100 protein-coding genes, 5 tRNA genes, 2 rRNA genes and 1 riboswitch (2 of these 108 cut by a window edge) are annotated in these 112949 nt (G+C 67.6%); of the genes, 71 read left to right on the forward strand and 36 right to left on the reverse strand.

Annotated elements, in window-relative coordinates:
* From ACWPKK_RS01345 to ACWPKK_RS01355, 3 genes are all read left to right on the forward strand, one after another.
* Positions 1 to 1865: ribosomal RNA gene (locus ACWPKK_RS01345) — 23S ribosomal RNA — on the forward strand (it extends 881 nt beyond the left edge of the window).
* A 141-nt stretch (positions 1866 to 2006) separates the two neighbouring features.
* Positions 2007 to 2122 (forward strand): 5S ribosomal RNA (gene rrf, locus ACWPKK_RS01350).
* 79 nt (positions 2123 to 2201) lie between these two features.
* Positions 2202 to 2278 (forward strand) — tRNA-Met (locus tag ACWPKK_RS01355).
* A gap of 189 nt (positions 2279 to 2467) precedes the next feature.
* Here ACWPKK_RS01355 and ACWPKK_RS01360 read toward each other — a convergent pair.
* Together ACWPKK_RS01360 and ACWPKK_RS01365 are read right to left on the reverse strand one after the other, a co-directional pair.
* Positions 2468 to 2821 (reverse strand): cyclophilin-like fold protein, encoded by a 354-nt coding sequence (locus ACWPKK_RS01360; RefSeq protein ID WP_452000566.1) that lies wholly within the window; start codon positions 2819 to 2821, stop codon positions 2468 to 2470.
* Between the two features lie 95 nt (positions 2822 to 2916).
* Positions 2917 to 4005 carry an alpha/beta hydrolase gene (locus ACWPKK_RS01365; RefSeq protein ID WP_452000568.1) on the reverse strand — a complete coding sequence of 363 codons (1089 nt, stop codon included), beginning with the start codon at positions 4003 to 4005 and terminating at the stop codon, positions 2917 to 2919.
* A 435-nt stretch (positions 4006 to 4440) separates the two neighbouring features.
* Here ACWPKK_RS01365 and ACWPKK_RS01370 point away from each other — a divergent pair, with 435 nt between their 5' ends.
* The 3 genes from ACWPKK_RS01370 to ACWPKK_RS01380 all read left to right on the forward strand — a co-directional run bounded on the left by ACWPKK_RS01370 (position 4441) and on the right by ACWPKK_RS01380 (position 7551).
* Positions 4441 to 5568 (forward strand): MFS transporter, encoded by a 1128-nt coding sequence (locus ACWPKK_RS01370; protein WP_452004685.1) that lies wholly within the window; start codon positions 4441 to 4443, stop codon positions 5566 to 5568.
* Between the two features lie 43 nt (positions 5569 to 5611).
* Entirely contained in the window at positions 5612 to 6661 is a 1050-nt protein-coding gene (locus ACWPKK_RS01375) for an NAD(P)-dependent alcohol dehydrogenase (protein WP_452000570.1), read from the forward strand.
* 92 nt (positions 6662 to 6753) lie between these two features.
* Positions 6754 to 7551 carry a carboxymuconolactone decarboxylase family protein gene (locus ACWPKK_RS01380; RefSeq protein WP_452000572.1) on the forward strand — a complete coding sequence of 266 codons (798 nt, stop codon included), beginning with the start codon at positions 6754 to 6756 and terminating at the stop codon, positions 7549 to 7551.
* A gap of 28 nt (positions 7552 to 7579) precedes the next feature.
* Here the strand turns inward: ACWPKK_RS01380 and ACWPKK_RS01385 are convergent, their stop codons facing one another.
* Positions 7580 to 8476: a LysR family transcriptional regulator gene (locus ACWPKK_RS01385; RefSeq protein ID WP_452000574.1), complete on the reverse strand. Its 897-nt coding sequence runs from the start codon at positions 8474 to 8476 to the stop codon at positions 7580 to 7582.
* Positions 8477 to 8677: 201 nt separating this feature from the next.
* Between ACWPKK_RS01385 and ACWPKK_RS01390 the strand changes: the two genes are divergently transcribed.
* From ACWPKK_RS01390 to ACWPKK_RS01400, 3 genes are all read left to right on the forward strand, one after another.
* Positions 8678 to 9073 carry a (R)-mandelonitrile lyase gene (locus ACWPKK_RS01390; RefSeq protein WP_452000576.1) on the forward strand — a complete coding sequence of 132 codons (396 nt, stop codon included), beginning with the start codon at positions 8678 to 8680 and terminating at the stop codon, positions 9071 to 9073.
* A 63-nt stretch (positions 9074 to 9136) separates the two neighbouring features.
* The gene (locus ACWPKK_RS01395; protein ID WP_452000578.1) at positions 9137 to 9601 is read left to right on the forward strand and encodes a (R)-mandelonitrile lyase; all 465 of its coding nucleotides are present in this window, start codon (positions 9137 to 9139) and stop codon (positions 9599 to 9601) included.
* A gap of 191 nt (positions 9602 to 9792) precedes the next feature.
* On the forward strand, positions 9793 to 10743 hold the full coding sequence (locus tag ACWPKK_RS01400; RefSeq protein ID WP_452000580.1) for an MBL fold metallo-hydrolase: 951 nt from the start codon (positions 9793 to 9795) through the stop codon (positions 10741 to 10743).
* 14 nt (positions 10744 to 10757) lie between these two features.
* On the opposite strand, the gene tyrS is transcribed toward ACWPKK_RS01400, so the two are convergent.
* The 5 genes from tyrS to ACWPKK_RS01425 form a co-directional block, all read right to left on the reverse strand.
* Positions 10758 to 12014, reverse strand: coding sequence for a tyrosine--tRNA ligase (gene tyrS, locus ACWPKK_RS01405; RefSeq protein ID WP_452000582.1), 1257 nt, complete (start codon positions 12012 to 12014; stop codon positions 10758 to 10760).
* Positions 12015 to 12249: 235 nt separating this feature from the next.
* Positions 12250 to 12909: a YcbK family protein gene (locus ACWPKK_RS01410; protein WP_452000584.1), complete on the reverse strand. Its 660-nt coding sequence runs from the start codon at positions 12907 to 12909 to the stop codon at positions 12250 to 12252.
* A gap of 115 nt (positions 12910 to 13024) precedes the next feature.
* Positions 13025 to 13912 carry a RadC family protein gene (gene radC, locus ACWPKK_RS01415; RefSeq protein ID WP_452000586.1) on the reverse strand — a complete coding sequence of 296 codons (888 nt, stop codon included), beginning with the start codon at positions 13910 to 13912 and terminating at the stop codon, positions 13025 to 13027.
* 109 nt (positions 13913 to 14021) lie between these two features.
* The gene (locus tag ACWPKK_RS01420) at positions 14022 to 14975 is read right to left on the reverse strand and encodes a hydroxyacid dehydrogenase (protein ID WP_324867051.1); all 954 of its coding nucleotides are present in this window, start codon (positions 14973 to 14975) and stop codon (positions 14022 to 14024) included.
* Between the two features lie 27 nt (positions 14976 to 15002).
* Positions 15003 to 15671, reverse strand: a complete 669-nt coding sequence (locus ACWPKK_RS01425) for a 4-carboxy-4-hydroxy-2-oxoadipate aldolase/oxaloacetate decarboxylase (protein WP_452000587.1) — start codon at positions 15669 to 15671, stop codon at positions 15003 to 15005.
* Between the two features lie 295 nt (positions 15672 to 15966).
* On the opposite strand from ACWPKK_RS01425, the gene ACWPKK_RS01430 reads away from it, so the two are divergent.
* Entirely contained in the window at positions 15967 to 17055 is a 1089-nt protein-coding gene (locus tag ACWPKK_RS01430; RefSeq protein ID WP_452000589.1) for a tripartite tricarboxylate transporter substrate binding protein, read from the forward strand.
* Between the two features lie 149 nt (positions 17056 to 17204).
* Here ACWPKK_RS01430 and ACWPKK_RS01435 read toward each other — a convergent pair whose 3' ends face one another.
* Positions 17205 to 18173, reverse strand: coding sequence for a tripartite tricarboxylate transporter substrate binding protein (locus ACWPKK_RS01435; protein WP_324867058.1), 969 nt, complete (start codon positions 18171 to 18173; stop codon positions 17205 to 17207).
* 664 nt (positions 18174 to 18837) lie between these two features.
* Here ACWPKK_RS01435 and ykgO point away from each other — a divergent pair.
* From ykgO to ACWPKK_RS01475, 8 genes are all read left to right on the forward strand, one after another.
* Positions 18838 to 18963, forward strand: a complete 126-nt coding sequence (gene ykgO / locus ACWPKK_RS01440) for a type B 50S ribosomal protein L36 (protein WP_012973122.1) — start codon at positions 18838 to 18840, stop codon at positions 18961 to 18963.
* Positions 18964 to 19171: 208 nt separating this feature from the next.
* Positions 19172 to 20659: an FAD-linked oxidase C-terminal domain-containing protein gene (locus ACWPKK_RS01445; protein ID WP_452000591.1), complete on the forward strand. Its 1488-nt coding sequence runs from the start codon at positions 19172 to 19174 to the stop codon at positions 20657 to 20659.
* Positions 20660 to 20675: 16 nt separating this feature from the next.
* Positions 20676 to 21971, forward strand: a complete 1296-nt coding sequence (locus ACWPKK_RS01450) for an FAD-binding protein (protein WP_452000593.1) — start codon at positions 20676 to 20678, stop codon at positions 21969 to 21971.
* A 17-nt stretch (positions 21972 to 21988) separates the two neighbouring features.
* Positions 21989 to 23314, forward strand: a complete 1326-nt coding sequence (glcF, locus tag ACWPKK_RS01455; RefSeq protein WP_452000595.1) for a glycolate oxidase subunit GlcF — start codon at positions 21989 to 21991, stop codon at positions 23312 to 23314.
* 198 nt (positions 23315 to 23512) lie between these two features.
* The gene (gene pcsA / locus ACWPKK_RS01460; RefSeq protein WP_324867076.1) at positions 23513 to 24220 is read left to right on the forward strand and encodes a phosphatidylcholine synthase; all 708 of its coding nucleotides are present in this window, start codon (positions 23513 to 23515) and stop codon (positions 24218 to 24220) included.
* A gap of 97 nt (positions 24221 to 24317) precedes the next feature.
* Positions 24318 to 25058, forward strand: a complete 741-nt coding sequence (locus ACWPKK_RS01465; protein WP_452000596.1) for a DUF72 domain-containing protein — start codon at positions 24318 to 24320, stop codon at positions 25056 to 25058.
* 116 nt (positions 25059 to 25174) lie between these two features.
* The gene (locus tag ACWPKK_RS01470) at positions 25175 to 27997 is read left to right on the forward strand and encodes a DUF2339 domain-containing protein (RefSeq protein WP_452000597.1); all 2823 of its coding nucleotides are present in this window, start codon (positions 25175 to 25177) and stop codon (positions 27995 to 27997) included.
* Positions 27998 to 28080: 83 nt separating this feature from the next.
* Positions 28081 to 29397 (forward strand): hydroxyacid-oxoacid transhydrogenase, encoded by a 1317-nt coding sequence (locus ACWPKK_RS01475; protein WP_452000598.1) that lies wholly within the window; start codon positions 28081 to 28083, stop codon positions 29395 to 29397.
* An 804-nt stretch (positions 29398 to 30201) separates the two neighbouring features.
* On the opposite strand, the gene ACWPKK_RS01480 is transcribed toward ACWPKK_RS01475, so the two are convergent.
* Entirely contained in the window at positions 30202 to 31998 is a 1797-nt protein-coding gene (locus ACWPKK_RS01480; protein WP_452000600.1) for an acyl-CoA dehydrogenase, read from the reverse strand.
* Positions 31999 to 32217: 219 nt separating this feature from the next.
* On the opposite strand from ACWPKK_RS01480, the gene ACWPKK_RS01485 reads away from it, so the two are divergent.
* Positions 32218 to 33264, forward strand: coding sequence for a hypothetical protein (locus ACWPKK_RS01485; protein ID WP_452000602.1), 1047 nt, complete (start codon positions 32218 to 32220; stop codon positions 33262 to 33264).
* Between the two features lie 114 nt (positions 33265 to 33378).
* Complete coding sequence (gene cobT / locus ACWPKK_RS01490; protein ID WP_452000604.1) at positions 33379 to 34404, forward strand: nicotinate-nucleotide--dimethylbenzimidazole phosphoribosyltransferase; 1026 nt, start codon at positions 33379 to 33381, stop codon at positions 34402 to 34404.
* 139 nt (positions 34405 to 34543) lie between these two features.
* Here the strand turns inward: cobT and ACWPKK_RS01495 are convergent, their stop codons facing one another.
* From ACWPKK_RS01495 to ACWPKK_RS01520, 6 genes are all read right to left on the reverse strand, one after another.
* Entirely contained in the window at positions 34544 to 35116 is a 573-nt protein-coding gene (locus ACWPKK_RS01495) for a hypothetical protein (protein ID WP_324867090.1), read from the reverse strand.
* 19 nt (positions 35117 to 35135) lie between these two features.
* Entirely contained in the window at positions 35136 to 36284 is a 1149-nt protein-coding gene (gene dapE, locus ACWPKK_RS01500) for a succinyl-diaminopimelate desuccinylase (RefSeq protein ID WP_452000606.1), read from the reverse strand.
* A gap of 25 nt (positions 36285 to 36309) precedes the next feature.
* Positions 36310 to 36636, reverse strand: coding sequence for a type II toxin-antitoxin system HicB family antitoxin (locus tag ACWPKK_RS01505; protein ID WP_244560729.1), 327 nt, complete (start codon positions 36634 to 36636; stop codon positions 36310 to 36312).
* Positions 36633 to 36887: a type II toxin-antitoxin system HicA family toxin gene (locus ACWPKK_RS01510; RefSeq protein WP_452000609.1), complete on the reverse strand. Its 255-nt coding sequence runs from the start codon at positions 36885 to 36887 to the stop codon at positions 36633 to 36635. Before ACWPKK_RS01510 ends, ACWPKK_RS01505 begins: the two co-directional genes overlap by 4 nt.
* Before the next feature lie 83 nt (positions 36888 to 36970).
* The gene (gene dapD / locus ACWPKK_RS01515) at positions 36971 to 37813 is read right to left on the reverse strand and encodes a 2,3,4,5-tetrahydropyridine-2,6-dicarboxylate N-succinyltransferase (protein WP_324867094.1); all 843 of its coding nucleotides are present in this window, start codon (positions 37811 to 37813) and stop codon (positions 36971 to 36973) included.
* A 109-nt stretch (positions 37814 to 37922) separates the two neighbouring features.
* The gene (locus ACWPKK_RS01520) at positions 37923 to 38642 is read right to left on the reverse strand and encodes a pyrimidine 5'-nucleotidase (RefSeq protein ID WP_452000611.1); all 720 of its coding nucleotides are present in this window, start codon (positions 38640 to 38642) and stop codon (positions 37923 to 37925) included.
* Between the two features lie 220 nt (positions 38643 to 38862).
* Between ACWPKK_RS01520 and ACWPKK_RS01525 the strand changes: the two genes are divergently transcribed.
* The 4 genes from ACWPKK_RS01525 to ACWPKK_RS01540 all read left to right on the forward strand — a co-directional run bounded on the left by ACWPKK_RS01525 (position 38863) and on the right by ACWPKK_RS01540 (position 43365).
* A complete protein-coding gene (locus ACWPKK_RS01525) occupies positions 38863 to 40596 on the forward strand; it encodes a sensor domain-containing diguanylate cyclase (RefSeq protein ID WP_452000613.1) in 1734 nt (577 codons plus the stop codon).
* Complete coding sequence (locus tag ACWPKK_RS01530) at positions 40593 to 41924, forward strand: DUF2336 domain-containing protein (protein ID WP_452000615.1); 1332 nt, start codon at positions 40593 to 40595, stop codon at positions 41922 to 41924. The genes ACWPKK_RS01525 and ACWPKK_RS01530 overlap by 4 nt, the downstream gene beginning before the upstream one ends.
* 30 nt (positions 41925 to 41954) lie before the next feature.
* Positions 41955 to 42587, forward strand: a complete 633-nt coding sequence (locus tag ACWPKK_RS01535; RefSeq protein ID WP_452000617.1) for a hypothetical protein — start codon at positions 41955 to 41957, stop codon at positions 42585 to 42587.
* Between the two features lie 106 nt (positions 42588 to 42693).
* The gene (locus tag ACWPKK_RS01540; protein ID WP_452000619.1) at positions 42694 to 43365 is read left to right on the forward strand and encodes a hypothetical protein; all 672 of its coding nucleotides are present in this window, start codon (positions 42694 to 42696) and stop codon (positions 43363 to 43365) included.
* A 7-nt stretch (positions 43366 to 43372) separates the two neighbouring features.
* Here the strand turns inward: ACWPKK_RS01540 and ACWPKK_RS01545 are convergent, their stop codons facing one another.
* The gene (locus ACWPKK_RS01545) at positions 43373 to 44725 is read right to left on the reverse strand and encodes a pentapeptide repeat-containing protein (RefSeq protein ID WP_324867105.1); all 1353 of its coding nucleotides are present in this window, start codon (positions 44723 to 44725) and stop codon (positions 43373 to 43375) included.
* 333 nt (positions 44726 to 45058) lie between these two features.
* On the opposite strand from ACWPKK_RS01545, the gene ffh reads away from it, so the two are divergent.
* The 17 genes from ffh (at position 45059) to thiC (ending at position 58665) form a co-directional block, all read left to right on the forward strand.
* The gene (gene ffh / locus ACWPKK_RS01550; RefSeq protein ID WP_452004689.1) at positions 45059 to 46444 is read left to right on the forward strand and encodes a signal recognition particle protein; all 1386 of its coding nucleotides are present in this window, start codon (positions 45059 to 45061) and stop codon (positions 46442 to 46444) included.
* A gap of 61 nt (positions 46445 to 46505) precedes the next feature.
* Positions 46506 to 46862: a 30S ribosomal protein S16 gene (gene rpsP, locus ACWPKK_RS01555; RefSeq protein ID WP_149197599.1), complete on the forward strand. Its 357-nt coding sequence runs from the start codon at positions 46506 to 46508 to the stop codon at positions 46860 to 46862.
* Positions 46863 to 46929: 67 nt separating this feature from the next.
* Positions 46930 to 47511 carry a ribosome maturation factor RimM gene (gene rimM, locus ACWPKK_RS01560; RefSeq protein ID WP_324867109.1) on the forward strand — a complete coding sequence of 194 codons (582 nt, stop codon included), beginning with the start codon at positions 46930 to 46932 and terminating at the stop codon, positions 47509 to 47511.
* 59 nt (positions 47512 to 47570) lie between these two features.
* Positions 47571 to 48317, forward strand: coding sequence for a tRNA (guanosine(37)-N1)-methyltransferase TrmD (trmD, locus tag ACWPKK_RS01565; protein ID WP_452004691.1), 747 nt, complete (start codon positions 47571 to 47573; stop codon positions 48315 to 48317).
* A 41-nt stretch (positions 48318 to 48358) separates the two neighbouring features.
* Positions 48359 to 48754 carry a 50S ribosomal protein L19 gene (rplS, locus tag ACWPKK_RS01570; protein ID WP_109150133.1) on the forward strand — a complete coding sequence of 132 codons (396 nt, stop codon included), beginning with the start codon at positions 48359 to 48361 and terminating at the stop codon, positions 48752 to 48754.
* Between the two features lie 101 nt (positions 48755 to 48855).
* Positions 48856 to 48990, forward strand: a complete 135-nt coding sequence (gene rpmH / locus ACWPKK_RS01575) for a 50S ribosomal protein L34 (protein ID WP_098740538.1) — start codon at positions 48856 to 48858, stop codon at positions 48988 to 48990.
* 8 nt (positions 48991 to 48998) lie between these two features.
* Complete coding sequence (rnpA, locus tag ACWPKK_RS01580) at positions 48999 to 49385, forward strand: ribonuclease P protein component (protein ID WP_324867117.1); 387 nt, start codon at positions 48999 to 49001, stop codon at positions 49383 to 49385.
* Positions 49386 to 49400: 15 nt separating this feature from the next.
* Positions 49401 to 49727: a membrane protein insertion efficiency factor YidD gene (yidD, locus tag ACWPKK_RS01585; protein ID WP_324867119.1), complete on the forward strand. Its 327-nt coding sequence runs from the start codon at positions 49401 to 49403 to the stop codon at positions 49725 to 49727.
* A 54-nt stretch (positions 49728 to 49781) separates the two neighbouring features.
* The gene (yidC, locus tag ACWPKK_RS01590; RefSeq protein ID WP_452000622.1) at positions 49782 to 51509 is read left to right on the forward strand and encodes a membrane protein insertase YidC; all 1728 of its coding nucleotides are present in this window, start codon (positions 49782 to 49784) and stop codon (positions 51507 to 51509) included.
* A gap of 78 nt (positions 51510 to 51587) precedes the next feature.
* The gene (locus ACWPKK_RS01595; RefSeq protein ID WP_452000624.1) at positions 51588 to 51875 is read left to right on the forward strand and encodes a type II toxin-antitoxin system RelE family toxin; all 288 of its coding nucleotides are present in this window, start codon (positions 51588 to 51590) and stop codon (positions 51873 to 51875) included.
* Positions 51872 to 52249, forward strand: a complete 378-nt coding sequence (locus tag ACWPKK_RS01600) for a helix-turn-helix domain-containing protein (protein ID WP_452000626.1) — start codon at positions 51872 to 51874, stop codon at positions 52247 to 52249. The genes ACWPKK_RS01595 and ACWPKK_RS01600 overlap by 4 nt, the downstream gene beginning before the upstream one ends.
* Entirely contained in the window at positions 52246 to 52929 is a 684-nt protein-coding gene (gene yihA / locus ACWPKK_RS01605) for a ribosome biogenesis GTP-binding protein YihA/YsxC (protein WP_452000628.1), read from the forward strand. Before ACWPKK_RS01600 ends, yihA begins: the two co-directional genes overlap by 4 nt.
* A 12-nt stretch (positions 52930 to 52941) precedes the next feature.
* Positions 52942 to 54252 (forward strand): cation:proton antiporter domain-containing protein, encoded by a 1311-nt coding sequence (locus tag ACWPKK_RS01610; RefSeq protein WP_452000630.1) that lies wholly within the window; start codon positions 52942 to 52944, stop codon positions 54250 to 54252.
* An 82-nt stretch (positions 54253 to 54334) separates the two neighbouring features.
* Positions 54335 to 55234 carry an acetylglutamate kinase gene (gene argB / locus ACWPKK_RS01615; protein WP_194914345.1) on the forward strand — a complete coding sequence of 300 codons (900 nt, stop codon included), beginning with the start codon at positions 54335 to 54337 and terminating at the stop codon, positions 55232 to 55234.
* A 19-nt stretch (positions 55235 to 55253) separates the two neighbouring features.
* Positions 55254 to 55553, forward strand: a complete 300-nt coding sequence (locus ACWPKK_RS01620) for a hypothetical protein (protein ID WP_324867134.1) — start codon at positions 55254 to 55256, stop codon at positions 55551 to 55553.
* Positions 55554 to 55593: 40 nt separating this feature from the next.
* Entirely contained in the window at positions 55594 to 56577 is a 984-nt protein-coding gene (locus ACWPKK_RS01625; RefSeq protein WP_452000633.1) for a magnesium transporter CorA family protein, read from the forward strand.
* Positions 56578 to 56656: 79 nt separating this feature from the next.
* A riboswitch (TPP riboswitch) is annotated at positions 56657 to 56790 on the forward strand.
* 150 nt (positions 56791 to 56940) lie between these two features.
* Positions 56941 to 58665, forward strand: a complete 1725-nt coding sequence (gene thiC, locus ACWPKK_RS01630; protein ID WP_452000635.1) for a phosphomethylpyrimidine synthase ThiC — start codon at positions 56941 to 56943, stop codon at positions 58663 to 58665.
* 134 nt (positions 58666 to 58799) lie between these two features.
* Here thiC and greB read toward each other — a convergent pair whose 3' ends face one another.
* Both greB and ACWPKK_RS01640 read right to left on the reverse strand, forming a co-directional pair.
* Positions 58800 to 59351, reverse strand: a complete 552-nt coding sequence (gene greB, locus ACWPKK_RS01635) for a transcription elongation factor GreB (RefSeq protein WP_452000637.1) — start codon at positions 59349 to 59351, stop codon at positions 58800 to 58802.
* A 100-nt stretch (positions 59352 to 59451) separates the two neighbouring features.
* Positions 59452 to 62529: an Rne/Rng family ribonuclease gene (locus ACWPKK_RS01640; protein ID WP_452000639.1), complete on the reverse strand. Its 3078-nt coding sequence runs from the start codon at positions 62527 to 62529 to the stop codon at positions 59452 to 59454.
* Between the two features lie 685 nt (positions 62530 to 63214).
* Here ACWPKK_RS01640 and ACWPKK_RS01645 point away from each other — a divergent pair.
* Positions 63215 to 64753: an N-acetylmuramoyl-L-alanine amidase gene (locus ACWPKK_RS01645; protein ID WP_452000641.1), complete on the forward strand. Its 1539-nt coding sequence runs from the start codon at positions 63215 to 63217 to the stop codon at positions 64751 to 64753.
* Between the two features lie 225 nt (positions 64754 to 64978).
* Positions 64979 to 67516, forward strand: coding sequence for a penicillin-binding protein 1A (locus tag ACWPKK_RS01650; protein ID WP_452000643.1), 2538 nt, complete (start codon positions 64979 to 64981; stop codon positions 67514 to 67516).
* Between the two features lie 40 nt (positions 67517 to 67556).
* Here ACWPKK_RS01650 and ACWPKK_RS01655 read toward each other — a convergent pair whose 3' ends face one another.
* Entirely contained in the window at positions 67557 to 68672 is a 1116-nt protein-coding gene (locus tag ACWPKK_RS01655; protein ID WP_452000644.1) for a hypothetical protein, read from the reverse strand.
* 21 nt (positions 68673 to 68693) lie between these two features.
* Positions 68694 to 70130 carry an MBOAT family O-acyltransferase gene (locus ACWPKK_RS01660; RefSeq protein ID WP_452000646.1) on the reverse strand — a complete coding sequence of 479 codons (1437 nt, stop codon included), beginning with the start codon at positions 70128 to 70130 and terminating at the stop codon, positions 68694 to 68696.
* 347 nt (positions 70131 to 70477) lie between these two features.
* Here ACWPKK_RS01660 and prfB point away from each other — a divergent pair.
* A protein-coding gene (gene prfB / locus ACWPKK_RS01665) for a peptide chain release factor 2 (protein WP_324867151.1) occupies positions 70478 to 71609 on the forward strand; the annotation gives its coding sequence in 2 pieces (ribosomal slippage) (positions 70478 to 70546 and positions 70548 to 71609; 1131 coding nt in all).
* A gap of 142 nt (positions 71610 to 71751) precedes the next feature.
* The gene (locus ACWPKK_RS01670) at positions 71752 to 72078 is read left to right on the forward strand and encodes a peptidoglycan-binding domain-containing protein (protein ID WP_149225536.1); all 327 of its coding nucleotides are present in this window, start codon (positions 71752 to 71754) and stop codon (positions 72076 to 72078) included.
* Between the two features lie 2 nt (positions 72079 to 72080).
* On the opposite strand, the gene ACWPKK_RS01675 is transcribed toward ACWPKK_RS01670, so the two are convergent.
* Both ACWPKK_RS01675 and otsB read right to left on the reverse strand, forming a co-directional pair.
* The gene (locus ACWPKK_RS01675; protein ID WP_452000648.1) at positions 72081 to 72317 is read right to left on the reverse strand and encodes a hypothetical protein; all 237 of its coding nucleotides are present in this window, start codon (positions 72315 to 72317) and stop codon (positions 72081 to 72083) included.
* Between the two features lie 211 nt (positions 72318 to 72528).
* On the reverse strand, positions 72529 to 73317 hold the full coding sequence (gene otsB / locus ACWPKK_RS01680; RefSeq protein WP_452000650.1) for a trehalose-phosphatase: 789 nt from the start codon (positions 73315 to 73317) through the stop codon (positions 72529 to 72531).
* A 533-nt stretch (positions 73318 to 73850) separates the two neighbouring features.
* Between otsB and ACWPKK_RS01685 the strand changes: the two genes are divergently transcribed.
* Entirely contained in the window at positions 73851 to 74129 is a 279-nt protein-coding gene (locus ACWPKK_RS01685) for a hypothetical protein (RefSeq protein ID WP_452000652.1), read from the forward strand.
* 152 nt (positions 74130 to 74281) lie between these two features.
* Here the strand turns inward: ACWPKK_RS01685 and ACWPKK_RS01690 are convergent, their stop codons facing one another.
* Together ACWPKK_RS01690 and ACWPKK_RS01695 are read right to left on the reverse strand one after the other, a co-directional pair.
* Positions 74282 to 74506 (reverse strand): hypothetical protein, encoded by a 225-nt coding sequence (locus tag ACWPKK_RS01690; RefSeq protein WP_310114922.1) that lies wholly within the window; start codon positions 74504 to 74506, stop codon positions 74282 to 74284.
* Between the two features lie 206 nt (positions 74507 to 74712).
* Positions 74713 to 75615: an ROK family protein gene (locus ACWPKK_RS01695; protein ID WP_452000654.1), complete on the reverse strand. Its 903-nt coding sequence runs from the start codon at positions 75613 to 75615 to the stop codon at positions 74713 to 74715.
* A 218-nt stretch (positions 75616 to 75833) separates the two neighbouring features.
* Here ACWPKK_RS01695 and ACWPKK_RS01700 point away from each other — a divergent pair, with 218 nt between their 5' ends.
* A complete protein-coding gene (locus ACWPKK_RS01700) occupies positions 75834 to 78308 on the forward strand; it encodes an ankyrin repeat domain-containing protein (RefSeq protein ID WP_452000656.1) in 2475 nt (824 codons plus the stop codon).
* A 23-nt stretch (positions 78309 to 78331) separates the two neighbouring features.
* On the opposite strand, the gene ACWPKK_RS01705 is transcribed toward ACWPKK_RS01700, so the two are convergent.
* Complete coding sequence (locus tag ACWPKK_RS01705) at positions 78332 to 80029, reverse strand: caspase family protein (RefSeq protein WP_452004694.1); 1698 nt, start codon at positions 80027 to 80029, stop codon at positions 78332 to 78334.
* A 305-nt stretch (positions 80030 to 80334) separates the two neighbouring features.
* On the opposite strand from ACWPKK_RS01705, the gene ACWPKK_RS01710 reads away from it, so the two are divergent.
* On the forward strand, positions 80335 to 80598 hold the full coding sequence (locus tag ACWPKK_RS01710; protein ID WP_324867165.1) for a DUF3126 family protein: 264 nt from the start codon (positions 80335 to 80337) through the stop codon (positions 80596 to 80598).
* Between the two features lie 34 nt (positions 80599 to 80632).
* On the opposite strand, the gene ACWPKK_RS01715 is transcribed toward ACWPKK_RS01710, so the two are convergent.
* A complete protein-coding gene (locus ACWPKK_RS01715; RefSeq protein ID WP_324867167.1) occupies positions 80633 to 81262 on the reverse strand; it encodes a hypothetical protein in 630 nt (209 codons plus the stop codon).
* A 588-nt stretch (positions 81263 to 81850) separates the two neighbouring features.
* On the opposite strand from ACWPKK_RS01715, the gene ACWPKK_RS01720 reads away from it, so the two are divergent.
* The 7 genes from ACWPKK_RS01720 (at position 81851) to ACWPKK_RS01750 (ending at position 87993) form a co-directional block, all read left to right on the forward strand.
* The gene (locus ACWPKK_RS01720; protein ID WP_452000658.1) at positions 81851 to 82702 is read left to right on the forward strand and encodes an ABC transporter ATP-binding protein; all 852 of its coding nucleotides are present in this window, start codon (positions 81851 to 81853) and stop codon (positions 82700 to 82702) included.
* Positions 82695 to 83573, forward strand: a complete 879-nt coding sequence (locus ACWPKK_RS01725) for an ABC transporter permease (RefSeq protein ID WP_452000660.1) — start codon at positions 82695 to 82697, stop codon at positions 83571 to 83573. The genes ACWPKK_RS01720 and ACWPKK_RS01725 overlap by 8 nt, the downstream gene beginning before the upstream one ends.
* The gene (locus ACWPKK_RS01730) at positions 83570 to 84730 is read left to right on the forward strand and encodes an ABC transporter permease (RefSeq protein ID WP_452000662.1); all 1161 of its coding nucleotides are present in this window, start codon (positions 83570 to 83572) and stop codon (positions 84728 to 84730) included. Before ACWPKK_RS01725 ends, ACWPKK_RS01730 begins: the two co-directional genes overlap by 4 nt.
* A gap of 73 nt (positions 84731 to 84803) precedes the next feature.
* A complete protein-coding gene (locus tag ACWPKK_RS01735; RefSeq protein ID WP_452000663.1) occupies positions 84804 to 85136 on the forward strand; it encodes a hypothetical protein in 333 nt (110 codons plus the stop codon).
* Between the two features lie 176 nt (positions 85137 to 85312).
* Positions 85313 to 86086, forward strand: a complete 774-nt coding sequence (locus ACWPKK_RS01740) for an ABC transporter ATP-binding protein (RefSeq protein ID WP_310114915.1) — start codon at positions 85313 to 85315, stop codon at positions 86084 to 86086.
* Positions 86079 to 86906 carry an ABC transporter permease gene (locus tag ACWPKK_RS01745; RefSeq protein ID WP_452000665.1) on the forward strand — a complete coding sequence of 276 codons (828 nt, stop codon included), beginning with the start codon at positions 86079 to 86081 and terminating at the stop codon, positions 86904 to 86906. Before ACWPKK_RS01740 ends, ACWPKK_RS01745 begins: the two co-directional genes overlap by 8 nt.
* A 49-nt stretch (positions 86907 to 86955) precedes the next feature.
* A complete protein-coding gene (locus ACWPKK_RS01750) occupies positions 86956 to 87993 on the forward strand; it encodes an ABC transporter substrate-binding protein (protein ID WP_452000667.1) in 1038 nt (345 codons plus the stop codon).
* A 29-nt stretch (positions 87994 to 88022) separates the two neighbouring features.
* Here ACWPKK_RS01750 and ACWPKK_RS01755 read toward each other — a convergent pair whose 3' ends face one another.
* The 6 genes from ACWPKK_RS01755 to ACWPKK_RS01780 all read right to left on the reverse strand — a co-directional run bounded on the left by ACWPKK_RS01755 (position 88023) and on the right by ACWPKK_RS01780 (position 93944).
* The gene (locus ACWPKK_RS01755; protein WP_452000669.1) at positions 88023 to 88736 is read right to left on the reverse strand and encodes an ABC transporter ATP-binding protein; all 714 of its coding nucleotides are present in this window, start codon (positions 88734 to 88736) and stop codon (positions 88023 to 88025) included.
* Positions 88733 to 89476: an ABC transporter ATP-binding protein gene (locus tag ACWPKK_RS01760; RefSeq protein WP_452000671.1), complete on the reverse strand. Its 744-nt coding sequence runs from the start codon at positions 89474 to 89476 to the stop codon at positions 88733 to 88735. The genes ACWPKK_RS01755 and ACWPKK_RS01760 overlap by 4 nt, the downstream gene beginning before the upstream one ends.
* Positions 89473 to 91320: an ABC transporter permease gene (locus ACWPKK_RS01765; protein ID WP_452000672.1), complete on the reverse strand. Its 1848-nt coding sequence runs from the start codon at positions 91318 to 91320 to the stop codon at positions 89473 to 89475. The genes ACWPKK_RS01760 and ACWPKK_RS01765 overlap by 4 nt, the downstream gene beginning before the upstream one ends.
* A 166-nt stretch (positions 91321 to 91486) precedes the next feature.
* A complete protein-coding gene (locus ACWPKK_RS01770; protein WP_452000674.1) occupies positions 91487 to 92785 on the reverse strand; it encodes an ABC transporter substrate-binding protein in 1299 nt (432 codons plus the stop codon).
* A 159-nt stretch (positions 92786 to 92944) separates the two neighbouring features.
* Positions 92945 to 93385 (reverse strand): MarR family winged helix-turn-helix transcriptional regulator, encoded by a 441-nt coding sequence (locus tag ACWPKK_RS01775; protein WP_324870208.1) that lies wholly within the window; start codon positions 93383 to 93385, stop codon positions 92945 to 92947.
* A gap of 385 nt (positions 93386 to 93770) precedes the next feature.
* On the reverse strand, positions 93771 to 93944 hold the full coding sequence (locus ACWPKK_RS01780; protein WP_452000677.1) for a hypothetical protein: 174 nt from the start codon (positions 93942 to 93944) through the stop codon (positions 93771 to 93773).
* A 388-nt stretch (positions 93945 to 94332) separates the two neighbouring features.
* On the opposite strand from ACWPKK_RS01780, the gene ACWPKK_RS01785 reads away from it, so the two are divergent.
* Together ACWPKK_RS01785 and ACWPKK_RS01790 are read left to right on the forward strand one after the other, a co-directional pair.
* Positions 94333 to 95601 carry an outer membrane beta-barrel protein gene (locus ACWPKK_RS01785; protein ID WP_452000679.1) on the forward strand — a complete coding sequence of 423 codons (1269 nt, stop codon included), beginning with the start codon at positions 94333 to 94335 and terminating at the stop codon, positions 95599 to 95601.
* A 334-nt stretch (positions 95602 to 95935) separates the two neighbouring features.
* Positions 95936 to 96517: a polysaccharide biosynthesis/export family protein gene (locus ACWPKK_RS01790; protein ID WP_324870205.1), complete on the forward strand. Its 582-nt coding sequence runs from the start codon at positions 95936 to 95938 to the stop codon at positions 96515 to 96517.
* A gap of 121 nt (positions 96518 to 96638) precedes the next feature.
* On the opposite strand, the gene ACWPKK_RS01795 is transcribed toward ACWPKK_RS01790, so the two are convergent.
* From ACWPKK_RS01795 to rlmB, 3 genes are all read right to left on the reverse strand, one after another.
* A complete protein-coding gene (locus tag ACWPKK_RS01795) occupies positions 96639 to 96902 on the reverse strand; it encodes a hypothetical protein (protein WP_014246867.1) in 264 nt (87 codons plus the stop codon).
* 240 nt (positions 96903 to 97142) lie between these two features.
* Positions 97143 to 97218, reverse strand: a tRNA-Thr gene (locus tag ACWPKK_RS01800).
* An 83-nt stretch (positions 97219 to 97301) separates the two neighbouring features.
* Positions 97302 to 98201, reverse strand: coding sequence for a 23S rRNA (guanosine(2251)-2'-O)-methyltransferase RlmB (gene rlmB, locus ACWPKK_RS01805; RefSeq protein WP_452000681.1), 900 nt, complete (start codon positions 98199 to 98201; stop codon positions 97302 to 97304).
* Between the two features lie 141 nt (positions 98202 to 98342).
* Between rlmB and ACWPKK_RS01810 the strand changes: the two genes are divergently transcribed.
* From ACWPKK_RS01810 to rpsG, 14 genes are all read left to right on the forward strand, one after another.
* Positions 98343 to 98428, forward strand: a tRNA-Tyr gene (locus ACWPKK_RS01810).
* Between the two features lie 64 nt (positions 98429 to 98492).
* Positions 98493 to 98566 (forward strand) — tRNA-Gly (locus ACWPKK_RS01815).
* 80 nt (positions 98567 to 98646) lie between these two features.
* Complete coding sequence (gene tuf / locus ACWPKK_RS01820) at positions 98647 to 99837, forward strand: elongation factor Tu (protein WP_014246875.1); 1191 nt, start codon at positions 98647 to 98649, stop codon at positions 99835 to 99837.
* A 192-nt stretch (positions 99838 to 100029) separates the two neighbouring features.
* Positions 100030 to 100105: transfer RNA gene (locus ACWPKK_RS01825), tRNA-Trp, on the forward strand.
* Between the two features lie 87 nt (positions 100106 to 100192).
* Complete coding sequence (secE, locus tag ACWPKK_RS01830; RefSeq protein WP_014246876.1) at positions 100193 to 100390, forward strand: preprotein translocase subunit SecE; 198 nt, start codon at positions 100193 to 100195, stop codon at positions 100388 to 100390.
* Between the two features lie 3 nt (positions 100391 to 100393).
* Positions 100394 to 100924, forward strand: a complete 531-nt coding sequence (gene nusG, locus ACWPKK_RS01835) for a transcription termination/antitermination protein NusG (RefSeq protein ID WP_014246877.1) — start codon at positions 100394 to 100396, stop codon at positions 100922 to 100924.
* A gap of 160 nt (positions 100925 to 101084) precedes the next feature.
* Positions 101085 to 101519 (forward strand): 50S ribosomal protein L11, encoded by a 435-nt coding sequence (gene rplK, locus ACWPKK_RS01840; RefSeq protein ID WP_014246878.1) that lies wholly within the window; start codon positions 101085 to 101087, stop codon positions 101517 to 101519.
* A gap of 4 nt (positions 101520 to 101523) precedes the next feature.
* Entirely contained in the window at positions 101524 to 102228 is a 705-nt protein-coding gene (gene rplA / locus ACWPKK_RS01845) for a 50S ribosomal protein L1 (protein WP_452000685.1), read from the forward strand.
* Positions 102229 to 102537: 309 nt separating this feature from the next.
* On the forward strand, positions 102538 to 103062 hold the full coding sequence (gene rplJ, locus ACWPKK_RS01850; RefSeq protein WP_098740499.1) for a 50S ribosomal protein L10: 525 nt from the start codon (positions 102538 to 102540) through the stop codon (positions 103060 to 103062).
* 58 nt (positions 103063 to 103120) lie between these two features.
* The gene (gene rplL, locus ACWPKK_RS01855; protein ID WP_014246882.1) at positions 103121 to 103498 is read left to right on the forward strand and encodes a 50S ribosomal protein L7/L12; all 378 of its coding nucleotides are present in this window, start codon (positions 103121 to 103123) and stop codon (positions 103496 to 103498) included.
* Positions 103499 to 103746: 248 nt separating this feature from the next.
* Positions 103747 to 107940, forward strand: a complete 4194-nt coding sequence (rpoB, locus tag ACWPKK_RS01860) for a DNA-directed RNA polymerase subunit beta (RefSeq protein WP_324869606.1) — start codon at positions 103747 to 103749, stop codon at positions 107938 to 107940.
* Between the two features lie 102 nt (positions 107941 to 108042).
* Positions 108043 to 112215 carry a DNA-directed RNA polymerase subunit beta' gene (rpoC, locus tag ACWPKK_RS01865; protein ID WP_324869607.1) on the forward strand — a complete coding sequence of 1391 codons (4173 nt, stop codon included), beginning with the start codon at positions 108043 to 108045 and terminating at the stop codon, positions 112213 to 112215.
* A gap of 323 nt (positions 112216 to 112538) precedes the next feature.
* Complete coding sequence (gene rpsL / locus ACWPKK_RS01870; RefSeq protein WP_012973201.1) at positions 112539 to 112910, forward strand: 30S ribosomal protein S12; 372 nt, start codon at positions 112539 to 112541, stop codon at positions 112908 to 112910.
* A gap of 12 nt (positions 112911 to 112922) precedes the next feature.
* Positions 112923 to 112949: the beginning of a 30S ribosomal protein S7 gene (gene rpsG / locus ACWPKK_RS01875; protein ID WP_012973202.1), read on the forward strand. Its footprint extends 444 nt past the window's final position; the window shows 27 of its 471 coding nt (coding positions 1-27); the start codon lies at positions 112923 to 112925; the stop codon falls past the right edge of the window.

Raw genomic sequence — 112949 nt, forward strand, 5'->3', positions numbered from 1 at the left:
CAAACCTAACCAAACTCCGAATACCGCAGAGTGCAGTCCGGCAGACAGACGGTGGGTGCTAAGGTCCATCGTCGAGAGGGAAACAGCCCAGACCGCCAGCTAAGGTCCCCAAATCACGGCTAAGTGGGAAAGGATGTGGGAAGGCCATGACAACCAGGAGGTTGGCTTAGAAGCAGCCATCCTTTAAAGAAAGCGTAATAGCTCACTGGTCTAGTTAAGCCGGCCTGCGCCGAAAATGTATCGGGGCTCAAGCCGTGTACCGAAGCTGCGGATGTGATCTTTGATCACGTGGTAGCGGAGCGTTCCGTAAGCCTGCGAAGGGTGTCCGTGAGGCCGCCTGGAGGTATCGGAAGTGAGAATGCTGACATGAGTAGCGACAAACAGTGTGAGAAACACTGTCGCCGAAAGTCCAAGGGTTCCTGCGCAAGGTTAATCCACGCAGGGTGAGCCGGCCCCTAAGGCGAGGCCGAAAGGCGTAGTCGATGGGAACCACGTTAATAATCGTGGGCCTGGCGGAGGTGACGGATGGGAAAGCGTGTATGTCCTTATCGGATTGGACATGCTGTGGACCCGTTCCAGGAAATAGCCCCGCCGTATAGACCGTACCCCAAACCGACACAGGTGGACTGGTAGAGTATACCCAGGCGCTTGAGAGAATGGTGTTGAAGGAACTCGGCAAATTGCCCTCGTAACTTCGGAAGAAGAGGGCCCCGTTGTGGCGCAAGCCATGGCGGGGGGCACAGACCAGGGGGTAGCGACTGTTTACTAAAAACACAGGGCTCTGCGAAGCCACACAAGGCGACGTATAGGGTCTGACGCCTGCCCGGTGCCGGAAGGTTAAGAGGAGAGGTGCAAGCCTTGAATTGAAGCCCCGGTAAACGGCGGCCGTAACTATAACGGTCCTAAGGTAGCGAAATTCCTTGTCGGGTAAGTTCCGACCTGCACGAATGGCGTAACGACTTCCCCGCTGTCTCCAACACCAACTCAGCGAAATTGAACTCTCCGTGAAGATGCGGAGTTCCCGCGGTCAGACGGAAAGACCCCGTGCACCTTTACTACAGCTTTGCAGTGGTGCTAGGGACTTCATGTGTAGGATAGGTGGGAGGCTTGGAAGCCTGGGCGCCAGCCCGGGTGGAGCCAACCTTGAAATACCACCCTTGAAGTCTCTGGCATCTAACCGTGGCCCGTGATCCGGGTCCGGGACCCTGCATGGCGGGTAGTTTGACTGGGGCGGTCGCCTCCCAAAGTGTAACGGAGGCGCGCGATGGTGGGCTCAGAGCGGTCGGAAATCGCTCGTCGAGTGCAATGGCATAAGCCCGCCTGACTGCAAGACTGACAAGTCGAGCAGAGACGAAAGTCGGCCATAGTGATCCGGTGGCTCCACGTGGACGGGCCATCGCTCAACGGATAAAAGGTACGCCGGGGATAACAGGCTGATGACTCCCAAGAGTCCATATCGACGGAGTCGTTTGGCACCTCGATGTCGGCTCATCACATCCTGGGGCTGGAGCAGGTCCCAAGGGTTCGGCTGTTCGCCGATTAAAGTGGTACGTGAGCTGGGTTTAGAACGTCGTGAGACAGTTCGGTCCCTATCTGCCGTGGGTGTCGGAGTTTTGCGAGGATCTGTCCCTAGTACGAGAGGACCGGGATGGACATACCTCTGGTGCACCGGTTGTCACGCCAGTGGCATGGCCGGGTAGCTAAGTATGGACGGGATAACCGCTGAAAGCATCTAAGCGGGAAACCCACCTCTAAACCAGAGCTCCCTTGAGAGCCGTGACAGACCATCACGTCGATAGGAGGCATGTGGACGGACAGCAATGTCTGAAGCTAAGCCTTACTAATCGCTCGATCGGCTTGATCTCGACACCACAAACCGCGCCATGCGCAGCAGCAAGCCTGCTTGTTGGGCCCTGCTTGACGCAACACCGCCAGTTCGATACATCCTCCCTCACTTGCACTGAACAGCGATACGCTTCGGAAGCGTCGGTCTTGAGCCTTGGTGACCTGGTGGTCATGGCGAGGTGTCAAACACCCGATCCCATCCCGAACTCGGCCGTGAAAAGCCTCCGCGCCAATGGTACTGCGTCTTAAGACGTGGGAGAGTAGGTCGCCGCCAGGTCACTCAGGCTCAAGAGACGTCAAACCAAAGCAAACACGCTGGCATCGTCACGAAATCCATCACCCCATACCGAGACATCCGCGGGGTGGAGCAGCCCGGTAGCTCGTCAGGCTCATAACCTGAAGGCCGCAGGTTCAAATCCTGCCCCCGCAACCAAATCAAGAAAAGCCGCTGAAGCGCATCGCGCTTCAGCGGCTTTTCGTTGTTGGGCGCATCCACCGGATCCGGATGGGACCCGACGGGGGACGTGCAGGTCGAAAACGCGGCGGGGTCAGTCGCGATGACGCAGCGCTTCGACCACGGCCACGAAGGCCGGTGAAGATCGGCCGGCATTTGCGCCGTTGCTTACCGTGCGTGCTGGACCTGGACCGAAATCGGGCCGGGGCGGTCGAAGATCGACACATCGCCGGTCACCGTGCCGAGAATGACGATCCCCGGTTGAGGCACGCGACCGCTTCGATAATAGACCACGAAATGATCCGGCCCCCACAGGCCGAGCGTCCCGCTTGAAAAGTCGCGTTGCCGCGCGGCCTCCGGCAGAGCTGCCGGCAGGTTGCCGGTCTTTTCCTGACGCAGGTGGTCATGCATCTCGATTGTGATCGGCAACATCTGCGCCAGGGAACGGGCGGCGGCGTTGTCGACCAGTTCGGCCGTGACATTTCCCCATTCGGAGGAAATCAGGATGCGGTCTTGCGCCATGGCATTCCCTGTCCATAGAAGTGCGACACCGGCGGCAATCGAAGATAAGCGTCGCATGACGTTCTCCTTGAGCTTTGCGTCCTGCGTCACCTCGCCTACGCGGTGAGGTGCTGGTTGAAGAAGCGGGCCAGCTTGTCGAACGGGATCAGGTCCACGCGGTCGTAGAGATCGACATGGCCGGCTCCCGGCACCCAGACAAGCTCCTTCGGCTCCGCGGCGCGCCGATATGCGTCTTCGCTGAACTCCTTGGAGTGAGCCTGGTCGCCCGCGATGAACAGCATCGGACGGGGAGAGATCGTCTCGATGCCGTTGAACGGGTAGAAGTTCATGAACTTGACGTTGCTGGACAGCGTTGGATGCGTGGTGAGGAGAGGCGATCCGCCCTTGGGCGTGTATTCGCCCCGCGGCGTGCGATAGAAATCGTAGAATTCGCGCTGAATGGGATGAGTGTCCGCCGTCAGCTGATGCACCGTCCCGCTGGTGTATTTGGTCTCTCCGCCGGTGAACTCCACATAGCGCTGCTCGGCCGCCTCCGCAATGATCCGCTTGCGCTGCTCGACCGTCTGGGAATGCTGGAGCGCATCGCGGTTGGCGGCGCCCATGTCATACATGCTGACCGTGGCGATGGCCCTCAGGCGCGGGTCGATCTTGGCCGCGCTGATGACGAAGCTCCCGCTGCCGCAGACCCCGATCGCGCCGATCCGTGTCCTGTCGACGAACGCCCTGGTGCCCAGGAAATCGACCGCGGCGCTGAATGCCTCGGCATAGATATCCGGCGAAACCAGATTGCGAGGCTGGCCGTCGCTCTCGCCCCAGAACGGCAAATCGATGGACATGGTCACGAATCCTTGCTCCGCCATCTTCGTGGCGTACAGGTTCGCGCTCTGCTCCTTCACCGCGCCCATCGGGTGGCCGACGATGATCGCCGGGGTCTTCGCCGTGCGGTCGAGGGTTTTGGGGGTGAAGAGATTCCCGGCGACGGTCATCTGGTATTGGTTCTTGAAGGTGACCTTCTGGAGGCTCACCCTGTCGCTGGTGTAGAAGTTGGCCGCGCCTTTGGACATGTCCTGGGCCATCGCAGCCGGCAGGTCGAGGACCGACATCATGCCGAGCGCGGCAGCACCGGCACCGGTCATCTTCAGGAGCGTGCGCCGGTCGACATCGATGTCGGCGTGCGCGTCCACGGCGCGTTGATCCCCATTTTGCCTGTTCATTGCTGTGGCTCCTCTCACGCCTGGGCTTTCCCACGGGCTTGGTTTCTTCACGGCAAGACTCTAGGCGGTATGGGGCGCGTGCATTAGACGGCGCGTTTTGCTTGCCGTTATGAATTCCGCTCATCAATTCCGGGCATGCAGGGCCGGGGGCATCGGGCCGATTGATGAGTGCAACTCATAACCGCATGCGGTCATCAGCCGCTAATGGCTGACGAGCCCCTCGACTATCTATGCCCCACCGGATGGACCCAACCCTGATGGGCGAGGCCAGCCCCTGGCAGGCGAGGTCCGCCGCTCCGTTGGCGCCCATCCTCCACACGCTCAGGCAATCGCATGCAGGTTCAAGTCACTTCCCAAAGCGGCGCAACCGCGGACCGGCCGGCGGCGTGGGGCGCCGTCTTCGCGATGTCGCTCTGCGTCTTCGTGCTGATCGCGTCCGAATTCATGCCGGTCAGTCTGCTGACGCCGATCGCCACGGACCTGATCCTGACCGAAGGCCAAGCCGGACAGGCCATCTCGGTGTCCGGCATCTTCGCCGTGTTGACCAGTCTGTTCATTGCCTCGGCGACCGGGCGGCTCGACCGCAAGGCGGTGCTGTCGTCCTTGACCGGATTGATGGTGCTGTCGGGGGCCGTCGTCGCCTTCGCACCGGATTATACGACGCTGATGATCGGCCGGGCGCTGCTTGGCGTGGCGATCGGCGGCTTCTGGTCGATGTCCACGGCAACCGTGATGCGGCTGGTGCCGGAGTCCTCGGTGCCGCGGGCTCTTGCCATCCTCAACGGCGGCAACGCGCTCGCGGCCACCATCGCGGCTCCGCTGGGAAGTTTCCTGGGTGCTTTCGTCGGATGGCGCGGCGCATTCTTCTGCGTGGTGCCGCTCGCGGCTATCGCCCTGGCCTGGCAGTTGATGAGCCTGCCGGCGATGCCCGGCGAACGCCGCTCCGGCACCGGGAATGTGTTCCGGCTCCTCGGCCGGCCGAAGGTGGCCTTCGGCATGGCGGCGATCCTGTTCCTGTTCATGGGGCAGTTCGCGCTGTTCACCTATCTGCGGCCGTTCCTGGAAACGGTGACGGGCGTCGATGTCTCCATGCTGTCGCTCATCCTGCTGGTGGTCGGCGTGACCGGTCTCCTCGGCACGATGCTGATCGGACCGGTGCTGATCCGCAGCCTGTACGGCGTCCTCATCGTGATCCCGCTGCTGATGGCCGGCATCGCCGTGGCGCTGATCGCCTTTGGCGGCTGGGTCGCGGGGACAGTGCTGCTGCTGGGCGCGTGGGGACTGATCGGCACGCCGGCGCCGGTCGGCTGGGGGACATGGCTGTCGCGGACCCTGCCGGCGGATGCAGAGGCCGGCGGCGGTCTGATGGTCGCGACCATTCAGTTCGCGATCACGCTGGGCGCGACCATCGGGGGGACGCTGTTCGACCTGAGCGGTTATCAGGCCGCGTTCGGCGTCAGCACCGTCTGTCTCGTGATGGCCGCCCTTCTGGCATTCGGGGCGTCGCGCGCGGCCCGGCTTCAGCCGGCGTGACGGGAACACCTCACACATGACATGTGACTCAAGGAGCACTTCGATGGCCGTCAAAGCCTATGGCACCTATGCCGCCGACAAGCCCCTCGAACCGCTGGAGATCACGCGCCGGGTTCCCGGTCCGCATGATGTTCAGATCGAGATCGCCTTTTGCGGCATCTGCCATTCGGACCTGCATCAGGCGCGCGCGGAATGGGCCGGCACGCAGTGGCCGTGCGTTCCCGGACACGAGATCGTGGGACGCGTGTCGGCGGTCGGCGCACATGTGTCGGGCTTCAGAGCGGGCGATCTCGTCGGCATCGGCTGCATCGTCAACAGTTGCAGGCACTGCCCGGACTGCGAGGACGGGCTGGAGAACTATTGCGACGCCATGGTCGGCACCTACAATTCCCCGACGCCGGATGCGCCCGGCCATACGCTTGGCGGCTATTCGCAGCGCATCGTGGTGCACGAGCGTTATGTGCTGCGGATCAGGCACCCGGAGAGCCAACTCGCCGCGGTTGCGCCGCTGCTGTGCGCGGGCATCACCACCTACTCGCCGCTGAAACACTGGAAGGCCGGTCCGGGGAAGAAGGTGGGCGTGGTAGGCATCGGCGGTCTCGGCCATATGGGCATCAAGCTCGCCCATGCGATGGGCGCGCATGTGGTGGCGTTCACCACCTCGGAATCCAAGCGCGAGGCGGCGCTGGAGCTCGGCGCGAACGAGGTCGTGGTCTCCCGCAATCCCGACGAGATGGCCGCCCATGCCAAGAGCTTCGACTTTATCCTGAACACCGTCGCGGCCCCGCATGACCTCGATGCGTTCCTCGTGCTGTTGAAGCGTGACGGGACGATGGCGCTGGTGGGGGCGCCGGCCACGCCGCACCCTTCGCCCAACGTGTTCAACCTGATCATGAAGCGCCGCGCGCTTGCCGGTTCGATGATCGGCGGTATCGCCGAGACGCAGGAGATGCTCGATTTCTGCGCGGAGCACGGCATTGTCGCCGACATCGAGATGATCCGCGCCGACACGATCAACGAAGCCTATGAGCGGATGCTCAAGGGCGACGTGAAGTACCGGTTCGTGATCGACAACGCCTCCCTGGCCAGCTGATCGCAACGGTCGGGACGAGGGAAAGGGCCGGTCCGTCATGCCGGCCCATCTTGCCGATCCAGGTCTCAGGATTTCGCCGAATGGAGATACCGATGAAACGTCTTGCCGCGACGGTCGCATCCCTCGCTCTGCTCGCCTCCTCGGCAGCCCATGCCCAGCAGGGCGCGGCCGCGTCGGACTCCGGAACCCGCAAGGTCACCCTGACGTCCGAGGATCTTCGGGCGGTCTCGCCGGCGCTGGAGAAGTACGCGCAAGCCGCCGTCGACGGCGATCTGTGGAAACGCCCTGGCCTGTCGCCGCGCGACCGCAGCATCGTCACCGTGGCGGCCCTCATTGCCCGCAACCAGCAGATCGAGATGCCGCGCCACGTCAATCTGGCGCTCGACCACGGCGTCAAGCCGGGCGAACTGTCCGAGATCATCACCCATCTCGCCTTCTACTCCGGATGGGCGAATGCCATGGCGGCGGTGGCGGTCACGAAGGATGTCTTCGCCCAGCGGCGTATCGCGGCCGACCAGCTTCCCCCGGCTTCGCCCGAACCGCTTCCCCTCGACGAAGCCGCCGAGGCACGGCGCGCGGCGGGCGTGGCGCAGAATTTCGGCGCGGTGGCCCCGGGGGTCGTGCAATACACGACGGAGGTGCTGTTCCGCGACCTCTGGCTGCGCCCGGATTTGGCGCCGCGGGACCGCAGCCTGGTCACCGTCAGCGCCCTGATTGCCTCGGGGCAGGTCGCGCAGATCCCCTACCATCTCAACCGGGCGATGGACAACGGCCTGACGCGTGAGCAGGCCTCGGAAGCGCTCACCCATCTTGCCTTCCATGCCGGCTGGCCCAATGCCTTCTCGGCGCTGCCCGTCTTCAAGGAGGTTTTCGAAAAGCGCCCCGGTTGACGGCATCCCCGGGCCGCCCGTCCGCTCCTCATGTGCCCCGGTAGCGCAGCGCGTCGACGAGCAGGGCGAAGGCCGGCGAGGACTGCCGGCGGCTCGGGTAGTAGAGGTGGTATCCGGACCAGAGGGGGCACCAATCCTCCAGCACGCGCTGGAGGCGTCCTTCCTCGAGATGCGGCCTCGCCAGATCCTCAGGCACGTGGGCGAGCCCGAAGCCGGCCACCGCCGCATTGAGGATGTGGAAGATGCTGTTGAAGACGAGTTGGCCGTCCACCCGCACCCGCAGTTCGTGGCCGTCCTTCTCGAATTCCCACGCATAGATCCCCCCGTGCGTGGGAAGCCGCAACGTGACGCAGGTGTGGCCGATCAGGTCTTGCGGCGTCCCCGGCACCGGGTGCCCGGCGAAATAGGAGGGCGCTCCAACCACCGCGAAGCGGATGTCGGGCCCGATCCGCGCCGAGATCATGTCCTTGGCCACCTGTTCGCCGAGGCGCACGCCGGCGTCATACCGCTCGGCAACGATATCGGACAGGCCGTAGTCGTTGATGAGTTCGACCTTGATGTCCGGGTACGCGCGCAGGAAAGGCTGCAGCTTCGGCCAGAGGAGGCCGTCGATCGCGTAATCGGTGGCGGTGATCCGGATGGAACCGGCCGGCGTGTCCCGGAATTCGCTCAGGGCGTCGAGTTCGGCCTCGATCTCGTCGAACCGGGGGCCGATGGTCAGCAACAGGCGCTCGCCGGCGTCCGTCGGGGAGACGCTGCGGGTGGTGCGGGTCAGCAGCCGAATGCCGAGCCGCTCCTCGAGTTGGCGAACGGTGTGGCTGAGTGCCGACTGCGAGACGCCGAGCTTGGCGGCGGCCCTGGTGAAGCTCTGCTCCCGCGCGACGGCCAGGAAGGCGATGAGATCGTTGACGTTTTCGCGCGGCATCGATGAAGCCCTTCCACGGGATCGGGCGAGTTCCGGCACTGTACCGGAAACCCGGTCGTCACGTTATCGCCTTCCCGCACATCATTCATGAGCGGTATCGATAGACCCATGCGCGATCCAGCGGCTAATCGCCGGCGCCTGCACCGACTAGAGTCTCGTTGACAGCAGCCCGGCAGGTGCCGCGACCGGAGGATCGAAACCATGCACATCACGCGCGTTGGCTCGCAGCCGTCCACCAAGGGGCCGGAAGAGTGGTTCACCGGCACGGTCCGCATCGACCCGCTCTTCCAGGCGAACGCCCCTGCACGCGCAATGGCCGCCAGCGTCACGTTCGAGCCCGGCGCCCGAACGGCCTGGCATACCCATCCTCTGGGGCAAACCCTGATCGTCACGGCCGGCGTCGGCCGGGTGCAGCGGGAGGGAGGCCCGGTCGAGGAGATCCGTCCGGGCGACGTGATCTGGTTCCCTCCCGGCGAGAAGCACTGGCACGGCGCGTCGCCCACCACCTCCATGACGCACATCGCCATCCAGGAGCAGCTCGACGGCAAGGCCGTCGACTGGATGGAGAAGGTCACCGACGACCAGTACGGCGGCTAGCCGCGTCCGCAGCCGGCCACCGAAGACCCGCTTCGGAACCACGCAAACCCAGGAAGGATGACCATGAAGCGGCTCGTCGCCGTCACCCTCGCGCTTGCTCTCGCCGGTGCGGCACAGGCCTCCGCCGAGAGCATGGTGATCTCGCCGAACGGCTCGCGACCCTCGGCCAAGGGGCCGGATCAGTATTTCACCGGGTCCGTCGTCGTGGATCCCCTGTATCCGGCCAACGACCAGACATCGTCGTCGGGTGGCCTCGTCACCTTCGAACCGGGAGCACGCTCCGCCTGGCACACCCATCCGGCCGGCCAGATCCTCATCGTCACCACCGGGATCGGCTGGGTGCAGGAGGAAGGCGGTGCGAAGCGGGAGATCGGGCCGGGCGATGTCATCTGGACCCCGCCGGGGGTGAAGCACTGGCACGGGGCCACCGCCGGCAACGGCATGGGCCACATCGCCGTCACCAATATGGCCGGCGGCAAGAATGTCGAGTGGATGGAGAAGGTCACCGACGACCAGTACCTCAGATAGGTGAAGCGGATCGGCATGGGGCCGCCGAGCCGGTTGCATGCCACCGCGACCGAATCGGCGAAGGCCCCTCCCGTCCGAGGGATGCAAACGCGTTGCATGGTTTCAAGTGAAACGATATGGTTGGGCCAACCGATCAATGGCGGCCATATCGGACGATGCTTCGATGGGGGCCGCGCCTGGGGAGAAACGGGATGTCCAAGAACTTCGCCTCGCATGCCGACCTGGAGGAAAAGGCGGTCAGCTTCGACCGGCTGTCCGACAACGCCTATGCCTATACGGCGGAGGGCGATCCCAACACCGGCATCGTCATCGGCGACGATGCGGTGATGGTGATCGACACCCAGGCGACGCCGGTGATGGCGCAGGACGTCATCCGCCGAATCCGCGAGGTCACCGACAAGCCGATCCGCCATGTCGTGCTGTCGCATTACCATGCGGTGCGCGTGCTGGGCGCGTCCGGCTATGCGCCGGAGCAGATCGTCGCCAGCGAGGACACCCGCGACCTGATCGTCGAGCGTGGCGAAGCCGACATGGCGAGCGAGATCGGACGCTTCCCCCGTCTGTTCCGCGCCGTCGAATCGGTCCCCGGCCTCACTTGGCCGACCATCACCTTCCGCGGCAAGATGACGATGTGGCTGGGCTCGCTGGAGGTGCAGTTGCTGCAACTCGGCCGTGGCCACAGCAAGGGCGACACGGTGGTGTGGCTGCCGCAGCAGAAGATCCTGTTCTCCGGCGACCTCGTCGAATACGGCGCGACTCCCTACTGCGGAGACGCCTACTTCACGAATTGGCCGGCGACGCTCGACGCCATCGCCGCGCTGAAGCCGGAGAAGCTGGTGCCCGGCCGCGGCGCCGCCCTGACCACGCCGGAACAGGTGGAGGAGGGGCTGCGCGGCACCCGCGCCTTCACCAGCGAGTTGTTCGAGCTGGTGAAGCAGGGGGTCGCCGCCGGCAAGGACCTGCGGACGATCTACAAGGACACCTACGCCGCGCTGAAGCCGAAGTTCGGCCATTGGGTGATCTTCGACCACTGCATGCCCTTCAACGTCACCCGCGCCTATGACGAGGCGACGCAGTATCCCGACCCCCGCATCTGGACCGCCGAGCGCGACCTGGAGATGTGGCGCCAGCTGGAGGGTTGACGCCACCGGCCCTGTCAGGGGGTCAGGAGCACGCGGACATGGCGCTTGCGGCCCGCCGACAAAACCCCGGTGGCCGTGAGCGCCGCCGTCTCGTCGGTCACCGGTTCGCCGTCCAGCCGGGCGCCGCCCTCGCGGATCAGGCGACGCGCCGCGCCTTTCGAGGCGCACAGGCCGGCTGCAACCAGCGCGTCGACCAGCGGCACGCCGTCGGCCCCCTCACGCTGCAGGGTGATCTCCGGCAGGCCGTCGCCGCCCGGCGCGAAGGGGGAGCCGGCCGCCGCAGCCGCCTTGTCGGCCTCCGCCGCCCCATGGCACAGGCGGGTGGCCTCGGTCGCCAGGACGATCTTCGCCTCGTTGATCTCGGCCCCCTGCAGCCGCTCCAGCCGGGCGATCTCGTCCAGCGGCAGTTCGGTGAACAGGCGCAGGAAGCGGCCGACGTCGGCATCCTCGGTGTTGCGCCAGAACTGCCAGAAATCGAAGGGGCTGCGCGCATCGGCGTTCAGCCACACCGCGCCGCCGGCGGTCTTGCCCATCTTGGTGCCCGACGCGGTGGTCAGCAGCGGCGTGGTCAGGCCGAACAGCTCGCGCCGCTCCACCCGGCGGGCCAGCTCGATGCCGTTGACGATGTTGCCCCATTGGTCGGACCCGCCCATCTGCAGCAGGCAGCCGTGGCGCCGCGACAGCTCCAGGAAATCATAGGCCTGGAGGATCATGTAGTTGAACTCCAGGAAGGTCAGCGGCTGCTCGCGCTCCATCCGCTGGCGCACCGACTCGAAGCTCAGCATGCGGTTGATGGTGAAATGACGGCCCACGTCGCGCAGGAAGGGCACGTAGTCCAGCCCGTCCAGCCAATCGGCATTGTCCACCATCACCGCGTCGGTCGGCCCATCCCCGAAGCTCATGTACTGGCCGAAGACGCGGCGCAGTCCGGCGGCATTGGCGGCGATCTGCGCATCGTCCAGCATCGGCCGCGTTGTGTCGCGGAAGCTGGGGTCGCCGATCTTGGTGGTGCCGCCGCCGATCAGCACGATGGGGCGGTTGCCGGTGCGCTGAAGCCAGCGCAAGGCCATGATCGACAGCAGATGCCCGACATGCAGGCTGGCCGCGGTGGCGTCGAAGCCGACATAGGCGGTCAGCGCGCCGCCCGGCGCCGCGCCGGCAAGGCCCGACAGGTCGTCGGCCGGGTCGCTGCACTGATGGAGGAAGCCGCGCTCGCGCAGGATGCGGAGAAAATCGGCGGCACTGGATTTGGAAGACATGGGAAAAGACATGGGACAGGTCTCTTGCGGATGGACCGTTGCCGTCCGGAGACTGTCTCTATCGGGGAGAGGACCATGGCCGCCGGACTTGCGACGGCATGGTTTCGGGTATGACCGATCGACGCCGCGCTATGTGAGCGGCGGATAATACATAGGAGCGGTGAGGGCGATGCGGTCGGTCATGAAGCCTTCCCTACACCGGTATGCCGGGAAGATCCACCCCCGACAGGTCAATGCTGCCAACCGCTCAGCGCCTGCCGAGCAGCTGGCGGCGGGCGAGCGCGCGGTGAAGCTGCATGCGCTGGGACACGGTGCGGGGGCGGGCGCCGCGGACGCCGGGGGCGAACAGCCCGTCCAGGTTCTGCCCGAACATCTCCCAACTGCGCAGCGGCCCGGTGTCGATGTGCAGGAAATGCGAGCGCGGATACCAGCCGACTCCGCCGCGCTTGAGGTCCAGCGCGCTGCGATGCGCATCGGGCAGGCGCGAGGGGAGGGTGATGTCCAGCGCGCGGCCCAGCAGATGCTGGCTGTGCTCCGCCACGCCCAGGCTGCGCGCGGCCAGCATCGCGTTGGTTTCCGGCGTGCGGAAGGCCGACAGGATGGTTGCCTTGGTCTGCCCGACCGCCTCCATGATGTCCGCGAGGAAATCGAGCGTGCCGACGTCGATCGGCCCCTCCTTGTTGGCGCGATGGTCGCGCAGCAGCTTGGAGAGGTCGGCCATCGCGTCGGGCAGCGGACCGGAGGCGTCGCGGTAGGGCCCCTCGAACGTCTCGCCGGTGTGCTGGTTCCTGAGGCTGAGGCGGCGGGGTGCCGCGGGCGCGGCCAGGGCGCGGTCCGACATCAGGACAAGCGCTCCGCAGCCGATCAGCAGGCTGCGGCGCTTCAAGGAGAGGGGCGAGGAGGACATGAAGGGGGCGGGTCTTTCAGCAGGGCACCGTCACGTCAACAAAATGGAGAGCGATTCGCAATTGCAAAGTGGCGGAGCATGGCCCGGCTGCATGGAAAGCAGGGGGTACCGCCGCTCACAGCAGGCGCTGGGCCTTGAAGCTGGTGTGGCGCCCGCCCTTGCCGATCACCAGATGGTCGTGGACGATCAGGCCGACGGCGTTGGCGGCGCGCACGATCTCCTTGGTCATCTCGATGTCGGCCCGGCTGGGGGTGGGATCGCCGGAGGGGTGGTTGTGGACCAGGATCACCGCACTGGCCGACAGCTCCAGCGCCCGCTTCACCACCTCGCGCGGGTAGACGGGGGTGTGGTCGACGGTGCCGCGCTGCTGCACCTCGTCGGCGATCAGCGTGTTCTTGCGGTCGAGGAACAGCAGGCGGAATTGTTCCGTCGGCTCATGCGCCATGGCGGCGGAGCAATAGTCGATCAGCGCCTGCCAGGAGGCCAGCACCGGCCGGTCGATCACCCGCTGCTGCAGGGCGCGCAGGGCGGCTGCCCCGACGATGCGGACGGCGGCGACGGCGTTGTCGGTGCCGAGCGACACGCCTTCGGCCTTCAGCCCGCGCAGCCGTTCGGGCGGCGCGTTGACCACGCCCCACAGGTCGCCGAAGGTCCGGATCAGCATTTTGGCGAGCGGCTTCACGTCGCGCCGCGGGCTGACGGCGAACAGCACCATCTCCAGCAGCTCGTAATCCTCCAGCGCGTCGGGTCCGCGATCGAGGAAGCGGCGGCGCAGGCGGTTGCGGTGGTCCAGATAATGGGGATCGCCGTCGGCCGGCTCATCGGCCTGCCCATCGTCCAGAACCGGCAACGAAGCGCTAGCCGCGAGCGTGGCATCGGCGCTTGAGGCCAGAATTTCCGGAAACGGCAGGAGACCGGCGGTCAGGCCGGCATCGTCCATTTCCGCTCCGCCCCCCGCGCCTTCGGCTTTCCTGCCGCGTCCAGTCGTTTTGCGTCCTGCCATCGATCAGCGCCATCCCTATGTATGGCACCGACTATAGCGTCTGAATGCGCGAGCGCACAGGGGGTGTGCTCGCGCTTCAGGAGGTCGGAGTCCGGTCCGGCGACGGTTCTCAGACGATCGCGGTGTCCGGGATGGTGCCGGTCAGCACGGCGCGGACATTGTCGGCGATCATGTGGCCGGTGCGGACGCGCGCCTCGTCGGTGGTGGCGCCGATGTGCGGGGTCAGGATCAGGTTCGGCACGCCCTGGAACGGGTTGTCGGCCGGCAGCGGTTCCGTCGCGAAGACGTCCAGCAGGGCGCCGCCGAGATGGCCGCTGGTCAGCGCCGCGGCCAGCGCCGCCTCGTCGACGATGCCGCCGCGGGCGACGTTGACCAGGATGGTGCCGGGCTTCAGCCGGGCGATCACCTCGGCGTTGACCAGATTGTGGGTCTCCGGGGTGTAGGGCAGGTGGAGCGACAGCGCGTCGGCGGTGTCCCAGATGCGGTCGAACGATACCTTCTCCACGCCCATGCGGGCCCAGACCGGATCGTCGGCGGGCACATGCGGGTCGGCGGCGATCACCGTCATGTCCAGCCCCTGGGCGCGGCGGGCGACATGGCGGCCGATGCGGCCGAAGCCGACGATGCCCAGGGTCTTGCCCGACACCTCGCGCCCGATCAGCCGGCCGCGCGGCCATTTGCCGGCGACCACGTCGGGCGTGGCGAAATAAGTTGTGCCGCGCACCAGCATCATCAGGCCGGCGATGGCCAGCTCCGCCACCGACACCTCGTTGGCGCCGGTGGCGGGCAGGACGGCGATGCCGCGCTCCCGGCAGGCCGGCACGTCGATGTTGTCCAGCCCGACGCCCAGCCGGCCGACCGCCTTCAGGTTGGGGAAGGCGTCGAAGAAGGCGCCGCGGATCTCCGTCTCGTTGCGGATGCAGATGGCGCGGGCGGTGCTGCCCATCGCATACAGCTCGTCCAGGCGCTTGTAGAGCGTCTCGTCGTAATGGACGTCGAAGTCGCGGCGCAGGTCATCGACGGCGCTCGGCTGCATGAATTCGGAAATGATGATGTCGGGCATGGCGGAAGGCTCGATCAAGAGGGAGGGTCAGAGCGTGATGCCGGCGGCGTCGAGATAGGGCTTCAGGTTCAGCAGCTCGATGGTCGTCTCGCCGGCTTCCAGCTTGTGGCGGTAGGCCTCTTCCGCGGCCTCGCGGGCGGCGGCCTTTTCCAGCGTGTCGGCGGCCAGCGCCTGGGGCACCACCACCACGCCGTCGTCGTCGGCGACCACGATGTCGCCGGCCGACACCATCACGCCGCCGCAGACGATCGTCGTGTTGATGTCGCCCTTGGCGTCGGTCTTGTTGGTGCCCTTCATGTTGGTGCCGCGGCAGAAGACCGGGAAGCCCATGTCGCGGATGGCGACAGCGTCGCGCACGCAGCCGTCGATGACCAGCCCGCCCAGGCCGCGGGCGATGGCCGACGCGGTCAGCACGTCGCCCCAGGGGCCGGCGTCGGTCATGCCCTTGAAGTCGACGACCAGGATGTCCCCCGGCTTCGCCAGCGCCACCGCGATGTGGATCATCAGGTTGTCGGTCGGCCCGCAGGACACGGTCAGCGCCGGTCCGCACAGCCGCATGCCGGGGAACAGCGGCTTGATCGGGTGGCCCATGGCGCCCTTCTTGCCCATCGCCTCGTGCAGGGTGGCGGGGGACTGGGCGCGCAGCGCCTCCACCGTCGCGGCGGCGGGGCGGACGAAATCCTTGTGAACGGTCATGCCGGGAGCAGCCTTTCGAAAATAAGCGCCGTGCGGCCGGTTTCGCACCGGATAATCCGTATGGCGGGTGAAGCGTGATAGATGAACAAGTATTAGAATATTTACAGGTAGCTGAAAATATCGAAACGGTGGTTGATTGACGAAAAATCGCCTTTACAATGGGGCCGCCGCAAGAAGGCGCCGGATCGGCGTCTCTCGATCGATAAAAAGCAATTGAAAGATGCCGCATCCGCCTGTGCAGCGGTTCTGGGATGGTCCCGGCTGTTCAGCGGATGCGAACCGAAGGAGGCGATGTATGGATACGAACGCGCGTCCCGCCGTGCGGGGTGGATCGACAGGAACGGCCGCCGATCCGGTCGGAACCGGACGGTTCGGTGCCCTTTCGCGCGGCCTGCGGCGACGTGCCGCCCGGCTGGCCGGTGCTGCCGGGATCGCCGCCTCCGCGCTGGCTGCGGCCTTCGGGCTGGCAGGGGCGGGCACGGCCTGGGCGGCCTATCCGGAGAAGCCGATCACCCTGATCGTCGGCTATGCGGCCGGTGGCGGATCCGACTTCATCGTCCGCTCGCTCGCCCCCTTCATAGAGAAGGAACTGGGCGGCAGCACCCGCGTCATCGTGATGAACCGTCCCGGTGCCGGCGGCGAGATCGGCTTCGCCGCCATCGCCGACGCCGCCCCCGACGGCTACACCATCGGGCTGATCAACTCGCCCAACGTCGTGACGATCCCGATCGAACGCCAGGCCCGCTTTTCGCTGGACCGGCTCGACCCGCTCTACAATCTGGTCGACGATCCCGGCTCCTTCGTCGTCCACAAGGACAGCCCCTACCAGACGCTGGCCGATGTCGCCGCCTTCGCCAAGGCCAACCCCAACAGCGTGACGGTCGGCACCACCGGCATCGGCTCCGACGACCATCTGGCCATGCTGATGTTCCAGCGACTGACCCAGACCCGGCTGACCCATGTGCCCTTCCCGGGCAGTGCCGACGCCCACCGTGCGCTTCTGGGCCGGCACATCCAGGTGACCTCGATGAACATCGGCGAATCGGCGCGGGCGCGCGAAGGCGATCCCATCCGCATCCTGGGCGTGATGACCGAGGAGAGGTCGGCCCAGGCCACGGACGTGCCGTCCTTCAAGGACCAAGGGTTCGACGTGAAGATGGCGTCGCTGCGCGGTCTGGCCGCGCCGGTCGGGCTGCCGGCGGACATCCGTGCAAAGCTGGTGGATGCCATCGGCAAGGCCGTCCTGCATCCGGAATTCCAGGAGATCGCCCGCAAGGCCTATCAGCCGCTGCGCCTGCTGCCCCCCGACCAGTATGCGGCGGAGCTGAAGACCCAGGAGGCGACCTTCCGTGCCATGTGGAAGGAAACCCCCTGGCTGAAGTAAGGAACTGAGATTTCCTTGAACGAGTCTCGGCCGTCATTCCCGCGAAGGCGGGCTTGCCGGCCGAGAAACGCAAGCTTTGACGCTGGAATGAAAAAGGGCGCCGGCGATTGGCCGGCGCCCTTTCTTTTCGCGTCAACCTTGCGCAGGTCTTACTTCAGCCAGGGGTTCGTGGCCCACAGCTCGCGCAGTTCCTTGGTCGAGTCGGCCAGTTCGGCGGCATACTTCTCCGGCGGCAGCAGGCGGACCGGCTGGTACAGTTCCTTCGCCTTGGCCTGGAAGCCCGGATCGTTGGCGGCCTTGTCCAGCGCGTCGACCAGCTTGGTGCGGACATCCGGCGGCAGACCCTTCGGAGACGCGATGCCGCGCAGCGAGGACATCAGCGCGGCGAAGCCCTGGTCCTTGAAGGTGGCGATGTCGGGAGCCTGCTCCACCTTCTTCTCGGCCATCACGCCCAGGACGGCGATCGGGTCCTTCTGCTTGTACTGCATCGCCTCGCCGATGTTCACGGCGCTCAGCATGATCTTCTTGTTGGCCAGCGCCGCTTCGTTGGCGGCGGAGCCCTGGAAGGGCACATGGGTGAAGGTCACGCCGGCTTGGCGCTGGAACACCAGCATGGCCAGATGGTCGTCGGAACCGATGCCGGTGGTGCCGACGGTAACGCCGTTCGGGTTGGCCTTGGCGAAGGTCACCACGTCGGCCAGCGTCTTGAACTGCCCTTCGTTGTGGACGGCGAAGGAGCTGGGATCGTCGACCAGATTGTAGAGCGGGTCGAGCCGGTCCAGCGAGTAGCGGGCCTGGCGTTCGATCGGGATGGCGTTGACATTGGGCGAGTTGATGGCGCCGATGGTGTAGCCGTCGGGGGCGGCGTCGGCGATGGCGGCGAAGCCGATCTCGCCGCCGGCACCGGGCTTGTTCACCACCTCGACCCGGGCGCCGTCGCCCAGCTGCTTCTCAAGGAAGGGCGCCAGGGCGCGAATCAGCAGATCGGTGCCGCCGCCGGCGCCGAAGGCCACGATCATCGTGATCGGCTTCTCCGGATAGGCCGCCTTGGCGTTCGTGGCCGACATGAACATCGCACCGGCCGCAGCCGCCAGAGTCAGAGACTTCCAGAACTTCATGATCCCCCCTTTGATGATGCGCTGCACAGGGTGGGCCGGAGTCGGCAAGCCCTGCGCGGAACGGGGCGGAGTCCGGTCCGTTCCGGCACGAATCGGCACCATCCCGGCGGGATCGGCTGTAATCGTGCGCGGCGGCGGTCCAGATGCCGCTGAATATCTGAGGATGTTCCTACATCAGCAAGAACAGGCCTTCAACTCCGCAGCATACGATTTCGCGTCGTCGCGTCAATACACCGCAGAATATTGCGAAGGATTGGTGAATGTGATGCGGGGTGGCAAATAAATACTGTGTATTGGTTCGGGAGTGGGGTGGCTTTTGTTCGGGTTGGCTTGCGCAGGGCAAGTCGAGAATCATATGCTGACAGTCGTCTTACGCTCGCCGCCCATCAGCGCCGTCTAACGCGAAGTTGTATATCTTCCGCGCCATTTACCGGATGGACCGCGCGGTTTCTCTTTATTGGAGAACACAACTTAGTATCGTGTCTCTATGATATGTACCGCGTTTTCCGCCTCCCGCGCCTGTCGTTCCGTCCATGTGGATGCGGCGCGAAAGACGGGCGGCGGCGGCCGGTGTTTCGGGCCATTCCCGGGCGTTGACAGTTGGTGGGCACCGCACTATGGTGCGCGCCTTCAATCGAGCCGCCGAGCGTTCAGGAACAGCATCATGAAAATCGTCAACTCCCTGAAGTCGATGAAGACGCGCCATAAGGCCTGCCGCGTGATCCGCCGCAAGGGCCGCGTCTACGTCATCAACAAGCAGAACCCCCGTTTCAAGGCCCGCCAGGGCTGATCGATCCGCAAGGATCGATCGACTGCGAGGCCGGGCATCGCGCCCAGCCTCTCCGTCTTCGGGTGTTTACGCAAGAGCCGCGCCTTCGGGTGCGGCTCTTGCGTTTTGAGGTCCCGGCTTCCGATTGCCGCATCGTCTTGTATTAGGATCCCGGCGGATGGTACGTGTGGCGGACGAGTTCGCCGCAACGGGAAAAGGACCGCCCGCCATGAAGATGCCGGTGCCGGACAGCGGGGTGATCGCCCGCCGCCGGGAGATCGTGGAGGCGCTGCGCGCCATCGTTCCCGGCGAAGGCGTGATCGTCGACGAAAACGAACTGCGCGCCTATGAATGCGACGGGCTGACCGCCTACCGCCAGCTGCCGATGGTCGCCGTCCTGCCCAGCACGGTGGAACAGGTGTCGCAGGTCCTGAAGGCCTGCAAGGCGATGGGGGTGAAGGTGGTGCCGCGCGGCGCCGGCACCTCGCTGTCCGGCGGCGCCCTGCCGCTGGCCGACGGCGTGCTGCTGGGCATGGGCAAGTTCAAGCGCATCCTCGACATCGACTATGCCAACCGCTGCGTCACCGTGCAGCCGGGGGTGACCAACCTCGGCATCTCCAACGCGGTGGCGCATGAGGGCTTCTATTACGCCCCCGATCCGTCCAGCCAGATCGCCTGCACCATCGGCGGCAACATCGCCGAGAATTCCGGCGGCGTGCACTGCCTGAAATACGGGCTGACCACCAACAATGTGCTGGGGCTGGAGATGGTGCTGATCGACGGCACCATCATCCGGCTGGGCGGCAAGCATCTGGACGCCGGCGGCTACGACCTGATGGGGATCATTACCGGGTCGGAAGGGCTGCTGGGCGTGGTGACCGAGGTCACCGTGCGCATCCTGAAGAAGCCGGCGACCGCCCGCGCGGTGCTGCTCGGTTTTCCCAGCAGCGAGCAGGGCGGCGACTGCGTGGCGGCGATCATCGCCGCCGGCATCATCCCCGGCGGCATGGAGATGATGGACCGCCCCGCCATCCACGCGGCGGAGGCCTTCGTCCATGCCGGCTATCCGCTGGACGTCGAGGCGCTGCTGATCGTCGAACTGGACGGCCCGGCGGCGGAGGTCGACCACCTGATCGACCGGGTCGAGGCGATCGCCCGCGACAAGGGCGCCTGCTATGCCCGCGTGTCGACCAGCGAGGAGGAGCGGCTGGCCTTCTGGGCCGGGCGCAAGGCCGCTTTCCCGGCGGTGGGGCGGATCAGTCCCGATTACTACTGCATGGACGGCACCATCCCGCGCAAGGCGCTGCCGCTGGTGCTGCAGCGGATGCAGGAGATGTCGGACCGCTGCGGCCTGCGCGTCGCCAACGTCTTCCATGCCGGCGACGGCAACCTGCACCCGCTGATCCTCTACGATGCCAACAAGCCGGGCGAGTTGGAGGCGGCGGAGGAGTTCGGCAACGACATCCTGCGCCTGTGCGTCGAGGTCGGCGGCGTGCTGACCGGCGAGCATGGGGTGGGCGTGGAGAAGCGCGACCTGATGACCGACCAGTTCGACGAGGCCGATCTCCAGCAGCAGCAGCGGCTGAAATGCGCCTTCGATCCCGATGGGCTGCTGAATCCCGGCAAGGTCTTTCCCACGCTGCACCGCTGTGCCGAGCTTGGCCGGCTGCATGTCCACCAAGGGGAACTGCGCTTCCCCGACATCCCGCGCTTCTGAAGGGCCGCCGCTCGCCATGACCATCACCACATTGAAGCCGGAGACCGCCGCGCAGGTGACCGACGCGGTGCGCTGGGCGCTGTCGGCCGGCGAACCGCTGGAGATCCTGGGCAGCGGCAGCCGCCGCGGGCTGGGCCGCCCGGTGCAGGCCGGCCACGCGCTCGACCTGTCGGGCCTGTCGGGCGTCATCGCCTACGAGCCGGAGGAGCTGGTGCTGACCGCGCTGGCCGGCACGCCGATGGACACGATCCGCAGCATGCTGGCCGAGCGCGGGCAGCATCTGGCCTTCGAGCCTCCCGAAGGCGGGACACTCGGCGGCTTGGTCGCCAGCGGGTTGGCCGGGCCGCGGCGCATCTCCGCCGGTTCCGCCCGCGACCACACGCTGGGAATCGCCGGGGTCAGCGGTCGGGCGGAGGCCTACAAGGGCGGCGGCAAGGTGGTGAAGAACGTCACGGGCTATGATGTGCCCAAACTGATGGCAGGCTCCTTCGGCACGCTGACCGCGCTGACCGAGGTCACGGTGAAGGTGCTGCCGGCGCCGGAGGATACCGCGACGCTGCTGCTGTTCGGGCTGGACGACGCGGCTGCGGTGGCGATGCTCGACCGGGCGTTGCGCAGTCCCTACGAGGTGTCGGGCGCCGCCCATCTGCCGGCGGCGACCGCGGCGCGGTCGGGGGTGGCCGACGTGGCGGGAGCGGGCGGTGCGGTGACACTGGTGCGTCTGGAGGGCTTCGGCCCCTCGGTCGCCGCGCGCGTGACCATGCTGCGCGAGGAACTGCGGGCCGACGCGGTGCTGGGCCGCGACCTGTCGCTGGCGCTCTGGCGCGAGGTGCGGGATGGGGGATGGTTGAGTGCGGCTACGGACCCCCACCCTAACCCTCCCCCGCTGGGCGGGGGAGGGGACTACCGCCACCCTTCCGCATCAGCACCTGCCTCCCTCCCCCGCCCAGCGGGGGAGGGTCGGGGTGGGGGCGCGGGTGGCGACACTCACCTCTGGAAACTCTCCGTCCCCCCCTCCGCCGGCCCCACCGCCGTCGAGACCATCAGCCGCAAGCTCGACGTCGAGGTCGTCTACGACTGGGGCGGCGGGCTGGTCTGGCTGGCGGCGCCGCCCGACTCGGGCGCAACCATCCGCGCGGCTCTCGCCGCCGGTGGCCACGCGACGCTGCTGCGGGCGCCGGAGGCGGTGCGCGCGGCGACGGACGTGTTCCAGCCCTTGCCCGAGCCGCTGATGGCGCTCAGCCGCCGGGTCAAGGAAAGCTTCGACCCCAAGGGCATCCTCAACCCCGGCCGCATGTATGCGGGGCTGTAACGGGAAGGCCGATCTCGATGCAAACGAACTTCTCGCTGGCCCAGCTGGCCGATGCCGCGATCCGCGACTCGGAACAGATCCTGCGCAAATGCGTGCATTGCGGCTTCTGCACCGCGACCTGTCCGACCTACACCATCCTGGGTGACGAGCTGGACAGCCCGCGCGGCCGCATCTACCAGATCAAGGACATGCTGGAGAAGGGCGGTCCGCCGCCCGACACCACGGTCAAGCACATCGACCGCTGCCTGTCCTGCCTGTCCTGCATGACGACCTGCCCGTCGGGCGTCCATTACATGCATCTGGTCGATCACGCCCGTGCCCATATCGAGGCGACGCACACCCGTCCACCGGCCGACCGGGCGATGCGCGACCTGATCGCGCGGGTTCTGCCCAACCCGCGGCTGTTCCGGCTGGCCCTGCTGGGAGCGTCTGTGGGGCGGCCCTTCCGCGCCATGCTGCCCAAGCGGCTGTCGGCCATGCTGGCGCTGACCCCGTCCAGCGTCCCGGCGCCGAGCTACAGCGACCGGCCCGGCGTGCATCCGGCCGAGGGGCCGCGGAAGAAGCGCGTGGCCCTGCTGATCGGCTGCGCCCAGCAGGTGCTGGCCCCGCAGATCAACGAGGCGACCATCCGCCTGCTGACCCGCCATGGAGTCGAGGTCGTGGTGTCCAAGGGCGCAGATTGCTGCGGCGCCCTGACGCACCACATGGGCAAGGAGGACCTCGCCCACGCCGCCGCGAAGAAGACCATCGACGCCTGGACCGGGGAGATCGAGGGCGAGGGGCTGGACGCCATCGTCATCAACGCGTCGGGCTGCGGCACCAGCGTGAAGGATTACGGCCACATGTTCCGCGAGGACTCCGCCTATGCCGTCAAGGCGGCGCGGGTGGCGGATCTCGCCAAGGACGTGACCGAGCTGATGGACGAGATCGGGCTAGCCCGACCGGTGGTGGAGACGGGGCAGGCGGTCGCCTACCACTCCGCCTGCTCCATGCAGCACGGCCAGCGCATCAAGGAGCCGCCGCGCGCCCTGCTGCGCGCCGCCGGATTCCTGGTGAAGGAGATCCCCGACGCCCATCTCTGCTGCGGATCGGCCGGCACCTACAACATGCTGCAGCCGGAACTGGCGGGGGAACTGCGCGACCGCAAGGTCGCGGCCATCGAAAGCACGGCTCCCCAGGCGGTGGCGGCCGGCAACCTCGGCTGCATCACCCAGATCGCGTCGGGCACCGGCCTGCCGGTGGTCCACACGGTGGAACTGCTGGACTGGGCGACCGGCGGCCCGATGCCGGAGGCGCTGGCCGGCAAGGCGGCTTTCCGGCAGGGCGGCGCGCGGGCGGCATAAGCGGCGGGGCAGGGACGGCGGCGCGTGCCGGCATGGGCGGAGCCGGGGGTTTCTTACCCCCACAATTCTGTGTTTATCTGCGTTCATCTGTGTCAGAAGATCCGCCCGCTTCACCGCCTTCCGTCCCAGCCCCATTCCGTTCAGGTCATCGCCTTGTCCTTGCCACCGTCCTCCTCGCCACCCACGGAAAACATCGGCATGAGCGCCGGCTATGGAATCACCCATCGCCTGTCGGCCTGGGGCGTTCACATCTTCACGGCCAGCGGCGCCGTGCTGGGGCTGCTCGGCCTGCTGGCGGCGGCGGCGGGCGATGCGAAGCTGTGCCTGATGTGGCTGGGCATCGCGCTGGTCGTCGACGGCGTGGACGGCACGCTGGCCCGCCGCGTCTCGGTCAAGCAGGTGCTGCCGGGCATCGACGGGTCGGCGCTGGACCTCGTCATCGACTACCTGACCTATGTCGTGGTGCCGGCGGTGTTCATGCACCGCTTCGGCCTGCTGCCGGAGGGGCTGGTCAGCATTGCTCTCGCCGCCTGGATCCTGCTGACGGCGCTCTATTGCTTCGCCAATGTCGGGATGAAGAGCGGCGACAATTATTTCGTTGGCTTCCCGGCGATCTGGAACGTCGTCGCCCTCTACCTCTGGCTGCTCGACCTCAATCCCTGGTTCAATGCGGCGGTGGTGGTGGCGCTGGGGCTGCTGACCTTCACCACGGTCAAGTTCCTCCACCCCTTCCGGGTCAAGGCGCTGATGCCGCTGAACATCGCGGTGACCACGGTGTGGCTGCTCTGCTGCATCGCGCTGGTGGTGCTGGAGCCGGCGCGTCCGGGCTGGCTGTTCGGCCTGTGGCTGGCGACATCGATCTATTACGCCGCCGTCTGCGCCTGGCGGAGCCTGCGCGGCCCCTGATCCCCGGAATTCCACGGTTGGGGAACAGCTCTGCGTGACGGGCGTTGCCTGGACGGCAAGTCCAACGGCAACCCGGCGCAGCAGAGAGGATCCCGCCTTGGCCACGGCTCATCCGATCCGGATCGGCACCGCCGGCTGGAGCATTCCCAAGCTGTCCGCCCCGGCATTCCCAGCCGACGGCACGCATCTGGAGCGCACCGCCCGCGTCATGGCGATGACCGAGGTGAACAGCAGCTTCTACCGTCCGCACAAGCCGGAAACCTGGGCGCGCTGGGCCGCCTCCACCCCATTCGGTTTCCGGTTCGCGGTGAAGCTGCCCAAGGCGATCAGCCACGAGGCCCGGCTGGTGGGCGCCGACGCCGCGCTGGAGCGCTTCCTGGCGGAGGCCGGGATGCTGGGCGACCGCTTCGGCCCGCTGCTGGTCCAGCTGCCGCCCAGCCTGCGCTTCGACCGTGCGGTCGCGGAGGATTTCTTTGCGCTGCTGCGTGCCCGCTTCGACGGCGACGTGGTGTGCGAGCCGCGCCATGCCTCCTGGTTCACCGATGAAGCTCAGTCCCTGCTGATCGCCCACCGCGTCGCCCGCGTCGCCGCCGATCCCGCCCCGGTTCCGGGGGCCGGAGAGCCGGGCGGCTGGGACGGGGTGCGCTATTGGCGGCTGCACGGGTCGCCGGTCATCTATCGCTCCGCCTACGGGCCGGAGGTGCTGGACGCGCTGGCCGAGCGGCTCCGGCAAGAGGCGGCGCTGCGGCCGGTCTGGTGCGTCTTCGACAACACCGCCGATTTCCATGCCGTGGACGACGCCTTGGCGACGATGGAGCGGCTGCGGGTCCGGTCATAGGCGCAATTCTCTATCGGACGACCCCCCAGCACGACCGAGACAGTGCATTGTTGCAAGGCTATCCTGCCGCGAAATGTCCCCGATAGGAGGGGCAACGGCGTGCAGGTGGTGTGGTTATGGAGTTCGTCGTCCTACTGCTGATCTTCGGCTTCCTCACCCACCGGCTGGACCGGCGGCTGAAGGCGCAGGAGGCGGAAATCGCCACGTTGCGCGGCCGGTTGGACAAGGCATTGGCAGGCGCCGCCCCTCTGCAGGCATCCCCCTCCGCCGAGGCGGAGGCCGCGGCGATGGAGGAACCACCGCCGGAGCAGCTTCCCGAACCGGTCCTTGCCGCCGAAGCGGCTCCCGTGCCCGAAGAGGCCGTGCAGCCTGCGGCGCCGGAACCCGCCGCAACATCCGCCGCACCGGCGCGGGCGGGCTGGCGCGAGCTGGAGGAATCGCTGGCCTCGCGTTGGCTGATCTGGCTCGGCGGCGGCACCATGGCGCTGGCGGCGGCCTTCTTCATCAAGCTTTCGGTGGAGCATGGCTGGCTCGGGCCCGGCGTGCGGGTGGCGCTGGGGCTGCTCGCCGGTTTCGGGCTGATGGTGGGCGGCGAATGGCTGCGCCGCCGGCCGGCCCAGCGCGCCGTCGCGGCGCTCCGGCCCGATTACGTGCCGCCGGCCCTGACCGCCGCCGGCCTGTTCACCGCCTTCGCCAGCGTCTATGGCGGCTTCGCCCTGTTCGACCTGTTCGCCCCGCTGGTCGCCTTCGCGCTGCTGGCGGCGCTGTCGATCGTCGGCATCGGGCTGTCGCTGCTGCAAGGGCCGTTCATCGCCGCATTGGGGCTGCTGGCCGGCTATGTCACGCCGCTTCTGATACCGTCCGACAACCCGGACGCCTGGGGCCTGTTCGCCTATCTGCTGGCGTTGAACGGGGCCGGCATGGCGGTGGTGCTGTATCGCCGCTGGCGCTGGCTCGGCTGGGGGGCGCTGGCCGGTGCGGCGCTCTGGCCGCTGGTGTGGATGATCGACCCGTGGCGCAGCGGCGACGCGCTGCCGACCGGCCTCTATCTGCTGCTGACCTCCGCCTTGTTCCTGGTTCCGGCCGTGCTGGGCGTGGTTGCGGGTACCGCGGAGGACCGGCTGGCGGAGCCGGCGCCCGCCACAGGCTGGCGCAGGGCGCTGCCCGACTGGATCCGGCGCAAGCAGCGCCATCCCGCCGACCGGCTGGCGATGATGGCGATGCGGGTGTTCGGCCTGCTGGTCGCCGCCGTCACCTGGAGCGACGGGCATGACGCGGTGTCGCTGACCGTGCTGACCCTGTTCGCGCTTCTCGCCATGGCCGCCGGCCGGCGGACCGAGCGGATCGCCGGCGTCGCCTGGATCGCGGCGCTGACCGTGCTGCTGTCGCTGGCGCCCTGGAGCCTGCCCTATGTCCCGTCCAGCCCACCGCCGCTGACTGCGGAGGGACAGCCGCTGATCGTCGCCGATCCGGCCGGCTACCCGGCTGAGGTGGCGCGCTTCCTGTGGGTGGCGGGCGGCTTCGCGGCGCTGTTCGGCATCGGCGGTTTCGCCGCCCTGTGGGGCGCGCGGCGGGCGGCGCTGTGGGCATCCCTGTCGGCCCTGGTGCCGCTCGCCCTGCTGACGCTGGCCTACGCCCAGGTGACGCCGTCGGAGACCGCCATCGGCTGGCCGGCCGCGGCGCTGGTGCTGGCCGCCCTGCTGGTCGCCGGCACCACGCCGCTGGCCCGCCATCGCCACCGGCCGGGCGCCGCGCTGGGCCTTGCCGCCTTCGCCGCCGGGGCGAGCGGCGCCATCGCGCTCGGCGCCACCATGACCCTGCAGGAGGCGTGGCTGACCGTGGCGCTGGCGATGCAGGTGCCGGTGCTGGCATGGCTGGAGCGGCGGATGACCCTGCGCGAGCTGCGCGGGGTCGCCCTGCTGGTGGCGGTCGCCGTTCTGGTCCGGCTGGCGATCAACCCCTATGTGCTGGATTACGAAGGCTATGCCTGGATCGCCTACGGCTATGGCCTGCCGGCGCTGGGCTTCCTGGTGGCGGCGCGCCTGATGCGGACGGCGCCGGATGGCCAGGGAAACATTGGAAGCGGTGACGATCTGGTGGTGATGGTGCTGGAGGCCGGCGCCCTGATCTTCACCACCCTGATGCTGTCGCTTGGCATCCATCGCTGGATGGCCGGCAGCCTGGAGGCGGAGCCGTCCGGCCTGACGGAGGTGGCGCTGCACACCCTGTCCTGGCTGGGGCTTGCCCTGCTGCTGGCCGCCGACCGGCGGTGGAGCGCGCGGCCGGTGGCGGTGTGGGGCCGGCGCCTGCTGGTCCTGCTGGCCGCCGCGACCGCCTTCTTCCTGCATCTGCTGGCGCTGAACCCGCTGTGGAACTTCGAATGGGTCGGCAACTGGCCGGTGGTCAACCGGCTGCTGCTGGCCTATGGCGCGCCGGCCGTCCTGCTTCTGCTCTATCTGTGGTACGACCCGCCGCCGTCGCGCAGCCTGCGGAGCGCCGCACCGGTCCTGCCGATGCTGCTGATCGCCACCAACCTCGCGCTGGAGATCCGCCGCGCCTTTCAGGGGCCGGTGCTGAACGGCTACGAGATGTCGGACGCCGAGTGGTACAGCTATTCGGTTGGCTTCCTGCTGTTCGCGGTGGCGATGCTGGTGGCGGGGATCCGCTTCGGCTGGGGCTGGATGCGCCATGCCGGTCTGGTGCTGGTGCTGGCGGTGGTCGCCAAGGTGTTCCTCAGCGACATGTCGGACCTGGAGGGGATGTACCGCGTCGCCTCCTTCCTCGGCCTCGGCATCTCGCTGGTCGGCATCGGCTGGCTCTACCAGCGGCTTCTGCGCCCGCCCGCCGCCGGCACGCCGCCCGAGCCGAAGCCGGAGCCGCCGCATTCTCCCGCGGATGATCTTCCCGCGGACAATCTGTTGGACCAACGGACTCATTGACAGACCGCGCGGGGAACGCTCCCATACGGTGAAGGATGGGCCGGGACGAAACCCGGCCCCCGCCACCGGAGGAGCAGCGCCAGATGGACCGCGACACGCACGGCAACGCCTATCCCATCCTTCCCGACGGCGAGGAGGGTTTCACCGTCGAGGCGGCGCGGATGAAGTTCGGCCCCGGCATGATGGCCGAGTTGGGCGGCGATGCGGTCTCGCTTGGCATGACGCGGGTGGCGCTGTTCACCGACCCGCGCGTTGCGGCGACGGCACCCTTCGCCATGGCGCTCGACTCGCTGAAACGGGCGGGCATGGACCCGGTGGTCTATGACCGCTGCCGGGTGGAGCCGACCAGCGCGTCCTTCCTCGACGCCGCCGATTTCGCGCGGGACGGCGGATTCGACGGCTATGTCTCCATCGGCGGCGGCTCGGTGATCGACACCGCCAAGGCGGCGAATCTCTACGCGACGTATCCGGCCGACTTCCTCGCCTACGTCAACAAGCCGCTGGGGGAGGGCATCCCGGTCCCCAGCCCGGTCAAGCCGCACATCGCCTGCCCGACCACCTGCGGCACCGGCAGCGAGACCACCGGCGTCGCCATCTTCGACCATGTGGAAAAGCAGGTGAAGACCGGCATCTCCTCGCGCTTCCTGCGGCCGAGCCTTGCCGTCGTCGATCCGCGCACCATCGACAGCCTGCCGCCCGGCGCAATCGCCGCCACCGGTTTCGACGTGCTGACCCACGCCATCGAGAGCCACACCGCGCGTCCCTTCCGCTCCCGCCCGCGCCCTGAGTCGCCGACGGCCCGCCCGCCCTACCAGGGCGCCAATCCCTGGTCGGACATCGGCAGCCTGCAGGCAATCCGGCTTGGCGGACAATGGCTGGAACGGGCGGTCAACGACCCCGACTGTGCGGAAGCGCGCGACGCGCTGATGTTCGCGGCGACGCTGGCCGGTCTGGCCTTCGGCAATGCCGGCGTCCACATCCCGCACGCCATGTCCTATTCGGTGGCCGGGATGAACCACAGCTTCACCGCCACCGGCTACGAGACGGTGGACCCGATGGTGCCGCACGGCATCTCGGTGGTGCTGAACGCCCCCGCCGCCTTCCGCTTCACCGGCCCTGCCGCCCCCGAAGCCCATCTCCGCGCCGCCGAGGCGCTTGGGGCGGACACCCGTGGCGCCTCCCCGGAGGATGGCGGCGAGCTGCTGGCGACCCGGCTGATTTCGATGATGCGGGCGACCGGCCTGCCGAACGGCCTGTCGGCATTGGGCTACGGCGAGGCCGACATTCCGGGTCTGGTCAAGGGAGCCGCCGCCCAGCAACGCCTGCTGACCATCGCCCCGCGCCCGGTGTCGGAGGATGACCTGCGCGGGCTGTACGCAGATGCGATGCGTTACTGGTGAGGGGATGGATAAAGGCCTCTCCCGCCCCGGGAGAGGGAGGGGACCCGCCGCGAAGCGATGGGGAGGGGTGTATCAATACGATTTTGGTACGAGAAGAATGAGTCCAGCTATTATTGCACCTATTCCAGCATAGAAAGCCAAGCTCGCGAATTGGTTTGTCGAGTGCATACCTATAAACCAAAGTTGAGCGCAGTCTCCTGTGCCAGCTTTTAACAAGCAGGTTAGCCCAATATCTTTTGTATTGCGACCAATGAAGCCTCCAAGCTCGTTTATCCACCACAAGTATGTGGCATAAGACACAGTGGCGCCCCCAATCATTAATACAATAGGCATCTGTGCATCCTTAAATATGGACTATAACCAGAAGTTGATATTTCATCGTTTTATGTTGATCAAGGATGCGCTGATGGTCAAGCTTAGGAAGCTGGGTAGAATCAAATCATTTAAGGGCGCTAAAGAAGCTGGCGTCAAAAGGTGCCTATTGGATCACCCGTCACCCTTCCCACCGCTTCGTGGCGGGTCCCTTCCCTCTCCCGGAGCGGGAGAGGACATCAGGTGTTTTTCCCGCTGACCATTGCCCCGGACATCTGCTCGTTATAGGAATAACAGCCTATAACCGAGCGGAGTCCCCATGCCCCCGTCAACCGGCTTCCCACCCTGTCCACCGCTCCCCTCCGCCGCAGCACGAGCGGCGTGGAACAGTTGAACATCCCCCGGAAAACCGTTTCACGGTGTTTCAAACGTTCCATCCACCCTCACACCCGGCCCCCCTCCCCACAGGAAAGAGGGGCGCAGGCGCAACCGTCAGAACTGTTCCTCGCTCAGCGCCATCACCGTGTTGCGGGCGCTGGCGATGGTCGGCAGCAGGGCGGGGGCGGTCGCCAGAACTTGCTCGGCGTAGAAGCGCGCGACGATCAGCTTGGTTTCCAGGAAGGACGCGTTGGCGCCGGGCTGGCGCATTCCCTCCATCGCCTTCATCGCCGAGCGGGCGAGCATCCAGCCGCCGGAAACCGTGCCCCACAGCTTCAGATACGCCACCGCACCGGCCGCGGCCCCTTGCAGGTCGCCTTCCGCCTGGGTCGCGACCATCCAGTCGATGGCCTTGTCCAGCGCGTCCAGCCCGGCCGACAGTTCGGTGCGGATCACCGCCAGATCGTCGCCGGGGGCGGAGCCCAACTCCTCCACCGTCGCCCGCATGTCGGCGACGAAGGCTCTCGCCGCCGCGCCCTTGTCGCGGCCGGTCTTGCGGAAGGTCAGGTCGTTGCCGTGGATGCCGTTGGTGCCCTCGTAGATCGGGGTGATGCGGGCGTCGCGGTAATGCTGGGCCGCACCCGTCTCCTCGATGAAGCCCATGCCGCCATGGATCTGCACGCCGGTGGACGCCACCTCGCAGCCGATGTCGGTCGACCACGCCTTGACGATCGGCGTCAGCACGTCAACCCGCGCGGTAGCGGCAGCGCGCACCGCCGGATCCTCGTGGTGGCGGGAGATGTCCAACTGCGTGCCGGCATAGAGCGCCAGCGCCCGCGCGGCCTCGGTCTTGGCGCGCATGTCCAGCAGCATGCGGCGCACGTCCGGATGCTTGATGATGGCGACGCCGGAGCCCTTGGGATCGGCCAGATCCTTGCTCTGCACGCGGCTCCGGGCGTAGTCGCGGGCCTGCTGGTAGGCGCGCTCGGCGATCGCCACGCCCTGGATGCCGACACCGAGCCGGGCGTTGTTCATCATCGTGAACATGTATTCGATGCCGCGGTTCTCCTCGCCGACGAGGTAGCCGATGGCCCCGCCGTCGTCGCCATAAGCCATGACAGCGGTCGGGCTGGCCATGATGCCCAGCTTGTGCTCCAGGCTGGCGCAGCGCAGGTCGTTGCGCTGGCCGGGCGTGCCGTCCGGGTTGGGCAGGAACTTCGGCACGATGAACAGGCTGATGCCCTTGATGCCGGCCGGGGCATCGGGCAGGCGGGCCAGCACCAGATGGACGATGTTCTCCGTCAGGTCATGCTCGCCATAGGTGATGAAGATCTTCTGGCCGGTGATGCGATAGCTGCCGTCGTCCGCCCGCACCGCCCTGGTCCGCACCGCGGCAAGGTCGCTGCCCGCCTGCGGTTCGGTCAGGTTCATCGTCCCGGTCCATTCGCCGGAGATCATCCGCGACAGGTAGACCGCCTTCTGCTCGTCGCTCGCATGCTCGGTCAGCAGGTCCACCGCGCCCTGGGTCAGCAGCGGGCACAGGCCGAAGGAGAGGTTGGCGGCCTGCCACATCTCGTTCACCGCGAAGGCGACGGTCCAGGGCAGGCCCTGACCGCCATACTCCGGCTCGAAGGGCAGGCTGTTCCAGCCGGCCTCGGTGAACTGGCCGTAGGCCTCCTTCCAGCCAGTGGCGGTGCGGACGACGCCGTTCTCCAGCTTCGCGCCTTCCTTGTCGCCCACCCGGTTCAGCGGGGCGAGCACGCCGGAGGCGAATTTGCCGGCCTCCTCCAGGATGGCGTCGACCAGATCGGGGGCGGCGCTGTCGCAATGGGGCAGGGCGGCGATGGCGTCGAGGCCCACCACCTCGTTCAGGACGAAGCGCAGATCGTCGACCGGAGCGGTGTAGGTCATGGCGGGGCAATTCTCCCAGGGCGGATTTATAGGGGGCGGATTGTTTTGTTTACCTATACGTTAACATACAGCATCGAATGGCACTTGGCGAGAGGGCGGGATGCCGCGTCGATGAAGGCTAGGCCGGCCACGGGGCGGCATCAAGTCCCCACCCGGCTGGCACGGTGTCTGCATAGGAGTGTCCGCCTCCCACCGAGGCCTTCACACGGGGATCGACCCATGACCTACGCTTCCGCACTCGGCAATCCCAGCGACACCGCCGCCCAGCAGGCCCGCGCATCCCGCGGCCCGGCAAATGTGGAGGCCGCCGTTCGCAATGCCAGCGCCAGGACGGGGGTCGATTTTTCCTACCTCATGGAAAAAGCTGCCGTGGAGAGCGGGTACCGCACGGACATTAAGTCCTCCTCCTCCTCGGCGACGGGGCTCTACCAGTTCATCGACAGCACTTGGCTGCAGACGATGAAGGAGCATGGCGCCGACCATGGATATGGCAAATACGCCAATGCCATTCAGACCCGCGGCGACGGCCGTCCCTATGTCGCCGATCCGGAGATGAAGAAGGAGATCCTGGAGCTGCGCAAGGATCCGACCGCCTCGGCCCTGATGGCGGCGGAATACACCCGCGGCAACAAGGAGTATCTGGAGGAGACGGTGGACGGCAAGATCGGCTCGACCGAGCTGTACATGGCGCATTTCCTGGGGGCCGGCGGCGCGTCGAAGTTCCTGAACGCGATGCAGGAGAATCCCGGCCGCACCGCCCGCGACGTCTTCCCCGACGCGGCGGCGGCCAACAAGAACGTCTTCTACGACAAAGCCACCGGCAAGGCGAAGTCGCTGAAGGAAATCTACGACCGCTTCGCCGCCAAATTCTCGGAGAACCCGCTGTCCAACTTCGCCCCGGCCCAGGTCGTCAACGACACCGTGCGCAAGCAGGACATGCCGGACGGCTTCACCACCCAGGTGCCGATGGCCCCCGCCAAGTCGTTGAACGGCACGCCGCTGTCGATCTATCAGGTGCTGGCGCTGAACGCGCTGGAGACGCCGGACGAGGTCGACAGCATCAGCGGCCGCCCGGCCCGCCTGCGTGACAAGGAGAACCGCCGCATGCGCGAGGAGCCGGTGCGGACCGACCAGACCGCGGACAACGGCGTCGCCATGGGCTTCGGGCTGGGGCTGGGACGGATCGTCGGGTCCGAATCGTCGACGCCCGTGGCCTCCGCAACCGCGGGCGCCGCCGGCAAGGATGCCGTGACCAAGGCTGCTTGAGCGGGGCCGCAGCAAGCGGAGCGGGGCAAAATGCCCTACGCTGGCGCTTTGACTTGAGGGACGGATGGGTGCAAGGTCGCGCCGTTTTTTGGCGCTCACCCCTCAGGACCGATCATGAGCAACCAGCAGCCCGCCGTCACCTTCGAGGAAATCCGCGCGCTCGTGCGCAACCTGCCCGGCCCCGACCTGGAGGCCGGCACCGCGGCCCTCCAGCGCGAACGGCAGCTGACCAAGCCGGCGGGCTCGCTCGGCCGGCTGGAGGAGATCGCGCAGTGGATGGCGACCTGGCAGGGCCAGCACCCGGCCGAGGTTCGCCGACCGCGCGTCGCCGTCTTCGCCGGCAACCATGGCGTGGCCGCCCGCGGCGTCTCGGCCTTCCCGGCCGAGGTGACGGTGCAGATGGTCGCCAACTTCCAGAATGGCGGCGCCGCGGTCAACCAACTCTGCGAGGTGGCCGACGCCGACCTCCGCGTCTACGAACTGGACCTTGAGAACCCGACTGCCGACTTCACCCAGGGCCCGGCCATGGGTGAGGAGGAATGCTGCCGCACCATGGCCTACGGCATGATGGCGGTGGAGATGGGCGTCCAGCTGCTGGCGCTGGGCGAGATGGGCATCGCCAACTCGACCTCGGCGGCGGCGATGTGCCTCGCCATGTTCGGCGGCGAGGCGGCCGACTGGACCGGCCGTGGCACCGGCATCGACGACGCCGGCCTTGCCCGCAAGATCGCCGCGGTGGAGGCCGGCGTCGCCGCCAACCCGCAGGCCAAGGACGACCCGTTCGAGGCGCTGCGCTGCCTGGGCGGCTACGAGTTCGCCGCCATCGCCGGCGCCATCCTGGCCGCCCGCGTCGCCCGCGTGCCGGTGCTGCTCGACGGCTTCGCCTGCACCGCCGCCGCCGCCGTGCTCTACAAGGCCGACCGCCGCGCGCTCGACCACTGCATGGTTTCCCACCGCTCGGTCGAGCCGGGCCACACCCGTCTGATGCAGGCCATCGGCAAGGAGGCGCTGCTCGATCTCGGCATGCGCCTGGGCGAGGGCTCCGGTGCGGCGCTGGCGATCAACATCGTGAGGTCCGCCGTCGCCTGCCACGCCGGCATGGCGACCTTCGCCGACGCGGGCGTCAGCACGCAGGGGTGATGGGGGGAGTTAGACCCCCACCTAACCTCCCCCGCTGGGCGGGGGAGGGACTGCCGCTGCTTTTCCGATCAAGCACTTGTCCCCTCCCCCGCCCAGCGGGGGAGGGTTAGGGTGGGGGCAAAACCGATGCCGAACTCCCTCACAGCATCCCGTCCGCCAGATCGCTGATCGCCGCCGACAGGAACAAATCCAGCATCACCAGTGCCGCCGCGGCCAGCCCGGACAGTGACAGGGCAGTGCGCAGCACGAACCACTGGTAGGTCAGCATCGCCATCATCACGCCGAAGACCAGCGCTTCGGACATGCCGGACGGCAGCAGGCCGCTGGCCGACAGGACGATGGCCGGCAGGTAGATCGCCATCTGAACCACGGCCGACCAGTTGTAGGCTGTCAACGCGCCGGGATAGAGCTGCTCCTTGCCCATCAGCGCCGAAATGCGGAACAGGGCGAGCGGGAAGGCGGTCCAGCTGACGACATAGGCGATGCCCTCCACCGTCACCAGTTGCAGCACCGGCGTGCCGTCAATCTGATCCCACAGCCGGATCGCCAGCAGCAGCGCATAGGCGGGCAGCACCACCAGCGCCGCATAGAAGGAGTTCAGCGCCCCCTCGGGCGTGCGGTCGAAGAACTCCATCCCCGTCCGGTCGAAGCGGGCCAGCCGCCAGGCGCCGGTCAGCGCGGACAGGATGGCGGGGGTGGTCAGCGGCATCATGATGTCCCGGTTGGAAGACTCACCCGGCAAGGCGCGTGAACACGCCCTTCAGGATGGCCTCGTAGATGTCCGTCAGCCGGCGGAGATCCTCCACCGGACAATATTCGTCGACCTTGTGCATGGTCTGGCCGACCAGCCCGAACTCCACCACCGGGCAGACATTCTTGATGAAGCGCGCGTCCGACGTGCCGCCGGTGGTCGAGTATTCCGGACGGCGTCCGGTCACGCTCTCCACCGCCTCGGCCACCAGTTCGGTCAGCGGACCGGGCGGGGTGACGAAGCTGTCGCCGGAGCAGTAGAGCTCCAGCTCATAGGCACCGCCGATGGCATCGAAGGTGCGGCGCAGCCACGCCTCGATCCCGGCCGGGGTATGGGCATCGTTGAAGCGGATGTTGAAGGTCGCCTTGCCCTGGGCCGGGATGACGTTGGTCGCCGCGTTGTCGACGTCGATGGTGGTCAGCGCCAGGGTGGAGGGCTGGAAATGCGCCGTCCCCTCGTCCATCGGGTGTTCGGTGATGGCGGCCAGCATGCGGACCAGCCGCGGCAGCGGATTGTCGGCCAGATGCGGGTAGGCGACGTGCCCCTGCGCGCCGAACACGGTCAGGAAGCCGGTCAGGCTGCCGCGCCGGCCGATCTTGATCATGTCGCCCAGCGCCTTGGGGTTGGTCGGCTCCCCCACCACGCAGGCGTTGATGCGCTCGCCGCGCTCGGCCATCCAGTCCAGAACCTTACGGGTGCCGTTGATCGCCACCCCTTCCTCGTCGCCGGTGATCAGCAGGCTGATGGAGCCGGCGGGCGGGCCGTCATGCAGCCGGCGGGACACGGCGGCGACGAAGGCAGCGATGGCGCCCTTCATGTCGACCGCACCACGGCCGAACAGGCGTCCGCCCATCACCTCGCCGGCGAAGGGATCGACCGTCCAGCCCTTGTCCCCCGGCGGGACCACGTCGGTATGGCCGGCGAAGCAGAAATTGGGGCCTTCGGTGCCGAGCCGGGCATAGAGATTCTCCACCGGCTCCGTCCCCTCCTGCTGGAAGCGCAGGCGGTGGCAGGTGAAGCCCATCGGCGCCAGCGCCGCCTCCAGAACGCCCAGCGCGCCGTCGTCGCGCGGCGTGACGCTGGGGCAGCGGATCAGATCCTGGGCGAGGGCGACGGGGTCGATGGTCATGGGGTGTCCGGTTGGTCTTCGTCGGTCAGGGGGCCGCGTCGATCTGGCGGGCGACCCATTGGCTCAGGCTGATGCCTTCGGCGGCGGCGCGCAAGGCGGCCTTCCGGTGCAATTCCGGCGTGGCGCGCACCAGCATCTTGCCGCTGAAGGGCTTGTCCGGCGTGCGGCCCTTTTCGGCGCAGATCGCCAGATATTCGTCGATGCTGCCGCGGAAGCTGTCCCAAAGGTCCTGCGCGCTGCCGCCTTCGAAATGGATGACGTCGGACAGGCCGGCAACCGTGCCGGAGAAGGTCCCATCCTCCGGGTCGAAGTCGATGGGACCGGACACATAGCCCTTGTATTCCATCGTCATGGCGTGATCCCCGCGTTGACCAGCAGCTTTCGCATCGCGTCCACCGCTCCCTTCTTCGCCTCCGGCCGGGGATGGGGACGGTGGAAGACCGCGCCGCGGTCGCGGACCTCGATCCAGACCCGGCTGCCGGCGCGCTCCTCGACGACGCCATCCAATGCGATCACCAGCGCTTCGATGTCCGCCCAGCGGATCGAAGCGGATGTCGGTCGCGCGAAAATGGCGGCCAGCGTCGCGCGATGGGCGTTGTTCATGCGGCGATGGTAAGGCGGGAGGGAGCAAAATGGCAAGGGCGATAGCGGCTTGCGCTATCGCCCCTTCGTCTTCTGCCGCCCGATCAATCCCGCAGCAGGTCGTTGATGGCCGTCTTCGACCGGGTCTTCTCGTCGACGCGCTTGATGATGACGCAGCAGTACAGGCTCGGGCCGGGCGTACCGTCCGGCAGCGGCTTGCCGGGCAGCGAGCCGGGGACGACTACCGAATAGGCCGGGACGCGGCCCATGAAGACCTCGCCGGTGTGCCGGTCGATGATCTTGGTCGAGGCGCCGATGTAGCAGCCCATGGAGATGACCGCGCCTTCCTCGACGATCACGCCCTCGACGATCTCCGAACGCGCACCGATGAAGCAGTTGTCCTCGATGATGACCGGGTCGGCCTGCAGCGGCTCCAGCACGCCGCCGATGCCGACGCCGCCCGACAGGTGGACGTTCTTGCCGATCTGGGCGCAGGAGCCGACGGTGACCCAGGTGTCGACCATGGTGCCGCTGTCGACATAGGCGCCGACATTGACGAAGCTGGGCATCAGGATGACGCCGGGGGCGACATAGGACGACTTGCGGGCGATGGCGCCGGGCAGGGCGCGGAAGCCGGCGTTCTGGAACTGGCCTTCGCTCCAGTTCTCGAACTTCGGCGGCACCTTGTCGTACCAGGAAGAACCGCCGGGGCCGCCGGGGATCATCTCGTTGGCGTTCAGGCGGAAGGACAGCAGCACCGCCTTCTTCAGCCACTGGTTGACCTTCCAGCCGTCAGCGGTCTTCTCCGCGACGCGCAGGTCGCCGGCATCCAGCGCGTCCAGCGCCGCGTTCACGGCGTCGCGGACGGAACCGGTGGTGGCGGTGGTGAGATCGGCCCGGTTTTCCCAGGCGGCGTCGATGGTGGCCTGCAGGCTGGCGTGGCTCATGGCGCGGTCGTTCTGCTGTCGATTGTCCAAGGGACGGCACCATGGAGCCGCATCGCGCCCGCTGTCAACCATACCCGCGGCCGACAATAGCCTGTTTGCGACAGAGCCCTTAGGGGCCCGCCACCGCGGCCAGCCAAGACGGCAGGTCGTCCACGGTGTGGTCGATGTGGACCCCGGCGCCGACTCCGGCCTTCTCGTACTCCTGCTCGCCGCGGACCCAGACCGTGGTCATGCCCAGCGCATGGGCGGGGGCGAGGTTGCGGGCGATGTCCTCCACCATGCAGGCGTCGGCGGGGTTGACGCCGTGGCGCTCCACCAGTGTGGCATAGGGGCGGGGGTCGGGCTTCGGCACATAGCCGGCCGCGGTGATGTCGAACACCGCCTCGAACCTGTCGATGATGCCGAGCCGGCCGGCGACGTTCTCCGCATGGCGGACCGAGCCGTTGGTGTAGATGATCTTGCGGCCGGGAAGGCGGTCGAGCGCGTCCGCGAGCTGGGCGGAGGGCTGGACACCGGTGACGTCGATGTCGTGGACATAATCCATGTAGGCCACCGGATCGACGTCATGCTCGCTCATCAGGCCGCGCAACGTGGTGCCGTAGTCGCGGAAGAACTGCTTCTGCCGCACCCTGGCCTCGTCCATGCCGATGTTGAAATGCGTGGCGATGAACTCGTTGATGCGGAGGTCGACCTGGGCGAACAGGTTGCAGGACGCCGGGTAGAGCGTGTTGTCGAGATCGAAGATCCACACCGCGCGGTCCCGCAACGCGGAGGGGAGCTTGGTGATGGGGGCGGGCGCCGGTGCGGCGGGAGAGGTCGGGGCGGTCATTCCCGAAGAATGGGGCCGACGCCGGCCGGCCGCAAGCCGCTTCACAAGGTCGCAGCCGCCACCTGTCCTATTTGCGGGCCAAGGCAATGCGGAGTCCTCCGCCTCGTTGGTTGATTGAAGATTAACCCCTAAAGGGGTAGCATGAACCGGACTCTGCAACGGTTTGCAGCCTAAGGTTTTTCGCCCCGCCCGCTTCGTGGATTGCCCATCTGGGATCGCCGTGGACCTCCTCCTGACCACCGGTACCTCCGCCGCCCCTTCCGCCGCCACCGGCGGCCAGACCGGCCCCGTGACGCTGGTCGCGCTGTATCCCGGCCCGGCCCTGCGGCTCGATTCTGCCCTGGCCGTCGCCGAAGCCAATGCGGAGGCGGAGGACATGATGGACAGCGATCCGCGCTGGCTGCCCGATCTCCGCGGCTGGCTCTCGGCGTCCAGCGTGGCGCCGGGCCTGCGGTCGGTGCCGGTGGAGTCGCTGCGCGGGATCATGATCGTCGAATGGGCCGGCGTGCCGCTGCCGGACGGCGGCTTCCTCCTGCTGGGACGCGACGACACGCTGGAACGGCAGCTTCGCCACACGCTGACCGAGTCGCGCCGCCGCTACAAGGATCTGGTGGAGGTCTCCTCCGACTTCGCATGGGAGACGGGACCCGACGGCACCTTCGTCTTCGTCAGCCACAAGGGCGCCCTGGGATATCCGGCTGACGCGCTGATCGGCCGCGATCCGCGCAGCCTCGCGCTGGAGGAGACGGAAGACCTGCCGATGCCCTTCGACTGCCGCCGCCCGGTCGACCAGACCGAGCTTTGGCTGAAGGGCGCCGACGGCACGCCGGCCTGCATCGTCGCCTCCGCCCTGCCGCTGTTCGGGCCGCAGGGCGACTGGATCGGCGCCCGCGGCGTCTGCCGCGACGTGACGGAACAGGTGCTGCGCTCCAACGAGTTGGCGCGCATCCGGAACCGCGAAAGGCTGCTGGGCCACATCGTCCACACCCTGCGCGACCGTCTGGACGCCGCGGAGGCGCTGGCCGTGGCCGCGACCGAGACGGCGCGGGCGCTCAGCGCCGACGGCTGCCGGATCTACCGGGCGGAAGAGGGGAGCGGGGAGGGCGGCCGCGTCGCCCTGTCGCTGGTGGCGGAATTCGGGGCCGAACTGCCGGAGGTCGGCACTGCATTGCTCGACCGCATCGCCAACGGCAAGGGGTTGGTGGCCGACCGGCTGGGCGACATCCAGCTGATCGGCGAGCGGACGGAATACCGGCAGGCGGTGAACGGCGCGCTGCTGGTCTGGCGCGCCGGCGATTCCGAACCGTGGGACGACGACGACCGGCAGCTGATGTCCGGCGTGGCCGACCATATCGGCATCGCGCATGCCCATCTCGCCTATCAGGAGCGGCTGCGGCGCCTGTCGGAGCGCGACGGGCTGACCGGCCTGTTCAACCGCCGCACCTTCTTCGAACGGCTGGAGGAGTCGATCTCGCGGCCGGACAGCGGCCCGTCGGCCCTGCTCTATGTCGACCTCGACAACTTCAAGGCGGTCAACGATCTTCACGGCCACCAGCAGGGCGACACGGTGCTGAAGGCCATCGGCACGCTGCTGACCACCGGGGTGCGTCCGGGCGACCTGCCGGGCCGGCTGGGCGGCGACGAGTTCGTCCTGTGGCTGGGCCGCACCGACGAGGCGAAGGCCCGCATCGTCGCCGAACGGCTGCTTAAGGGCATGCGCGAGCTTGCCCACCTGTCGGCCAGCCATGAGAAGCCGCTGGGCCTGTCGATCGGCATCGCCGTCCACGCCCCCGGCCGCGGCGAGACGGTGCGGGAGTTGACCGACCGTGCCGACGCCGCCATGTACGACGCCAAGAAGAGCGGCAAGGGCCATTACGCCCTGGCCCCGGCCTATCAGGCGTCCGCTTCCGTAGAGTCATCTTCCGACGTTTCCGCCGCGGAGCCCGCATCGTGACCCCGCCTGCCACCCAGCGACCCGAAACGCTCGATCCCGCCGATTACGAATCCGCAAAGCGGATGGTGCAGAGCGAGGATCCGGCGGTCCGCCGGAAGGTCGCCGAGCATCCCAAGACCCGCCCGGAGCTGTTGTATTTCCTTGCCGCCGACGCCGCGGCGGAGGTGCGCCGGGCCATCGCGACCAATGCCGGGACCCCGCGTCAGGCCGATTTGCTGCTGGCCAAGGACCGCGAGGTCATGGTGCGTCAGGCGGTGGCGCGGAAGATCGCCCGCCTGTTGCCCGAACTGTCGGCCGATCAGGCGATCCAGATCGAGCGGCTGACCGTGGAATGCCTGGAGACACTGGCCCGCGATCAGGCGACGGAGGTGCGCGGCATCCTGGCCGAAGCGCTGAAGGATCTGCCCAACGCCCCGCACGGCGTGATCAACCGGCTGGCCCGCGACGTGGAGCTGTCGGTCTGCGGCCCGGTCCTGCAGCATTCGCCGATCCTCACCGAAGAGGATCTGACCGACATCATCATGAAGGGGCCGGTGCGGGGCGCGATGACCGCCATCGCCAGCCGGCAGAACGTGACGGCGTCGGTCGCCGACGCCATCGCGCGGTCGGACGACGAGGCGGCGGTGACGGCGCTGCTCGGCAACCCGTCGGCCCAGATCCGCGAGGAGACGCTCGACCGCATCCTCGATCAGGCGCCGCAGCACGAGCCCTGGCATTCGCCGCTGGTCCGCCGTCCGCGCCTTCCGGCGCGCGCGGTGGCGCGTCTGGCCAGCTTCGTCGCCGACAATCTGCTGAAGGTTCTCCAGGACCGCGACGACCTCGACCCTGCCGCGGCGCGCGGTCTGGTGGAGGCGGTGCGCCAGCGGGTGGGGCAGGCGGCTGGCGCCGGGCCCGGCCTGCCGCTCGGCCCGGTCGATTTCGGCGAGGAGGCGGTCGGCGGTGCTGCCGCCGCGGGGCCGGAAAAGCCGGTGGAACGCCCCAGCGACAAGGCGGCACGCCTGAACAAGGAAGGCAAGCTGACCGAGAAGCTGATCGAAGGATCGATGGTGGAGGGCGACCGCGGCTTCGTCATGGCGGCGCTGGCGGAGCTGTCGCAGATCGAGTTGGCGGTGGTTGACCGCATCGTCGCCACCCATGCGCCGCGCGCCGTCACCGCCCTGGTGTGGCGTGCCGGCCTCACCATGCGTTTCGCCCGGCAGGTCCAGTTGCGGCTCGCCCAAATTCCGCCGAAAACGGCGCTTAATGCTCGCGACGGCACGCACTATCCGATGACCGATGAAGAGATGCGCTGGCAGCTCGAATTCTTCGGCGTCGAGGCGAAGGCGTGACGTTCCGTTCCCTTTCCGGTTCTTCCTGGCATGCGTGTCGCTTTCCTCGCCTTTTTCGTCATCCTGATTGCCGCCGCCACCAGCTTCGCCGCCCCGCCGCGCGAAACGCCGGAGGAGCGGGCAGTCGCCGCCACCTTTGATGCCGCCCGAACGGCGCTGACCGAACAGCGGGGATCGGCGGTGATTCCGCTGCTCACCCGCAATTCGGTCAAGACGCTGGAGTCGGTGCGCGACGCCGCCCGCCAGCCCGGCGAGGCGCCGCTGCAGCGGCTGGAGCCGGCGGAGCGTTTTGCCGCCATGGGGCTGCGCCGCTATCTCGGCCCGTCGGAACTGCGCCGCATGTCGGTCGGCGACATCGCCAACCATGCGCTGAAGGCCGGTTGGCTCGGACCCAACGTCATCTCCCGCAGTTCGCTGGGGCCGGTGCGGGTGAAGGGCGACCGCGCCTCGGGCTTGCTGATGGTCGACAACCGGCCGGCGCTGGTCCCCGCCGACTTCGTACGTGAAGGCGGGGCGTGGCGCATCGACCTCGCCAGCGTCTTTACCTTCGGCAGCCAGATGCTGAAGGGCTTCGCCGCCATGTCCGGCAAGGACGAGACCGCCTACATCGACGATCTGCTGAACAGGCTGCCGGCCAAGCCCGGGGCCACGACGCTCCGCTGAGGCGGAAAAGGAACTACCCCGTCCCGCCGCGTCCATCCGCGCGATTGCGGGATTCCCAGTCGTTGCGTAGACTCGCGCCCGCTTCCACCATGTGTTGGCGCTGACGATGACCGCACCGGCGATGACCGCCCCGGAAGACTCCAGTCCTTCAGCCGCCTCCGGGCGCACCGTGCCCTGCGGCGCCCGTTTCTATGCCGCCGTGCTGGAACTGGCGGCCATGCGCGGCGTCGGGGTGCCAGCCCTTGCCTCCGCCGCCCTGCTGCTGGCTCCGGAGGGCGGCGTCGATCCCGGCCCGCACGATGCCGGCGGGCAGGCGGTGCTGGAGGTGGGGAGCGCCATCCCGTGCGATGCCGCGTCCGACGCCGCGATCCGCAAGGCGCTGGCTGCGGCGCTGGCGCTGGCCGATCCCGGCGCCCGCATCCTTCCGGGCGAGGATGTCCGCCGGCTGGAAGCTGCGGTCGAGACGCTGGGATATCGCAACAAGACGCTCGCCCATGCGCTGCAGCGCCTGTCCTTCCAGCCGCTGGACGGCCGCATCACCGAGGTGCGCGACGCGGCCCAACTGTTCGGCTTCGTCAATGAATGGTGTTTCGACGAGGATCAGGTGCGGCGGCGTTTCCGCGAACTGGCGCCGGTCTACCACCCGGATACCGGGATCGTCGCCTGCCGCGAGCGGATGGGCCAGTTGATCGACGCCCGCAACCTGCTGGTCCACCATGTCCGCAGCGTCTACGGTTCCGGCGACTGGATGGCGAAGCGCGGCGGGCCTTCGGCGTGACCTGACCTCAGCCCGCCAGCCCGATCGCCTCCTCGACGATTGCCTGGTCCAGCGTGGCGCCGTCCAAGACCGCGCCGGTCAGATCGGCGCCGGTCAGGTCGGCTTCGCTCAGATCGGCCCCGGTCAGGTCGGCACCCGCCAGATTGGCCCCGGCCAGGTTGGCCTTGCGCAGGTCGGCGTTGCAGAGCAGCGCCATGCCCAGCCGGGCGCGCTGCAGGTTGGCGCGCCAGATGTGGCCGCTCATGGTCTGGATATGGACGGGGCCGAGCTGGACGCCGGTCAGGTTGGCGCCGGTCAGGGTGGCCCGCTCGAAATTCACGCCGCGCAGATCGGCGTTCGACAGGTCGGCCTTGCGCATGTCGGCCAGCGACAGATCGGCTATCGCCATCGCCGCACCGGTCAGCGTGGCGCCGCGCAGCGCGATGCATTGCAGGATGGCCGCGGACAGGTTGATGCCGTCCAGCTTCCGCCCCGACAGGTCGAGCGCCGACAGGTCGGCGCGCTTGCCGGCCTTGCCGCCGCTGTCGATCCAGGACAGATGCTCCACCAGTATGTCGCGCAGGTCGTCGTCCGGATTTTCCAGCGTCTTCGCCAGAACCGCCGCCTGGATGTTGGGGGAGCGCAGCTGGGCCGCGTCCAGGATGGCACCGATCAGGGTGGCGCCGCTGAAATTGGTGCGATTGATGGCGCAGCCCGTCATCACCGCTCCCGACAGCCGGGCACCCGACAGGTTCGCCTCCGTCAGGTCGGCGTCGGTCAGGTCGCAACCGGTCAGGTTGGAGCCGGTCAGGTTGGCGCGCATGAACTTCGTGCCGCGCAGGATGGCGTCGGTCAGGTCGGTCTGCATGACGAAGGCGTTGGCGATCTTCGCCCGCGAGAGGTCGGCGCCGCGGATGGTCGCCGCCGTCAGCTCCGACGTCAGGACGCTGTCCTCATACTGGTGGGAGAACATCTCGCCGCTGGAATCGTAGTGCAGCAGGGTACCGTCCCGCAGGTCGACCTCGACCAATGTGGCTTCGCTCAGAACCGCGCCGCGCAGGCAGGCGCCGCGCAGGTCGGCCCGGCGCAGGTCGGCCTTCTCCAGGTTGGCCAGCCGCAGGTCGGCGGCATAGAGGTTGGCGTTGGCAAGGTTGGCGCCGGTCAGCCGCGCGCTGAACAGCTTGGCGCCCGACAGGTCGGCGTCCGACAGGTCGATGCCCGAAAGGTCGAGATGCGACAGGTCGCGCATCTTCAGATTGGCGCGCACGCCGCCCGGCTGGCTCTTGCGGAAAGCCTGGTGCCGCAACAGGATCGCGTTGAGCTGGCTCTGGGTCAGCTTGGTTCGCGGGCCGTTGGAACCAAAGCCCTGGGCGGACGACATCGCCGGAATACCTTCTCTATTTGGTTGCTCATAATCCGAAAGAGTCGCCAAAAATTCGTTAAGGTGCGAAGATTTGTGACAAGTGTCGGACGGATAACCACCCGGCGGCAAGGGCGACCTTCGGCCGAAGGCACAGAGGTCCTTCTGGTGGTTGACTCTCCAACCCGGCTTCTCTATGGTCCGCCGACCTGTCTTCCGCCAAGTCGATAGACCGGGTACCCCGGCCCAATGCCGGGTATCTCCGCCAGTCCGCGAATTTCGCGCACTGGCGCTTTCGTGCTTGTGCGGCTGGCGGCTCTGACGCTGGACCCGGAACTGGGGAACGAGTATCGCATGTTCGAAGGCCTGACCGGACGCCTGGGCGACATCTTCGACAAGCTGCGCCGCCGTGGCGCGCTGACCGAGGAGGACGTCTCCGCAGCACTGCGCGAAGTTCGCGTGGCGTTGCTGGAGGCTGACGTCGCGCTGCCCGTCGTCAAGCAGTTCGTCACCCAGGTGAAGGAACGCGCCGTCGGGCAGGAGGTGCTGAAGTCGGTCACCCCCGGCCAGCAGGTCATCAAGATCGTCCACGACAATCTCGTGGAGATGCTGGGTGAAGGTGCCGACATCAACCTGAACGCCGCCGCCCCGGTGCCGATCCTGATGGTCGGCCTGCAGGGTTCGGGCAAGACAACCAGCACCGCCAAGATCGCGCTCCGCCTGAAGACGAAGGAGCGCAAGAAGGTCCTGATGGCCTCGCTGGACGTCCGCCGTCCGGCCGCCCAGGAGCAGTTGAAGGTTCTCGGCGAGCAGACCGGCGTCGCCACGCTGCCGATCGTTCCGGGCCAGGACCCGGTCGCCATCGCCAAGCGCGCCATCGAGACCGGCCGTCTCGAAGGCTACGACGTCGTCATGCTCGACACCGCCGGCCGCCTCGCCATCGACGAGGAGCTGATGGCGGAGGTCGCGGCCGTCCGCGACGCGACCAAGCCGGCGGAAACGCTGCTGGTCGCCGACGCGATGACCGGCCAGGACGCCGTCACCGTCGCCACCAATTTCAACGACAAGGTCGGAATCACCGGCATCGTGCTGACCCGCATCGACGGCGACGCGCGCGGCGGTGCGGCCCTGTCGATGCGCCAGATCACCGGCAAGCCGATCAAGCTGCTGGGCGTCGGCGAAAAGATCGACGCGCTGGAGCCCTTCCACCCCGACCGCATCGCCGGCCGAATCCTCGGCATGGGCGACGTGGTGTCGCTGGTGGAGAAGGCCGTCGAGACCATCGACAAGGACGAGGCCGAAAAGCTCGCCCGCAAGATGGAGAAGGGCCAGGGCTTCGACCTCGACGACATGGCGATGCAGCTGAAGCAGCTCCGCAAGATGGGCGGCATGTCCGGCCTGATGGGGATGCTGCCGGGCATCGGCAAGATCAAGGACCAGCTGAAGGACGCCAACGTCGACGACGGGATGATCAAGCGCCAGGAGGCGATCATCTCCTCGATGACCAAGGCGGAACGCAAGAACCCCGACATCATCAAGGCTTCGCGTCGCAAGCGCATCGCCGCCGGTTCCGGCACCTCGGTGCAGGAGGTCAACAAGCTGCTGAAGCAGTTCGAGACCATGCGCGGAATGATGAAGCAGGTGCAGAAGCTTGGGAAGAAGGGGATGCTGCGCGGCGGCCTGGGCAATTTGCTGCCGAAGGGACTCGGCGGCTTTGGCGGGAAGGGGCCTTTCGGCTGACCTGACCGCCTTTCGAAATCACCTGATACCTGTTTGACTTGAGAAGAGAAAGTTTCGACCAATGGCTCTGAAGATTCGTCTGGCTCGCGGTGGTGCGAAGAAGCGTCCGTTCTACTCGATCGTCATCGCGGACGCCCGCAGCCCGCGTGACGGCCGCTTCATCGAGAAGATCGGCACCTACAACCCGATGCTGCCGCGCGAGCACGAGCAGCGCATCATCCTGAACGCCGAGCGCGCCAAGCATTGGCTGTCGGTCGGCGCCCAGCCGACGGACCGCGTCGTTCTGTTCCTGGCCAATGCCGGCCTGGTCGAGAAGCCCGCCGTCCGCGAGACCCCGAAGAAGTCGGCTCCGAAGGCCAAGGCGCAGGAGCGTCTGAAGGCCGAGGCCGCCGCCGCCGCGGCTGCCGCCGAGGGCTGACAAGGGTGAGGGTGGGCCTGATGGCCCGCAGGGTTGAGGTCGTGACGACGTGCCGGGTGCTCCTACGATGACCGCCAAGATCTGTGTCGGCCAGTTCGCGGGATCGCACGGCGTGCGGGGGCTGGTGAAGCTGCGCAGCTTCACCGCCGAACCCGCCGACATCATGGCCTATGGCCCGCTGTCGGACGAAGCCGGCGCCCGCCGCTTCACGGTGACGCTCCAAGGCATGGTCAAGGACAACTTCCTGGCCAAGGTCGACGGGGTGACGAGCCGGGAACAGGCGCAGGCGCTGGCCGGTGTGCGGCTCTACGTGGACCGCGGCGCCCTGCCGTCGACGGAGGACGAGGACGAGTTCTACCACGCCGACCTGATCGGCCTGCGTGCGGAACTCGCGGACGGGAGCCTCTACGGCACGGTGAAGGCGATCTACGACTTCGGCGCGGGCGACGTGCTCGAAGTCCGGACCGCCGGCGGGCCGCTGGAGATGCTTCCCTTCTCCAAGGCCTGCGTGCCGGTGGTGGATGTCCGGGGCGGCCGCATCGTCGTCGATCTTCCGGCCGTGATCGAAGCCCGCGAGGGTTCCGATGACGAGGCGGAGGAGGACGAGGGGGAAGAAGGCGGAGACCAGCGCGGGGAGGAGGGGCCGTGAATCACGGCGCCGACGGTCCGCGGGTCTGGACGGCCAAGGTTCTGACGCTGTTCCCGGAAATGTTTCCGGGGCCGCTCGGCCACTCACTGGCCGGCAAGGCGTTGGAAAATGGAGTCTGGGCGCTGGAATCGGTGGACATTCGCTCGTTCGCGCGCGATAAACACCGCTCCGTCGACGACACCCCCTTCGGCGGAGGGGCCGGCATGGTCATGCGGCCCGACGTGCTGGACGCGGCTTTGACCGCGACGGCGGGACCTGTGGGGGCACCGGGACGCGGCCGGGCGATCTATCTGTCGCCTCGCGGACGGGTGCTGAACCAGGAACTGGTCAAGGAGTTGGCCGCCACCACGGTGGTGACGCTGCTCTGCGGCCGGTACGAAGGGGTGGACCAGCGGGTCCTCGATGCGCACGGCCTCGAAGAGGTCAGCCTCGGGGATTTCGTGCTGTCCGGCGGGGAACTCGCCGCTCTGAGCCTGATGGATGCCGTGGTGCGCTTGCTCCCCGGCGTCATGGGCAACGTGGAGACGGCGGGGGAAGAGAGTTTCGAACGGGGGTTGCTCGAATACCCCCACTACACCCGGCCGGCGGTCTGGACCGACGGGCAGGGTGTGGAGCGCGCGGTGCCGGAGGTTCTGCTCTCTGGTCACCACGGAAAGGTCAAGGCCTGGCGGCTGGCCGAGGCGGAGAAGATCACGGAGGCCCGACGGCCGGACCTGTGGTCGCTCTACCAGGCGAGCCGCCCGGCAGTAACTGTTACGAACAAGGGTCGACGGCAGGCTCGCCGGCGCGACCCGAAACCGGAGTGACGGTCCGCCGCGAGGCGCGCCGATAGAAAAGGGGTAGTGCTATGAACCTGTTGCAGCAGCTCGAGCAGGAGCAGATCGAGAAGGCCCTCGGCGGCAAGACGATCCCGGAGTTCTCCTCGGGCGATACCGTCCGCGTGAACGTGAAGGTCGTCGAAGGCACGCGCGAGCGCGTCCAGGCCTATGAAGGCGTCGTCATCGCCCGCAAGAATGCCGGCGTGAACAGCTCCTTCACCGTTCGCAAGATCAGCTATGGCGAGGGCGTGGAGCGCGTGTTCCCGCTGTACTCCCCGCGCATCGACTCGATCGAGCTGGTCCGCAAGGGCGCCGTCCGTCGCGCCAAGCTGTACTATCTGCGCGATCTGCGCGGCAAGGCCGCCCGCATCGCCGAGCGCACCACCGGCCGCGGCATGGTCAACGGCCGCCGGGCTGCCGAGTAAGGCGCCAACCGGTTCGTTCCAGGTTCATAGGTTCGGCGCCCGGCCCTGCGGCTGGGCGCCTTCGTCCCGTCACCATCAGCAAAGCTTAAGGAGTAGGCGCCATGAAGCGCACGTTCCAGCCCTCCAAAATCGTGCGTAAGCGTCGCCACGGCTTCCGCCACCGTATGTCGACCGTCGGCGGCCGCAAGGTCATCGCCCGTCGCCGCGCCCGCGGCCGCAAGGTTCTGAGCGCCTGATCCCCGCGATGGCGGCGCCGGACCTCAAGGTCGGGCGCCTGATGCGGCGGCCGGAATTTCTGGCCGTGGCCGGGACGCGGCGCAAGCACGTGGCTCCCGGCCTGATCCTCCAGGTGCGCCGGCACGACGACAAGCAGCGGCCCGCCGATGGCGGTCCGCCGATCCGTCTCGGACTGACGGCGAGCCGCAAGGTCGGCAACGCGGTGGTGCGCAATCGCGCCCGCCGCCGTTTGCGTGAGGCCGCGCGGCAGATACTGCCCATCCATGCCGCACCGGGCCATGACTTCGTCCTGGTCGCGCGCGGCGACACGGCCGAGCGGCCGTGGACCGATCTGCTCGGCGACCTGACGGCCGGGCTGAAACGCCTTGGCCTGTGGCGCGAGGCGGAAGGGTAGGGGGCCCGCGACGTCATGTTTCGCATCGCCGGCCTCAGCCCACTCGCGCATCTTCTCCGCGCGCTCGTCTATCTCTATCGCTGGACCTTGTCGCCCTTCGTGGGCTGGCATTGCCGTTTCCAGCCGACCTGCTCCTGCTACGCCATCGAATCGCTGGAAAAGCACGGCGCCATCCGGGGGGGATGGCTGACGGTGCGCCGGCTTGGGCGTTGCCATCCCTGGGGCGGGTCCGGCTGGGATCCCGTGCCCGATCCCCTGCCGCCGGGGGCGTCGCCGCCCCATCGCTGCGGCTTGCCGGAAAAAGGGCATGCGGCGGTTGCCCAGCCCGGCGAAAACCCGTAACAAGGCCGCGCACACGCCGACCTTCTTCAAAGGCCCCACGGCAACCGGGACGCCATGACCGACCAACGCAACCTCATCATCGCGATTGCCCTGTCGATCGCCATCCTTCTGGGCTTCCAGTATTTCTACGAAAAGCCGCGGGTGGAGCAGCAGAAGCAACTCGCCGCCCAGCAGGCCGCCCAGACGGAGCAGTCAGTGCCGGTGCCGGCCCCCGGCGTGCCCGCCCAGCAGCCCCCCGCAACGGCTGAGGTCGCGAAGGAGCGCCCCGTCCTGCTCGCCGAGCAGCTGGCGGCCGGCACCCGCGTGAAGATCGACACGCCGGCCCTGCACGGCTCCGTCAACCTCGTCGGCGGCCGCATCGACGACCTGACGCTGGCCCAGTACCACGAGACCCCGGACCCCAAGAGCCCGGAGATCGTGCTGCTGGCCCCGGCCGGCACGCCCGCCGCTTATTACGCCGAGTTCGGCTGGGTCCCGCAGGGCGCCGGCATCGCCGCCCCGACCGCGACGACCCGCTGGACCGCCGACGGCACCGCGCTGACCCCCGAAAAGCCGCTGACCCTGACCTGGGACAACGGCCAGGGCCTGGTGTTCGAGCGCAAGATCGCCGTCGATCCGGACTTCATGTTCACGGTGACGCAGACGGTCCGCAACACCGGCGCAAACCCGGTCACCCTGCTGCCCTATAGCCTGGTGTCGCGCACCGGCACGCCGCAGACCTCGGGCTACTACATCCTGCATGAAGGCCCGCTGGGCGTCTTCAACGGCACGCTGACCGAGCGGTCCTACGACGACCTGCGCAAGAAGGGCACCGAGCCGATCGAGACCACCGGCGGCTGGCTCGGCATCACCGACAAGTATTGGCTGGTGTCGGTGATCCCGGACCCGGCGCAGAAGGTCACCGCGCGTTTCGTCCACAGCACCGTCGCCAATGCCGACCGCTATCAGGCCGACTTCATGGGCGATGCGGTCACCGTGGCGCCCGGCGCCTCGGCCGAGACCACCGGCCGACTGTTCGCCGGCGCCAAGCAGGTGAAGCTGCTGGACGCCTATTCCGAAAAGCTGAACATCAAGAACTTCGATCTGGCGATCGACTTCGGTTGGTTCTACTTCCTGACCAAGCCCTTCTTCTACGCGCTCGACTTCTTCGGGCAGGTGCTGGGCAACTTCGGCCTCGCCATCCTGCTGCTGACCGTCTGCGTCAAGGCCGTCTTCTTCCCGCTCGCCAACAAGTCCTATCAGGCGATGAGCAAGATGAAGGCCCTGCAGCCGAAGATGCAGGAGCTCCGCGAGAAGTTCAGCGACGATCAGGCGCGCATGAACCAGGAATTGATGGCCATGTACAAGCGCGAGAAGGTCTCGCCTGTGTCGGGCTGTCTGCCGATTCTGATCCAGATCCCGGTGTTCTTCGCGCTCTACAAGGTCCTGTTCGTGACCATCGAGATGCGGCACGCGCCCTTCTTCGGCTGGATCCACGACCTGTCCTCGCCCGATCCGACCACCATCTTCAACCTGTTCGGCGTGATCCCCTGGGATCCCCCCGCCATGCTGCATCTCGGTGCCTGGCCGCTGATCATGGGCGTCACTATGTGGCTGCAGCAGAAGATGAACCCGGCCCCGCCGGACCCGATCCAGCAGAAGGTGTTCCAGTTCCTGCCCATCGTCTTCACCTTCATGCTCGCCGGCTTCCCGGCCGGTCTGGTGATCTACTGGGCCTGGAACAACCTGCTGTCGGTCGCCCAGCAGTGGACCATCATGCGCCGCATGGGCGTGAAGGTCTGATCCTCGGGTCTGCCGCCTGATATGACCGCCGGTAAACCTTCCTCTTGACGGAAGTTTGCCGGCGGTTATTTTTTTTTGATGTACGACCTCACCATCAAGAAGCAGGCGGCCAAGGCCATCGCTCGGCAGCAGCCCGCCGTCCGTGCCCAGATGGCGGTCGACCTGGAAGCTCTGGCGGCCAACCCGGACGACCCCGAGCTTGATGTGGAAGCGATCGTCGGGACCCCTTATCTCCGTCTGAAGTTCCGCAATCCTGCTCGGGCGTTCCGGGCGATCTTCATCAGGGACGAAGAGGTGAGGATCATCGATGTCCGCGCGGTCCAACCCCGTGGGCAAGCTTACGACGTCAGGAGGCTGCAACGATGAGCGTGCAGTATATCGCCGGCAAGGACGGCAAGGCCGAATATGCGGTCGTTCCCATTGCCGAGTTCGAGGCCTTGCGGGCCCGCGCGATGGACCATGACGACATCCGCGCCGCGTTGGATTCCGAGGACGACGAGGATCTTCCCTGGGCCGTGGCACGCCGGCTGATCGACGGCGAGAATCCGGTGCGGGTCTGGCGGGAGCATCGCGGCCTGTCACAGGTCGAGCTTGCCGCCGCCGCCGGGCTGACGCCAAGCTATGTCTCTCAGATCGAGTCGGGGCGCAAGAGCCCGACCGTCGAGGTCTACCGGGCGCTGGGAACGGCGTTGGGGCTTATGATCGACGACCTGATTCCGCAACCGAAAGCAGATACATGACCACCCCCGACACGCCGACCCCCAACACCCCCAGCATCGTTTCCGGCTTTGACGAGGCCGCGCTGGAGGCCGGGCGGCTGCTGTTCGCCAAGGAGTGCGACTTCGTCTGGGGCGCCAACGCGCTGAACCAGTTGCCGGAGGCCGATCTGCCGGAGGTTGCCTTTGCCGGGCGGTCGAATGTCGGCAAGTCGAGCCTGGTGAACGCGCTGACCGGGCGCAAGACGCTGGCCCGCACCTCCAACACGCCGGGGCGCACGCAGCAGCTCAACTTCTTCAACCTCGGCAACCGGCTGAAGCTGGTGGACATGCCCGGCTACGGCTATGCCAAGGAATCGAAGGAGAAGGTGGAGGCGTGGAACGACATGGTCCGCCGCTTCCTGCGCGGACGGGTGACGTTGCGCCGGGCGCTGGTGCTGATCGATTCGCGCCATGGGCTGAAGCCCAACGACCACGAGATCATGGAGATGCTGGACCGCACGGCGGTGCCCTATGTCGTCGTGCTGACCAAGGCGGACAAGGTGAAGCCGACGGAGTTGGACAAGATCCGCCGCGACACCCAGGCGGGGCTGAAGAAGCACCCCGCCGCCTTCCCCGACATCCACGTCACCAGTTCCGAAAAGGGCACCGGCATCGCCGAACTGCGCGCCAGCCTCGCCGCGCTTGCCCTGGCCGTGGACTGAGGAGCGGCGGCGATGGGTGGCTTTTCCCCCGCGCTGCTCTTCCTGATGCAGGCCCTGCTGCTGATCGCGGGGCCGTTTCTGCTGTGGCGGCTCGGCGGCGGGCGCCACGTCGCGCCGATGGTGGTGATCCAGATCCTGTTCGGCGTGGCGCTGGGGCCGTCGCTGCTCGGCAGGCTGGTGCCGGACCTGTGGGGCGTGCTGTTCGCGCCGGCCGCCCTGGCGCCGCTGTCGGGCCTCGCGCTGATGGCCGTCGTCTTTTTCGCCTTCCTGACCGGGCTGCACCTCGACCCTGCCGATTTCCGCGGACGGGGCGGCGCCTTCGCCACGGTGGCGCTGTCCAGCATGATCGTGCCGACGCTGATGGGCGGAGCGTTGGGCTGGTGGCTGGCCGGCGCCTTTCCCGGCATGACTGGACCGCACGCCACGCCGGGCCTGTTCGCCGCCGGCTTCGGCATCTGCGTCGGCGTCACCGCCCTGCCGGTGCTGGGTGCCATCCTGCGCGAGATGGATTTGCTGGGCGATCGGGTCGGGCGGTTGGCGCTGGGCTATGCGGCGGTGAACGATGCGCTGCTGTGGCTGCTGATCACCGCCGTGCTGGCCTGGGCCTCGGCGGATGGTACGGCGGGTGGCGCGTCAAATGGTGGCGGCGGCTGGGCGGTCGCCTGGGTGGGAATGCTGGGCTTCGCCTATGTCGGAGTGACCGTCCTGGTCGTGCGTCCGCTGCTGGACCGCCTGCTGGAGCGGGTGGCGCCCGATGGGCGGATGGGGGACACCGCGGTGGTGGTGACCTGCGCGGCACTGCTGTCCTCGGCCGCGGTGACCGAACTGATCGGGCTGCATTACATCCTGGGCGCCTTCGTCGCCGGAACCGCCATGCCGCGCCGCTATGCCGCCGCGATCCTCGATAGGCTGGAGCATTTCTCGACGCTGATCCTGCTGCCCTTCTTCTTCACGCTGACCGGGCTGAAGGTGAACCTGACGCTGGACGATCCGGCGCAGTGGACGGTCTTCGCGCTTGCCACCCTGGCGACGCTCGTCGGCAAGATGGCCGGCACGACCTTGCCCGCGCGCCTGACCGGGGAGAGTTGGCCGGACGCGCTGCGGTTGGGCACGCTGATGCCCTGCAAGGGGCTGATGGAGGTGATCGTGCTGACCGTCCTGCTGGAGGCGGGGGTGCTGTCCGGCGCCTGTTTCTCGGCCATGGTGCTGATGGCGGTGGCGGTGACCGCGCTGACCCAGCCGATGACCCGGCTGGCCGGCTGGTGGCGCCCGGCCGGGGCGGCATCGGCCGCAGCCGCAGGCGGCCGGCACGGGGGTATGTGACCGTTAAATTGACCCCTAGGCAACCGGCCGGCCTTTCCGTTAAAGAAGCCCAACCGTCCACCCCGACAAAGGGCATCCTCCCGTGCAGACTCCCACCCGTGACGAGTGGCTCGCCAAGGCCCGTACCCTGTCCGAAGCGCTGCCCTACATGCGCCGCTATGCCGGGAGCACCTTCGTCATCAAGTACGGCGGCCACGCCATGGGCGACGCCAGCCTGGCGGAGCTGTTCGCGCGCGACATCGTCCTGCTGAAGCAGGTCGGCATCAACCCGGTGGTCGTCCACGGCGGCGGCCCGCAGATCGGCCAGATGCTGGAGCGTCTGAAGATCAAGTCCAGCTTCATCGACGGCCTGCGCGTCACCGACAAGGAGACGGTCGAGGTGGTCGAGATGGTGCTGGCCGGCTCCATCAACAAGCAGATCGTCGCCGCCATCAACGGCGCCGGCGGCCGTGCCGTCGGCCTGTCGGGCAAGGACAGCAACCTGATCACCGCCCGCCGTCTGGAGCGCGTGCAGCGCGACCCCGACAGCAACATCGAACGGGTGCTGGACCTCGGTTTCGTCGGCGAACCGTACAAGGTCAACCCGCAGATCCTGCACGCGCTCGCCCAGTCGGACATCATCCCGGTGATCGCGCCGGTCGGCTTCGACGTGAATGGCGACACCTACAACATCAACGCCGACACGGCGGCCGGTGCGGTCGCAGCGGCGGTGAAGGCGGCGCGCTTCTTCCTGCTGACGGACGTCGCCGGCGTCCTCGACAAGGAAAAGAAGCTGATCGAGAAGATGTCGCTGGAGGATGCTCACAAGGCCATCGCCGACGGCACCGCGTCCGGCGGCATGATCCCGAAGATCGAAACCTGCATCGGTGCCGTGGAGCAGGGCGTCGATGCCGCTGTTATCCTAGATGGCCGCGTGCCGCATGCGCTGCTGCTGGAGATCTTCACCGAAGGCGGCGCCGGCACCCTGATCGGCAAGGCCTGACGCTGCAATAGGGGGGCCGATGACCGACCTGCGCAAGGACCTGCTCCGCCAGATGAAGGCCATCCGCGACCGGATGGACCCGAAGCTGGTGGAGCGCGCCAAGTTGGCGGCGTTGGGCAAGGTCCCCTACGACAGCGACGCCGCCAAGGAGGCGGTCGGCCATTTCCTGGATGCCAAGCGGGATGGCGGTGCCTTCCGCCGCAAGCTGGAACAGGCGCTGAAGGCGGAGGGGGAGACGCTGGACCTCGACACCGAGGCGAAGTCGCCCCCGCCGGTTAAACCGCCCGAGAAGCCAAGACGCGGCGGCCGGATGACGTAAGCGCTCCCCCGCCGCCTCGAACCACGCAAGGAGCACAGCCTTGCTGCATGTCTTCGTCAACGACGGCGGTCTGCTGCGCTGGGCCAGGGAGGCTGCGGACGACGTTGGGCCGCTGCCCGACGCCACCGTCTGGCTGGATCTGATCAACCCGACCGCCGACGACTTGGCGCGGGCGGAGGCGCTGATCGGCACCAGCCTGCCCACCCGCGAGCAGATGGCGGAGATCGAGGAGTCGAGCCGCCTGCGCGTGGCAGGTGGTGCCCTGACCATGACCGTCACCGCCCTGGTCTGGGCCGACACCGACGAGCCGCGCATCGCCACCGTCAGCTTCGTGCTGGCCGGGCGCCGGCTGGTCACCATCCACGACATCGATCCGCAGGCCCTGCTGGCCTTCCGCCGCCGTGCCACCCATGGGCAGGTGTCCGCCTCCCGTGGCGAACTGGTTCTGGCGGCGCTGGTGGACGGGATGGTCGACCGTACCTCTGCCGTGCTGCGGCGGACCGGGGTGGAGTTGGACGTACTGAACCGCCGCTTCTTCCGTGGCCGCAAGCTGCGCTCCCGCGGCGAGACGCTGGACGATGCCCAGACGCTGAAGCGCATCGGCCATGCCGGCCACCTGATCGGCAAGGCGCGCATCAGCCTGGCCAGCCTGTCGCGCATGACCGATTTCCTGGCGCGCGGCGACGGCTGGAACCCTGGCAAGGCGACGAGGCGCTGGGCCAAGACGACGCTGCAGGATTTGCGCGGGCTCGACCAGTATGCCCGTTTCCTGGCCGGCAAGGTCGCGTTGGCGCTGGACACGGCGCTGGGCCAGATCAATGTGGAGCAGAACGAGATCGTCAAGATCGTCTCGGTCCTGACCGTCCTTCTGTTCCCGCCGACCCTGGTCGCCAGCATCGGCGGCATGAATTTCGAAGAGATGCCGGGGACCGACTCGCTGTTCGGCTATCCAAGCGCCCTGGGGCTGCTGCTGCTGTCGGCACTGCTGCCGATGATCTATGTCCGTCTGAAACGCTGGATGTGACGCGGTATCCATACAGTGTGGCTTGCGGATCGTCCGCGGTTCTTTCCTTTTGACAGGGGCCGCCCGTCCCGGCAGGATGGGCGCATTCCAGGGGGGTCCCGACAGGGGGCTGAGATACCAACGGCCGGACGGCGCCAAGCGTCTCCGGCAGCGTGGTGACCCTTCGAACCTGATCCGGGTCATACCGGCGAAGGGAGGGACCTCGTGACGGGCCGAAAACAGGCCCCGTCCGGCCGTAGCAACGCCCGCAGTGGGGAATGCCCATAGTGATGGGCGCCCGAATTGGGGAACGGCCCGCACGAAGACACCGAACCTCCGTCCGCAGTCCCGGGTTTGTCCGCCTAACTCCGACGGAGAAACCCAATGCCAAAGGACTTCAACGAAACCGCCATCCGCATTTCGACCGGCCCGTTGCCGTCGTCGCGGAAAGTTTATGTGCCGGGTACGCGCTTTCCCGACCTGCGGGTTGCACTGCGCGAAATCGCGTTGTCGGGCGGCGAGCCGCCGCTGACCGTCTATGACGCTTCCGGACCCTACACCGACGAAGCCGTGGCGATCGATGTGCGGGCAGGGCTGGCCAAGCATCGCCGCGACTGGATCCTGGCCCGTGGCGATGTGGAGACCACCGACAGCGGCGTGCTGCGCGCCAAGGGCGGCGGGGCCGTCACGCAGATGGCCTATGCCCGCGCCGGCATCGTCACCGCGGAGATGGAATACATCGCCGTCCGCGAGAATCTCGGCCGCGCTGCGGCGCTGGAAGCAGCCCTCGACGGTGAGGATTTCGGGGCCGAGATTCCCGACTTCATCACCCCGAAATTCGTCCGCGACGAGGTGGCGCGCGGGCGGGCGATCATCCCCTCCAACGTCAATCACCCCGAGTCGGAGCCGATGATCATCGGCCGGAACTTCCTGACCAAGATCAACGCCAACATCGGCAACTCCGCCGTGACCTCCTCGATCGAGGAGGAGGTGGAGAAGATGGTCTGGTCGATCCGCTGGGGGGCCGACACCGTGATGGATCTCTCCACCGGCGCCGACATCCACCAGACCCGCGAATGGATCCTGCGCAACTCCCCGGTTCCCATCGGCACGGTGCCGATCTATCAGGCGCTGGAGAAGGTGAAGGGCAGGGCCGAGGACCTGACCTGGGAGCTGTTCCGCGACACGCTGATCGAGCAGGCGGAGCAGGGCGTTGATTACTTCACCATCCATGCCGGCCTGCGGCTGGCCCATATCCCCCTGACCGCCAAGCGGGTGACCGGCATCGTTTCGCGCGGCGGCTCGATCATCGCCAAATGGTGCCTGGCGCATCACCGCGAGAGCTTCCTCTACGACCATTTCGCCGACATCGTCGAGATCTGCCGCACATATGACGTGGCCCTCTCGATGGGCGACGGGTTGCGGCCGGGCAGCCAGGCCGACGCCAACGATGCCGCCCAGTTCGCCGAGTTGGAGACCCTGGGTGAGCTGACCAAGATCGCCTGGGCGCGTGACGTGCAGGTGATGATCGAAGGGCCGGGCCATGTGCCCATGCACAAGATCAAGCACAATGTCGAAAAGCAGCTGGCTCTGTGCGGCGAGGCGCCCTTCTACACGCTGGGGCCCCTGGTGACCGACATCGCGCCGGGCTACGACCACATCACCAGCGCCATCGGTGCGGCGATGATCGGCTGGTTCGGGACGGCGATGCTCTGCTACGTCACGCCGAAGGAGCATCTGGGTCTGCCCGACCGCGACGACGTGAAGGCCGGCGTCATCGCCTACAAGATCGCCGCCCATGCCGCGGATCTCGCCAAGGGTCATCCCGCGGCCCGGCTGCGCGACGACGCCATGTCGCGTGCCCGCTTCTCCTTCCGCTGGCGCGACCAGTTCGCCCTGTCGCTCGATCCTGAGACGGCGATGGCCTACCACGACGAGACCCTGCCGGCGGAGGGAGCGAAGACCGCGCATTTCTGTTCGATGTGCGGGCCGAAATTCTGTTCGATGAAGATCACGCAGGAAATCCGCGACGCCGCGGAGTCCGGCATGGCCGAGATGTCGCAGAAGTTCCGCGAGTCGGGCGGGGAAATTTACCAGCCGGCGGGGTGAGTGAGTTCGAGAAGTTAGACCCCCACCTTGATCCTCCCCCGCTGGGCGGGGGAGGAAATTGGACCTTTGTTGGCGTGCAGCGGAAGTCCCTCCCCCGCCCAGCGGGGGAGGTTAGGTGGGGGTCTAACGCCCCCTCACCCCGCGTACCTGATCTCCAGCACCTCCACCTGCTCCATCCCCGCCGGCGTGCGGACGTCCACAATGTCGCCTTCCCGCGCCTTCAACAGCGCGCGGGCGATGGGGGAAATCCAGCTGACATGGCCGCGGTCGGGATCGACCTCGTCGGCGCCGACGATGGTGATGGTGTTCTCGGATCCGTCCTCGCGGGCATAGGTGACGGTGGCGCCGAAGAAGACCTGTTCCCGGTTCTTCTGGTCCTGCGGATTGACCACCACCGCCGACTCCAGCCGCTTGTTCAGGAAGCGGATGCGACGGTCGATCTCGCGCAGGCGTTTCTTGCCATAGAGATAATCGCCGTTCTCCGACCGGTCGCCGTTGCCGGCGGCCCAGGACACCACCTCCACCACCTTCGGCCGCTCCACCCGCAGAAGGTGGCGCAGTTCCTCCTGCATGCGCTGGAAGCCGGGCGGGGTCATGTAGTTCTTGAAGCCCTGCGGTAGCGGTGCCGGATCTTCGAGATCGTCGTCGTCAGGCGTGTCGTTCTCGCGGGTGAAGGCCTTGCTCATGGTCCGACCTGTCCTGTGGCAGGGAGATAACGTCCGGGAAAAGGAAAAGGCGCCTCGCGGCGCCTTTTCCCGTTCCAGAGGGCCCGAAGGGCCGTTCGGCTTACCGCTTCCACCAGCCGCGACGCGGCTTCGCGGAGGCATCACCGTTGTCGCCGGCCGCAGCAGGAGCCGCAGCAGGTTCCGAAGCGGCTGCCGGAGCCGGCTCGGGCGCTGCCGGGGCGGCGGCGGGAGCGGCTTCGGCCGGAGCCTCGGCAGCGGCCTTGCGCTTGCGCGACCCCTTCTTGGCCGGAGCCGTGTCGGTCGCGACCTCAGCCGGGGCTTCCGCGGCGGCGGCCTTGCGCTTGCGGCCCTTGGCCGGCACTTCGGCGACGGCAGGTGCGGCGGCGGGAGCGGCCTCGACCGGAGCCTCGGCAGCGGCCTTGCGCTTGCGCGACGCCTTCTTGGCCGGAGCCTGCTCCGTCACCGGCTCGGCCGCAGCTTGCGCCGGGGCTTCCACCGGAGCGGCGGCCTTGCGCTTGCGGCCCTTTGCCGGCGCTTCGGCGACCGCCGGGGCGGCCTCGACCGGGGCTTCGGCAGCGGCCTTGCGCTTGCGCGACGCCTTCTTGGCCGGAGCCTTCTCGGCGGCGGCTTCGGCCGGGGCCGGAGCGGTCACCGGCGGCTCGGTCGCAGGCACCGGAACCGGAGCCTCTTCCGTGACGGGTGCCGGAGCGCTCTCGCCGGCCAGGATCCAGTCGAGGTCGGACGCCTCGACCGGAGCCTGAACAGGAGCGGCTTCGGCCGGAGCGGCAGGAGACTGGTCGGCAGCGGTCTCCTCGCCGCCCTCCAGCCCTTCCGCACCCTCGCGGCGCGACCGGCGGCGACCACCGCGCTTGCCGCGGCGACGCTTCTTACGGCCTTCGCCGTTGCGATCGCCGGCATCGGCGCCGGTCTCCTCGTCGCCTTCGCCTTCGCCCTCGCCCTCGTCCTCATCCGAGTCGTCGTCTTCGGCCGGCTCGGAGATGGCAGCGCCGGGGATGGCCTCGGCGGCAACCGGCAGGCCGGTCTCGGCAGCCTCGTCGCCCGTCTCGTCGGATTCCTCGGCGTCCTCGCCCGCACCGGCGGTCTCGCCTTCGACGCGGCCTTCCTCGCGGTCACGGCCACGGCCACGGCGGCGACGGCGGCGGCGGCGGCGATCCTCGCCATTGCCATCGCCATTGGCGCCGTTGGTCTCGACGCGCTCGTCGGTCTCCTCGGCCTGGGCGGTCTCGACGTCGGCCTCCTCCTCGACCGGCTCGACGACCGGTTCGGCGGCGAGCGCACGATCGGTCTCGGCCATGACGCGGTCGGCGCTGACCAGCGGGCCGTCCTCGTCGGGCAGGCGGGCCTTGTTGCGCTCCAGACGGTGGTCCGGGGCGATCAGGCCGTCGTCGGCCTGGACCATGACGTGGAAGCTGTGACGCTCCTCGATCTTGGCCAGCTCACCGCGCTTCTGGTTGAGGATGTAGAGCGCGATGGAGGTCGGGACGTAGATGGTGATCTCCGACGACCGCTTGCGGATGCCCTCTTCCTCGATGGCGCGCAGGACGTGCAGCGAGGCGGATTCGACCGAGCGGACGACGCCGGTGCCCGAGCAGTGCGGGCAGCGCTCGAAGTTGGTCTCCAGCAGCGACGGGCGCAGACGCTGGCGCGACAGCTCCAGGAGGCCGAAGGCGGAGATGCGGCCGAGCTGGATGCGTGCCCGGTCGTTCTTCATCGCCTCCTTCATGCGGCGCTCGACGGCGGCGTTGTTCCGCGGCTCCTCCATGTCGATGAAGTCGATGACGATCAGGCCGGCCAGATCGCGCAGACGCAGCTGGCGCGCCACCTCGTCGGCGGCCTCCAGGTTGGTCTTGTAGGCGGTTTCCTCGATGTTGCGCTCGCGGGTCGACTTGCCGGAGTTGACGTCGATGGAGACCAGCGCCTCGGTCGGGTTGATGACGATGTAGCCGCCGGAACGCAGCTGCACCACCGGGCTGTGGATGGCGTCGATCTGGGTTTCCACCTGATAACGGTGGAACAGCGGGATCTGGCTGTCGCGGTACAGCTGGACGCGCTGGGAATGGCCCGGCATCAGCATGTCCATGAACTCGCGCGCCGTGCGGAAGCCGGCCTCGCCCTCGACCCAGATCTCGTCGATGTCGTTGGAGTACAGATCGCGGATCGACCGCTTGATCAGGTTCGCCTCTTCATAGATGAGGCAGGGCGCCGACGACTTCAGCGTCTGTTCGCGGATGTCGTCCCACAGGCGCAGGAGATATTCCAGGTCGCGCTTGATCTCGGGCTTGGAACGCTCCAGCCCGGCGGTGCGCAGGATGACCGCCATGCCGTCGGGAATGTCGAGATCCGACAGGATTTCCTTCAGGCGCTTGCGGTCGGCCGGGTTGGTGATCTTGCGGGAAATCCCGCCACCGCGCCCGGTGTTGGGCATCAGCACGCAGTAGCGGCCGGGCAGCGACAGGTAAGTGGTCAGGGCGGCACCCTTGTTGCCGCGCTCCTCCTTCGTCACCTGCACCAGCAGGACCTGCCGGCGCTTCACCACTTCCTGAATCTTGTAGGAGCGCAACGGGCGCGAGCGGCGGCGCTGGGTCTCGACCTCTTCATCCTCGTCGCCGCCGACCATGTCGGGGGCGTCGGCGGACTGGGCTGCATCCTGGGCGGAGGCCTCGGATGGGGCGGCCTGCCCCTCGGAACCGGTCTCGTCGGCGCCGTTCTCGTCCTCGCCGTCCTCGTCGCCGGCATCCTCGTCGGACGCCTCCGGCGCGATGGGGGAGGGCATCGGCGACCATTCCTCGACCACCTGCTCGGGGCGGATCGGCTCGCCCATCACGGCGCCGTCGGCGGCGGCCTCGGCCCGGGCTTCCGCCTGCTCCTCCAGCCGGCGCTCTTCGGCCAGCAGGGCTTCGCGGTCGGCGACGGGGATGCGGTAATAGTCGGGATGGATTTCGGAGAAGGCGAGGAAGCCGTGGCGGTTGCCGCCATATTCCACGAAGGCCGCCTGGAGCGAAGGCTCGACCCGCGTCACTTTCGCGAGGTAGATGTTGCCCTTCAGCTGCTTGCGGCTGGCGATCTCGAAGTCGAGTTCTTCCAGCCGGTTACCATTGACCACGGCGACCCGGGTTTCTTCCGGGTGCGTGGCGTCCACCAGCATGCGCTTGGCCATATACGGTCCTCAACGGCGCGACCCAGGGAACCCGCGCGACCGGTCGGGCCGCCTGGACGCAGCGTCTGTTGTGGGCGAAGCATACGGCACGACGGACCGGAACCGCCGAACGGCGCTGACGAGAGCAGCCAGGACGGCCCGGTCGACACGCGCCGGGCTGCCGCCTTGCGGCCACAGCCAGCTTCGAGGTTTCGTCCTCTCACCGCCAATCCGAACGCGCCACCCCGCGACGTCCCTCCGGCGCGGATGGCCGGACAGGCGGTGTCGGAGGCGACGCCGCAGCCCCTGGGACGGCCCCGTAACCGGCGATCGGCTGACCTCCGGATCGATGGAATCGAGTTCCGGGGATCAGCGAATCGGCGCTCACCTTGGGAGTCCGACCCGAATCTGGCGAATTGCGGTCTGTCGCAAAGATACCATAGACAAGCGATCCCTCTTGCACAACGCGGAAATGCGCCGATTCGGCGAACAAGTTCGTCCCGGGGAAGCGTAAGCGCGACTTTCCCCCGGAACCGCGAGTCGGGCTGCTGCCGGGATGGCCGCGGCGGCCGGGCTGCGGGGCACTGTTGCAGGAACGGCACCCCGGCCCGGAATTGAAGCCGGCTGTGACGTTCCGCGTTGAAGGCGTTGAATTGGCTAGGCTATAGCTGATCGTCCGCCCGCCGTCCGCCACCGGGGAGACACGATGCAACGGCCGCCCAGCCTGCCGACCGCCGCCATGCCCGACCGCCTGCCGGCCGTCGCCCATCCCAAGTGCGGGGCCGGGCGCGGGGCGGTGATGCGGGGGTTTGCGCGTGCGCTGGGCGCGGTGCTGCCGGTCCTGCTGGCGCTGGTGCTTCTTGCCGGCCTTCCCGCCGCCCAGACCGCCGCCGCCCAGACCACGGCGGCGCTGCCGTCCCCGCCGCCGCGCACCGCGGTGGTCGATGCCCGGCTGGGCATCCATCCCGACAAGACCCGGTTCGTGCTGGAGGTGAGCGACCCTGTCTCCTTCAGCGTGTCGCTGGCCGCCGACCCCTACCGCATCATCGTCGACCTGCCCGATCTGGTCTGGCCCGGCGGATCGCTGCCGGTGGAGGGCAAGGGGGTGGTCGCGCGCTATTACCACGCGGCGGGCGGCTCCCGCGGCACGCGCCTGACCTTCGAGACCGTCGGCCCGGCCAAGCTGCGGGAAGGCTACATGATCCCGCCGCGCGACGGCCGCCAGCCGCGCCTCGTCCTCGACCTGGAAAAGACCACGGTGGCGGAGTTCCGGGAACTCGCGGCGGCGTCTGGTGCCAAAACGGGCGCCGGCACGGCGTCCGGCAAGGGTCAGCTGACTATGGGTGCGGTCGTGGCGTCGGCGATGACCGTCCCGATGCCTGTTCCTGCTCCGGCGCCATCTCCTCAGGACGATCCGCCCGCCAGCGGGATCGTCTCCACCCCGCCGCCTTTCGCGCCGCTGCCGCCGATTCCACCGGCGCAGCTGATTCCGGCCGCGTTGCCGTCCGCCCCGCCGCTGCCGGACAGCAAGCCGTCCACCGTGGCGGAAAAGCCGCTGATCGTGCTCGACCCCGGCCATGGCGGCCAGGATCCCGGCGCCGTCGGCGTCGGCGGCATCTATGAGAAGGACATCACGCTCGCCGCCGCCCGGGAGGTGAAGCGCCAGTTGGAGGCGACCGGCCGCTACCGTGTCAGGCTGACCCGCGACGCCGACGTGTTCATCCGCCTGCGCGACCGCGTCGCCGTCGGGCGCGAGGCCGGGGCCGACCTGTTCATCTCGCTGCATGCCGACAGCATCAGCAGCGGCGACATGCGGGGCCTGTCGATCTACACCCTGTCGGACAAGGCGTCGGACCGCGAGGCGGAGATGCTGGCCGCCAAGGAGAACCGGGCCGACGCCCTGGTCGGGCTCGACCTGTCGGGCGAGAACCAGCTGGTCGCCAACATCCTGATCGACCTGGCCCAACGCGATACGAAGAACCATTCCAAGCGTTTCGCGACGCTGGCCCTGCAGAGTCTGGGGCGCGAGGTGCCGCTGATCCCCAGCAAGCCGCACCGGCAGGCCGGCTTCGCCGTGCTGACGGCGCCCGACGTGCCGTCGGTGCTGGTCGAGATGGGCTATCTGTCGAACCGCAAGGATGCCGGGCTGCTGTCCTCCGCGGCGCACCGCGAACGGCTGGGCCGCGGGCTGGCCCGCACCATCGACGCCTATTTCCGCTGGCTGCACGGCGCCCAGCGGAGCTGAGCTTGCGGGGCTCGGGCTTGGCCGGGCGGCTTACCCCCTCCGCGCGGGCGCTTTTTCGAGGGCGCCCTCTGCGCGTCACATTTTCCTGACATGACGGGAACGGGGGCGGCACTTCGCATCGCGGCGGTGTAGGATGCGCCGCCCAGTCAGACGCGCCTTGCGCTCCGCATCCCGGAAACGGGACGGTGCCGGCCGCGCCGTTCGTCGTTTCTTGCAGGATCGGTCATGCGCCTTCTTCTGTCCTTGCTGATGGCCTTCGTGATGCTGGCTCTTGCCGGTGCCGGGGGGCTGGTCTTCCTGTTGGACCACTACGACCAGGACCTGCCCGACTACACCAAGCTGGCCAACTACGAGCCGCCGGTGACCACGCGCATCTATGCGGGCGACGGGCGGCTGATGGCGGAATTCGCGTCGGAACGCCGCATCTTCGTGCCGATCGACGCCATGCCGCGCCAGGTCATCAACGCCTTCATGGCGGCCGAGGACAAGAATTTCTACGCCCACCAGGGCGTCGATCCGCTCGGCATCCTGCGCGCGATCCTGACCAACATCGAGAATTTCGGCCGCGACCGCCGCCCGGTCGGCGCCAGCACGATCACGCAGCAGGTCGCCAAGAACATGCTGCTGACCAACGAGGTGTCCTTCGCCCGCAAGATCAAGGAGGCGATCCTGGCGGTCCGCATCGAGCGGGCCTTCACCAAGGACCGCATCATGGAGCTGTACCTCAACGAGATCTTCCTGGGGAACCGCTCCTACGGCGTGGCGGCGGCGGCGCTGAACTATTTCAACAAGGCGCTGGACGAGCTGAGCATCGAGGAGGTCGCCTTCCTGGCGGCCTTGCCGAAGGCGCCCTCCAACTACAATCCCGACCGCCAGCACGATGCCGCCGTCGCCCGCCGCAATTGGGTGATCGGCCGCATGTCGGAGGACGGCTACGTCACGCCGGACGAGGCGAAGGCTGCCCAGTCCCGGCCGCTGCTGACCCGCAAGCGCGACGAGCAGGAGGTGGTGACCGCCGAGTATTTCGCCGAGGAGATCCGGCGCGAACTGGTGAAGCTCTATGGCGAGCAGGCGCTGTATGAGGGCGGCCTGTCGGTGCGCGCTTCGATGAACCCGCAGCTGCAGGCGGCGGCGACCAAGTCATTGCGTGACGGGCTGGTCGCCTACGACCGCCGCCACGGCTGGCGCGGGCCGGTGGCGAAGATGGAGAATTTCGACAACTGGCCGAAGAAGCTGGCCGCCATGCCGCCGCCCGCCGGCTCTGACGGCTGGAAGCTCGCCGTCGTGCTGAAGGACGACCAGGCGGACGGGCTGGACATCGGTGTGGCCGACGGCAGCCGCGGCCGCATCCCGCTGTCGGAACTGCGCTGGGCCCGCGCGGCCAAGGAGGGCGAGGCGGTGGGGCCGGCGATCCGCAAGCCGTCGGACGTCGCCAAGCTGGGCGATATCCTGCTGGTGGAGGCGATCAGCGGCCCGGCGGCGAGGGAAGAGGACGAGAAGCCGGCCAAGAAGGGCGCCCAGTCGGCGGCGAAGGAACTGCCGCCGGGCAGCTACGGCCTGCGCCAGATCCCGCAGGTGCAGGGCGGCCTCGTGGCGCTCGATCCCCACACCGGACGCGTGCTGGCCATGGTCGGCGGCTTCTCTCCCGCCATGAGCGTGTTCAACCGCGCCACCCAGGCGCTGCGCCAGCCCGGCTCCTCCTTCAAGCCCTTCGTCTATCTGACGGCGCTGAACCAGGGCTTCACCCCGTCGTCGCTGGTGATGGATGCACCCTTCGCTTTCGATCCGGGCGGCGGGCAGCCGGTCTGGCGGCCGGAGAACTACAGCCACGAGTTCTACGGCCCGACACCGCTGCGCGTGGGCATCGAAAAGTCGCGCAACGTCATGACCGTCCGCCTCGCCCAGCAGATCGGCATGGACAAGGTCAAGGCGCTGGTCGAGAAGTTCGGCATCGTCGACAACCTGCAGCCCTACCTGCCGATGTCGCTGGGTGCCGGCGAAACCACGGTCCTGCGGCTCGCCACTGCCTACGCCATGCTGGACAATGGCGGCAAGCGGGTGGTGCCGACCTTCATCGACCGCGTTCAGGACCGTAACGGCAAGACCGTCTTCCGTCACGACAACCGCGCCTGCGAGGGCTGCACCAACGTCCCCTGGAAGGACGGCATGACCGTTCCCGCGGTGCCCGACACCCGCGAGCAGGTGAACGACCCGCGCACCACCTACCAGATCGTCTCGATCCTGGAAGGCGTGGTCCAGCGCGGCACGGCCGCGTCGCTGAAGTCGCTGGGCAAGCCGCTGGCCGGCAAGACCGGCACCACCAACGACAGCCACGATGCGTGGTTCGTGGGCTTTTCGCCCGATCTGGTGGTCGGCACCTATATCGGCTTCGACCAGCCGCGCTCGCTGGGCAGCCACGAAACCGGCGGCTCGGCGGCCGTTCCGGTGTTCAAGGACGTCATGCAGGTGGCGTTGAAGGACAAGCCGGCGACGCCCTTCCGCGTGCCGCCCGGCCTGCGCCTCGTCCGCGTGAACCCGGCCAACGGCCAGCTGGCCCAGCCCGGCGACAACCGCTCCATCTGGGAGGCCTTCCTGCCCGGCACCGAACCCAACCCGGACCAGCCGCAGATGGTGTTGGACGGCTCCGTCCAGGGGGCCGGCGCGATGATGGGCGACCCGAACGCCATGGGCTTCGGCGCCGCCCAGCCGGGCGTCCCGGCACCGCCGGCCGCGGCGACGCTGGGCACCGGCGGGCTTTACTGAGCGAAGAGGGGAGGGGGCGTCCTGGCGGACGCCCCCTTCGTCAATGGGTGGAGGCCGCTCCCGCCACCGTTCCCGCCATAGTCCCAGCCACAGTCCCCGCCACCGTTCCCGCCGCCGTCAGCGCGGCGATGGCGTCCACCGGGCAACTGCCGAGCGGGCGCAATTCCGGTTCCAGTGCCGCGAACATGGCGCGCACGCCGTCCTCGTTGACATGCAGGGCGTCCATGAACAGCTCGTCCTTGTCCACCGCCCGGCGGGCATCGATCACGGTCACGCCGGATGGCAGGCGGCTCTTCATCTCGGCGAAGAAGGCGTCGAAATTCTTCAGCTTGCCGGCATAGGTCGGGAAATAGGGGGTGATGACCACCGCCACCCGGGTGCCTTGCGACTGGGCGCTGCGGATGATGCGGTCCATCGCCTGCCAGTTGGCGTCGGCGGCGGTCATCATCTCTTCCGGTGCAGCGGCGAGCTGGGCCTTCATCGGTTCGGGGATGGCGCCGACCAGCGTGCGGTCGGCGGCGGGCTTCAGCAGGCCGGCGATCAGCCGCATGGTCTGGTTGTTGTTGAAGGTCATCAGGTTGAAGGCGTGGTTGGCCATCCACAGTTCCTGGTTTTCCTGCCGGACGAAGGCGTCGATGCGCGGCGAGTAGTAGGCCAGCAGCGGCAGGTCGGCGAGGTCGTGCGGGTTGTCGACCAGACCGGTTGGCTCCAGGATCAGCAGGCGCGGGGCGCCGTGCCGCTCGACGTAATCCTCCCACAGCAGGGCCGACAGCACGGTCGGCGCCCCGCCCATGCCCAGGTTCAGCGCCCGGCCGCAGGTCATGTCCTGCAGGGTGGAGACCGGGAAGTGGTTGTCCGCCCGCGAGTTGCCCAGCACCAGCACGTCCGCCGGCCCGCGGGTGGAGCGGGAGGCCTGACCGGGGGCGGAGGCGAGGGCCGCCTTGACCATCAGGGCGCCCGGCGTCTCGTCCGTGCGTCCGGCCGGTTGCCCGTCGGGCTTGGCGGCCGGCACGTCTTCCGGCTCGACCGGACGGTAGATCGCCATGAAGCGGTCGCTGGAGCGCAGAAGCAGGTCGCCCAGCGCCGAAGCCAGGACCCGGTCCATCGCCGTGACGGTGGCGAGGATCAACGCGATGCAAGCCAGAAGGCGGTACATGGGGGGATCTCCGTCCGGTCTTTAGAACTGGAAGTAAATGAAGGCATGGTTGGCGAAGCTGCCGAACAGCAGCATCACCAGGATCAGGGCGGAGCAGGCCATCGACCGCGCCACCACATTGGTCCCGGCATAGCGGCGACCCGCGCCGCGTTCGATCAGCGCATCGACCATCAGCACGATCAGGCCGGCAACGGCGACGCGCAGCAGCGAGCTGGCCTGGAGGTTGCCTTGCTGCAGCCCGAAATCGCCGTGGGTGATGATGCCCAGGATGGTCCAGACCGTCTGCAGGCTGTCGGCGCGGAAGGGCAGCCAGGTCAGGGTCACCACGATGAAGACGAGCCCGATCATCACCAACCGCCCGGCGGCCAGCATCGGGCCGCTGAGGCGCACCGGGCTGACGGCGGCCAGCCGGCGCACGCCGTCCTCCACCAGCATCAGCCCGCCATGCAGAGCTCCCCACAGGACGAAGGTCCAGTTGGCGCCATGCCACAGGCCGGAGATCAGCATGGTGATGACGACGTTGCGGATGCGCAGCCAGCGCGTCCGGCTGCCGCCCATCGGCACATAGACGTAGTCGCGGAACCAGGTGGACAGCGAGATGTGCCAGCGCCGCCAGAAATCGCGCATGCCGGTGGCGAAATAGGGCCGGGCGAAGTTCTGGCACATGGTGTAGCCGAAGATCTGCGCCAGCCCGATGGCGATTAGCGAGTAGCCGGCGAAGTCGCCGTAGATCTGCAGCGAGAAACAGACCAGCCCGATCACATGCTGGAGCGCATTGAAGAACTCCGGCTGGTGGAATCGGGCGTCGACGACCACGGCGGCGTTGTCGGCCAGCCCGATCTTCAGGAAATAGCCCCAGATCACCTTCTCCAGGCCGGCGAAGCGCTCCTCGAACGGGATGTCGCGCGGGCGCTGCTGGATTTGCGGCAGCAGGTCGCGCGCCCGGACGATCGGGCCGGCCACCAGCTGCGGGAAGAAGGCGACGAAGGTGGCATAGCGCGTCAGCGACCGTTCCGGCTGCTTCACCTCGCCGGTGTAGAGGTCGATGCCGTAGCTGAGATTCTGGAAGGTGTAGAAGGAAATGCCGACCGGAAGCAGGATATCGAGCGTCCGCCGTCCAACGTCGATGCCCAGTGATGCGAGCGCGATCGCCGCGCTGTCGGCGAAGAAGTTGTAGTATTTGAAGAAGAACAGCATGCCCAGGTTGGCGCCCAGGCTGATGAACAGGTACAGCTTCTTGGTCTGGCGGTCGGGCGAGTCGGCGATCTTCAGACCGCAGTAGAAGTCGATGAAGGTGCTGAGCGCCAGCAGCGCGCAGAACCGGTAATCCCAATAGCCGTAGAAGATGTAACTGGCCACCAGCAGGAAGGGCGTGAAGGCGCGCGTGCGCGCCAGCGCCATGAAACCGGCGCTGAACACGGTGATGAACAGCAGGAAGTTCAAGCTGGTGAAGCTCATCGTGCCCCCGGCAGAGATGCTCGCGCGTCTGCGCAACCGCGCAAGAAAGGCGAAGTTCGGAGCCGAAGATAACCACGATTTCGGGGATTTCCCGCCGCCGCGGTAGGGTTGTGCCCCCGGATATGGGACGTACTCTGAAATGAGCCGGGCGGATGATTCCAAACGGCTAGGACCGCCAAGCCGGGACTGGGCCATACACGAAAGTGGCAAGCCCTCGCCGATGGCGGAGCCCGGTTGGGACTATGCCCGCCTGCTTCGCGGTCATTAAGGGGGTGCAAGCCGGGGAGCGAGCCGCTACATATGCAGCCGACAAACCCTTCAACTCTGGCTGACGAGGAGGCACCGCCATGCGGGCCGAGATCGAAGCGGCCGCCGGCGAGATCAGAGAATCGCTGGCGCTGCTGAGGAGGCATCTTTGACTGGGACAATGCACTGCGGCGTCTCGACGAACTGAACAACCTCGCCGAGGACCCCAAGCTTTGGGACGATCCCTCGCGGGCCCAGACCATCATGCGCGAGCGCACCCAGCTGGATGCCTCGGTTTCCGGCTACCGGTCGCTTGAGCGCGACCTGTCCGACAGCCTGGAACTGATCGAGATGGGCGAGGCGGAGGGGGACGCCACCGTCGTCGCCGATGCGGAGGCACAGCTCTACGGCCTGCGCGACCGCGCCAACAAGCTGCAGATCGAAAGCCTGCTGTCGGGCGAGGCCGATGCCAACGACTGCTTCGTCGAGGTGAATGCCGGCGCCGGCGGCACGGAGGCCCAGGACTGGGCGCTGATGCTGATGCGCATGTACACCCGCTGGGCGGAGCAGCACGGCTACAAGGCCGAATGGCTGGACGAGACGCCGGGTGAAGAGGCCGGGATCAAGTCCGCCACCGTGCAGATCAAGGGTCACAACGCCTATGGCTGGCTGAAGACCGAGGCCGGCGTGCACCGTCTGGTGCGCATTAGCCCGTTCGACAGCCAGGCGCGGCGCCAGACCAGCTTCGCCGCCGTTTCGGTGTCTCCGGTGATCGACGACAAGATCGACATCGAGATCAACGAGAAGGACTGCCGCATCGACACCTACCGCGCATCGGGCGCCGGCGGCCAGCACATCAACAAGACCGACTCGGCGGTGCGCATCACGCACATCCCGACGAACATCGTGGTGAGCTGCCAGCAGGAACGGTCGCAGCATAAGAACCGCGCCAAGGCGTGGGACATGCTGCGTGCCCGCCTGTACGAGCGGGAGTTGAAGATCCGCGAAGATGCGGCGGCCGCGCTGGAAGCCACCAAGACCGACATCGGCTGGGGCCACCAGATCCGCTCCTATGTCCTGCATCCCTACCAGATGGTGAAGGATCTGCGGACGGACGTGGAGACTTCGCAGAGCCAGGCGGTGCTGGACGGTGCGCTCGATCCCTTCCTGGAGGCTGCGCTCGCCTCCCGGATCAAGGGGCAGAGCGACGACGCGCACGCCGCAGGCGGCTGACCGGTCGGAAGGTAGAAAAGGGCGGTCGCTTGCGGCCGCCCTTTTCGATTCGGCGCCTTTTCGGAATTGCCGGTCCGGAATGGAAGGCTAGGCTCGGCTGTTTCAACAGGCAGCCACTCCAACGATCAGGAGCACCCGATCCATGAACAGACGTCTTCTCCCGGCGCTCGGCAGCGCCATGTTGTGCGGCACCCTGCTGCTGGCGACCCCGGCCTTTGCCGCCTGCGAAACGGACAATCTGCCGGACGAGATGCGTGTGGCCTTCATTTCCGGCGCGCAGGAGGCGCTGAACGAGCACGGTTTCAACGCCGGAACGGTGGACGGCAAGATGGGATCGCGCACCCGCTCCGCAATTCGCGCCTATCAGCGTGCGGCGAAGCTGCCGGTGGACGGCTGCGCCACCCAGGGGCTGCTCGATCACCTGAACTTCAGCCAGCCGAAGATCTACGGCCCGAACAAGCCTCGCTGACTTCAGGCCAGCATGTCGAGCAGCCGCCGGCTGTTCTCCTGCGTCGCCTGCAAAACCTTCGCGTTCGCGGCGAAATCCACCTGGGCGGAGGTCAGGTCGAGGACCACCGCCGGGGCAAGGTTGCCCGCTGCGATCTCCGCCGACGCCGCTTCGGTGCGGGCCTGAGCATCCTGCAGGCCGTCGAGCGCGCTGGCCTGCGGCCGGTAGGGCGTGGCGGAGGTGGCCGATCCGATATCCATGGCAGGCTGTCCTGCTGGTTGAGCGGGCAGGATAGGGCGGCGGGGGTTTAGGGTTGGTGAATGGGCTAAAGGCATTGCAAAGTTAGACCCCCACCTATCCTCCCCCGCTGAGCGGGGGAGGGATCGGAGCTTTGTCGGCGTTCAGCGGCAGTCCCTCCCCCGCCCAGCGGGGGAGGATAGGTGGGGGCAATACTCCCACACCGAAACAACCTCACCCCTCCGCCAGCCAGTCCGCCAGCCGCCCGAGGAACGCAGCCGCCTCCGCCGGATCATGCAGGCTCCAGGTTGCCGCCGTCTCCGCTGGGCTTTCCATCACCCGGATGCCGATTCCACGCCCTGACAGCGCGCGGAAGGCGTCCTCGTCGGTCTCGTCGTCGCCGAGATAGATCGGTACTGTGCCGTCCCCCTCCAACCCCAGCGTCTCCAGCAGGGCAAGGACGGCGCGGCCCTTGTCCCAGGGAAGGTTGGGGCGAAGCTCGAACAGCTCCTTGCCGCCGGTCACGCGCAGCCGCCCATGCTCCTGTGCCACCGCGCGGACGGTGTCCGCCACCACGGGCTTTTCGGGCGGAGCGACCTGACGGGTGTGGATGGCGATGGCGAAGCGCTTGCGCTCCACAAGCGCACCGGCGATCCCGCCCAGACGGTCGTGCAGACTCCGTTCGGCGGCGTCGAGGTCGGGGACATACTCGACGCCGACCTGCCGGCGCAGGTCCGGTCCGCGCAGGTCGAAACCATGGCTGCCCGCATAGACCAGATCGTCCAGCGCCACCATCGCCGCCAGATCGTCCAGGTCGCGGCCGCTGACGAAGGCGACCGGGCACAGGGCCGACAGCCGCCGCACCACCGCACGCGCCTCTTCCGGCATCACCGCCAGTTCCGGCCGTGGCGCGATGGCGGCGAGCGTGCCGTCGTAGTCGAGGAACAGGGCAGGGGTGCGGTCGCCGACCGCCGCGGTGAAGGCGTCGAATTCCGAGAACGCGGAAGGTGGGAAGTGGGTCAAGGGACAAACCTCGCGCCGCTGCCTGAGGGATGCGGCGGCTGACCGGGGGCCGGCGCGCCACTGCTGTGGTAACGGCCAGAAACGATGGGTGGCTTGTGCTCCGGCAAAAGGACCGGCTGAATGTGGCCGATCTGCAACAGGCCCCTCTAAAAGCTTCGGCCCCACGCAGGGGCCGGCTTTGGGGGTTGCGGTGCCCCCGGGTTCTGATAGTGTTGCAGTGCAGCAAGCGATTGCTGCTTCGCCCTTCTTGGGCGTTTCCTCCCTAAACTCAAGGCCGCTGTACTCAGCGGCCTTTTTCTTGCCAGAAAGCCCCCTGGTAAGGCAACCCCTGACAAAAGTCATAGCGCTGCGATTTTCTTGGGAAATCGACCGGCGAATGGTGGGGCTCATGGGCGCTTTTGACGCTTGGGGTGAACCCCTGCATCCCGCCGCGCCATGGTGCAGGACATCGCTGGGCGTCAGAAAATCATTTGAATACAATGCATTGCAGAATGTGGCATCCGTGCATGCGATGATGCAGGCGCCGGCGTCCGATGGCGCGCAGGGTTGGGAGAGGGGCCGAAGCGGCACCGTGGGACGTTGCCGAGGCTGAGAATTTTCACCGCTTTTTTCTGTCGGCTGCCGTCTTTGCTGCGGTACGGGGGGTGAAAAACCGCCGCAGGCGTACGGAAGCACTGCACCCGCGTCGCGAACTGTCGTATAGAATCCGACGACACGCCCATCCGCCGCAATCCACAGGAGCCGTTCCCATGGACATCGCCATCATGGTCCTCGCCGTCGCCTTCTTCTTCTGGCAGACCATCTCCGACTGAGTCGGCTTCGACGCGACCGGCTGAGCCGCTCGGCAGGCGAACAGTCGCCAATCGAAACGTCAGCAGTCGAAAAGTCAGCAAGCGAAAAAGGGCGGTCCCGGCGGGCCGCCTTTTTTCGTGTGTCAGAAAACAGCCCGAACCCGGCCGCCGTCTCAGTCGGCGGCGATGGGCGGCTCCAGCCGGGAATGGGCAGAGGCGATCAGTTGCAGCGTCTCCATGATCGAGCCGATGGCCTCATGCAGATCGGCCTGCTCGTCTCCGGGCAGCGTGGCAAGCACCGCCTCCAACTCCACCGCTGCGTCCTGCAGGCTGGCGCAGGCATGTTCCAGGTGGCGGCTGGTGCCCTGGCCAACGCCGGGATCATTTGCAAAATGCAAACGTGCCGCCGGTTTTCCGGCCCGCGTCGCGTTCCGGTTTGCAAAATGCAAATGGACGCCGTTCCCCGTGGCCCGCGTCCCCAATTTCTTCCGCATCATGGGCGTATCCCCGTTCGGTCTGAACGGAGAATGCGCAAGTCCCGTGCCACTGCGTGACCGCTGGTTGCGGCCGATCTCGCAAAAATGGCCCCGTAAAATGGTCAGACTTATTCCGGCCACAGGCGGGCAGCGCCGCGCATGCCGCTTTCCCCGCCATGACGGGCTACGGACATCCGGGTCCTCGGCGCGGCCGCCAATGCCCAGGTTCCCCAGCGCCGCGTCACCGATTCGCACAGGCCGGGCAAGGCGGACAGGCCGCCGCCGACCACCACCATGTCGGGGTCCAGCAGGTTCAGAACCGGGGCCAGCGCGCGGGCCAGCGCATCGGCATGGCGTGTCAGCGTCGCGGCTGCGGCCGGATCACCTGCCAGGGCGCGGGCGGCGATCTCCTGCGGGTCAGCCGCATTGCCGGTGCCGTCTCCCCCGGTGAGATGCCGGTGCAGGCGTGACAGCCCGGCTCCGCACAGCACGGTCTCCAGGCATCCGGTCTTGCCGCAGCCGCAGGGCACCGGCGGACCGTCGGCTTCCTCGCGCCAGGGCAGGGGGGCATGGCCCCATTCGCCGGCCAGCCCGTTGGCCCCCGGCAGGATGCGTCCGTCCACCACGATGCCGCCGCCGACGCCGGTGCCCAGGATGACCCCGAACACCACCACCGATCCGACCGCGGCGCCGTCCGTCGCCTCCGACAGGGTGAAGCAGTTGGCGTCGTTGGCGATCCGCACCGGGCGGTCGATCCGCCGCGCCACGTCTTCGGCGAAGGGACGGCCGGCGAGCCAGGGCAGGTTCACCGCGCGCACCATGCCGGCGGCGGGATCGACGATGCCGGGCAGGCTGATGCCGACGCCGCCGGTGCCGAACGGGTCGAGGGCGGCCACAGTCTCCGCCAGGGCGTCCAGCGTGGCGTCGTAATCGCGGGGGGTGGGGCGGCGGTGGCGGGCCAGTTCCGCGCCGTCCGCGCCAAGCGCCACGGCCGCGATCTTGGTGCCGCCCAAATCGATTCCGACTCGCATGCCTGTCGCCGTCCAGATGGAGATTCAATCGAGGATTTCGGGGGCAACCCTATACCGCTCCCCCGTCCGGCGGACCAGCGGCGCGTTCGTGCCGGAAGGGTCAGTCCACCCACCCCGGAAGAGAGGGGGCTACCGCCCTTTGCTCTGTCGGGGCTTGGGGGGCGCATCACTAGAGTCACACAAGCGCTTCCTTCACTGATCGGCGTCTTGAGATGTCCATGGACCGTTCTGCCCCGAAACACACTTCGCGCGCCCGGCGCGCCGCTCCGGGCCACCACGATCCCGTTCACGATTCCGCCGGTGCCGCGGCATCGGCTGCCGAAATCCGTGATGGACTGGTATTGGCCTTCCTGGCCCGCAAGAGGCTTCTGGTGCTGGTCGGCGATGCCGGGTCGGGCCGTCCCGCCCTGTTCCGGCAGCTGGTGGAGCATGTGGAGGCCGATGGCGCCATGGCGCTGCCGGTCACGGCCTCGGTCGGTGCCGAAGTGGAGGATCTGGTCGCTGCCGCCGGTGCCGGGGCGCTGCCCGATCTGGCGCCGGGCGAGGATGGCGAGGGCGATTTCGACGCGCTGATCGCCGCATTGGAGGACCGGCTGGAACTGGCCGGGTCCGGCTTGCTGGCGGTCGACAACGCCACCGTGCTCGCCCCGCCGGTGCTGGCCGATCTGGTCGACCTGACGCGGGCCGAGACGCCGGCCGGTCGCTTCCTTCAGGTTCTTCTCTGCGGCACGCCGGAGTTGGAAGGGACGTTGGCGCGCGCCGGGCTGGCCGATGAGCTGCGCGACATGGGCGTGATCTACCGGATGGCGCCGGGCGGCGGTTTTCCCGACGAGTTGCCGTCGATGTCCGCCGTGCAGACTGCGCCGCGTCCGGCGCCGATGTTGGCGGTTCCGCCCCAGGTGCAGGAGGCCGATCCGGCCTGGGTGGATCGTCGCGGTCCGCAGCAGGCCCCGCAGCAGGCCCCAGCCCAGCCCGCCGCCACGCCGGCCAACGACTGGCCGAGGGACGGCTGGGCGGGAGACGGCTGGGCGGGAGACGGCAAATCGGGAGAGCATGACTGGAGCGACCGCGGTCCCGACGCAATGGCCGCAAGGGGAATGCAGGCCGGTGCCATGCCGGCGGACGCCATGCCCATCGGAGCCATGCGGGCGCCGCGCCGGACCGGGCTTTATGCCGGTGCGGCACTGACCACGCTGGTGCTGCTGGGTGCCGCCGGTGCGGCCATCGCCACCGCCGTGCCCGGCGCCTCCCCCGACCGCGCTCTGGCGCTGATCGAAGAGGGATGGGGCCGGGCGCGCGATGCGGTGGACCGTACGGTGCAGGGGCTGATCGGCAACGATGTTCCGTCCGCCGGCGGTCGGCATGCCGCGGCCGATCTGCCGCCGGTTGCACCCTCCGCGCCACCGCCAGCCGCCCAGCCGCCCGTGGCGCTCGGCGTCCAGCCCGGGCAAAGCAATGCGGCGCTCCCGGCCGCGCCGCCGCCGGCCGGCACACTGACCGTGACGAAGCAGGCCACAGCCCAGCCTTCGCCCCCCGCTCCCGCTCAAACCGCTCCGGTGCAGACGGCAGCCTTGCCGCCGGCCCAATCCCAGGCGCCGGCCGCCGCACCCGTCGCTGCTGCCCCGGCAGCGCCGGCGGCAGGCAATGCGGAAGCGGCGCCGGGTGCCGCCTCGCTGCCGCCGCTGGAGGAGCCTTCGGCCACGCCGATTCCACAGGTGCCGCAGTCGGCCGTCCCCGATGCGGAGATTGCGCAGCGCGTGCGCATGATGGTCGATCAGGCCCGCCGCCAGATCGCCGGCAAGCGCCTGACCACGCCGCCCGGCGACAACGCCTATGAGACGGTGCAGCGCATCCGCCAGATCGCGCCGGCGGCGCCGGAGGCGACCGAACTGCTGGCCACCATGGAGGACACCTATCGCCGCTGGGCGATGCTGGCCGAACGTGACGGCGACTGGTCGGAAACCAAGCGCTTCTATGAGCGGGCGCAGATGCTCTCGCCCAACAGCCCGGACCTCGCGGAACGGATCCGCGCGGCGAGCGAGCAGCGCGCCTATACCGGTCCGGCCATGGGCGGTTCCGGAACGGCGGGTGGAAGCACGGCCGTGCCGGTGAGGGCGACACCGGGCCTGCAGGATCGCGAATCGGTGCTGGCCCTGCTGCGCAATCCGGCGGAGCTGTCGCGCACGCTGCAGGGCGGCGCCAGCCCCGACAGCCGGCTCGACAGCGGCAAGACCCTGCTGATGGTCGCGGCCGAACAGGGACTGACCGACGCGGTGCGCGTTCTGCTGGACCGGCGCGCCCGCAGCGACCTGCGCACCTCCGATGGGGCCACGGCCGTGATGTATGCCGCCTGGGGCGGCCATGACGCGGTCGTCCGGGCGCTGGCCGACGGCGGGGCGGACCTCGACACCACCAACAGCGACGGCAAGACGGCGCTGATGGCCGCCGCCGCCCGTGGCCACCAGGAGGTGGCGCGCACGCTGATCCAGCGCGGGGTGATGGTGGACCGCACCACCGCCTATGGCTGGTCGGCGCTGATGTATGCCGCCAACAACGGGCACGAGGCGGTGGCCAAGCTGCTGCTCGACCACGGCGCCAACCCGTACCGCATGGATGCCAACGGCAACTCCGCCCTGACCCTGGGCGCGCTGCAGGGGCATGTCCAGGTGGTAGAGGCTCTCAAGCCGCGCTGATCAGCCGCGTTCGGACAAGACGGTCACTGGTCGAGGCGGACGGAGCCGCGCCACATCCCGGCGCTCTGTCCGCCGTTGGCATAGTGGAACACGCCGGGCCCATCCGGCTGGCCGTTGCTGAAACGCCCGGCGAAGCGGCTGCCGTCGGTGAAGGTCATCACGCCATAGCCGGACATCAGGTCGCCGGACCATTCGCCCTCATAGGTTTGTCCGTTGGCGAAGTGATAGACGCCGGCGCCCTGGCGGATCGGCCGCCCCAGGCCCGAGCCCGATGACGGCTGCACCCAGGTGCCTTCATAACGGTCGCCAGCCGAGAAACCATAGCTCCAATAGCGGCTGTCCGGCCGGCTGCGCGCCCGCTCCGCCGCGGTGCGGGCATCGCCCAGCGCGCGCATCGCCTGCTGCTGCGCCGCAACGGCCGGGCCGTCGGGCTCCGTGGATGCGGTGCCCGGCGGTGGCGTGGGGAAGCTGCGCGGCTCTTCCGTCTGGATCGGATCGGAACTGCCGGTGGCCGGCGGCTCGGCGGCCGGATCGCCGAAGGAGGGGCCGGCCTCCACGGTCCCGCGGGAACGGGCGGCCAGCGGCGACGGGTCGGCCCAGCGGGCGGCGAGGGTCCCGGCGGTGACGTAGCCGTTCCGCCCGGCCGAATCCCGCACGCGCAGCCAGCTTCCTTCCGGCACCGCCTCCAGCACCGTCACCACGGTGCCGGCCGGCAGCTGCGCAATGCCGCGGGCACCCACCGCCGGACGGTCGAACAGCACGCCGGACTTGGCCACCTCATACTCGCCCGGCGGCAGGCTGGGGGTGGTCACCGCCGGCGGCGGCTCCTTTGGCGGCGGCTCTTTCTTCGCCTGGGTGGGCTGGTCCTGGGGCGGCACGTCGGGCGATGGGGCGGCCGGCGGTTTCGGCGCTGCGGCGACGGCCGGCACCAGGACCAGCGTGGTGCCCAGCCGGTCCTGCAGCCAGGGCAGCTGGCGCCCTTCGCTCCGTTCGGCGACGGAGCGCGCCACCTCGGCCAGCGAATCGCGGAAGGTGACGCCGGGCTTGGTCATCTCGCGCGCCAGTGCGGCGGTGAAGGGAGCCGGCCCCTTCGCCGATTGCGGCGGCACCGGCGGCACTCCGGGACGGTGGGCATAGACGACGAACAGGCCGTCCGCTTCCATCGGCGTTCCCAGCGCGCCGCCGCCGACCCGCTGGGCCAGCGCGTCGGCCGTGCCCGGATCGATCACCACCACCGCCTTGCGCCCGCTGTCCCGCAGGTCGCCCAGCACCGTGTCGAGGTCCAGCGCCGTGCGCGGCAAATCCTCCGCCCCCGAGGGTACGGCGTCCGCGGGCAGCAGATACTCCCGTTCCCCGAGCCCGACGGCGAGGCCGGTGTAGTAGACGAAGCCCAGGTCGGCGCCGGACAATGCCTCGCGGAATCGCTCCAGCGCCGACTCCATCGCCACCCGCCCGACATTGTCGGCCCGGGTCACCGCAAAGCCGGCCTTGCGCAGTGCGGACACCATCGCCCCCGCATTGGCGGCGGCCTGTTCCGACCGGCTGTCGAGCCCGCTGTAGCGTCCGTTGTCGATGACCAGCGCCACCCGTTTTCCGCTGTCGGCCGCGGCCGCGCCAAAGGGCAGGGCAGCCAGCAGCGCCGCGGTGAGAACGGTCCCCGCAAGGGTCCGTCTCCATGGCCGGGTGGTGGGGAATGCGGCGCTACGCGGCCGGGCAATCATGGTCAAGGCGTTCCGTCCTCCGTCTTCGCGGCGGCCTCCCGCAAGGCGCGACCATTCGTGCCGCCGCCCGCCGGGCTGCGTACCGCCGCCGGGAGCATAGCCTTTTCCGCTGCTCCGGGGCCCCGCTCTTTCGGGTCGTGAAGCGGTGGCGGCATTACCCCGCGCGGACAAGGGGCCTGCGCCTCGGCAGCGTTGCGGGTCCCGGCCCAACTCGCCGAACAAGCTCGCCGAAGGCGCGAGGTATCGCTTTCCCTTCGCGGCGAAGCCGCTTATATGACGCTCCTTCGCAGACAACGAGGTTCGCCATGCCGCCCGCAAAGCCGTCCGCCGTCCGGATGTCCGACACCGAAATCGCCCGCGTGCAGATGTACCTGCGCAAGACGCTGGGCAATCAGAAGATCGTGATCGAGCCGCCGGCCAAGGCCGGCCAGTCGGCCGAGGTGACGGTGGATGGCGAGTTCTTCGGCACGCTGAACCGTGACGAGGATGAGGGCGAGGTCTCCTACGCCCTGAACGTCGTCATCCTGGAAGAGGATCTGCCGGAGCCTCCGGCCATCCCGCGCCGCTGATCGCTGGCCTCTTCCCCGACCTTCTCCTGACGCCCTAGCGGCTGTGAGCGCGAAGCTCCGCCGCCAGGGCGGCCAGCAGGGTCTGCCCGCCCGACAAGGTCAGCCCGCGCACCAGCACGATCGCCTTGTGCCCGCCGCGCCGATGCATGACCAGCCGCACGTTGCGGCTGCCCGCGGCCTTCAGCTCCGCCTTCACCGCGTCGTTGGGCGCCACGTCGCCGGCGACCAGCTTCAATTCCGCCTTGTGTCCGTAATCGTGGGCCGGATCGATCCAGGCGACGAACAGCGGCTTGCCGCCGACCATCGGGTAGAGCGCCAGATCCCGGATCGTCTCGTGCGGATGAATGCGGGCGCCGTCCACCGTCAATCCGCGCGCCGTCACGCCCAGCCGCACGGCCCGGCGCTGTACCGTCTCCGTCAGCGTCACCACCCACAACAGCAGTACCGGAACCGCACAGAACACGGCCAGCCACTGCAGCATGTCGGACAACTGTTCCGGCGCCAGCCCGGCCCCGGCGACGAAGCCCGTCGCCAGCAGCCCGGCGATCAGCAGATAGCGGGTGCGGATCACCGGCGTCAGCACCGGCCTCGCCACGAAGACGGCGCCGGCCGCACCGTCTTCGCGGGTGATCTCCAGACTGGGCGGTGGCTTGGCGGCTGGCATTTCGGCGGGATCGGAGCAGGGGCGGGGGCGTGATCCTGTTCCGGCCGCGTGTTGGCCGTCCAGTTCTTTCGCGTGTTGCCCGAATCGGCCGTATACCCGCGTTGCGTGCCAAGGGCGGGGTTGCCGCTCGCCGCCTTGAAAATGGCGGGAGCCATGGTACTCTCGGGGGCAGGAGGTGACGCGAGCCGCTTTCCTGAATGACGGGACCGGTTTCCCGGCCCCGCCACGTCTGGCCTTACCGATCCTGGTCCGTGTTGAAGCCCGCTTCGAACTCGAACTTCAGCTTGAACCAGAAGCGGCTAAGCCACTTCAGGAATTTTCTCACTCGCGTCACCTCCTCTCGGTTGCCGGCCGCGCATGACGCGCGTCCGGTGGCGCGAGATTACAAGGCATGCATCCGCATGCCAATTGCGGATCCTTGGTGAAATTGCCGCTAGGTTGTTTCTGGGCGTTGCTGCCCCAGTTGCGCTCGGCTCTACGCCCCTGGTGCTGCAACCGGGGCGGTGGTAGCGTTCACGCAGGCGTTTTTCAGACCGACCCGCTCAGCCTGACCTGCCGCGCCTGGCCTGCTGCGAAGGACCGTCGCCCGTGACCTTCCCAAATCCGCTCGATGTCCGGGAGACGACCGCTCTCCGGCAAGGCTCGGCACAGTCCGTCCCGCCTGTGGTGGTGGAGGCGCGCAAACTTTCGCTGGTCTACCCCACCGCGGACAAGCCGGTCACGGCATTGAGCGAGGTCGACCTGACCATCGCCCGGGGTGATTTCGTCTCATTGATCGGTCCCAGCGGCTGCGGCAAGACCACGCTGTTGCGCGTGATCGCCGATCTGGAGCGGCCGACCTCCGGCCATATCGCCATCGAAGGCATGACGCCGGAGCAGGCGCGGCTGAAGCGGCTCTACGGCTATGTCTTCCAGGCCCCGGCGCTGTACCCGTGGCGCACGGTGGAGCGCAACGTGATGCTGCCGCTGGAAATCATGGGACTGTCCAAGGCCGACCGGCAGCAGCGCGCCCGTGAACAGTTGGAGCGCGTCGGCTTGATCGGCTTCGAGCGCAAGTTCCCCTGGCAGCTGTCCGGCGGCATGCAGCAGCGCGTCTCCATCGCCCGCGCTCTGGCCCTGCAGCCCGACCTGCTGCTGATGGACGAGCCGTTCGGCGCGCTGGACGAGATCACGCGGGACCATCTGAACCTGCACCTGACCCAGCTGTGGCGGGCGACCGGCAAGACCTGCGTCTTCGTCACCCATTCGATCGCCGAGGCCGTGTTCCTCTCCACCCGCATCGTGGTGATGAGTCCGCGGCCGGGGCGCATCCTGGACGTCATCGATTGCAACTCCCTGCCGCGCGAGCGCACGCTGGACATCCGCGAATCGCCGGAATTCGCCGCCATCGCCCACCGCGTCCGCGAGGGGCTGAAGGAAGGGCACAGCTACGATGATTAGCCGCGCGTTTCCCGTGACGGTGATGACGCTGCTCCTGCTGGCGGCGTGGTACATCGGGGCGGCGTGGCTGAATTGGCCGCAGGCGGTGGAGACGCTGGCCCGCGCCGGCAAGCCCACCGGCTTCGGCCCCGCCGATTTCAAAGACGTGCTGGCCCAGGCTTATGCAATGAAGCGCCCGATCCTGCCCACCCCCGGTCAGGTGGTGGCGGAGTTGTGGAACTCCCTGACCGGCTACGCGCCGACCAGCCCACGCAACCTGCTGTTCCATACCTGGGTCACGGCGGAAGCAGCGCTGACCGGGCTGGCGATGGGGCTGGTGCTGGGCATCCTGCTGGCCGCCGGCATCGTCTATACCCGCACGCTGGAGGCCAGCCTTCTGCCCTGGGTGATCGCCTCGCAGACCATCCCGATCCTCGCCATCGCGCCGATGATCGTCGTCATCCTCGGCAACATCGGGCTGACCGGGCTGCTGCCGAAGGCGGTGATCTGCATGTATCTGTGCTTCTTCCCGATCACGGTGGGCATGGTGAAGGGGCTGCGCTCCGCCGACCCACTTTGGCTCGACCTGATGCGGACCTATTCGGCCAGCGGGATGCGCGCCTTCTGGTCGTTGCGGCTGCCGGCTTCCATGCCGTTCCTGTTCGCCAGCCTCAAGGTGTCGGTCGCCATCAGCGTGGTCGGCGCCATCGTTGGAGAGTTGCCCACCGGCGGACAGGCCGGATTGGGGGCACGGCTGCTGTCGGGATCCTATTACGGCCAGACCGTGCAAATCTGGGCGGCGCTGATCATGGCCTCGCTGCTGTCGGTGGCGCTGATCGCCGTCGTGCGCGGGCTGGAGCTGGTCCTGCTGGGCCGGGCGGGTGCGCGATGAGCGGTCTTGCGGCGAATCCCTACCGCACCAGCCTGCGCACGGCTGCGGACTGGGGGCTGGTCGCCATAGCCGTAGTGACACTGGCCGCATTGGCACTGCCGGTGGGCGCGCTGGGCGGTTCTTCTGTCGGCTGGTTCGGCGGGATGACGGGCGGGACGCTGGCGCCCTTGTTCCTGATCGGGGTGGTGCTGGCGGTCGTCGCCGGCCGGTCCGCGCCGAAACGGGTCTGGGGCGCCTGGGTGGAGTTGGCCGGCGTGGCGCTGGCGTGGCTGCTGCCGCTGCATCTACTGAACGAGGGGATGGACCTGTCTGCCGGCTGGGGGCTGTGGCTGTTCCTGATCGCGGCGACGCTGTTGCAGTGGCGGGTGATGGGGGTGCTGGCCGGGGTGCCGGGCTGGACACGTTCGGTGGTCGTGCCCGGCCTGTTCGGGCTCGGCCTGCTGGTGGGTTGGGAGGTGCTGGTCCGCGGCTTCCAGGTGCCGGCGATCCTGCTGCCGCCGCCAAGCCGCATCGCCGCGGCGCTGGCCGTCCATGCGCCGGTGCTGTGGGACGATTTCCGCCAGACTGTGCTGACCTCCGTCCTGCGCGGCTATGTCATGGGTTGCGGTGCCGGCTTCCTGGTGGCAATCCTTGCCGACCGGGTGCCATTTCTTGCCCGTGGGCTTCTGCCGCTCGGCAATCTCGCCAGTGCCATTCCGGTGGTCGGCATCGCGCCGATCATGGTCATGTGGTTCGGGTTCGACTGGCAGTCGAAGGCGGCGGTCATCGTCGTCATGACCTTCTTCCCGATGCTGATCAACACGCTGGCGGGGCTCGGCAACTCCGAACGCATCCAGCTCGACCTGATGCGCAGCTACGCCGCCGGCTATGGCCGTACGCTGATCAAGCTGCGTCTGCCGAACGCGCTTCCATTCCTGTTCAACGGCTTGAAGATCAATTCCACCCTGGCGCTGATCGGCGCCATCGTGGCGGAGTTCTTCGGCACGCCGGTGGTCGGCATGGGGTTTCGCATCTCCACCGAGGTGGCGCGGATGAACCTGGACATCGTGTGGGCCACCATCGCGGTGGCGGCGCTGACCGGTTCCGGCCTCTATGGCGGCTTGGCGTTGCTGGAGCGGGCGACGACAGCTTGGCATCCATCGATGCGGGGGCGCTGAGCGCGCCTCGCGCGACCGCGCTGGCACGGCCATTGCTTAATTCCTGCCATTCCGTCCGGCAGGGGAGGTGGGCGTGGCCGACATCGTCGTTCTCAAGCATGTCCGCCTGACGCGGGCGCTTCTGGCCATCGAAATGGCTGCGGCGTCGCTGGACGGCGAGCTTGCCGCCTTGCATGCCGCCGGTCAGGCGGGTTTGCTGGGCAACCATGCCGAGGAAGCCACGCTTCTGCGCACCTATGTCCGCACCTTGCGCGTCCTGTTGCAGGCGATGACCCCCGACGAATTGGACGAAGCGGGCCTGAGCGAGCGCCATGGTCTGGCGGAGGCCGCAGTCGGTCGCTGTGCCACCGCCTTGCGGGCGCTGGAGCGTCCGGCTGGCGGCGGTCCGGTGATCGGCATCGCCTGACCACCCGCTGTCGCGAAGCCGACAGCACCTTGACGCCTTCCGGCCACTGCCATACTGCCGTATGGCTGGAATGCGGGATGCCTTTCCCCTCTCCGCCGCCGGAACGCCGCGCTATAGTGGCAGGCCCAACGAACAGTCGGACCCCACCGACAAAGGTGCAGGCATAAAAGGGCGCGATGAGGCTTCTCGTTTCCGATCTGACCCACCGCTATGACGATCTGACCGTCCTTGACGGCATCGACCTGACGCTGGCGGAGGGTGAAATCCTGGCCGTGATCGGCCCCAGCGGCTGCGGGAAATCGACGCTGCTTGGCATTGCCGGCGGTATCGTCGCCCCCACCTCCGGCAGCATCCGGGTGGAGGGGGAGGTGCCGGACGGCTGCCTGAACCCGATCACCTTCATCTTCCAGGACTTCGCCCTGCTGCCCTGGCGCACGGTGGAGGACAACATCGCCCTGGTGCTGGAGCATCACCCGCTCTCCACCGCCGAGCGGCGCGAGCGCATCGACAGCGGCCTGCGCCGCATGGGGCTGTCGGAGTTCCGCAAGGCCCTGCCCAAGCAGCTGTCCGGCGGCATGCGCCAGCGGGTCGGCATCGCCCGCGCGCTGGCCGTGCGTCCGGCGATGCTGCTGCTGGACGAGCCGCTGTCGGCGCTGGACGCCCAGACGCGCGAGCTTCTGATGGATGATTTCCTGGAATTGTGGCGGCGGGAGAAGACCACCGCCCTCTATGTTACCCACAATTTGGACGAGGCGCTGCGGCTGGCCGACCGTGTCTGCGTGCTGAGCCGCCGCCCCGGCCGCATCCGCGAACTGGTCACCATCGAGGAGCCGCGGGAGCGCCGGCAGGAACCGTCGGCCCAGGCCCATCTGGCCGAAGTGCGCGACCGCCTGTGGCACCTGATGAAGGCCGAAGCCCAGATGGCCGACCGGGAGATCGCCCGTGCCTGACAGCCTGAACCCGACCGCAGTTTCGACGGCCCCATCCCTGGGCCAGCCCGTCCGCTTCCGCGGTGGCGGTTTTACCGTAAAACGCCATCCCTGGGCGGCGCTGGCCGCCTTCGCCCTGCTGATCGCGATTTGGGAGGGGGCGAGCCGCCTCGGCCTCGCCAGCCCGCTGTTCCTGCCGCCGCCGAGCGCGGTAGGACGCGCGCTGGCCGGCATGGTGACCGACGGCTCGCTGTGGCTGAACCTGAAGGCGTCGCTGGCGCGCATCGCCGTCGGCTGGGTGCTGGGCACGGCGGGCGGCATGCTGGTCGGCTTCGCCATGGGCATCTTCTCCACCGCCCGCGCGGTGGGCGTGCCGCTGGTGTCGGCCTTCTTCCCGATCCCCAAGATCGCGCTTCTGCCGCTGTTCATCCTGTGGTTCGGCATCGGCGAGCCGTCGAAATTCGCCACCATCGGCTTCGGCGTCTTCTTCCCCACCGTCATCGCCACCTACAGCGCCATCGATTCCGTGCCGCGCAACCTGATCCGCATGGCACAGAGCTTCGGCCTGCCCTGGCGCTCCATTCTGCGCTCCATCGTTCTGCCGGGTGCCTTGCCGGGCATCCTGGCCGGCTTCCGCATCACCGCGTCCATCGCGCTGATCCTGGTGGTGGCGGCGGAGATGATCGGGGCGGAATACGGCATCGGCGCCTTCGTGCTGATGGCCGGCAACCTGATGCAGACCGACACGCTGCTGGCCGGCGTGCTGGTGCTGTCTCTGCTGGGGCTCGCTATCGGCACCGTGCTGTCGCAGCTTGAACGGCGCCTGCTGAACTGGCGTTGACCGGCTTTTTCCCAAGAAACCTGAACATCCATCGGGAGGATTTCCGTCCATGACCGCCGCCATGACCGTGGCCCGCCTCACCCGGCGCGCCGTGATCGCCACTGCCGGCGCGGCTTTCGCCGCCGGCACCCTGATGTCCGCCGCGCTGGCGCAACCGCTGGAGAAGGCGACGGTCGGCGTGCTGGCGCTGTCCTCCTCCGGCCCGATCTTCATTGCCAAGGCGAAGGGCTATTTCGAGAAGGAAGGGTTGGACGTCGAACTGAAGATGTTCACCTCGGCCCAGCAGGTGCCGGTCGCGGTGACCTCGGGCGATGCAGATTTCGGCGTGACCGGCCTGACCGCCGGCTTCTACAACCTCGCCTCCAAGGGCGCCGTCACCATCATCGCGGCGCAGAGCCGCGACGAGCCGGGCTTCCCCCTCAGCGCCTATGTGGCGACCAACGCCGCCCATGACGCCGGGCTGAAGGCGCCGGCCGACCTGAAGGGCAAGCGCATCGCCATCACCACCGTCGGCTCGACCTTCCACTACATGATCGGACTGCTGGCGCAGAAGCACGGCTTCACGGTCAAGGACGTGACGATGGTACCGCTGCAGGACGTGCCGAAGATGGTCGCCGCCTTCAAGGGCGGGCAGGTCGATGCCGTCATCGCGCCGTCCACCGTGTCGCGGCAGCTGGTGGCCGACGGCGCCGGCAAGATCCTGGGCTGGGTCGGCGACGAGACGCCCTGGCAGCTGGGCGCCCTGTTCACGTCGCCGAAGACGATGAAGGACCGTCGTCCGCTGGTGGAGAAGTTCATGCGCGCCTACAAGACGGCGCTGGCCGAATACCACGCCGCCTTCAATGGCAAGGACGCCTCTGGCGCTCTGGTGAAGGGCCCCGGCTATGACGAGTTGCTGACCATCATCGCCGACGCCACCAAGCAGAAGCCGGACATCGTCGCCGCCGGCCTGCCCTATGTCGACCCGCAGGCCCGCCTGCTGGTGGACGACATCGTCAACCAGGTGAAGTTCTGGCAGTCGGAGGGGCAGGTCGACAAGGCGCTGGACCCGAAGTCGGTAATGGATCTCAGCGTCGCCGGGCAGTGACATTCCCTCTCCCGGGGCGGGAGAGGGCTTTAAACAGCCAGATACGCCGCCCTCACCCCAGCATCGGCCATCAACTCCGTCATCGTGCCGGTCCAGCGCAGGCGGCCGGTTTCGATGACGCAGGCGCGGTCGGCGACGGCGGAGGCGAAGGACAGGCTCTGTTCGGACAGCAGGACCGACAGCCCCTCCGCCTTCAGGCGCCGCACCGCCTCGGCCATCTGCTTGACGATCAGCGGCGCCAACCCCTCCGACGGTTCGTCGAGCAGAAGCAGCGACGGGTTGCCCATCAGCGTGCGGGCGAGCGTCAGCATCTGCTGTTCGCCGCCGCTCATCCGGGTGCCGCGGCGGCCGCGCATCTCCGCGAGGTTAGGGAACAGCTCGAATAGCTTTTCCGGCGTCCAGGCGGGAACACCGGGGCGGGGCGGCTGGCGGCCGACCTCCAGGTTTTCCTCCACCGTCAGGTCGGCGAAGATGCGGCGGTCCTCCGGCACATAGCCGACGCCGAGACGGGCGATGCGGTGGGCGGGCAGGGCGGACAGGTCGCGTCCGTCGAAGCGCAGGCTCGCGGCGCGCCGCTCCACCAACCCCATGATCGCCTTCAGCGTGGTGGTCTTTCCGGCACCGTTGCGGCCCATCAGCGCCACCACCTCCCCACGGCCGACCGTCAGGGCGATGCCGTCGAGGATATGGGCGCGGCCGTACCAGGCCTGGAGGCCGTCCACCGTCAGCAGGGGTTCGCTCACGCCTCGCCTCCCAGATAGACGGATTGAACCCGCGGGTCGGCGCGCACCTGATCGGGCGAGCCTTCCGCGATCAGCCGGCCGCGGTCGAGCACCAGCACGCGGGTGGCGTGGCCGAAGACGACGTCCATGTCATGTTCGGTGAACAGCACGGCGAGCCCGCGCTCGCGCACCAACTCCGCCGTCAGCGCCATCAGGGCGAGCCGTTCGGCCGGGGCCATGCCGGCGGTCGGCTCGTCCATCAGCAGGACGGTCGGCTCGCTCGCCAGCGCCATCGCCAGCTCGACCCGCTTGACGTCGCCATAGGCCAGCACGCCGCAGGGGCGGTCGGCTTGGGCGGCCATGCCCACGCGGTCCAGCAGGGCCAGCGCCGGCTCGCGGAACTGGGCGGTGGCCGGACGCCACAGGCCGAACAGCCGGCGGGCGCGCGACAGCAGCACCATCTGCACATTCTCCGCCACCGTCATCGAGGCGAATGTCGCGGTGATCTGGAAGGTGCGCCCGACGCCCAGCGCCCAGATGCGCCGCGGCGGCAGCCCAACCAGCTCCGTCCCGTCCAGCTTGACCGAGCCCGAGTCGGGCCGCAACTGGCCGTTCAGCAGGTTGAAGCAGGTGCTCTTGCCGGCCCCGTTCGGGCCGATCAGCGCCAGCAGGTCGCCGGAGCGCAGGGTGAAGGACACGCCGCCCACCGCCTGCACCCCGCCGAAGGAGCGCTGCAGGTCGCGCACCACCAGCTCGCTCATGCCCGCCTCCGCCCAAATTTCGAACGCAGGCCGGACAGGAAGCCGACGATCCCCTTGGGGAAGACCAGCACCAGCGCGACGATGATCAGGCCCAGCGCCAGCCGCCACCAGTCGGTCATGCTCATCACCTGGGCCTCCAGCAGGTGGAAGGCCACCGCGCCGGCCAGCGGCCCGGCGACGGTCTGGATTCCGCCCATCAGCACCATCACCAGCGCGTCGACCGATTGCGGCACCGCCAGCAAGGTGGGAAAGACGCTGCCCTTGGCGAAGGCATAGAGCCCGCCGGCCAGACCTGCCGCCGTGCCGGCCAGAACGAAGGCCATCCATTGGAAGCGGCGCACGTCGATGCCCACCGATTCGGCGCGCAGGCCCGAGTCGCGCCCGGCCCGCAACGCATAGCCGAAGGGGGCGAAGGCCGCCCGGCGCAGCAGCCACAGCGCCCCGCCGCACAATGCCAGAGTCAGCCAGTAATAGGCCGCCTTGCCCGCCGCCCAGGCCGACGGCCAGACGCCGAGGATGCCGTTGTCGCCGCCGGTCACCGCATACCATTGGAAGGCGATCGACCAGACGATCTGGGCGAAGGCCAGCGTCAGCATGGCGAAATACAGCCCCGACCGCCGGACGCAAAACCAGCCCGCCACCAGCGCCCCCAGCCCGGCCAGCACCGGCGCGCCGGCCAGCGCCAGCGGCATCGGCGCGCCCAGATGCTTGACCAGCAGGGCCGATCCATAGGCGCCCAGTCCGAACCATGCCGCATGGCCGAAGGATACCAGTCCGCCCAGCCCGATCAGCAGATGCAGGCTGGCGGCGAACAGGGCGAGGATCACCACCTCGGTCAGCAGGATCAGCGCGTAATCGCCGGCGACCAGCGGTGCCGCGGCCATGACCGCCAGCAGGGCCAGTGCCCAAACGCCGGCATGGCGACCGGCCGACAGCGGAACGGTGACGGCGGCGGGTGCGGTCGGTGGCGTTTCCTCCGCCCGGCCGAGCAGGCCATGCGGGCGCAGCACCAGAACCACCGCCATGAACAGGAAGACCAGCACCAGCGTGATCTGCGGGAAGACCAGGATGCCGAAGGCCTGCAACTGTCCGATCAGCAGCGAGGCGAGGAAGGCGCCGGTCAGGCTGCCCATGCCGCCGACCACCACGACGACGAAGGCCTCGACCACGATCGCCATGTCCATATGCAGGGTCACCGCCTCGCGCGGGACCTGCAGCGCGCCGCCCAGCCCGGCCAGCGCGCAGCCGAGGAACAGCACGCCCGTGAACAGCCGCGCCGGATCGACGCCCAAGGCACTGGTCATCTCGCGGTCCTGCGTCGCCGCGCGCACCAGCGTGCCCCAGCGGGTGCGGTTGAACAGCAGCCACAACAGCCCCAGCACCAGCGGCCCGAGACCGATCAGCACGAGGTCGTAGAGTGGGAAGGGCTGATCCAGGATGTCGACGGAGCCCCTCAGCCCCGGCGCGCGGCGGCCCAGCAGATCCTCCGGCCCCCAGGCCCAGGCGGTCAGGTCCTGCACCACCAGCACGACGCCGAAGGTGCCCAGCAGCTGGAACAGCTCCGGCGAGCGGTAGAGCCGGCGCAGCAGGCCGATTTCCATTGCGGCGCCCAGCACGCCCATCATCAGCGCCGCAACGGCGACCGAGCCCCAGAAGCCGGCCGGCGTGCCGCCGAACCGCTCGATCAGCGACCAGCCGGAATAGGCGCCGACCATGTAGAAGGAGCCGTGCGCGAAATTCACGATCCGCGTCACGCCGAACACGATGGTCAGCCCCGACGACACCAGGAACAGCGTCGCCGCGGTCGCGAGCCCGCTGAGGGCCTGGACGAGGAGGAAGGACATGTATTCGTCGTTTCGGTGCGGACTCTTGCCCCCTCCCCAACCCTCCCCCTCTTCGAGGGAGAGGGAGTCAGTTGCAGAGCGGCGGCAGTTCCCTCTCCCACCGAAGGTGGGGGAGGGTTAGGGAGGGGGCAATCGAAGAAGGAGGGAGCACTCGAAGCCCGGCGCCTTACTCCGCCGGCCGCATCTTGCGCACGGCCTCGTCCGGCGGCAGGTAGTTGGCGCCGTCGGCGTAACGCCAGTCCTTCATGGTGCCGCGGCCGTCCTTGACGGTGGTGGTGCCGACATAGGCGCCCATGGTCGCCTGATGGTCGGACGCGCGGAAGGTCACCGGGCCGAAGGGGCTGTCGATGGTCAGGCCGGCCAGCGCATCGACGATCGGTTCCGCGTTGGCGGACTTGGCCTTGGTGATCGCGGCGGCGATCGCCTTCATGGTGGTGTAGCCGACGACGGAACCCTGCTTGGGCGAGTCCTTGAACCGCGCGGTGTAGGCGGCGACGAAGGCCTTGTGGGCGGGGGTGTCGATCTGGTCCCAGGGATAGCCGGTGACGATCCAGCCTTCCGGCGCCTCGTCCTTCATCGGCTCCAGATATTCCGGCTCGCCGGTCAGTAGGCTGACGACCTTGCGGTTGCGGAACAGGCCGCGGCCCTCGCCCTCGCGCACCAGCTTGGCGAGATCGGCGCCGAAGGTGACGTTGAAGATCGCCTCCGGGTTGGCGGCGGCCAGCGCCTGCACGGTCGGGCCGGCCTCCAGCTTGCCCTGGGCCGGCCACTGCTCCGCCACGAACTCCACGTCCGGGCGCTTCTCCTTCAGCAGCTGCTTGAACCACGCCACCGCCGACTGGCCGTATTCGTAGTTGGGGGCGACGGTGGCCCAGCGCCTGGCCGGCAGCTTCGCTGCCTCCTCCACCAGCATCGCCGCCTGCATGTAGGTGCTGGGGCGCAGGCGGAAGGTGTAGCGGTTGCCCTTCGACCAGGTGATGGCGTCGGTCAGCGGTTCCGCTGCGACGAAGGGCATCTTGTTGCGCGCGGCAAAATCGGCCACGGCCAGCCCGATGTGGGAGAAATAGGTGCCGGCCAGCACGTCCACTGCCTCGTTCGTCACCAGCTCCTGCGCGACGCGGACCGCGTCGTCGGGCTTGCCGGCGTCGTCGCGGGAGACGACCTGCAATTCACAGCAGCCGATCACGCCGCCCTGGGCGTTGATCTCCTCCAGCGCCAGCTGCCAGCCCTGGCGGTAGGGAATGGTGAAGGCGGGCAGGCCGGTATAGCTGTTGATCTCGCCCACCCGCACCGGCGCGCCGGAGAACGTCACCGGCCCTTTCGCCGACTGCGCCGCGGCGGGAGCGGCCGTCAGGCCGATGCCGGCCAGCGTGGAGGCGATGGTTGCGAAGGACACGGCGGCGAACAGAGCGGCCGGGAGAAGGGGCTTCGCCAGCGGCGAGGCGGTCGGGCGGCGGTGCTTCATCCTGCGGGAACCCCGGTTCGTGAGAGACCAGCGGCGTGTCCGGGTCGCGGTGCGACGCAACACACCGCGTTCATAGCAAACCCCGCGCAAAAGTCACCGACTGATCGGGTGTTTTCCCGCGTCCACGCCCGATTCGCAGTCCGGCGGATGCCGCCCGCGTCACATCAGCCGGACCAGCAGCGCCATGAATTGCACTCTTTCCTCCTCGGACAGAGGTTCCAGCGTGCGTTCGTGGGCGGCGGCGGCATTCGCCATCAGGTCGATGACCAACGCCTGCCCGATCCGCGTCAGGCTGACGCTGGTGCGGCGGCGGTCCTGCGGGTCGGGGTGGCGTTCGACCAGGTTGCGCTCCACCAGCCGCAGGATCACGCCCTGGGTGGTCGCCGGATCCATGTAGGTCAGCCGGCCGAGCTGGTTCTGCGACAGCGCACCCTCGGCATACAGGGTGGCCAGCGCCGCCCATTGCGTGGGCGTCAGCAGCGAATCGCCGATCAGATCGATGAAGATGGCCGAGGCGCGTTGGTGCGCACGCCGGAGGCGGTGGTGAACCTGGCCGGCCAACTGGTAGTCGTCGGGAGGCAGTCGTCCGAAGTCGTCCATGGCAACGGGCCCGTGGTTCGCGCCCGCCTTCGGTCCGGGGCGAAGGCTGGGGCGGGCACGGACCGCCGCTCCCGGCTGCGTGGGCAGGGATGGCGCGGCGTTTGCCGCCTGTCGCCATCCGATGCGTCCATTATGCGTTCCTCATGGAAAGCGTAGGGAAGACAATGACCGCAGAGCAACCTTCGCGGATGCGTCATAGAGCCACAGCAATGCATCCGTCATGATGCGAGCAACAAAAGAAGGCCCAAGAGTCCGAAAGGAAGCCATGCGTCGATGACGCGGCAAGTTCCGGCGGTTGCGATGCCGGAACAGATCGTTTGCCGAGGCTGCCCGTGCCCGCGGCCTATCCTTGTCAGGCGCTCGACTGTTCCGAGGCTTCTCTTTCTCAGGGGCTCCGCTTGGGCGGATAGGTGTCGGGCGGGGCGGTCTTCTCGTCGGGGCTTTCCGCGCCCTCGCCCGTCGGGGGCGTTACGCCGCCCGGCGTGTAGGGCGGGGTGGTGGCGTCGGGCGGGCGCTTGGTGGAACGTGGCGGGGGCGGGGTGTCGAGTCGGCGTGTCATGAGGCACCTTTCCTGATCAGGATTCGCCATGAACAACCCGATGCCGGCCGGCCGGTTCCAAACAGGTGCCCCCCGGTATGACCAGTCCAGCCGAAGCCGGCTATGACCTTCATCTTAGGACCATTTGAAAAACGCGGTGGAATCAAGCGGGTCACTGCCGAGGCTGTTCTCGGCCGACTGCGAGCTTTTGTTGCGGCCACACCACAGGACGATGCAAAAGCGGTGTGGCGCGGGCTTCACTGTTGCATGGCAAGCACGCCTTGTTGTGTCTTTGCCGAGGATGTGTCCGCATCCGGTCCCGACAAAGGACGGCGGCCGGGCACTCCCACGAAGGAGCCGGAATCCCGGCCCAGTGAGCCGACCGAACCCAGCCAAGCGCGGTGACTCCATGAAGACCAGCACCCTTTCCCTTCTCGCCCTCGCTCTCGCGTCGACCGGGCTGACGTCGCTTCCCGCCGCCGCCCAGGATGACCTGCAGCGTGGCGAAACCGTGCTGGAGCGTCGCCGGCCGGAGGTCGAGCAGCTCGGCCTGCGCGCGGGCTCCTTCCTGTTCCTGCCGCGGGTGGAAGCGGGCGCCACCTACGACACGAACGTCTACGCCACCCGCGACAACCACCAGGACGACATCATCTGGACCGTCCGTCCGCGGGTCGACATCAAGTCCGACTTCGCCGCCCACGCGCTGAACTTCTCGGCCTCCGCCGATGCCGGCCGGTACCGCGAAAATTCCAGCGAGAACTATACCGACTATGCCCTGCAGGCGGCTGGCCGGTTCGACGTGAACAAGGGCGGTGCGCTGGACGGCCAGTTGTTCCATCGCCGCAACCACGAAGGCCGCGGCGACATCAACAGCCTGTCGGGCTATACGGAGCCGGTGGTCTACCGCACCAGCGGCGGCGAGGCCGGCTACACCCAGCGCTTCAACCGCCTGCGCGCCCGCCTGTCCGGCTCCGCCCAGTACAGCGAGTATGACGACGTCGGCGTGATCGGCGGCGGCATCGCGCGCCAGGAAGACCGCGACCGCTGGGAATACGGCACGGTCGGCCGCGTCGGCTACGAGTTCATCGAGGGCTACGAGGCCTTCGTCCAGGGCACCTATTCCTGGACCCGTCACAAGAACGACCGCGACGCTTTCGGCCTCGACCGCGACTCGGACGGCTACGAGGTGGTCGGCGGTCTCGCCACCGACTTGACCGGCCTGATCACCGGCGAGGTCTTCGCCGGCTATCTGGTCCGCAACTACAAGGATTCGCGGCTGGAGGACTTCAGCGGCCTGTCCTTCGGCGGGCGCCTGAACTGGGCGGTCACGCAGCTGACCGCCGTCAGCGCCACCGCCAGCCGCCAGGTCCGCGAGACCACGGCCAGCCCGGGCTTCGGCACCGCGTCCAGCTACACCCGCACCGTCCTCGCCTTGGGCGTGGACCACGAACTGCTGCGCACCCTGGTGCTGAACGGCCGCCTGCAGTACCGCCAGGACGATTTCAACGGCAACGACCGCAACGACAAGGTCTATACGGCCGGCGTCGGCGGCACCTACCAGATGAACCGCTACCTGTTCATGACCGGCGGCTACACCTATGAAAAGCGCAGCTCCAACGTGAGCGCCGCCGAATACAGCGACAACCTGATCTACCTGCGTCTCGGCGCGCAGATGTAATCCAGCGGTTCTAGGCCCGCCGACCGGCGAAGTCTGGCCGAAGGGCTTAAAGGTTCCGCTGAACAGTACAGGGCGTCCGTCCTATGACGGGCGCCCTTTTCTTATGCCTGTTTTTGTTATCGTGGGCGATGTACTGGAGAGATCCGAACGCGGTAATTCCTCTCCACTTTTTCCCAAGCGCTTGCGAGTTGCTAGTCTCCACCCGAATTCAGGTGCGTGACCAAGGGGCGCCACCGCAAGGCGGCCGGCGAATGGGACGGGTTCTCGGAACCGTACCATCGTGCCGGACCGGGCGCTGCGGCAGGCACCCACCAGCCAGGGAAAGGGTTTAGGGATGAATCGACGTCATGTGATCCGTGCGCTGGGCCAGGGGATCGGATTGACTGCGCTCGCCGTCGCCATGGTCGGCTGCGCCGGCAACGACGCGCCGTTGGAAACCGCCAGTGTCGGCCAGATTAGCGAATACCGTCTGGGTGCCGGCGACGCGCTGCGCGTCATCGTCTTCGGCGAGGAGCAACTGTCCGGCGAGTTCCGCGTCGACGGCACCGGCAAGGTCGCCATGCCGCTGATCGGCGAGGTCTCGGCCAAGGACCGCAGCACCCGCGATCTGGAGAAGGAGATCTCCACCCGTCTGTCCGCCGGCTACGTGAAGGACCCGAAGGTCAGCGTCGAGGTGCTGAACCACCGTCCCTTCTTCATCCTGGGCGAAGTGCGCAATCCCGGCCAGTACCAGTATGTCAACGGCATGACCGCCCTGTCGGCGGTGGCGATGGCCGGCGGCTACACCTATCGCGCCAAGGAGGATTACGTCCTGATCACCCGCGGCGCCGATCCCAAGAAGGAAATCCGCCGGGCGCCGATCACCACCTCGGTGATGCCGGACGACGTGGTCCGCGTGCCGGAGCGCTATTTCTGAGCCCAGGATTTCAGCCTGGGAAATTCGAGCCCAGGCATCGCCAGGGCGACCAACGGAAAGCCCGGCCGGGAGGATGTCCCGGCCGGGCTTTCTGCTGTCCGGCGATAGCCGGCGGTGGCGATCAGGTGTCCAGCGTATCGCCGCCCTTCTTCTGTCCCGACGGCATGCGTTGGTTCGGGGGAACCACCGGATCGCGCGAGATGCCGTGCGGCGGGGTGGTGCCGGCGGCCTCGTCGTCGGTGCCGAGCGGTGCGGCGGCGGGGTCGGTGGCCGGGACCTTGTCACCGGTCAACCCGCGGTCGATGTCCGCGCGCATCCGGTTGGCCTCCGCGCTGGGCGTGGTGGGCGTGTCACGGCCCGACTCGGGACGCTGGGGCTTGGTCATGGTCGGCCTTTCGCACAAGCTGTGAGGGGCGTTCTGTCGCCTCCTCCAACCGCCGCCGCCTGCCGAGGGTTCCCCGGTGCGACGATCTGCGACCCTGCGGCCAATTTCAGGGGAGTTCCCGATGAAGGACGCGGGCTGGCGTCCTGTTCGCTCTTGCAACCCCTACCACGGCCGCCGCTCCGCTCGGCTTCCGATGGCGTCGTCGCTGCGGGGAGGAGAAGGGTGAAAGAGCCCGCGCGGTGGTGCCGGATACAGGAATCGAACCCGTGACCTTCTGATTACAAATCAGCTGCTCTACCAGCTGAGCTAATCCGGCGCACCCGACGCTTGCGGGACGCACACCTTAGCGTCCCTTTTCCGCGTAAACAAGCACTTGCCCGTGTTCGCGCGCGATGACACTCACTCGCGCAGGCGGGCCACCTCGTAGAGGGCGACGGCGGCGGCGTTGGATACGTTCAGGCTGCCGACCGGACCGCCCGTGGGCAGACGGGCGATGGTGTCGCAGCGATCCATGGTCAGGCGACGCAGGCCGCTGCCCTCCGCCCCCATCACCAGCACCGTCTTGCCGGTCAGATTCAACTTCGCCAGAGTCGATGCGCCCGACTCGGCGAGACCCACCGCCCAGAAGCCGTTCTGCTGCAGATCGGTCAGTGCGCGGGCCAGGTTGGTGACGCGGACCAGCGGCACCGCCTCCAGGGCGCCCGACGCGCTCTTCGCCAGCACGCCGGTGGTCTCCGGCGCGTGACGTTCGGTCACCACCACCGCGCGGGCTCCGAAGGCGGCGGCGGAGCGCAGGATGGCGCCGACATTGTGCGGGTCGGTCACCTGATCGAGCGCGACGATCACCGCCGACGGCTCATCCGCCAATTCGTTGCAGAGATCCTCGATCCCAAGCTCCGGCAGGGGGGAGGTGTCGATCACCATCCCCTGGTGAACGGCGCCGGCCGGCAGCATGCGGTCCAGTTCCGTCCGGTCGACGATCGACGCCTCGGGCCGCTGCAGTCCCTGGGCGCGCGCGGCGGCGACGGCGGGCTCCAGCGCCGCCCGGCCGGATTCGGTGGCCAGCAGCCGGTGGATGCGCCGCTCGGGGTTGGTCCAAGCCGCGGCGACCGGATGCAAGCCATAGAGAAGGACCCCGCGCGCGGACGGCGGGCGGTTGCCTTTCGACCCGCCGCGACGGCTGCGCGCACCCTCGTCCGCTTGCTCCTGCCGCGGAGCGGTCGCCCGCGGGGTACCCGCGGCGTGGACGGAATGCTTGTCGGACTGGCGGCCGGAACCCGGATGTTTTGAGCGCGTCATGGTACCCACGAAGGAGGGGAGGGGGCCGCCGGAAACAGCGGCCGAATTTTTTCTGGTGTGAACCGCTTAACCCGTGTTGACAAGGTCTGAAAAATTCGCATATTGCCGAACTCCGCGGCGGGCACTGCCAGGCTGCGGATTGGAAGGGTGGCCGAGTGGTTAAAGGCAGCAGACTGTAAATCTGCCCGCGTACGCGTACGCTGGTTCGAATCCAGCCCCTTCCACCACTACTTTCCACGGCTTGTCCGTGATCGCGTTTGCCCCGGACGGTCGCGCCGGCGGGATGCTTAGGCGGGTGTAGCTCAATGGTAGAGCAGAAGCCTTCCAAGCTTACGACGGGGGTTCGATTCCCCTCACCCGCTCCAATCCCGCGTGCGCCACGGAAAACCGATCTCGGCCGGGCCATTGTGTGCGTCCGGAACGTCGGGAACGAAAGACCAAAGCGATGGCGAAGGCAAAGTTTGAGCGGAACAAGCCGCACTGCAACGTTGGCACGATCGGCCACGTCGACCACGGCAAGACGTCGCTGACGGCGGCGATCACGAAGGTGCTGGCGGAGTCCGGCGGCGCCACCTTCACCGCTTACGACCAGATCGACAAGGCGCCGGAAGAGAAGGCGCGCGGCATCACGATCTCGACCGCCCACGTCGAGTACGAGACGACCAACCGCCACTACGCGCACGTCGACTGCCCGGGCCACGCCGACTACGTGAAGAACATGATCACGGGCGCTGCCCAGATGGACGGCGCGATCCTGGTCGTGTCGGCCGCCGACGGCCCGATGCCGCAGACCCGCGAGCACATCCTGCTGGCGCGCCAGGTCGGCGTTCCGGCGCTGGTGGTGTTCATGAACAAGGTCGACATGGTCGACGATCCGGAGCTGCTGGAGCTGGTCGAGCTGGAAGTTCGCGAGCTGCTGTCCTCCTACCAGTTCCCGGGCGACGACATTCCGATCACCAAGGGCTCGGCTCTGTGCGCCCTGGAAGACCGTCAGCCGGAGATCGGCCGCGACGCCGTGCTGGCGCTGATGAAGACGGTCGACGAGTACATCCCGCAGCCGGAGCGTCCGAAGGACCGTCCGTTCCTGATGCCGATCGAAGACGTGTTCTCGATCTCGGGCCGCGGCACCGTGGTGACCGGCCGTGTCGAGCGCGGCATCGTGAAGGTTGGTGACGAAGTCGAGATCGTCGGCCTGAAGGCCACGGTGAAGACGACGGTCACCGGCGTCGAGATGTTCCGCAAGCTGCTCGACTCGGGTGAGGCCGGCGACAACATCGGCGCGCTGCTGCGCGGCACCAAGCGCGAGGACGTCGAGCGCGGCCAGGTTCTGGCCAAGCCGGGTTCGATCACCCCGCACACCAAGTTCAAGGCCGAAGCCTACATCCTGACGAAGGAAGAGGGCGGCCGCCACACTCCGTTCTTCACCAACTACCGTCCGCAGTTCTACTTCCGTACGACGGACGTGACGGGCATGGTCTCGCTGCCGGAAGGCGTCGAGATGGTGATGCCGGGTGACAACGTCGCCATGGAAGTGGCTCTGATCGCCCCGATCGCCATGGACGAAGGCCTGCGCTTCGCCATCCGCGAAGGCGGCCGTACCGTCGGCGCCGGCGTCGTTGCCAAGATCGTCGAGTGATGCTATAAGCCTGCCTCCCCCGTCGGGCTCCGGCTCGGCGGGGGAGTTTTATCTGCGTAACGAGTACGGTCGGGCTTCCGCAAAGCCGTTCTAAAAAGTTATTCCGAAAGTCAGGTCGAAAGGCCTTGACACCGCCGCCGAAAGAATGCTTTAAGCGGCGTCCCACGCCGAAGGGTGTGGCCGGACGGAGATAGGAGTGTAGCTCAATTGGTAGAGCACCGGTCTCCAAAACCGGGGGTTGGGGGTTCGAGCCCCTCCACTCCTGCCATCCCGTCCCAATAACGGCCGTCTCAACGACGGTTAGGGTAAAAGCGGCGCCCTTCACAGTCGCTTCGGAGCTCGCACGGTTCGCACGATGGCTAAAGTCAATCCCGCAGAATTCGCGCGCGAGGTCCGCCGCGAGGTAGCCAGGGTCACCTGGCCGACCCGCAAGGAAACCGGCATCACGACCGCCATGGTCTTCGTCATGGTCGTGCTGGCCGCCCTGTTCTTCCTCGTCGTCGATCAGGTGCTGGCGGTTGCCGTTCGCTTGATCCTTGGGCTGGGAGGCTAAGACATGGCTGCGCGCTGGTACGTCGTTCACGTCTATTCGGGTTTCGAAAAGAAGGTCGCCCAGGCCATCCGCGAAAAGGCGGCTCAGAAGGGTCTGGAAGACAAGTTCGAGGAAATCCTGGTCCCGACCGAAGAAGTGGTCGAAGTACGCCGGGGTTCCAAGATCAACACGGAGCGCAAGTTCTTCCCCGGCTACGTCCTCGTCAAGATGGACCTGACCGACGAATCCTGGTCGCTGGTGAAGAACACGCCGAAGGTTACGGACTTCCTGGGTGGCGGCGGCAAGCCGCAGCCGATTTCCCAGCGCGAGGCCGAGCGGATCATCCATCAGGTGCAGGAAGGCTTTGAGCGCCCCAAGCCCTCGATCACCTTCGAGGTGGGCGAGCAGGTTCGAGTGAGCGACGGCCCCTTCACCTCGTTCAATGGCGTCGTCGAGGAAGTCGACGAAGAGAAGTCCCGCCTCAAGGTGGCGGTTTCGATCTTCGGCCGCTCCACGCCGGTCGAGTTGGAATACACGCAGGTCGAAAAGATCTGAGCGCAAGGTTCCAAAGTGTTTCGTGTCGGAGCTGCCGGTGCTTGCATCGGTGGCTCCATTCTGTTGCGGGAGGCTCGCCATGGCCGAACCGCAAAACCCCGCGACGCAGCGCCGGGCCAGCCGGTCGAGAGCGTGACGCGTCGTCCCAGGAGGTTGTGAGATGGCGAAGAAAATCGTCGGTTACATCAAGCTGCAGGTCCCGGCCGGCAAGGCCAACCCGTCGCCGCCCATCGGCCCGGCGCTGGGTCAGCGCGGCCTGAACATCATGGAATTCTGCAAGGCGTTCAACGCCAAGACGGCGGACCTGGAAGTCGGCATGCCGATTCCGGTGGTCATCACCGCCTATGGCGACCGCACCTTCACCTTCGTGACCAAGACCCCGCCGGTCAGCTACTTCCTCAAGAAGGCTTCGGGCAAGGACAAGGGTTCGACGACCCCCGGCAAGGGCGGTTTCGTCGGCCAGGTCACGACCTCGCAGATCCGCGAGATCGCCCAGAAGAAGATGGTCGACCTGAACGCGCACGACGTCGACGCCGCCGCGACGATGATCGCCGGTTCCGCCCGCTCGATGGGCCTCGAAGTGGTGGAGGGCTGATCCTATGGCGAAGCTGGGCAAGCGTCTGACCGACGCCTACAAGAACGTCGACCGCGACTCCTTCTACTCGCTGGAACAGGCCGTCACCCTGGTCAAGGGCGCCGCGAAGGCCAAGTTCGACGAGACCATCGAGATCGCGATGAACCTCGGCATCGATCCGCGCCACGCCGACCAGATGGTCCGCGGCGTCGTGAACCTGCCGAACGGCACCGGCAAGACCGTCCGCGTGGCGGTGTTCGCCCGTGGCGCCAAGGTCGATGAGGCTCTGGCCGCCGGCGCCGACGTGGTCGGCGGCGACGACCTCGCCGAACAGATCCTGGCCGGCAACATCAACTTCGACCGCTGCATCGCCTCGCCCGACATGATGGGCGTGGTCGGCAAGCTCGGTAAGGTTCTCGGCCCGCGCGGCCTGATGCCGAACCCGAAGCTGGGCACCGTGACCCCCGACGTGGCCGGCGCCGTCAAGGCCGCCAAGGCCGGCGCGGTGGAGTTCCGTGCGGAGAAGACCGGTATCGTTCACGCCGGCGTCGGCAAGGTCAGCTTCTCGGAAGAGGCGCTGGTCCAGAACATCCGCGCCTTCATCGATGCCATCAGCCGTGCCAAGCCGACCGGCGCCAAGGGCCAGTACCTGTTGAAGGTCTCGCTCTCGTCGACGATGGGCCCGGGCCTGAAGCTCGACCTCGCCAGCGTGTCGGCTCCCGCCGCCTGACGACCCGTTTCGCCGCCGCTGTCCCAGGGCAGCGGCGGTGACCGGGTGGACTGCCCGAGGGGGAAACCCCAACGGCGCCCACCCACCCCTGTCCGAGACCGCTGGTGTCCGAACCCGACCGCAAGGGAAGGGGAGGGCTTAAAATCCACCCGCGCAGACAGGAGTTGAACCCGTTTACCCCTCCGGCCCCGGCGCATGCGTGCGGTTGGTCCGGTTCAGGAACGGCTTGAACTTCTGGGACAGGTTCGCCGGACCTCCGGCCCTTCGGGGACGGGGGTTCATGTAAACCTCTGTGCAAGGAGGCGATCCGTGGATCGTACACAAAAAGAAGCGACGATCGCGGCTCTGCAATCGAAGCTCCAGGACACGGGCCTGGTGGTGGTCACCCACCATCTGGGCCTGACGGTGAAGGAAGTCACCGACCTGCGTGCGAAGGTTCGGGCTGCTGGCGCCAGCTTCAAAGTGACGAAGAACCGGCTCGCCCGTCGTTCCCTTCAGGGGACGCAGTTCGAAGGTCTGGACGGTCTCTTCAAGGGACCGACGGCGATCGCCTACTCGAAGGATCCCGTTGCGGCTGCCAAGGTGGTGGCCGACTACGCGAAGACCAACGAGAAGCTCAAGATCGTCGGCGCCAGCCTCGGCACCCAGATTCTGGACGCGGAGGGGGTCAAGGCCCTCGCCTCGCTCCCGTCGCTGGACGAACTGCGTGGCCGTCTCGTGGGCATGATCCAGACCCCGGCGACCCGTATCGCCGGTGTTCTCCAGGCTCCGGGTGGCCAGGTCGCCCGCGTGCTTGCTGCCTACGCGAAGAAGGACGACGAGGCGGCTGCCTAACCAGGCCTAGTCACTCGTTTTTCACATCCCCAGAACTCAAGTCGTTTGGAGTAGTAACATGGCTGATCTGCAGAAGCTCGTCGACGATCTGTCGGCCCTGACCGTCCTGGAAGCCGCCGAGCTGTCGAAGCTCCTCGAAGAGAAGTGGGGCGTCTCCGCCGCCGCTCCGGTGGCCGTCGCCGCCGCCGGCCCGGCCGCTGCCGCTGCCGCTCCGGCCGAAGAGCAGACCGAGTTCACGGTGATCCTCGCCGATGCCGGCGACAAGAAGATCAACGTGATTAAGGAAGTCCGTGCGATCACCGGCCTGGGCCTGAAGGAAGCCAAGGACCTGGTCGAGGGCGCTCCGAAGCCGGTCAAGGAAGGCGCCACGAAGGACGAGGCCGCCAAGATCAAGAAGCAGCTTGAAGAGGCCGGCGCCAAGGTCGATATTAAGTAAGACCTTGTTGCGTTACGGATCATACAGTTCCACGCCGGACGGCGGCCGGTCCCCCAGGGGACCTGCCGCCGCACGGCGTTTTCTGCCTTCCGCCGGACCGGGCTCGCCCGGCCCGGCTCTTTCCGTCCCCATCATGGGGATGGCCCGCGCGGGCGCCCTTGGGACCGGTCGACACCAGTCGGCTTGATCCCGCGGTCGGTTGAACGGTCGGTATAACGCGCATCACGTACAGACGTTTGGGGACATCCATGGCCAAATCCTTTACGGGTCGTAAACGTGTTCGGAAGAGCTTCGGGCGCATCCCGGAAGTCACCCAGATGCCCAACCTCATCGAGGTGCAGCGCAGCTCCTACGATCACTTCCTGCAAATGGACGTCGCCCCGGAAAAGCGGGCGAACCTGGGCCTGCAGGAAGTCTTCAAGTCGGTCTTCCCGATCAAGGACTTCTCCGACCGCGCGGTGCTGGATTTCGTCAAGTACGAGCTTGAGCAGCCGAAGTACGACGTCGAGGAGTGCCAGCAGCGCGGCATGACCTTCGCCGCCCCGCTGAAGGTCACCCTGCGCCTGTCCGTGTTCGACGTCGAGGAAGATACCGGCCTCCGGTCCATTCGCGACATCAAGGAGCAGGACGTCTACATGGGCGACATGCCCCTGATGACGGCCAACGGCACCTTCATCATCAACGGCACCGAGCGCGTCATCGTTTCCCAGATGCACCGCAGCCCGGGTGTCTTCTTCGACCATGACAAGGGCAAGACCCACGCGTCGGGCAAGTATCTGTTCGCCGCGCGCGTCATCCCCTACCGCGGTTCTTGGCTCGACTTCGAGTTCGACGCCAAGGATCTCGTCTATGTGCGCATCGACCGCCGCCGCAAGCTGCCGGCCACCACGCTGCTGTTCGCTCTGGACGGCGCGGAGACCGAGGCTCTGCGCACCGAGCGCAAGGCGAACCGCAAGGACCTGCTGCCCTACGAGGCGCAGGGCATGTCGAAGGAAGAGATCCTCAACTACTTCTACGACACCATCACCTACAGCCGCTCCGCCGGCGGTTGGAAGACCCCGTTCAGCGCCGAGCGCATGAAGGGCGTCAAGCTGGCGTCGGACCTGGTCGATGCCGCCACCGGCGCCATCGTCGCCGAGGCCGGCACCAAGATGACCCCGCGCGTCATCAAGAAGCTGGTCGAGGCCGGCCTGACCGAGCAGCAGGTCTCCACCGAGGAGCTGACCGGCCGCTATCTCGCCGTCGACATCATCAACGAGCGCACGGGCGAAGTCCTGTTCGAAGCCGGTGACGAGCTGTCGGCGAGCGACCTGGAGAAGCTGGAGAAGACCGGCGTCGACGAGCTGCCGGTGCTGGCGATCGACCACCTGAACGTCGGCGCCTACATCCGCAACACGATGAATGCGGACCGCAACGCCAGCCGCGAAGATGCGCTGATCGACATCTACCGCGTCATGCGTCCCGGCGAGCCGCCGACCCTCGAATCGGCCGAGGCGCTGTTCTCGGGCCTGTTCTTCGACAGCGAGCGCTACGACCTGTCGGCCGTCGGCCGCGTCAAGATGAACGCGCGCCTGAACTTCCAGACCGACGACCAGATGCGCGTTCTCCGCAAGGAGGACATCCTGGAGATCCTGAAGGTTCTGGTGAACCTGAAGGACGGCCGCGGCGAAATCGACGACATCGACCATCTCGGCAACCGTCGCGTCCGCTCTGTCGGCGAGCTGATGGAGAACCAGTACCGCGTCGGTCTGCTGCGCATGGAACGTGCGATCCGCGAGCGCATGAGCTCGGTCGAGATCGACACGGTGATGCCGCACGACCTGATCAACGCCAAGCCGGCCGCCGCCGCCGTGCGCGAGTTCTTCGGCTCGTCGCAGCTGTCGCAGTTCATGGACCAGACCAACCCGCTGTCCGAGATCACGCACAAGCGTCGCCTCTCGGCTCTCGGCCCGGGCGGTCTGACCCGCGAGCGCGCCGGCTTCGAGGTGCGCGACGTGCACCCGACGCACTACGGCCGCATCTGCCCGATTGAGACGCCGGAAGGTCCGAACATCGGCCTGATCAACTCGCTGGCGACCTACGCCCGCGTGAACCAGTACGGCTTCATCGAGAGCCCCTACCGCAAGGTCATCGACGGCAAGGTCACCAACGAGGTGGTCTACCTGTCGGCGATGGAGGAGGGCCGCTACGTCGTCGCCCAAGCGAACGCCGAGCTGAACCCCGACAACAGCTTCGCCGCCGATCTGGTGTCCTGCCGCCAGGGCGGTGAATACCTGATGTTCCGGCCGGAAGCGATCGACCTGATCGACGTGTCGCCGAAGCAGCTGGTGTCCGTCGCCGCGGCGCTGATCCCGTTCCTGGAGAACGACGACGCCAACCGCGCGCTGATGGGCTCCAACATGCAGCGTCAGGCGGTGCCGCTGGTGAAGGCGGACGCGCCGCTGGTCGGCACGGGCATGGAGGCGACCGTCGCCCGCGACAGCGGCGTGACCATCGTCGCCAAGCGTTCGGGCATCGTCGACCAGGTCGACGCCACCCGCATCGTCGTCCGTGCCACCGATAGCTCGGACAGCACGGCGCCGGGTGTCGACATCTACAACCTGCTGAAGTTCCAGCGTTCCAACCAGAACACCTGCATCACCCAGCGTCCGCTGGTGAAGGTGGGCGACCGGGTGAACGCCGGCGACATCGTGGCCGACGGCCCGTCGACCGATCTCGGCGAGCTGGCGCTCGGCCGGAATGTGCTCGTCGCGTTCATGCCGTGGAACGGCTACAACTTCGAGGACTCGATCCTCATCAACGAGCGCATCGTCAAGGACGACGTCTTCACCTCGATCCATATCGAGGAGTTCGAGGTCATGGCCCGCGACACCAAGCTGGGCCAGGAGGAAATCACCCGCGACATTCCGAACGTGGGTGAGGAAGCTCTGAAGAACCTCGACGAGGCCGGCATCGTCTACATCGGCGCCGAGGTCCGTCCGGGCGACATCCTGGTCGGCAAGGTGACGCCGAAGGGCGAAAGCCCGATGACGCCGGAAGAGAAGCTGCTGCGCGCCATCTTCGGCGAGAAGGCTTCCGATGTCCGCGACACCTCGCTGCGCCTGCCGCCGGGTGTGGTCGGCACCATCGTCGAGGTCCGCGTGTTCAGCCGCCGCGGCGTCGACAAGGACGAGCGCGCCCTGGCGATCGAACGTGCCGAGATCGAGAAGCTGGCCAAGGACCGCGACGACGAGCGCGGCATCCTGGAGCGCAGCTTCTACACCCGCCTGAAGGAAGTGCTGATCGGCCAGACCGCGCAGTCCGGTCCGAAGGGCATGAAGGGTGGCACCGTCCTGACCGACGAGGTGCTGGCCGGCCTGTCGAAGGGCCTGTGGCGCCAGATCGCCATCGCCGACGAGCAGGTGATGGAGACCGTCGAAAACCTGGCCAAGGTGTTCGACGACTCGATCAAGGCCCTGCAGGACCGCTTCGAGAACAAGGTCGACAAGCTGCAGCGCGGTGACGAGCTGCCGCCGGGCGTCATGAAGATGGTCAAGGTCTTCGTCGCGGTGAAGCGCAAGCTGCAGCCGGGCGACAAGATGGCCGGCCGTCACGGCAACAAGGGTGTCGTCTCGCGCATCATCCCGCAGGAGGACATGCCCTACCTGGAAGACGGCACGCCCGTCGATCTGGTGCTGAACCCGCTGGGCGTGCCGTCGCGCATGAACGTCGGTCAGATCCTGGAAACCCACCTCGGGTGGGCGGCCTCGGGTCTCGGCAAGCAGATCGGCCGTGCGGTCGACCAGTACCGTCTGGCGATCCGCCAGAAGGCGGAAGGCGCTCCCCAGTTGGAGGCCCTGCGCAGCACGCTGAAGTCGGCGTACGGCGAGGTGACCTACAACGAGGACATCGCCGACATGACCGACGGCGAGCTGCTGGAACTGGGCGGCAACCTGCGCAAGGGCGTGCCCTTCGCGACGCCGGTCTTCGACGGCGCCCGCGAGGAGGACATCTGCGTCCATCTGGAGCGTGCCGGTTTCGACCGGTCGGGCCAGTCGACGCTGGTGGACGGCCGCACCGGCGAGACCTTCGATCGCAAGGTCACCGTCGGCTACATCTACATGCTGAAGCTGCACCACCTGGTGGACGACAAGATCCACGCCCGGTCGATCGGTCCCTACTCGCTGGTCACGCAGCAGCCGCTGGGCGGCAAGGCCCAGTTCGGCGGTCAGCGCTTCGGTGAGATGGAGGTCTGGGCGCTCGAAGCCTACGGCGCCGCCTACACGCTGCAGGAAATGCTGACGGTGAAGTCGGACGACGTGTCCGGCCGCACCAAGGTCTACGAGGCCATCGTCCGCGGCGACGACAACTTCGAGGCCGGCATTCCGGAGTCGTTCAACGTGCTGGTCAAGGAGCTGCGCTCGCTCGGCCTGAACGTCGAACTGAACCAGCGGTCCTACTGAGCCGATTTGACGTGACCAAACCCCGGAACGGTGCGTTCGCGCCGTTCCGGGGTCATGCACTGCCCTTAACCGACAACGCGGCGATGCCAGCGGGAGACGGTCATGAATGAGTTGATGAACATTTTCGGCCAGGTCCAGGGGCCGCAGAGCTTCGATCAGATCCGCATCCAGATCGCGAGCCCAGAGCGGATCCGGTCCTGGTCCTACGGCGAGATCAAGAAGCCGGAAACCATCAACTACCGCACCTTCAAGCCGGAGCGCGACGGCCTGTTCTGCGCCCGCATCTTCGGCCCGATCAAGGATTACGAGTGCTTGTGCGGCAAGTACAAGCGCATGAAGTATCGCGGCATCATCTGCGAGAAGTGCGGCGTCGAGGTCACGCTGTCGAAGGTCCGGCGCGAGCGCATGGGCCACATCGAGCTGGCTTCCCCCGTCGCGCATATCTGGTTCCTGAAGTCGCTGCCGAGCCGCATCGGTCTGCTGCTCGACATGACGCTCAAGGATCTGGAGCGCATCCTCTATTTCGAAAACTACGTCGTCATCGAGCCGGGCCTCACCCCGCTGAAGCTGCATTCGCTGCTGAACGAGGAAGAGTACCTGAACGCCCAGGACGAGTACGGCGAGGATGCCTTCACCGCGTCGATCGGTGCCGAAGCGCTGCGCATCATGCTGTCCGCGCTCGACCTCGACGAGGAGAAGAAGCGCTGCCGTGAGGATCTGCGCGACACCAACTCCGAAGCCAAGCGCAAGAAGCTGGTCAAGCGCCTGAAGCTGATCGACGCCTTCCTGGCTTCGCAGTCGCGTCCGGAGTGGATGATCCTGGAAGTCATTCCGGTGATCCCGCCCGAACTGCGTCCGCTGGTCCCGCTGGATGGCGGCCGCTTCGCCACGTCCGATCTGAACGACCTGTACCGCCGCGTCATCAACCGCAACAACCGTCTGAAGCGGCTGATCGAGCTGAAGGCGCCGGACATCATCGTCCGCAACGAGAAGCGCATGCTGCAGGAGGCCGTCGACGCTCTGTTCGACAACGGCCGCCGTGGCCGCGTCATCACCGGCGCCAACAAGCGTCCGCTGAAGTCGCTGTCCGACATGCTGAAGGGCAAGCAGGGCCGCTTCCGTCAGAACCTGCTCGGCAAGCGCGTCGACTACTCGGGCCGTTCGGTCATCGTCGTCGGTCCGGAACTGAAGCTGCACCAGTGCGGCCTGCCGAAGAAGATGGCGCTGGAGCTGTTCAAGCCCTTCATCTACGCCAAGCTGGAGCTGTACGGTCTGGCCTCCACCATCAAGGCCGCCAAGCGGATGGTGGAAAAGGAACGTCCCGAGGTGTGGGACATCCTTGAAGAGGTCATCCGCGAGCATCCGGTGATGCTGAACCGTGCGCCGACGCTGCACCGTCTCGGCATCCAGGCGTTCGAGCCGACGCTGATCGAAGGCAAGGCGATCCAGCTGCACCCGCTGGTCTGCACGGCCTTCAACGCCGACTTCGACGGCGACCAGATGGCCGTGCACGTCCCGCTGAGCCTCGAGGCCCAGCTGGAAGCGCGCGTCCTGATGATGTCGACCAACAACATCCTGTCGCCCGCCAACGGCAAGCCGATCATCGTGCCGTCGCAGGACATCGTCCTCGGCATCTACTACATCTCCATGGACCGCCCGAGCGAGAAGGGCGAGGGCATGGTGTTCGCCAACGTCTCGGAGATCGAGCAGGCACTGAACGCCAAGGTCCTGTCGATCCATGCGAAGATCAAGGCGCGCTACGTCGGTGTGGACGACGAAGGCAACGAGCTGATCAGCATCGTCGAGACGACGCCGGGCCGCATGCTGCTGTCGGAGCTGCTGCCGCGTCACCCCAAGGTGCCGTTCTCGCTGATCAACCGCGTCCTCACCAAGAAGGACGTCGGCAACGTCATCGACGCCGTCTACCGCCACTGCGGTCAGAAGGAGACGGTGATCTTCGCCGATCGCCTGATGAAGCTTGGCTTCGGCCACGCCTGCCGCGCCGGCATTTCCTTCGGCAAGGACGACATGGTCATCCCCGCCGCCAAGGAGAAGCTGGTCAACGAGTCGAAGGAGCGGGTGAAGGAGTTCGAGCAGCAGTATCTCGACGGTCTCATCACCCAGGGCGAGAAGTACAACAAGGTCGTCGACGTCTGGTCGGAATGCACCGAAAAGGTCGCCTCCGAGATGATGAAGGCGATCTCGACCACCGAAGCCGGCAAGCCGGTCAACTCGGTGTACATGATGGCCCACTCCGGCGCGCGTGGTTCCGCCGCGCAGATCCGTCAGCTGGCCGGCATGCGCGGCCTGATGGCCAAGCCGTCGGGCGAGATCATCGAGACGCCGATCATCTCGAACTTCAAGGAAGGCCTGACCGTGCTGGAGTACTTCAACTCCACCCACGGCGCCCGCAAGGGTCTGGCCGACACCGCCTTGAAGACGGCGAACTCCGGTTACCTGACCCGTCGTCTGGTCGACGTGGCGCAGGACGCCATCATCGTCGAGCATGATTGCGGCACCGAGCGCGGCATCACCGTCAAGGCGGTGATCGACGGCGGCGAAGTGATCAGCCCGCTGGGCGATCGCATACTCGGCCGCACCGTGGTCGGCGACGTGATCGACCCGCTGAACGGCGAGCTGCTCGTCGAGGACGGCGGGCTGATCGACGAGCCGACGGTCGACCGCATCGAGCGCTCGGGCATCGACTCGGTCAAGATCCGCTCGGTCCTGACCTGCGAGACTCGCGACGGCGTCTGCGCCAAGTGCTACGGCCGTGATCTGGCCCGCGGCACGCTGGTCAACACCGGCGAGGCGGTCGGCGTCATCGCGGCGCAGTCGATCGGCGAGCCGGGCACCCAGCTGACGATGCGTACCTTCCACATCGGTGGTGCGGCGCAGCGCGGTGCGGAGCAGAGCCAGATCGAGGCGGCGTTCGACGCGACCGTGCGGATCAACAACCGCAACGTCGTCATGAACTCCTCCGGCATCCCGGTGGTCATGGGCCGCAGCACCGAAGTCATCCTGCTCGATGACCAGGGCCGCGAACGGGCGCGTCACCGCGTGCCGTATGGTGCCAAGCTGCTGGCGGACGAGGGCGTGAAGGTCGAGCGCGGCGCCAAGCTGGCCGAGTGGGACCCCTACACCCTGCCGATCATCACGGAGCGTGCCGGTACCGCCCGCTACATCGACCTCGTGGAGGGTATCTCCATGCGCGAGGTGATGGACGAGGCGACGGGCATCAGCTCCAAGGTGGTCGTCGACTGGCGCCAGCAGCCGCGTGGTGCCGATCTGAAGCCGCGCATCGCGCTGGTGGACGACCGCGGCGAGCTGATCACCCTGCCGAACGGCCTGGAAGCCCGCTACTTCATGTCGGTGGACGCTATCCTGTCGGTGGAGAACGGTGCCGAGGTCCGGGCCGGCGACGTGCTGGCGCGTATCCCGCGCGAGTCGTCCAAGACCCGCGACATCACCGGCGGTCTGCCGCGCGTGGCCGAACTGTTCGAGGCGCGTCGTCCGAAGGACTTCGCCATCATCTCGGAAATGAGCGGCCGCGTCGAATTCGGTAAGGATTACAAGACCAAGCGCCGCATCGTCGTCCGCAATGACGAGAGCGGTGACGAGAAGGAGTATCTGATCCCGAAGGGCAAGCACATCTCCGTGCAGGAAGGCGATTACGTCGAGCGCGGCGATCTGCTGATGGACGGCAACCCGGTGCCGCACGACATCCTGGCGGTGATGGGCGTGGAGGCCTTGGCCGACTACCTGATCAACGAAATCCAGGACGTCTATCGACTGCAGGGCGTGAAGATCAACGACAAGCACATCGAGGTGATCGTTCGCCAGATGCTGCAGAAGGTCGAGATCACCGACGCCGGCGAGACCACCTTCCTGGTGGGCGAGCAGGTCGACCGTCAGGAGTTCGACGAGGAGAACGAGAAGACGGTCGCCGAGGGCCTTCAGCCGGCCCACGGCCATCCGGTTCTCCAGGGCATCACCAAGGCCAGCCTGCAGACGCGGTCCTTCATCTCGGCCGCGTCGTTCCAGGAAACCACCCGCGTCCTCACGGAAGCGGCCGTCGGCGGCAAGGTCGACAACCTGGAAGGCCTGAAGGAGAACGTCATCGTCGGCCGTCTGATCCCGGCCGGCACGGGCTCCGTGGTGAACCGCCTGAAGCTGATCGCCGCCGAGCGTGATCGTGAAGCGGCCCTGGAAGCCGGCGCTCCGGAGGAAACTCCGGCCCTGCCGACCCCGGGCGAGGAAAGCTCCGCGGCCTGATCCGACGGGGCTGGTGAGTAGGGGAGGGGGCGCGTTCCGCAAGGGACGCGCCCTTTTTCATTGGGCAGCACGGGGGGCATCGGTACGGCTCCAATCGGGAAATACCGTCCTTGACTCTCTCCATGCCTTTCCCTAAAGTCCGCGAACTTCAAAGGACGCCGGGGCTCTCCGTGCGTCCGCTTGAATCCACCGATCCCGCCGATCGGAGTCCTCCGGTCGGCTTTCGCTCATTCAGCCCGCTCGGAACGGCAACGTTTCGCAGGCGGGCTTTTGCTTCGTCCGGCTCGTCCGGCCGAGTGATCTTGAAGGGATGAAGGGCAGATATGCCGACGATCAACCAGTTGATCCGTAAGCCGCGCGAGCCGTTGGCCGCGCGCAACAAGGTTCCCGCGATGGAGGCCTGCCCGCAGAAGCGTGGCGTCTGCACTCGCGTTTACACCACCACCCCGAAGAAGCCGAACTCGGCGCTCCGTAAGGTCGCCCGCGTTCGTCTGACGAACGGCTTCGAGGTGACGAGCTACATCCCTGGTGAGGGCCACAACCTCCAGGAACACTCGGTGGTCATGATCCGCGGCGGTCGTGTGAAGGATCTTCCCGGCGTTCGCTACCACATCATTCGCGGCACGCTGGATACCCAGGGCGTCAAGGATCGTAAGCAGCGCCGTTCGAAGTACGGCGCGAAGCGTCCGAAGTAAGGAGAACTCACGATGTCCCGTCGTCATCGCGCCGAGAAG

The sequence above is a fragment of the Azospirillum largimobile genome, assembly GCF_977007025.2.

What these genes read in the sequence shown, in the direction of transcription:
- ACWPKK_RS01360 (WP_452000566.1), bottom strand. Translation starts at nt 2,821, where the DNA reads ATGGCGCAAGACCGCATCCTGATTTCCTCCGAATGGGGAAATGTCACG.
- ACWPKK_RS01370 (WP_452004685.1), top strand. Translation starts at nt 4,441, where the DNA reads ATGTCGCTCTGCGTCTTCGTGCTGATCGCGTCCGAATTCATGCCGGTC.
- ACWPKK_RS01375 (WP_452000570.1), top strand. Translation starts at nt 5,612, where the DNA reads ATGGCCGTCAAAGCCTATGGCACCTATGCCGCCGACAAGCCCCTCGAA.
- ACWPKK_RS01380 (WP_452000572.1), top strand. Translation starts at nt 6,754, where the DNA reads ATGAAACGTCTTGCCGCGACGGTCGCATCCCTCGCTCTGCTCGCCTCC.
- ACWPKK_RS01385 (WP_452000574.1), bottom strand. Translation starts at nt 8,476, where the DNA reads ATGCCGCGCGAAAACGTCAACGATCTCATCGCCTTCCTGGCCGTCGCG.
- ACWPKK_RS01390 (WP_452000576.1), top strand. Translation starts at nt 8,678, where the DNA reads ATGCACATCACGCGCGTTGGCTCGCAGCCGTCCACCAAGGGGCCGGAA.
- ACWPKK_RS01395 (WP_452000578.1), top strand. Translation starts at nt 9,137, where the DNA reads ATGAAGCGGCTCGTCGCCGTCACCCTCGCGCTTGCTCTCGCCGGTGCG.
- ACWPKK_RS01400 (WP_452000580.1), top strand. Translation starts at nt 9,793, where the DNA reads ATGTCCAAGAACTTCGCCTCGCATGCCGACCTGGAGGAAAAGGCGGTC.
- tyrS (WP_452000582.1), bottom strand. Translation starts at nt 12,014, where the DNA reads ATGTCTTTTCCCATGTCTTCCAAATCCAGTGCCGCCGATTTTCTCCGC.
- ACWPKK_RS01410 (WP_452000584.1), bottom strand. Translation starts at nt 12,909, where the DNA reads ATGTCCTCCTCGCCCCTCTCCTTGAAGCGCCGCAGCCTGCTGATCGGC.
- radC (WP_452000586.1), bottom strand. Translation starts at nt 13,912, where the DNA reads ATGGCAGGACGCAAAACGACTGGACGCGGCAGGAAAGCCGAAGGCGCG.
- ACWPKK_RS01420 (WP_324867051.1), bottom strand. Translation starts at nt 14,975, where the DNA reads ATGCCCGACATCATCATTTCCGAATTCATGCAGCCGAGCGCCGTCGAT.
- ACWPKK_RS01425 (WP_452000587.1), bottom strand. Translation starts at nt 15,671, where the DNA reads ATGACCGTTCACAAGGATTTCGTCCGCCCCGCCGCCGCGACGGTGGAG.
- ACWPKK_RS01430 (WP_452000589.1), top strand. Translation starts at nt 15,967, where the DNA reads ATGGATACGAACGCGCGTCCCGCCGTGCGGGGTGGATCGACAGGAACG.
- ACWPKK_RS01435 (WP_324867058.1), bottom strand. Translation starts at nt 18,173, where the DNA reads ATGAAGTTCTGGAAGTCTCTGACTCTGGCGGCTGCGGCCGGTGCGATG.
- ykgO (WP_012973122.1), top strand. Translation starts at nt 18,838, where the DNA reads ATGAAAATCGTCAACTCCCTGAAGTCGATGAAGACGCGCCATAAGGCC.
- ACWPKK_RS01445 (WP_452000591.1), top strand. Translation starts at nt 19,172, where the DNA reads ATGAAGATGCCGGTGCCGGACAGCGGGGTGATCGCCCGCCGCCGGGAG.
- ACWPKK_RS01450 (WP_452000593.1), top strand. Translation starts at nt 20,676, where the DNA reads ATGACCATCACCACATTGAAGCCGGAGACCGCCGCGCAGGTGACCGAC.
- glcF (WP_452000595.1), top strand. Translation starts at nt 21,989, where the DNA reads ATGCAAACGAACTTCTCGCTGGCCCAGCTGGCCGATGCCGCGATCCGC.
- pcsA (WP_324867076.1), top strand. Translation starts at nt 23,513, where the DNA reads ATGAGCGCCGGCTATGGAATCACCCATCGCCTGTCGGCCTGGGGCGTT.
- ACWPKK_RS01470 (WP_452000597.1), top strand. Translation starts at nt 25,175, where the DNA reads ATGGAGTTCGTCGTCCTACTGCTGATCTTCGGCTTCCTCACCCACCGG.
- ACWPKK_RS01475 (WP_452000598.1), top strand. Translation starts at nt 28,081, where the DNA reads ATGGACCGCGACACGCACGGCAACGCCTATCCCATCCTTCCCGACGGC.
- ACWPKK_RS01480 (WP_452000600.1), bottom strand. Translation starts at nt 31,998, where the DNA reads ATGACCTACACCGCTCCGGTCGACGATCTGCGCTTCGTCCTGAACGAG.
- ACWPKK_RS01485 (WP_452000602.1), top strand. Translation starts at nt 32,218, where the DNA reads ATGACCTACGCTTCCGCACTCGGCAATCCCAGCGACACCGCCGCCCAG.
- cobT (WP_452000604.1), top strand. Translation starts at nt 33,379, where the DNA reads ATGAGCAACCAGCAGCCCGCCGTCACCTTCGAGGAAATCCGCGCGCTC.
- ACWPKK_RS01495 (WP_324867090.1), bottom strand. Translation starts at nt 35,116, where the DNA reads ATGATGCCGCTGACCACCCCCGCCATCCTGTCCGCGCTGACCGGCGCC.
- dapE (WP_452000606.1), bottom strand. Translation starts at nt 36,284, where the DNA reads ATGACCATCGACCCCGTCGCCCTCGCCCAGGATCTGATCCGCTGCCCC.
- ACWPKK_RS01505 (WP_244560729.1), bottom strand. Translation starts at nt 36,636, where the DNA reads ATGACGATGGAATACAAGGGCTATGTGTCCGGTCCCATCGACTTCGAC.
- ACWPKK_RS01510 (WP_452000609.1), bottom strand. Translation starts at nt 36,887, where the DNA reads ATGAACAACGCCCATCGCGCGACGCTGGCCGCCATTTTCGCGCGACCG.
- dapD (WP_324867094.1), bottom strand. Translation starts at nt 37,813, where the DNA reads ATGAGCCACGCCAGCCTGCAGGCCACCATCGACGCCGCCTGGGAAAAC.
- ACWPKK_RS01520 (WP_452000611.1), bottom strand. Translation starts at nt 38,642, where the DNA reads ATGACCGCCCCGACCTCTCCCGCCGCACCGGCGCCCGCCCCCATCACC.
- ACWPKK_RS01535 (WP_452000617.1), top strand. Translation starts at nt 41,955, where the DNA reads ATGCGTGTCGCTTTCCTCGCCTTTTTCGTCATCCTGATTGCCGCCGCC.
- ACWPKK_RS01540 (WP_452000619.1), top strand. Translation starts at nt 42,694, where the DNA reads ATGACCGCACCGGCGATGACCGCCCCGGAAGACTCCAGTCCTTCAGCC.
- ACWPKK_RS01545 (WP_324867105.1), bottom strand. Translation starts at nt 44,725, where the DNA reads ATGTCGTCCGCCCAGGGCTTTGGTTCCAACGGCCCGCGAACCAAGCTG.
- ffh (WP_452004689.1), top strand. Translation starts at nt 45,059, where the DNA reads ATGTTCGAAGGCCTGACCGGACGCCTGGGCGACATCTTCGACAAGCTG.
- rpsP (WP_149197599.1), top strand. Translation starts at nt 46,506, where the DNA reads ATGGCTCTGAAGATTCGTCTGGCTCGCGGTGGTGCGAAGAAGCGTCCG.
- rimM (WP_324867109.1), top strand. Translation starts at nt 46,930, where the DNA reads ATGACCGCCAAGATCTGTGTCGGCCAGTTCGCGGGATCGCACGGCGTG.
- trmD (WP_452004691.1), top strand. Translation starts at nt 47,571, where the DNA reads ATGTTTCCGGGGCCGCTCGGCCACTCACTGGCCGGCAAGGCGTTGGAA.
- rplS (WP_109150133.1), top strand. Translation starts at nt 48,359, where the DNA reads ATGAACCTGTTGCAGCAGCTCGAGCAGGAGCAGATCGAGAAGGCCCTC.
- rpmH (WP_098740538.1), top strand. Translation starts at nt 48,856, where the DNA reads ATGAAGCGCACGTTCCAGCCCTCCAAAATCGTGCGTAAGCGTCGCCAC.
- rnpA (WP_324867117.1), top strand. Translation starts at nt 48,999, where the DNA reads ATGGCGGCGCCGGACCTCAAGGTCGGGCGCCTGATGCGGCGGCCGGAA.
- yidD (WP_324867119.1), top strand. Translation starts at nt 49,401, where the DNA reads ATGTTTCGCATCGCCGGCCTCAGCCCACTCGCGCATCTTCTCCGCGCG.
- yidC (WP_452000622.1), top strand. Translation starts at nt 49,782, where the DNA reads ATGACCGACCAACGCAACCTCATCATCGCGATTGCCCTGTCGATCGCC.
- ACWPKK_RS01595 (WP_452000624.1), top strand. Translation starts at nt 51,588, where the DNA reads ATGTACGACCTCACCATCAAGAAGCAGGCGGCCAAGGCCATCGCTCGG.
- ACWPKK_RS01600 (WP_452000626.1), top strand. Translation starts at nt 51,872, where the DNA reads ATGAGCGTGCAGTATATCGCCGGCAAGGACGGCAAGGCCGAATATGCG.
- yihA (WP_452000628.1), top strand. Translation starts at nt 52,246, where the DNA reads ATGACCACCCCCGACACGCCGACCCCCAACACCCCCAGCATCGTTTCC.
- ACWPKK_RS01610 (WP_452000630.1), top strand. Translation starts at nt 52,942, where the DNA reads ATGGGTGGCTTTTCCCCCGCGCTGCTCTTCCTGATGCAGGCCCTGCTG.
- ACWPKK_RS01620 (WP_324867134.1), top strand. Translation starts at nt 55,254, where the DNA reads ATGACCGACCTGCGCAAGGACCTGCTCCGCCAGATGAAGGCCATCCGC.
- thiC (WP_452000635.1), top strand. Translation starts at nt 56,941, where the DNA reads ATGCCAAAGGACTTCAACGAAACCGCCATCCGCATTTCGACCGGCCCG.
- greB (WP_452000637.1), bottom strand. Translation starts at nt 59,351, where the DNA reads ATGAGCAAGGCCTTCACCCGCGAGAACGACACGCCTGACGACGACGAT.
- ACWPKK_RS01640 (WP_452000639.1), bottom strand. Translation starts at nt 62,529, where the DNA reads ATGGCCAAGCGCATGCTGGTGGACGCCACGCACCCGGAAGAAACCCGG.
- ACWPKK_RS01645 (WP_452000641.1), top strand. Translation starts at nt 63,215, where the DNA reads ATGCAACGGCCGCCCAGCCTGCCGACCGCCGCCATGCCCGACCGCCTG.
- ACWPKK_RS01650 (WP_452000643.1), top strand. Translation starts at nt 64,979, where the DNA reads ATGCGCCTTCTTCTGTCCTTGCTGATGGCCTTCGTGATGCTGGCTCTT.
- ACWPKK_RS01655 (WP_452000644.1), bottom strand. Translation starts at nt 68,672, where the DNA reads ATGTACCGCCTTCTGGCTTGCATCGCGTTGATCCTCGCCACCGTCACG.
- ACWPKK_RS01660 (WP_452000646.1), bottom strand. Translation starts at nt 70,130, where the DNA reads ATGAGCTTCACCAGCTTGAACTTCCTGCTGTTCATCACCGTGTTCAGC.
- ACWPKK_RS01670 (WP_149225536.1), top strand. Translation starts at nt 71,752, where the DNA reads ATGAACAGACGTCTTCTCCCGGCGCTCGGCAGCGCCATGTTGTGCGGC.
- ACWPKK_RS01675 (WP_452000648.1), bottom strand. Translation starts at nt 72,317, where the DNA reads ATGGATATCGGATCGGCCACCTCCGCCACGCCCTACCGGCCGCAGGCC.
- ACWPKK_RS01685 (WP_452000652.1), top strand. Translation starts at nt 73,851, where the DNA reads ATGGCGCGCAGGGTTGGGAGAGGGGCCGAAGCGGCACCGTGGGACGTT.
- ACWPKK_RS01695 (WP_452000654.1), bottom strand. Translation starts at nt 75,615, where the DNA reads ATGCGAGTCGGAATCGATTTGGGCGGCACCAAGATCGCGGCCGTGGCG.
- ACWPKK_RS01700 (WP_452000656.1), top strand. Translation starts at nt 75,834, where the DNA reads ATGGACCGTTCTGCCCCGAAACACACTTCGCGCGCCCGGCGCGCCGCT.
- ACWPKK_RS01705 (WP_452004694.1), bottom strand. Translation starts at nt 80,029, where the DNA reads ATGATTGCCCGGCCGCGTAGCGCCGCATTCCCCACCACCCGGCCATGG.
- ACWPKK_RS01710 (WP_324867165.1), top strand. Translation starts at nt 80,335, where the DNA reads ATGCCGCCCGCAAAGCCGTCCGCCGTCCGGATGTCCGACACCGAAATC.
- ACWPKK_RS01715 (WP_324867167.1), bottom strand. Translation starts at nt 81,262, where the DNA reads ATGCCAGCCGCCAAGCCACCGCCCAGTCTGGAGATCACCCGCGAAGAC.
- ACWPKK_RS01725 (WP_452000660.1), top strand. Translation starts at nt 82,695, where the DNA reads ATGATTAGCCGCGCGTTTCCCGTGACGGTGATGACGCTGCTCCTGCTG.
- ACWPKK_RS01730 (WP_452000662.1), top strand. Translation starts at nt 83,570, where the DNA reads ATGAGCGGTCTTGCGGCGAATCCCTACCGCACCAGCCTGCGCACGGCT.
- ACWPKK_RS01740 (WP_310114915.1), top strand. Translation starts at nt 85,313, where the DNA reads ATGAGGCTTCTCGTTTCCGATCTGACCCACCGCTATGACGATCTGACC.
- ACWPKK_RS01750 (WP_452000667.1), top strand. Translation starts at nt 86,956, where the DNA reads ATGACCGCCGCCATGACCGTGGCCCGCCTCACCCGGCGCGCCGTGATC.
- ACWPKK_RS01760 (WP_452000671.1), bottom strand. Translation starts at nt 89,476, where the DNA reads ATGAGCGAGCTGGTGGTGCGCGACCTGCAGCGCTCCTTCGGCGGGGTG.
- ACWPKK_RS01765 (WP_452000672.1), bottom strand. Translation starts at nt 91,320, where the DNA reads ATGTCCTTCCTCCTCGTCCAGGCCCTCAGCGGGCTCGCGACCGCGGCG.
- ACWPKK_RS01770 (WP_452000674.1), bottom strand. Translation starts at nt 92,785, where the DNA reads ATGAAGCACCGCCGCCCGACCGCCTCGCCGCTGGCGAAGCCCCTTCTC.
- ACWPKK_RS01775 (WP_324870208.1), bottom strand. Translation starts at nt 93,385, where the DNA reads ATGGACGACTTCGGACGACTGCCTCCCGACGACTACCAGTTGGCCGGC.
- ACWPKK_RS01780 (WP_452000677.1), bottom strand. Translation starts at nt 93,944, where the DNA reads ATGACACGCCGACTCGACACCCCGCCCCCGCCACGTTCCACCAAGCGC.
- ACWPKK_RS01785 (WP_452000679.1), top strand. Translation starts at nt 94,333, where the DNA reads ATGAAGACCAGCACCCTTTCCCTTCTCGCCCTCGCTCTCGCGTCGACC.
- ACWPKK_RS01790 (WP_324870205.1), top strand. Translation starts at nt 95,936, where the DNA reads ATGAATCGACGTCATGTGATCCGTGCGCTGGGCCAGGGGATCGGATTG.
- ACWPKK_RS01795 (WP_014246867.1), bottom strand. Translation starts at nt 96,902, where the DNA reads ATGACCAAGCCCCAGCGTCCCGAGTCGGGCCGTGACACGCCCACCACG.
- rlmB (WP_452000681.1), bottom strand. Translation starts at nt 98,201, where the DNA reads ATGACGCGCTCAAAACATCCGGGTTCCGGCCGCCAGTCCGACAAGCAT.
- tuf (WP_014246875.1), top strand. Translation starts at nt 98,647, where the DNA reads ATGGCGAAGGCAAAGTTTGAGCGGAACAAGCCGCACTGCAACGTTGGC.
- secE (WP_014246876.1), top strand. Translation starts at nt 100,193, where the DNA reads ATGGCTAAAGTCAATCCCGCAGAATTCGCGCGCGAGGTCCGCCGCGAG.
- nusG (WP_014246877.1), top strand. Translation starts at nt 100,394, where the DNA reads ATGGCTGCGCGCTGGTACGTCGTTCACGTCTATTCGGGTTTCGAAAAG.
- rplK (WP_014246878.1), top strand. Translation starts at nt 101,085, where the DNA reads ATGGCGAAGAAAATCGTCGGTTACATCAAGCTGCAGGTCCCGGCCGGC.
- rplA (WP_452000685.1), top strand. Translation starts at nt 101,524, where the DNA reads ATGGCGAAGCTGGGCAAGCGTCTGACCGACGCCTACAAGAACGTCGAC.
- rplL (WP_014246882.1), top strand. Translation starts at nt 103,121, where the DNA reads ATGGCTGATCTGCAGAAGCTCGTCGACGATCTGTCGGCCCTGACCGTC.
- rpoB (WP_324869606.1), top strand. Translation starts at nt 103,747, where the DNA reads ATGGCCAAATCCTTTACGGGTCGTAAACGTGTTCGGAAGAGCTTCGGG.
- rpoC (WP_324869607.1), top strand. Translation starts at nt 108,043, where the DNA reads ATGAATGAGTTGATGAACATTTTCGGCCAGGTCCAGGGGCCGCAGAGC.
- rpsL (WP_012973201.1), top strand. Translation starts at nt 112,539, where the DNA reads ATGCCGACGATCAACCAGTTGATCCGTAAGCCGCGCGAGCCGTTGGCC.